This window comes from Enterococcus sp. DA9, from assembly GCF_008000875.1.
Lineage (GTDB): Bacteria > Bacillota > Bacilli > Lactobacillales > Enterococcaceae > Enterococcus_B > Enterococcus_B lactis.
This window is the reverse complement of the sequence record NZ_CP042839.1, coordinates 202,501-317,843: the sequence shown is the minus strand read 5'-3', so window position 1 is coordinate 317,843 and position 115,343 is coordinate 202,501. Positions and strand designations below refer to the sequence as shown.

General features: G+C 38.2%; 104 protein-coding genes, 1 tRNA gene, 1 rRNA gene, 1 other RNA gene, 3 pseudogenes, 1 riboswitch and 1 other annotated feature (2 of these 112 only partly in view). Of the genes and pseudogenes, 83 read left to right on the top strand and 27 right to left on the bottom strand.

What is annotated here, in order from left to right:
- The 7 genes from FTX43_RS02370 to FTX43_RS02340 form a co-directional block, all read left to right on the top strand.
- Positions 1-362, top strand: the 3' portion of a protein-coding gene (locus FTX43_RS02370; RefSeq protein ID WP_002314102.1) for an ABC transporter ATP-binding protein. 1,531 nt of this gene lie to the left of the window's left edge; only the last 362 of its 1,893 coding nucleotides appear in the window; its start codon lies beyond the left edge, outside the window; the stop codon is at positions 360-362.
- 204 nt (positions 363-566) lie between these two features.
- On the top strand, positions 567-1,436 hold the full coding sequence (locus FTX43_RS02365; RefSeq protein ID WP_002310085.1) for a VOC family protein: 870 nt from the start codon (positions 567-569) through the stop codon (positions 1,434-1,436).
- A 207-nt stretch (positions 1,437-1,643) separates the two neighbouring features.
- On the top strand, positions 1,644-2,669 hold the full coding sequence (locus tag FTX43_RS02360) for a serine hydrolase (RefSeq protein WP_070872596.1): 1,026 nt from the start codon (positions 1,644-1,646) through the stop codon (positions 2,667-2,669).
- Between the two features lie 38 nt (positions 2,670-2,707).
- A complete protein-coding gene (gene manA / locus FTX43_RS02355) occupies positions 2,708-3,658 on the top strand; it encodes a mannose-6-phosphate isomerase, class I (protein ID WP_002314101.1) in 951 nt (316 codons plus the stop codon).
- 92 nt (positions 3,659-3,750) lie between these two features.
- Entirely contained in the window at positions 3,751-5,454 is a 1,704-nt protein-coding gene (locus FTX43_RS02350; RefSeq protein WP_142644575.1) for a PTS transporter subunit EIIC, read from the top strand.
- 1 nt (position 5,455) lies between these two features.
- Positions 5,456-7,489, top strand: coding sequence for a BglG family transcription antiterminator (locus FTX43_RS02345; RefSeq protein ID WP_061086267.1), 2,034 nt, complete (start codon positions 5,456-5,458; stop codon positions 7,487-7,489).
- 10 nt (positions 7,490-7,499) lie between these two features.
- Positions 7,500-7,940 carry a PTS sugar transporter subunit IIA gene (locus tag FTX43_RS02340; protein WP_002287254.1) on the top strand — a complete coding sequence of 147 codons (441 nt, stop codon included), beginning with the start codon at positions 7,500-7,502 and terminating at the stop codon, positions 7,938-7,940.
- Positions 7,941-8,049: 109 nt separating this feature from the next.
- On the opposite strand, the gene FTX43_RS02335 is transcribed toward FTX43_RS02340, so the two are convergent.
- Positions 8,050-9,177: an ABC transporter permease gene (locus FTX43_RS02335; protein WP_061086266.1), complete on the bottom strand. Its 1,128-nt coding sequence runs from the start codon at positions 9,175-9,177 to the stop codon at positions 8,050-8,052.
- Between the two features lie 2 nt (positions 9,178-9,179).
- Positions 9,180-9,857 carry an ABC transporter ATP-binding protein gene (locus tag FTX43_RS02330; protein WP_061086265.1) on the bottom strand — a complete coding sequence of 226 codons (678 nt, stop codon included), beginning with the start codon at positions 9,855-9,857 and terminating at the stop codon, positions 9,180-9,182.
- Positions 9,858-10,120: 263 nt separating this feature from the next.
- On the opposite strand from FTX43_RS02330, the gene FTX43_RS02325 reads away from it, so the two are divergent.
- The 3 genes from FTX43_RS02325 to FTX43_RS02315 are packed head-to-tail and all read left to right on the top strand — an operon-like array spanning position 10,121 to position 13,503.
- Entirely contained in the window at positions 10,121-11,887 is a 1,767-nt protein-coding gene (locus FTX43_RS02325) for a PTS mannitol-specific transporter subunit IIBC (protein ID WP_002310099.1), read from the top strand.
- A gap of 14 nt (positions 11,888-11,901) precedes the next feature.
- A complete protein-coding gene (locus tag FTX43_RS02320) occupies positions 11,902-12,339 on the top strand; it encodes a PTS sugar transporter subunit IIA (protein WP_002291499.1) in 438 nt (145 codons plus the stop codon).
- 12 nt (positions 12,340-12,351) lie between these two features.
- Positions 12,352-13,503, top strand: coding sequence for a mannitol-1-phosphate 5-dehydrogenase (locus tag FTX43_RS02315; protein ID WP_061086264.1), 1,152 nt, complete (start codon positions 12,352-12,354; stop codon positions 13,501-13,503).
- A 61-nt stretch (positions 13,504-13,564) separates the two neighbouring features.
- Here FTX43_RS02315 and FTX43_RS02310 read toward each other — a convergent pair whose 3' ends face one another.
- The 3 genes from FTX43_RS02310 to FTX43_RS02300 form a co-directional block, all read right to left on the bottom strand.
- The gene (locus FTX43_RS02310; protein WP_002310101.1) at positions 13,565-14,263 is read right to left on the bottom strand and encodes a type 1 glutamine amidotransferase; all 699 of its coding nucleotides are present in this window, start codon (positions 14,261-14,263) and stop codon (positions 13,565-13,567) included.
- A complete protein-coding gene (locus FTX43_RS02305; protein WP_002310102.1) occupies positions 14,256-15,608 on the bottom strand; it encodes a Mur ligase family protein in 1,353 nt (450 codons plus the stop codon). The genes FTX43_RS02310 and FTX43_RS02305 overlap by 8 nt, the downstream gene beginning before the upstream one ends.
- Positions 15,609-15,830: 222 nt before the next feature.
- Positions 15,831-17,231, bottom strand: a complete 1,401-nt coding sequence (locus tag FTX43_RS02300) for a TrkH family potassium uptake protein (RefSeq protein ID WP_002310104.1) — start codon at positions 17,229-17,231, stop codon at positions 15,831-15,833.
- Between the two features lie 160 nt (positions 17,232-17,391).
- On the opposite strand from FTX43_RS02300, the gene FTX43_RS02295 reads away from it, so the two are divergent.
- The 4 genes from FTX43_RS02295 (at position 17,392) to lepB (ending at position 20,240) form a co-directional block, all read left to right on the top strand.
- Positions 17,392-18,129, top strand: a complete 738-nt coding sequence (locus FTX43_RS02295) for an epoxyqueuosine reductase QueH (RefSeq protein WP_002310105.1) — start codon at positions 17,392-17,394, stop codon at positions 18,127-18,129.
- 124 nt (positions 18,130-18,253) lie between these two features.
- A complete protein-coding gene (locus FTX43_RS02290) occupies positions 18,254-18,733 on the top strand; it encodes a hypothetical protein (protein ID WP_002310106.1) in 480 nt (159 codons plus the stop codon).
- Positions 18,730-19,497 (top strand): DUF6681 family protein, encoded by a 768-nt coding sequence (locus FTX43_RS02285; RefSeq protein ID WP_002310109.1) that lies wholly within the window; start codon positions 18,730-18,732, stop codon positions 19,495-19,497. The genes FTX43_RS02290 and FTX43_RS02285 overlap by 4 nt, the downstream gene beginning before the upstream one ends.
- Before the next feature lie 173 nt (positions 19,498-19,670).
- The gene (gene lepB / locus FTX43_RS02280; RefSeq protein WP_002316795.1) at positions 19,671-20,240 is read left to right on the top strand and encodes a signal peptidase I; all 570 of its coding nucleotides are present in this window, start codon (positions 19,671-19,673) and stop codon (positions 20,238-20,240) included.
- A 121-nt stretch (positions 20,241-20,361) separates the two neighbouring features.
- Here the strand turns inward: lepB and FTX43_RS02275 are convergent, their stop codons facing one another.
- The gene (locus FTX43_RS02275; RefSeq protein WP_002314093.1) at positions 20,362-20,964 is read right to left on the bottom strand and encodes a class I SAM-dependent methyltransferase; all 603 of its coding nucleotides are present in this window, start codon (positions 20,962-20,964) and stop codon (positions 20,362-20,364) included.
- A 320-nt stretch (positions 20,965-21,284) separates the two neighbouring features.
- On the opposite strand from FTX43_RS02275, the gene FTX43_RS02270 reads away from it, so the two are divergent.
- The 7 genes from FTX43_RS02270 (at position 21,285) to upp (ending at position 28,289) form a co-directional block, all read left to right on the top strand.
- On the top strand, positions 21,285-21,869 hold the full coding sequence (locus FTX43_RS02270) for a thymidine kinase (RefSeq protein WP_002291517.1): 585 nt from the start codon (positions 21,285-21,287) through the stop codon (positions 21,867-21,869).
- 2 nt (positions 21,870-21,871) lie between these two features.
- Positions 21,872-22,945: a peptide chain release factor 1 gene (gene prfA, locus FTX43_RS02265; protein ID WP_002291519.1), complete on the top strand. Its 1,074-nt coding sequence runs from the start codon at positions 21,872-21,874 to the stop codon at positions 22,943-22,945.
- Positions 22,938-23,777, top strand: a complete 840-nt coding sequence (prmC, locus tag FTX43_RS02260; RefSeq protein WP_073490472.1) for a peptide chain release factor N(5)-glutamine methyltransferase — start codon at positions 22,938-22,940, stop codon at positions 23,775-23,777. Before prfA ends, prmC begins: the two co-directional genes overlap by 8 nt.
- A 193-nt stretch (positions 23,778-23,970) precedes the next feature.
- Entirely contained in the window at positions 23,971-24,996 is a 1,026-nt protein-coding gene (locus FTX43_RS02255) for an L-threonylcarbamoyladenylate synthase (protein ID WP_002320384.1), read from the top strand.
- A gap of 165 nt (positions 24,997-25,161) precedes the next feature.
- On the top strand, positions 25,162-26,406 hold the full coding sequence (glyA, locus tag FTX43_RS02250) for a serine hydroxymethyltransferase (protein WP_002310116.1): 1,245 nt from the start codon (positions 25,162-25,164) through the stop codon (positions 26,404-26,406).
- A gap of 171 nt (positions 26,407-26,577) precedes the next feature.
- A complete protein-coding gene (locus FTX43_RS02245) occupies positions 26,578-27,525 on the top strand; it encodes an alpha/beta hydrolase (RefSeq protein ID WP_080491738.1) in 948 nt (315 codons plus the stop codon).
- 134 nt (positions 27,526-27,659) lie between these two features.
- Positions 27,660-28,289 carry a uracil phosphoribosyltransferase gene (upp, locus tag FTX43_RS02240; RefSeq protein ID WP_002291540.1) on the top strand — a complete coding sequence of 210 codons (630 nt, stop codon included), beginning with the start codon at positions 27,660-27,662 and terminating at the stop codon, positions 28,287-28,289.
- A gap of 137 nt (positions 28,290-28,426) precedes the next feature.
- Here upp and FTX43_RS02235 read toward each other — a convergent pair whose 3' ends face one another.
- A complete protein-coding gene (locus FTX43_RS02235) occupies positions 28,427-28,669 on the bottom strand; it encodes a hypothetical protein (RefSeq protein ID WP_002291542.1) in 243 nt (80 codons plus the stop codon).
- Positions 28,670-28,789: 120 nt separating this feature from the next.
- On the opposite strand from FTX43_RS02235, the gene FTX43_RS02230 reads away from it, so the two are divergent.
- The 3 genes from FTX43_RS02230 (at position 28,790) to acm (ending at position 31,929) form a co-directional block, all read left to right on the top strand.
- A tRNA-Thr gene (locus FTX43_RS02230) sits at positions 28,790-28,862 on the top strand.
- A gap of 137 nt (positions 28,863-28,999) precedes the next feature.
- A complete protein-coding gene (locus FTX43_RS02225) occupies positions 29,000-29,299 on the top strand; it encodes a bacteriocin immunity protein (protein ID WP_002310121.1) in 300 nt (99 codons plus the stop codon).
- Between the two features lie 464 nt (positions 29,300-29,763).
- Positions 29,764-31,929 (top strand): collagen-binding MSCRAMM adhesin Acm, encoded by a 2,166-nt coding sequence (acm, locus tag FTX43_RS02220; RefSeq protein WP_073490474.1) that lies wholly within the window; start codon positions 29,764-29,766, stop codon positions 31,927-31,929.
- 430 nt (positions 31,930-32,359) lie between these two features.
- Here the strand turns inward: acm and FTX43_RS02215 are convergent, their stop codons facing one another.
- The gene (locus FTX43_RS02215; RefSeq protein ID WP_002310123.1) at positions 32,360-32,845 is read right to left on the bottom strand and encodes a prolyl-tRNA synthetase associated domain-containing protein; all 486 of its coding nucleotides are present in this window, start codon (positions 32,843-32,845) and stop codon (positions 32,360-32,362) included.
- Between the two features lie 99 nt (positions 32,846-32,944).
- Positions 32,945-33,290, top strand: a binding site (T-box leader).
- Between the two features lie 44 nt (positions 33,291-33,334).
- On the opposite strand from FTX43_RS02215, the gene FTX43_RS02210 reads away from it, so the two are divergent.
- The 7 genes and pseudogenes from FTX43_RS02210 to FTX43_RS15405 all read left to right on the top strand — a co-directional run bounded on the left by FTX43_RS02210 (position 33,335) and on the right by FTX43_RS15405 (position 41,901).
- The gene (locus tag FTX43_RS02210; protein ID WP_002293344.1) at positions 33,335-33,976 is read left to right on the top strand and encodes an amino acid ABC transporter permease; all 642 of its coding nucleotides are present in this window, start codon (positions 33,335-33,337) and stop codon (positions 33,974-33,976) included.
- Between the two features lie 18 nt (positions 33,977-33,994).
- Entirely contained in the window at positions 33,995-34,630 is a 636-nt protein-coding gene (locus FTX43_RS02205; protein ID WP_002314089.1) for an amino acid ABC transporter ATP-binding protein, read from the top strand.
- Between the two features lie 18 nt (positions 34,631-34,648).
- On the top strand, positions 34,649-35,464 hold the full coding sequence (locus FTX43_RS02200) for an amino acid ABC transporter substrate-binding protein (protein WP_002310125.1): 816 nt from the start codon (positions 34,649-34,651) through the stop codon (positions 35,462-35,464).
- Between the two features lie 866 nt (positions 35,465-36,330).
- Entirely contained in the window at positions 36,331-37,767 is a 1,437-nt protein-coding gene (locus tag FTX43_RS02195; RefSeq protein WP_147606704.1) for a glycoside hydrolase family 1 protein, read from the top strand.
- 188 nt (positions 37,768-37,955) lie between these two features.
- Positions 37,956-40,403: a DNA translocase FtsK gene (locus FTX43_RS02190; protein WP_002310128.1), complete on the top strand. Its 2,448-nt coding sequence runs from the start codon at positions 37,956-37,958 to the stop codon at positions 40,401-40,403.
- Between the two features lie 233 nt (positions 40,404-40,636).
- Entirely contained in the window at positions 40,637-41,704 is a 1,068-nt protein-coding gene (rlmN, locus tag FTX43_RS02185; RefSeq protein ID WP_002293564.1) for a 23S rRNA (adenine(2503)-C(2))-methyltransferase RlmN, read from the top strand.
- Positions 41,694-41,901: pseudogene (locus FTX43_RS15405) on the top strand (hypothetical protein). The gene rlmN and the pseudogene FTX43_RS15405 overlap by 11 nt, the downstream one beginning before the upstream one ends.
- Here the strand turns inward: FTX43_RS15405 and FTX43_RS02175 are convergent.
- Positions 41,898-42,268, bottom strand: a pseudogene (locus tag FTX43_RS02175) (glycerol dehydrogenase); the annotation flags it as partial. The pseudogenes FTX43_RS15405 and FTX43_RS02175 sit on opposite strands and share 4 nt — an antisense overlap.
- Positions 42,269-42,401: 133 nt before the next feature.
- Between FTX43_RS02175 and aac(6') the strand changes: the two are divergent.
- On the top strand, positions 42,402-42,950 hold the full coding sequence (gene aac(6'), locus FTX43_RS02170; protein ID WP_147606702.1) for an aminoglycoside N-acetyltransferase AAC(6')-Ii: 549 nt from the start codon (positions 42,402-42,404) through the stop codon (positions 42,948-42,950).
- Positions 42,951-43,495: 545 nt separating this feature from the next.
- Entirely contained in the window at positions 43,496-45,157 is a 1,662-nt protein-coding gene (locus FTX43_RS02165) for a peptide ABC transporter substrate-binding protein (protein WP_002289796.1), read from the top strand.
- Positions 45,158-45,226: 69 nt separating this feature from the next.
- On the opposite strand, the gene FTX43_RS02160 is transcribed toward FTX43_RS02165, so the two are convergent.
- Positions 45,227-45,574 (bottom strand): DUF3899 domain-containing protein, encoded by a 348-nt coding sequence (locus FTX43_RS02160; RefSeq protein WP_002316786.1) that lies wholly within the window; start codon positions 45,572-45,574, stop codon positions 45,227-45,229.
- Positions 45,575-45,657: 83 nt separating this feature from the next.
- Here FTX43_RS02160 and opp3b point away from each other — a divergent pair, with 83 nt between their 5' ends.
- From opp3b to FTX43_RS02135, 5 genes are read left to right on the top strand one after another with little or no spacing between them, the layout of a single operon-like run.
- Entirely contained in the window at positions 45,658-46,599 is a 942-nt protein-coding gene (gene opp3b, locus FTX43_RS02155; protein ID WP_002293573.1) for an oligopeptide ABC transporter permease, read from the top strand.
- A complete protein-coding gene (locus FTX43_RS02150; RefSeq protein WP_002293574.1) occupies positions 46,600-47,643 on the top strand; it encodes an ABC transporter permease in 1,044 nt (347 codons plus the stop codon).
- A gap of 5 nt (positions 47,644-47,648) precedes the next feature.
- Complete coding sequence (locus tag FTX43_RS02145) at positions 47,649-48,719, top strand: ABC transporter ATP-binding protein (RefSeq protein ID WP_002310131.1); 1,071 nt, start codon at positions 47,649-47,651, stop codon at positions 48,717-48,719.
- Positions 48,709-49,662 (top strand): ABC transporter ATP-binding protein, encoded by a 954-nt coding sequence (locus FTX43_RS02140; protein WP_002310132.1) that lies wholly within the window; start codon positions 48,709-48,711, stop codon positions 49,660-49,662. Before FTX43_RS02145 ends, FTX43_RS02140 begins: the two co-directional genes overlap by 11 nt.
- Positions 49,663-49,673: 11 nt before the next feature.
- A complete protein-coding gene (locus tag FTX43_RS02135) occupies positions 49,674-50,684 on the top strand; it encodes an RNA-guided endonuclease TnpB family protein (protein WP_002320387.1) in 1,011 nt (336 codons plus the stop codon).
- A gap of 281 nt (positions 50,685-50,965) precedes the next feature.
- On the opposite strand, the gene FTX43_RS02130 is transcribed toward FTX43_RS02135, so the two are convergent.
- Together FTX43_RS02130 and FTX43_RS02125 are read right to left on the bottom strand one after the other, a co-directional pair.
- On the bottom strand, positions 50,966-51,787 hold the full coding sequence (locus FTX43_RS02130; RefSeq protein WP_002293580.1) for an NUDIX hydrolase: 822 nt from the start codon (positions 51,785-51,787) through the stop codon (positions 50,966-50,968).
- 97 nt (positions 51,788-51,884) lie between these two features.
- Positions 51,885-52,163, bottom strand: coding sequence for a hypothetical protein (locus FTX43_RS02125; protein ID WP_002293582.1), 279 nt, complete (start codon positions 52,161-52,163; stop codon positions 51,885-51,887).
- A 267-nt stretch (positions 52,164-52,430) separates the two neighbouring features.
- On the opposite strand from FTX43_RS02125, the pseudogene metG reads away from it, so the two are divergent.
- Positions 52,431-54,439 (top strand): annotated as a pseudogene (gene metG / locus FTX43_RS02120) (methionine--tRNA ligase).
- 53 nt (positions 54,440-54,492) lie between these two features.
- Here the strand turns inward: metG and FTX43_RS02115 are convergent.
- Together FTX43_RS02115 and FTX43_RS02110 are read right to left on the bottom strand one after the other, a co-directional pair.
- Positions 54,493-54,765, bottom strand: coding sequence for a hypothetical protein (locus tag FTX43_RS02115; RefSeq protein ID WP_002310138.1), 273 nt, complete (start codon positions 54,763-54,765; stop codon positions 54,493-54,495).
- Positions 54,766-54,917: 152 nt separating this feature from the next.
- On the bottom strand, positions 54,918-55,505 hold the full coding sequence (locus FTX43_RS02110) for a hypothetical protein (RefSeq protein ID WP_002310140.1): 588 nt from the start codon (positions 55,503-55,505) through the stop codon (positions 54,918-54,920).
- 174 nt (positions 55,506-55,679) lie between these two features.
- Between FTX43_RS02110 and FTX43_RS02105 the strand changes: the two genes are divergently transcribed.
- The 5 genes from FTX43_RS02105 to FTX43_RS02085 all read left to right on the top strand — a co-directional run bounded on the left by FTX43_RS02105 (position 55,680) and on the right by FTX43_RS02085 (position 60,314).
- Positions 55,680-57,002: an APC family permease gene (locus tag FTX43_RS02105; protein ID WP_002293587.1), complete on the top strand. Its 1,323-nt coding sequence runs from the start codon at positions 55,680-55,682 to the stop codon at positions 57,000-57,002.
- A 154-nt stretch (positions 57,003-57,156) separates the two neighbouring features.
- On the top strand, positions 57,157-57,933 hold the full coding sequence (locus FTX43_RS02100) for a TatD family hydrolase (protein ID WP_147606700.1): 777 nt from the start codon (positions 57,157-57,159) through the stop codon (positions 57,931-57,933).
- The gene (gene rnmV, locus FTX43_RS02095; RefSeq protein ID WP_002310144.1) at positions 57,926-58,495 is read left to right on the top strand and encodes a ribonuclease M5; all 570 of its coding nucleotides are present in this window, start codon (positions 57,926-57,928) and stop codon (positions 58,493-58,495) included. Before FTX43_RS02100 ends, rnmV begins: the two co-directional genes overlap by 8 nt.
- On the top strand, positions 58,488-59,372 hold the full coding sequence (rsmA, locus tag FTX43_RS02090) for a 16S rRNA (adenine(1518)-N(6)/adenine(1519)-N(6))-dimethyltransferase RsmA (protein ID WP_002310145.1): 885 nt from the start codon (positions 58,488-58,490) through the stop codon (positions 59,370-59,372). The genes rnmV and rsmA overlap by 8 nt, the downstream gene beginning before the upstream one ends.
- Before the next feature lie 312 nt (positions 59,373-59,684).
- On the top strand, positions 59,685-60,314 hold the full coding sequence (locus FTX43_RS02085) for a hypothetical protein (protein WP_002314080.1): 630 nt from the start codon (positions 59,685-59,687) through the stop codon (positions 60,312-60,314).
- 118 nt (positions 60,315-60,432) lie between these two features.
- On the opposite strand, the gene FTX43_RS02080 is transcribed toward FTX43_RS02085, so the two are convergent.
- Positions 60,433-61,542: an ABC transporter ATP-binding protein gene (locus FTX43_RS02080; RefSeq protein ID WP_002310147.1), complete on the bottom strand. Its 1,110-nt coding sequence runs from the start codon at positions 61,540-61,542 to the stop codon at positions 60,433-60,435.
- 208 nt (positions 61,543-61,750) lie between these two features.
- Here FTX43_RS02080 and mgsA point away from each other — a divergent pair, with 208 nt between their 5' ends.
- Both mgsA and FTX43_RS02070 read left to right on the top strand, forming a co-directional pair.
- Entirely contained in the window at positions 61,751-62,173 is a 423-nt protein-coding gene (gene mgsA, locus FTX43_RS02075; RefSeq protein ID WP_002310148.1) for a methylglyoxal synthase, read from the top strand.
- 186 nt (positions 62,174-62,359) lie between these two features.
- Positions 62,360-62,458: riboswitch (THF riboswitch) on the top strand.
- A 37-nt stretch (positions 62,459-62,495) separates the two neighbouring features.
- Complete coding sequence (locus FTX43_RS02070; protein WP_002310149.1) at positions 62,496-63,032, top strand: folate family ECF transporter S component; 537 nt, start codon at positions 62,496-62,498, stop codon at positions 63,030-63,032.
- Between the two features lie 39 nt (positions 63,033-63,071).
- On the opposite strand, the gene FTX43_RS02065 is transcribed toward FTX43_RS02070, so the two are convergent.
- Together FTX43_RS02065 and FTX43_RS02060 are read right to left on the bottom strand one after the other, a co-directional pair.
- Entirely contained in the window at positions 63,072-64,835 is a 1,764-nt protein-coding gene (locus tag FTX43_RS02065) for an ABC transporter ATP-binding protein (RefSeq protein WP_147606698.1), read from the bottom strand.
- Between the two features lie 2 nt (positions 64,836-64,837).
- Positions 64,838-66,553, bottom strand: coding sequence for an ABC transporter ATP-binding protein (locus tag FTX43_RS02060; protein WP_147606696.1), 1,716 nt, complete (start codon positions 66,551-66,553; stop codon positions 64,838-64,840).
- Between the two features lie 599 nt (positions 66,554-67,152).
- Here FTX43_RS02060 and FTX43_RS02045 point away from each other — a divergent pair.
- A complete protein-coding gene (locus FTX43_RS02045) occupies positions 67,153-67,776 on the top strand; it encodes a hypothetical protein (protein ID WP_070676297.1) in 624 nt (207 codons plus the stop codon).
- Positions 67,777-68,025: 249 nt separating this feature from the next.
- On the opposite strand, the gene FTX43_RS02040 is transcribed toward FTX43_RS02045, so the two are convergent.
- Entirely contained in the window at positions 68,026-68,250 is a 225-nt protein-coding gene (locus FTX43_RS02040) for a hypothetical protein (protein WP_002310155.1), read from the bottom strand.
- 193 nt (positions 68,251-68,443) lie between these two features.
- On the opposite strand from FTX43_RS02040, the gene FTX43_RS02035 reads away from it, so the two are divergent.
- The 7 genes from FTX43_RS02035 to FTX43_RS02005 all read left to right on the top strand — a co-directional run bounded on the left by FTX43_RS02035 (position 68,444) and on the right by FTX43_RS02005 (position 75,890).
- Positions 68,444-71,221, top strand: a complete 2,778-nt coding sequence (locus tag FTX43_RS02035) for a sigma 54-interacting transcriptional regulator (protein ID WP_187160007.1) — start codon at positions 68,444-68,446, stop codon at positions 71,219-71,221.
- An 80-nt stretch (positions 71,222-71,301) separates the two neighbouring features.
- On the top strand, positions 71,302-71,721 hold the full coding sequence (locus FTX43_RS02030; protein ID WP_002291050.1) for a PTS sugar transporter subunit IIA: 420 nt from the start codon (positions 71,302-71,304) through the stop codon (positions 71,719-71,721).
- A gap of 11 nt (positions 71,722-71,732) precedes the next feature.
- Positions 71,733-72,203 (top strand): PTS sugar transporter subunit IIB, encoded by a 471-nt coding sequence (locus FTX43_RS02025; RefSeq protein ID WP_002287114.1) that lies wholly within the window; start codon positions 71,733-71,735, stop codon positions 72,201-72,203.
- Between the two features lie 16 nt (positions 72,204-72,219).
- Positions 72,220-72,999 carry a PTS sugar transporter subunit IIC gene (locus tag FTX43_RS02020; protein WP_002291049.1) on the top strand — a complete coding sequence of 260 codons (780 nt, stop codon included), beginning with the start codon at positions 72,220-72,222 and terminating at the stop codon, positions 72,997-72,999.
- Positions 72,986-73,807 (top strand): PTS system mannose/fructose/sorbose family transporter subunit IID, encoded by an 822-nt coding sequence (locus tag FTX43_RS02015; RefSeq protein WP_002291048.1) that lies wholly within the window; start codon positions 72,986-72,988, stop codon positions 73,805-73,807. Before FTX43_RS02020 ends, FTX43_RS02015 begins: the two co-directional genes overlap by 14 nt.
- Before the next feature lie 16 nt (positions 73,808-73,823).
- Positions 73,824-74,873: an SIS domain-containing protein gene (locus tag FTX43_RS02010; protein WP_047929552.1), complete on the top strand. Its 1,050-nt coding sequence runs from the start codon at positions 73,824-73,826 to the stop codon at positions 74,871-74,873.
- Positions 74,874-74,885: 12 nt separating this feature from the next.
- Positions 74,886-75,890, top strand: coding sequence for an SIS domain-containing protein (locus tag FTX43_RS02005; RefSeq protein ID WP_002310158.1), 1,005 nt, complete (start codon positions 74,886-74,888; stop codon positions 75,888-75,890).
- Positions 75,891-75,953: 63 nt separating this feature from the next.
- Here the strand turns inward: FTX43_RS02005 and FTX43_RS02000 are convergent, their stop codons facing one another.
- Complete coding sequence (locus tag FTX43_RS02000) at positions 75,954-76,598, bottom strand: lytic polysaccharide monooxygenase (protein ID WP_047929554.1); 645 nt, start codon at positions 76,596-76,598, stop codon at positions 75,954-75,956.
- Positions 76,599-76,729: 131 nt separating this feature from the next.
- Positions 76,730-77,614 carry a helix-turn-helix domain-containing protein gene (locus FTX43_RS01995; protein ID WP_002310160.1) on the bottom strand — a complete coding sequence of 295 codons (885 nt, stop codon included), beginning with the start codon at positions 77,612-77,614 and terminating at the stop codon, positions 76,730-76,732.
- A 206-nt stretch (positions 77,615-77,820) separates the two neighbouring features.
- On the opposite strand from FTX43_RS01995, the gene FTX43_RS01990 reads away from it, so the two are divergent.
- From FTX43_RS01990 to FTX43_RS01945, 9 genes are all read left to right on the top strand, one after another.
- Positions 77,821-79,557: a fibronectin type III domain-containing protein gene (locus FTX43_RS01990; protein ID WP_047929556.1), complete on the top strand. Its 1,737-nt coding sequence runs from the start codon at positions 77,821-77,823 to the stop codon at positions 79,555-79,557.
- 737 nt (positions 79,558-80,294) lie between these two features.
- Entirely contained in the window at positions 80,295-81,314 is a 1,020-nt protein-coding gene (locus tag FTX43_RS01985; RefSeq protein ID WP_047929557.1) for an NAD(P)H-dependent glycerol-3-phosphate dehydrogenase, read from the top strand.
- Between the two features lie 42 nt (positions 81,315-81,356).
- Positions 81,357-82,238, top strand: a complete 882-nt coding sequence (gene galU / locus FTX43_RS01980; RefSeq protein ID WP_002310162.1) for a UTP--glucose-1-phosphate uridylyltransferase GalU — start codon at positions 81,357-81,359, stop codon at positions 82,236-82,238.
- Between the two features lie 300 nt (positions 82,239-82,538).
- Positions 82,539-82,916: a hypothetical protein gene (locus FTX43_RS01975; RefSeq protein ID WP_002291036.1), complete on the top strand. Its 378-nt coding sequence runs from the start codon at positions 82,539-82,541 to the stop codon at positions 82,914-82,916.
- A gap of 606 nt (positions 82,917-83,522) precedes the next feature.
- A complete protein-coding gene (locus FTX43_RS01970; RefSeq protein ID WP_002291034.1) occupies positions 83,523-84,137 on the top strand; it encodes an SIS domain-containing protein in 615 nt (204 codons plus the stop codon).
- Between the two features lie 740 nt (positions 84,138-84,877).
- Positions 84,878-86,056 (top strand): IS256-like element ISEf1 family transposase, encoded by a 1,179-nt coding sequence (locus FTX43_RS01960; RefSeq protein ID WP_086315130.1) that lies wholly within the window; start codon positions 84,878-84,880, stop codon positions 86,054-86,056.
- A 201-nt stretch (positions 86,057-86,257) separates the two neighbouring features.
- The gene (gene yfcC, locus FTX43_RS01955) at positions 86,258-87,997 is read left to right on the top strand and encodes a putative basic amino acid antiporter YfcC (protein ID WP_002291032.1); all 1,740 of its coding nucleotides are present in this window, start codon (positions 86,258-86,260) and stop codon (positions 87,995-87,997) included.
- 159 nt (positions 87,998-88,156) lie between these two features.
- The gene (iadA, locus tag FTX43_RS01950; RefSeq protein WP_002310168.1) at positions 88,157-89,341 is read left to right on the top strand and encodes a beta-aspartyl-peptidase; all 1,185 of its coding nucleotides are present in this window, start codon (positions 88,157-88,159) and stop codon (positions 89,339-89,341) included.
- 111 nt (positions 89,342-89,452) lie between these two features.
- Entirely contained in the window at positions 89,453-89,656 is a 204-nt protein-coding gene (locus FTX43_RS01945) for a CsbD family protein (protein WP_002291027.1), read from the top strand.
- Positions 89,657-89,757: 101 nt separating this feature from the next.
- Here FTX43_RS01945 and FTX43_RS01940 read toward each other — a convergent pair whose 3' ends face one another.
- A complete protein-coding gene (locus FTX43_RS01940) occupies positions 89,758-90,420 on the bottom strand; it encodes an ABC transporter ATP-binding protein (RefSeq protein ID WP_047928053.1) in 663 nt (220 codons plus the stop codon).
- Between the two features lie 12 nt (positions 90,421-90,432).
- A complete protein-coding gene (locus FTX43_RS01935; protein ID WP_047929560.1) occupies positions 90,433-91,929 on the bottom strand; it encodes an ABC transporter permease in 1,497 nt (498 codons plus the stop codon).
- A gap of 547 nt (positions 91,930-92,476) precedes the next feature.
- Between FTX43_RS01935 and FTX43_RS01930 the strand changes: the two genes are divergently transcribed.
- The 7 genes from FTX43_RS01930 to FTX43_RS01900 all read left to right on the top strand — a co-directional run bounded on the left by FTX43_RS01930 (position 92,477) and on the right by FTX43_RS01900 (position 99,206).
- A complete protein-coding gene (locus FTX43_RS01930) occupies positions 92,477-94,156 on the top strand; it encodes a ribonuclease J (RefSeq protein WP_002287130.1) in 1,680 nt (559 codons plus the stop codon).
- Between the two features lie 124 nt (positions 94,157-94,280).
- Positions 94,281-94,760: a YbaK/EbsC family protein gene (locus FTX43_RS01925; RefSeq protein WP_073490485.1), complete on the top strand. Its 480-nt coding sequence runs from the start codon at positions 94,281-94,283 to the stop codon at positions 94,758-94,760.
- Between the two features lie 213 nt (positions 94,761-94,973).
- Positions 94,974-95,654, top strand: a complete 681-nt coding sequence (locus FTX43_RS01920) for a metal-dependent hydrolase (RefSeq protein WP_002310175.1) — start codon at positions 94,974-94,976, stop codon at positions 95,652-95,654.
- A gap of 7 nt (positions 95,655-95,661) precedes the next feature.
- Positions 95,662-96,993 carry a DRTGG domain-containing protein gene (locus FTX43_RS01915; protein WP_002310176.1) on the top strand — a complete coding sequence of 444 codons (1,332 nt, stop codon included), beginning with the start codon at positions 95,662-95,664 and terminating at the stop codon, positions 96,991-96,993.
- A gap of 14 nt (positions 96,994-97,007) precedes the next feature.
- Positions 97,008-97,970 carry a bifunctional oligoribonuclease/PAP phosphatase NrnA gene (locus tag FTX43_RS01910; RefSeq protein WP_002291016.1) on the top strand — a complete coding sequence of 321 codons (963 nt, stop codon included), beginning with the start codon at positions 97,008-97,010 and terminating at the stop codon, positions 97,968-97,970.
- A 111-nt stretch (positions 97,971-98,081) separates the two neighbouring features.
- Entirely contained in the window at positions 98,082-98,420 is a 339-nt protein-coding gene (locus tag FTX43_RS01905; protein ID WP_002291014.1) for a zinc ribbon domain-containing protein YjdM, read from the top strand.
- Positions 98,421-98,498: 78 nt separating this feature from the next.
- Positions 98,499-99,206: a zinc metallopeptidase gene (locus FTX43_RS01900; protein WP_002310178.1), complete on the top strand. Its 708-nt coding sequence runs from the start codon at positions 98,499-98,501 to the stop codon at positions 99,204-99,206.
- 157 nt (positions 99,207-99,363) lie between these two features.
- Here FTX43_RS01900 and FTX43_RS01895 read toward each other — a convergent pair whose 3' ends face one another.
- Positions 99,364-100,854: a helix-turn-helix domain-containing protein gene (locus tag FTX43_RS01895; protein WP_147606692.1), complete on the bottom strand. Its 1,491-nt coding sequence runs from the start codon at positions 100,852-100,854 to the stop codon at positions 99,364-99,366.
- A gap of 319 nt (positions 100,855-101,173) precedes the next feature.
- On the opposite strand from FTX43_RS01895, the gene FTX43_RS01890 reads away from it, so the two are divergent.
- The 3 genes from FTX43_RS01890 (at position 101,174) to FTX43_RS01880 (ending at position 103,569) form a co-directional block, all read left to right on the top strand.
- Complete coding sequence (locus FTX43_RS01890; protein WP_002310182.1) at positions 101,174-101,710, top strand: TetR/AcrR family transcriptional regulator; 537 nt, start codon at positions 101,174-101,176, stop codon at positions 101,708-101,710.
- A gap of 77 nt (positions 101,711-101,787) precedes the next feature.
- Positions 101,788-103,158: an RsmF rRNA methyltransferase first C-terminal domain-containing protein gene (locus FTX43_RS01885; RefSeq protein WP_002310183.1), complete on the top strand. Its 1,371-nt coding sequence runs from the start codon at positions 101,788-101,790 to the stop codon at positions 103,156-103,158.
- Positions 103,159-103,233: 75 nt separating this feature from the next.
- Positions 103,234-103,569: a hypothetical protein gene (locus tag FTX43_RS01880; RefSeq protein ID WP_002291007.1), complete on the top strand. Its 336-nt coding sequence runs from the start codon at positions 103,234-103,236 to the stop codon at positions 103,567-103,569.
- Positions 103,570-103,650: 81 nt separating this feature from the next.
- On the opposite strand, the gene FTX43_RS01875 is transcribed toward FTX43_RS01880, so the two are convergent.
- A complete protein-coding gene (locus FTX43_RS01875; RefSeq protein WP_002310185.1) occupies positions 103,651-104,508 on the bottom strand; it encodes a helix-turn-helix domain-containing protein in 858 nt (285 codons plus the stop codon).
- A gap of 106 nt (positions 104,509-104,614) precedes the next feature.
- Here FTX43_RS01875 and tadA point away from each other — a divergent pair, with 106 nt between their 5' ends.
- From tadA to FTX43_RS01845, 6 genes are all read left to right on the top strand, one after another.
- The gene (tadA, locus tag FTX43_RS01870) at positions 104,615-105,130 is read left to right on the top strand and encodes a tRNA adenosine(34) deaminase TadA (protein WP_002310186.1); all 516 of its coding nucleotides are present in this window, start codon (positions 104,615-104,617) and stop codon (positions 105,128-105,130) included.
- A gap of 22 nt (positions 105,131-105,152) precedes the next feature.
- Positions 105,153-105,237: signal recognition particle sRNA small type (ffs, locus tag FTX43_RS01865), an RNA gene on the top strand.
- A gap of 218 nt (positions 105,238-105,455) precedes the next feature.
- A complete protein-coding gene (locus FTX43_RS01860; protein ID WP_147606690.1) occupies positions 105,456-106,841 on the top strand; it encodes a bifunctional UDP-sugar hydrolase/5'-nucleotidase in 1,386 nt (461 codons plus the stop codon).
- 36 nt (positions 106,842-106,877) lie between these two features.
- Positions 106,878-107,555 (top strand): YutD family protein, encoded by a 678-nt coding sequence (locus tag FTX43_RS01855; protein ID WP_002310188.1) that lies wholly within the window; start codon positions 106,878-106,880, stop codon positions 107,553-107,555.
- 7 nt (positions 107,556-107,562) lie between these two features.
- Positions 107,563-108,327, top strand: a complete 765-nt coding sequence (locus FTX43_RS01850) for a TIGR01457 family HAD-type hydrolase (RefSeq protein ID WP_002310189.1) — start codon at positions 107,563-107,565, stop codon at positions 108,325-108,327.
- Between the two features lies 1 nt (position 108,328).
- The gene (locus FTX43_RS01845; protein ID WP_002310190.1) at positions 108,329-108,988 is read left to right on the top strand and encodes a TIGR01906 family membrane protein; all 660 of its coding nucleotides are present in this window, start codon (positions 108,329-108,331) and stop codon (positions 108,986-108,988) included.
- A 26-nt stretch (positions 108,989-109,014) separates the two neighbouring features.
- Here FTX43_RS01845 and FTX43_RS01840 read toward each other — a convergent pair whose 3' ends face one another.
- Together FTX43_RS01840 and FTX43_RS01835 are read right to left on the bottom strand one after the other, a co-directional pair.
- Complete coding sequence (locus tag FTX43_RS01840) at positions 109,015-109,524, bottom strand: phosphatidylglycerophosphatase A (protein ID WP_002290997.1); 510 nt, start codon at positions 109,522-109,524, stop codon at positions 109,015-109,017.
- Positions 109,525-109,636: 112 nt separating this feature from the next.
- Positions 109,637-110,635, bottom strand: a complete 999-nt coding sequence (locus FTX43_RS01835; protein ID WP_002310191.1) for an NAD(P)/FAD-dependent oxidoreductase — start codon at positions 110,633-110,635, stop codon at positions 109,637-109,639.
- A gap of 210 nt (positions 110,636-110,845) precedes the next feature.
- Here FTX43_RS01835 and FTX43_RS01830 point away from each other — a divergent pair, with 210 nt between their 5' ends.
- Positions 110,846-111,430, top strand: a complete 585-nt coding sequence (locus tag FTX43_RS01830; RefSeq protein ID WP_002310193.1) for a peptidylprolyl isomerase — start codon at positions 110,846-110,848, stop codon at positions 111,428-111,430.
- A gap of 75 nt (positions 111,431-111,505) precedes the next feature.
- Here the strand turns inward: FTX43_RS01830 and FTX43_RS01825 are convergent, their stop codons facing one another.
- The gene (locus FTX43_RS01825; RefSeq protein ID WP_002310195.1) at positions 111,506-112,699 is read right to left on the bottom strand and encodes a MalY/PatB family protein; all 1,194 of its coding nucleotides are present in this window, start codon (positions 112,697-112,699) and stop codon (positions 111,506-111,508) included.
- A 63-nt stretch (positions 112,700-112,762) separates the two neighbouring features.
- Here FTX43_RS01825 and FTX43_RS01820 point away from each other — a divergent pair, with 63 nt between their 5' ends.
- The 3 genes from FTX43_RS01820 to FTX43_RS01810 form a co-directional block, all read left to right on the top strand.
- Positions 112,763-113,143, top strand: a complete 381-nt coding sequence (locus FTX43_RS01820; protein ID WP_002290989.1) for a CvfD/Ygs/GSP13 family RNA-binding post-transcriptional regulator — start codon at positions 112,763-112,765, stop codon at positions 113,141-113,143.
- A 75-nt stretch (positions 113,144-113,218) separates the two neighbouring features.
- Positions 113,219-113,581: a hypothetical protein gene (locus FTX43_RS01815; RefSeq protein WP_002310196.1), complete on the top strand. Its 363-nt coding sequence runs from the start codon at positions 113,219-113,221 to the stop codon at positions 113,579-113,581.
- A 698-nt stretch (positions 113,582-114,279) separates the two neighbouring features.
- Positions 114,280-115,343: ribosomal RNA gene (locus tag FTX43_RS01810) — 16S ribosomal RNA — on the top strand (it continues 496 nt past the right edge of the window).

Sequence of the window (115,343 nt, the reverse complement as noted above, 5' to 3'; positions counted from 1 at the left end):
CAGAAGGATATAACACTGTATTAAACGAGGATGCAAGCAATATTTCGCAAGGGCAACGTCAGCTGATCACTATTGCGCGGGCATTCTTAGCAAATCCGGATGTCCTGATCCTTGATGAAGCAACATCTAGTGTAGATACACGAACAGAAATACTGATTCAAAAAGCGATGAACCGCCTATTGGAAAACCGAACAAGTTTTGTTGTCGCTCACCGCTTGTCTACAATACGCGATGCAGACAACATTATTGTGATGAATCATGGTTCGATCGTAGAAACTGGAAACCACGATACATTGATGGAAAAAGACGGATTCTATGCAGATCTTTATAACAGTCAGTTTTCTGAAGAAGAAGCTTCATAGAAACGTACAAATTTATTATTTTTCTTTACCGCATGAAGCACATTTCAAGAAAATGAGTTTCATGTGGTTTTTTACTCATTTATTTACAAAAAACAAGTAAAATGCGAAGTTTCTCACACTTTTTTTAACAAAAACAAAGTTATTGCTTGAAAGAAGAAGAATCCATCGTTAAAATAAAGCTTGACGTAGAGGGGAGCAAGAAATATGAGAGATTTTCAATTGGGGGCTGCCACCTATTTAAAAAGTGTAGCCATTCGGGTGAAAGACCGAGATAAAATGATTGATTTTTACAAGAACGTTGTTGGCTTTGATTTGAAAAGAGAAGAAAACGAATTAGCCATTTTAGGAACAGAAGAAGCTGGAAGTGAAATGTTGCTGCTGGAAGAAAGTCCTAGAGCGAATGATCACATGGGGAAGATCAAAAAGCTGAACCGTTTCTCATTGATTATCCCTAGCACAGAAGAACTGGCAGATATTCTTTGCCGTATTCGTAAAATGAATTATCCAATCAAAGAAGCTTTAGAAGATCATGGACGTATGGGGATTTTACTCGTAGACCCAGAAGAGAATGAATTAGAAATTTACCATGAAGAGAATAAGAATGACCAAAGAGAAGTTCCAGAGACGATGGATCAAGAAGCGTTGTTAAGAAAATCTGAAGAAAAATTCAGTAAACTATCAGCAGGATCTTATTTTGAAAAAATCCATTTAAATGTTACTGATTTAGCAAAAGAACGCCAATTTCTTAATCGTGTCCTTGGTTTGAAGGTACATAATGAAGAAGAGGGCATCCATGTATTGAATGAAGGAGACTTCCATGTTGGATTGACAGAAGCAAGTGGTGGTGCCATCGATTTGCCTACAGATGAAGTGATTGGACTTGATTTTCTGAAATTCATGATTGATACTGAAAGCATGGAAGGACTGATTGCTCATTTGCAGCAATTATCAGTCGATTTCTTCTTGGACAAAAAGCATACAGTACTCACAATCTATGATGCCATAGGAATCGAATGGTGGTTCGTCAGTGAGCCAAAAGAAAAGAATAAAACTGACATTCGATGCGACGCTTAACTTTTTCTTTCTTAACGATTGTCGCATGTCTCGTCATTTTATGAACGGTCATACTATCACTTGTTCTAGAGATAGAAAGAGCAAACAGTATACCGAATGAAACTGCGTGGTTTTCCGCGCAGTTTTTTTGTGTAAAAAGGTTGATTCCTCATAGATTAAGCTTTAAGCTTGGACTGTAAGAATCTGACAGAAAAGCAGGAGAAAAAGATGTACCCACAAACGAAACAGCTTATTTTGAAAAAAATGGAAGAAGGATTTTATCCAGGTGTAGCAGCCGCCTTCATCAAAGAAAATCAAGTAGAATCATTTACAGCTGGCTTTGCCCAAGTCGTTCCTGAAAAACAGCCGATGACAGAAGATCTGTTGTTTGATGCAGCATCACTGACGAAAGTCGTTGCAACCACTTCATTAGTTTTGCGTCTATTAGAAGATGGAAAAATAGAACTCGATCAACCACTGCATAAATATCTTTCTGAATTCGAAAATCAGACAATCACTTTGCGTCATTTACTGACACATACTTCTGATATCAAAACATGGATACCAAACAGAGATGAGCTATCTCAGGAAGAATTGATTGCCGCTTATTTGAAGCTAGAACCAGGTGAGCAACTAGGAAAAGAAGTAAAATATACAGATGCCGGAACGATTCTTCTTGGATTGATGCTGGAAAAAATTTACCAAGAAACTGCAGTGGAAGTCTTTCAAGAACAAGTATTGGAACCATTAGAAATGATGAACAGCTTATTTCTTCCTTTTCCTTCCAAAAAAATCGTTCCCACAGAACAACTGCCTTCGGGTGAGGTTTTGCGTGGACAAACTCATGATCCGAAAGCAAGAGTTTTAGCTGAACATGCAGGAAATGCTGGGCTCTTTATCGATTTGAACGACAGCATTACTTTTGTCCAAATGTATTTGAACAAGGGAAAAATCAGTAATGGTCGGTTTTTAGAAGAAGAAACGATTGATTCTTTGCTACAAGATCAAACTCCAGAAAGAAATGGCTATCGTTCTCTAGGGTGGGATTTAAAAAAAGATGTAGGAGACGGTCATGCGATTCTTTTTCATACTGGTTATACAGGTACGTTTTTCTTGATTGATATAAAAACACAAGAAGCGTTGATATTTTTGTCTAATCGCGTACATCCTGTCGATCATCGTGCGGAGTATCTCATATGTCGAGATGAAATTGTTGAAAATTTTTTGAAAGAGAAAGCGGTATTACAGAAATAATGCTATAATAGCTATGAAAAATGAGAGGAGTTTGAATTATGCAAGAACCTATGTTTTTAAAACCAGTTTTTCAAGAAAAAATTTGGGGAGGAAGCCGCTTACGTTCAGTCTTCGGTTTTGATATCCCTAACGATAAAATCGGAGAAGATTGGGCGATCAGTGCGCATCCTCATGGTGTCAGTGTAGTAGAAAATGGCGAATTCAAAGGGAAAAGATTAGATGAACTATGGTCAGAACACAAGGAATTGTTTGGCCATCCTTCAGAACCAGTGTTTCCATTATTGATCAAGATCTTAGATGCAGAAGATGATCTATCTGTACAAGTACATCCAGATGATGCCTATGGGATGAAACATGAAGGTGAATTAGGAAAAACTGAGTGCTGGTATATCATCGATGCTGAACCTGGTGCAGAAATCATCTACGGTCATCATGCAAAGACAAGAGAAGAACTAGCTGAGATGATCAAAAATGGGCGCTGGGATGATCTTTTGAAGAAAGTACCAGTTAAAAAAGGTGATTTCTTTTATGTACCAAGCGGAACGATCCATGCTATTGGTAAAGGGATCATGATTTTAGAAACACAACAAAGCTCCGATACGACCTATCGCGTGTATGACTACGACAGAAAAGATGCGCAAGGACAAACAAGAGAGCTGCATATCCAACAATCGATCGATGTAACAACTGTCCCTGCCAAAACACCAGAACTACAAATCAAAGAAGTTCGAAAAGGGAATTCATCGATCGTCACTTATTTAGAAACTGAGTTTTTCAATGTATATGAGTGGGATATTAAAGGAATCGCATCTTTCAAAAAACAAGCCCCTTATACGTTGATGACAGTGATTGAAGGAGCAGGAGACCTTGTTGTTGACGGAAAAACATATCCATTAGAAAAAGGAACAAGCTGTATCATTCCAAGTGGCGTTTCTGAGTGGACGGTCCAAGGTGAACTAGCAATCATTGCGTCTGAACCAGGCAAATAGTTCCCAGATAGCTGAAAGCGGCAGACGGTTTTCGTTTGCTGCTTTTTCTACATAAAATCCGTCTATCAATAAATAGAAGTATGGTGAAAAAGATGGAATACAAATGGAAAGCAAACAGCAACAGTCGAGTGTTTACGAAACAACTGAGAAAAGCCGGACACCACTTGAATGAGATGATCATGCCAAACCTAAGTCTGTTTATTGCTTGGGGAATCTTGTCATTAGTAATGAAAGGTGTGTCTGGCGATTTGCACGCCACGTTGGAAGAGGTATGCCACTGGATGATTCAACTGCTTTTACCAATCTTGATCAGCTATTCAGGCGGAAAATCGGTAGGGGGACAAAAAGGAGCAGTCGCGGGCGCAATCGCTTCTTTAGGGTTGATTGCTCGTTCCGATGCCCCGCAAATCGTAGGAGCGATGATTATAGGGCCGCTTGCCGGCATCTCGTATGAACAATTTGTTTCTAGATTTCATGCGAAATTCAAAGGTGGTTATGAAATGCTTGTCAGCAACTTACTAGTAGGGCTGATTGGTAGTATTATTTGTATAATTGGAATCGTTTTTATTGAGCCAGCTTTAAATAGTTTCCACCTGTTGCTTGTCTCCGTCGTGTCTTGGCTAGTCAAAATGAATCTGTTGCCGCTTGTCAGTTTGATCCTAGAACCTCTAAAAGTACTATTTTTTAATAATGCAATCAACCATGGTGTGTTGACACCTTTAGGAATCGAATTCTCACAAACAGTCGGGTACTCTTACCTGTTTTTGATGGAGGCAAATCCGGGACCTGGTTTAGGGATCTTACTTGCTATCCTTTGTTTTGCAGAAAAACAGGAAAAAGTAAATGCGAGTGGAGCATTGATGATCCATGCGATTGGCGGGATTCACGAAATCTATTTTCCATTTGTCTTGCTGCGACCGTATCTATTTTTAGCTGTAATGGCTGGTGGGGCAAGCGGCACGTTGATATTTCAATGGTTAGATACGGGATTAGCTGCACCTGTATCGCCCGGGTCACTACTCGTGATTTTTGCCAATACGCCTTATCCGCAACTAGCTGGGGTAAGTATAGGGATAGCAATCAGTACATTTGTGACCTTCATTTGTGCAACGCTGCTATTGAAATTACCGAAAAAAGAAGAAGGAGACAACACGGTCAAAGAAAGGGGAGAAATTTTGGAACTATCTACCATTCATTCTGTCGTTTTTGCGTGTGACTCAGGCATGGGATCAAGCGCTATGGGAGCTGCCCTGCTGAAGAAAAAATTAGCAGCGGAAAAAATTGATCTCGCTGTTGGATACAGCTCTGTCTATGAATTGAACAATCAAGTAAATCAGCTTGTTATCGTCCAACATGAATTAGCGGATCTTGCAAGAGAAAAAGTACCTCAAAGTCAAATTTTCGTATTGAATCACTTTTTGGAAACAGATATCTTGCTGTCACGAATAAAAAAAGCAATCCACGAACCAAATTGGAAAGAAAAAAAAGAGAGAGTAGAAGTAATAGAACAGAAAAAGTCGCCCGTCAACGTTGTGTTTTTGTATAAAAATAATAGACGTGGTTCACAAACCATGGGCATGGCGATTTTAAGTCAATTAGCAAAAAAAGAGAAAAAACAGTTTGTTATCTTAAAGGAACCAATCGAACAGCTCAAAATCCAAGAAGAAACGATTTATATCGCCCAAAGAGAACTAGCTGTAAATGAACAGCTAAAAGAAAAGATCCCTCAGCTAGTCCTAGTGGAACATTGGGTAGCTACGAATGAATACGAAAAACTTGTGAAGGGAGAAAAATAAGATGTACTTATCGCCCAGAGAAAAACAATTATTAGCAGAATTTCTCAGCAGTCCCTCACCTGTGACTATCCAAAAAATGATGAATTTATTGAAAGTCAGCAAGCGGACCATTTACCGCGAATTAGATAATCTTGAAGTCTCATTGAAATCGGTAAATGCTTCGTTGAAAAAAGTAGCAAGAGGTTCGTTTGTCATTGAGGCATCGGAAGAAGTAATGGAGCAATTAAAAGAAAATACAGAGGGGAAAAGCGATGATTTGCCTACTGCTAAACGCCAACACGCAATTTTAGCCGAGTTGTTACTAACGTCAGAACCGTTGAGTCTTGCTCATTTTATGGAATTATACCGCATCAGTAATACCACTTTTTATGCGGATATCAAACAGTTGGAAGAAAGTATCCGCCAACTGCCTTTGGAAATCATTCGGAACCAAGGATATGAGATCGTAGGGCCGGAAAAATACCGTCGGCTTCTAACAGCGAATGTATTAGAATTAGAAATCAATGAATATGAACTTTTTCATAGTATTTCTTTTGATTCATCGCTGAATTACTTTTTTCGATTCGTTGATCCGCAACATCTGTCTCTTGCACGCCAAGTAGTCGGGGAAGAATTGATCCAAAAAAAGACTAATCTAAGTGATAGAAAACTTGAACATTTGGTTTTGATGCTGACATTGACGATGGATCGTGTAACGAAAAATCATTTACTGACAAATGAGACGTATAATGGTCTGGCAAACAAAGAATTGCTTCAGACCGCTAAACGATTATTCTCACAGATTGCTTCTGAGACAAAACAACTTTACCCAGTAAATGAGATCGTCTTTTTTGCAGGATTATTAAATGACTTCACGAACTCATTTGATCAGAATTTCTTTGAAGAAACGTTCGATACACAGCTTGCTTATTTAGTAAAACAACTGATTCAAGAAGTAAGTGAAGAGACGAATGTCCATTTTTATGAAGATGAAACCTTGTACAAAATGCTTTTGACCCATTTGTCTGGTGTGTTTTCAAGAGCCGTTTTACAAGAAGAGACACTGACTAATCCGATTTTAGAAAAAATCATGGTTCAATATGAGGAAATTGCCAATGCAATCCGCAAAGCAGTAGAGCGGATTTTTCAAGAAAAGAAATTATCAGAAGAAGAGATCGCATATATGGTCCTTCATTTTGCAAATTCATTGGAAAGAAGCCCGAAAGAAAGCGATATCAGTATCGCAGGATTCTCACCAAGCGGCTTAGCTTCTACTAGCATGTTGGAACTGCGTTTGAAACGGTATTTTCCTTTCATTCAACAGATTCATTTCTATCGGATCGCTGATTTGAAAAAAATTGATTTACAAGAAGAATATGATATTGTTATTTCTACATCTATTCTACCAGGATATGATGGAAAATATATTTTAGTCTCCCCGCTACTGCTAGAAGATGAAGTCAAGCAGCTAAAAGAAGCTTTTTCGCATATTGAGAAGAAAAAAAGGCAAAAGAATACGTATAACAGCAATAACGAGTGGATGCTAGAAGATACTTATGAGGAAACGATGCATTTCATGGAGCAAATCAATCAATTACTTGATCGTTTCTTTATTCAAGAACTAGATAATCCTAATACGGTCTCTGAAACGATTCGCAGTTTATTTCCTTATTTTCCTGAAGGACTAGTAACAGATGAAGAGGTGGTTCATCGCCGACTGCTTAAGCGATATGAACAAGCACCTATCGGAATTCCTCATACAAATATGGGGTTATTCCATACATCCAGCTCATTGGTTTCTAAACCGATCTTTTGTATTTTCAATTTGAAACAACCGTTGACAATTGACGGGATGGATAGACAGCCAGTCGATTTGTCCCGTATGTTAGTTATGCTGGCGCCTTCGCCAATCCAAGAAAAAGACGGGATTCTTTTAGGAAAGATCAGTGGAGCAATCATCATGAACGATTTGAACACCGAGATCTTCCGCTCAGGAAATAAAGAAATCGTTTATCAATTGTTAGCGAAAATCCTGATTGAAGAAATAAAGAAATGAGGGTGAAAAGATGATCCAGCTACCAGCAGAAAAAATATTGCTCGATCAATCCTATCAAAATTGGAAAGAAGCGTTGACCGAGATCGGCCAGTGGATGACCCAACAAGGGGGAATCAAACCGGCATATATCCAATCAATGATCGAAAGACAAGAAAAAGCGAGTGTCTATATCGGAAATTTCGTAGCCTTGCCACATGGGACTGACAAAGATGAAGAAGTAGTAGAAGAAGGGATCTATTTAGTCCAAGTACCTGATGGTGTGGACTTTGGAACAAAAGAGGAACCAAAAATCGCGACACTCTTATTTGTAGTGGCTTTAAAAAAAGAACATCAGTTAGCTGTGCTACAAGATTTAGCCTTTTTTTGTTCAGACATCGACCAAGTAATGGCACTCAGTGATGCGGAAACCATTGAAGAAGTCCAAATGATTTTTGAACATGGACATATATAACCAATGTTCTCAGTAAAAAAGATGCCTTGCATCAAGTAATAACTTCAACCAAGTGAAAAATAGGAGACGGTGACAAGATTTTTGTCACCGCTCCTATTATTTTTGTGTTTTAATAACTCTTTTTTATATAGATAGCGCACATACCTATGAATAATAGAACAATACTCCATGTACCAAGTGTCAAGATACCATTCATGAAAGTAACCTGTTCTGAAGCTAGTGGAGAGAAAATATCTCCTCCTAGGATCACATTTTGAAAATCAACATAAGAAGTTGGCAAGTAATGACTGATTGATTCTATCCATCCAATCGAAGAAAACAAGCGATACTCTGCTAAGAAAAGACAAAGAAGTGTCCCTAAAAGATTGACTAGAGAATGTTCAAATAAAGCAGATAGAAGAAAACTGATCGTACTTAAAAAGAACACCCACAACAACAAGAACAGAAAACTCTGGAAAAGATATGCATACATCGGAAGGATTCGTATCTCCTGACCAATGATCGTTCCTACAGGATAACGGAAGTCGCCCAAACCATTTTTGATTACTACTAGTATAGAGACGAACAAAAATGGAATCACGAGACTTAGCATAGCTGCACCATAATAAACGGTGAAACGGATGCTATGTTTCTTTACCATACTATCCGGTAATAGATTGACTAGAGAGATTACCTGCTTTCTTTTTTCATAAGAGATGATCGAGGAAAGAAACAAGGCGGTTATACATAAAATCAAAAAACTAGAAATCATTCCTGAAAAAATATTTTCGTAGTAATTCGCTAAAGGGAGGTGCGCTGGCAAGTCAAAAATTGAATATCTTTGGATCTGATGTTCTTTCATATAACGGAGCAACTCTACACGTTTTTGTTGTTCAATGATTGGAAGTCCTTGTCTTTGACCGGAAATCAGCCGGTCCAGTATATCTTTTTCATAATGATAAGTTGCTTCGACCATTTCCTGGACATTCCCTGTGTTTTTTGCACGTAAAATTGCTTCGATCAGTTTGTTGCTTTTCTCTAAACTTTCCACAAATTCTTTCTCATTCTCATCTTCTTTCAACGTTTCAATCAAACGTTGCGCCTCTTCATAGTTATGATTCAGTTCATCGAATTCTGTATAAGCAAGTTCATGATCAAAAAAAAGTGGGAATGCAAAGAGCACGATCAACAATAGAGGAAATAAAAAGTTTACTTTGTTTTTTAGTAAGAGATTGCGTTCAAATGTAAATAAAGTCATAGTTACACCTCATACAATTGACGATAAATCGCTAAAATCTCTTCCATATTTGAGGATTCTGTGACGATTTCTCCATTTTTTAGAAAACATGCTTTAGAACAAATCGATTGGATATTCGCGATAGCGTGGGAAGAAAGAAGAATCGTCTTCCCCTCTTCCTGCCATTGTCTGATCAGCCTATTCAAGATATCCATACTTCCTGGGTCTAACCCGTTCAACGGTTCATCGAATAACATGACAGATGAATCACTGATCAAGTAAGTAGCAAGCAAGACATGTTGTTTCATTCCTAGAGACATTTTTCCAATCGGCAAAGTAAGGTACTCAGTCATCTTCAATCGTTGGAAAACAGTTTGGCATTCTACTTTGCTCTGCCAATAGTATTTGATCAAAGTCAAATAATCAACAGCCGTTAGATAGTCGGATAACTGATTCGTTGATTCTAGAAAAAAGAAAGACCGGCGATAATCTGTATAAGCAGTAGGAGAGATGTTGTGAAGGGACAATTGATCATAAGTTGTTGGCAGCAGTTGGGCAATGCCATTCAGCAAAGTTGTTTTGCCAAATCCGTTCGGGGCAATCAAAGCAGCTACTTCTCCTGATTCTACTAAAAGATCCAATTGTCGAATCACACGTTTTTTACCACGTTTCATGTTCATGTTTTTGATCAGTAATGTCATAGATAGGTCTCCAATATAAATTTTAATATCATAATAAAACAAAAAGCATCCAAATAAAATGCTGACAAAAGTTATTATTTACATATTATAAAAAAGTTAAAATAACATGTTTATTTAAAAGTAAAGTTTGCTGATCCCAAAATTTTTTTATTTTGCTGATATCCTCAAACCTTTGGCACAAAGTTTCGTGCCAAAGTACGACTATTTCTCTTTTTAGTAAGCGAATACAATTAGAGTATCAAAAGGAGAGAGGAAGAGACAAAATGGAACGGATGATTCCCAAAAACAACATTTCGCTAAAAGCGAGGGTACAAAAATTAGGCAGTACCTTATCAAGCATGGTCATGCCAAACATTGGAGCACTGATTGCTTGGGGTGTGTTAACGGCTTTATTTATCCCAGATGGTTATTTGCCAAATGAAGCTTTTGCTACCATGGTAAGCCCGATGCTAACTTATCTGATTCCTTTATTGATCGGCTATACTGGCGGAAAAGTAATTGCTGGTGACCGCGGATCAGTTGTGGGAGCAATTGCAACGATGGGTGTGATTGTCGGAACAGATATTCCAATGATGCTAGGTGCGATGATCATGGGACCTCTTGGTGGATATGCTATCAAGAAATTTGATCAGCTGTTCCAAAAACGGATCAAATCCGGTTTTGAAATGTTGGTCAATAATTTTTCAGCAGGTCTTATCGGTTTTGGATTAGCGTTATTAGGTTTTTCTGCGATTGGTCCAGTTGTCGATACATTGACTCAAGCAATGGCAAAAGGTGTAGAGATCATTTTATCTGCCCATTTGATTCCATTGACAAGTATTTTTATTGAACCAGCAAAAATCTTATTTTTGAATAATGCAATCAATCATGGGATTTTGACACCATTAGGAACTGAACAAGTAGCAGATGCAGGAAAATCTATTCTATTCTTGCTTGAAGCAAATCCTGGTCCAGGACTTGGCGTATTACTTGCTTTTACTTTGTTTGGCAAAGGAGCAGCAAAATCTTCAGCACCAGGTGCTATGATCATCCACTTTTTAGGTGGGATCCATGAAATCTATTTTCCTTACGTCATGATGAAACCGTTATTATTCTTATCAGTTATAGGCGGAGGAATGTCAGGAAGTTTCATTTTCCAATTGATGGATGCTGGACTAAGAGCGCCAGCTTCTCCAGGATCAATCATTGCGATTCTAGCGATGACACCGTTCAATTCTTACCTTCCTGTTATTTTGGGCGTGATTGTTGCCGCAGCTGTTTCATTCGGTATTTCTGCAGTGATTTTGAAAGCGGATGCGAAAGATACAAATGAAGACTTTGAAAAGTCTGTGCAAGAGACAAAAGTAGCTAAACAAGCATCTAAAGGTGCCCAAGGTATTCCTCAAGGAACTGCGCTATCTGGCGTACAAAAAATCATTTTTGCTTGTGATGCAGGGATGGGATCAAGTGCGATGGGCGCTTCGATTTTGAGAAAAAAAGTACAGGAAGCAGACTTGCCTCAAACGGTGACTAACCAAGCAATCAGCCAACTGACAGATGACTCGAATACATTGATCGTTACTCAGGTCGAACTACAAGAAAGAGCAAAACAAAAAGCACCGAACGCGCGTTTTGTTTCAGTAGAAAACTTTTTGAATTCACCTCGATATGATGAAATCATTCAAGAATTGAGCAGCAAACAGGAACCATCAACTTCTGAAACTAAGAACGAGCCAACAGAAGAGTTTCTTTCAGCAAACATCAAACAAATCAAAGAGATTCTACTTGTCCACGATGATCGTTCGGGATCAGCAACAATGGGAATGACTGTGCTCAAAGATATATTAGACAAGAACCATTTAACTATCCCGTTACGAAAAGTCAACATCCAGGAGTTAAAAGGGGAGCCTGATTCACTGATCGTAGCCAAAGAAAGTTTAGCAGAAAAAGCACAGATGGCTGCACCGCAATCCATTCATTTATCGGTTAATAGCATGGTCAACCCACAAAAATTTGAATCAATTGCACAATATTTGAAACAGACAGCTTAAGGGAGGAAAACAGCATGCAAAGTTTGCCATTCGACATGATCGAACTCAATCGATCATTTAAAACCAAAGAAGAAGCGATCCGCTATTGCGGTCAAAAGCTTGTAGAAGCAGGATGCGTTGATGAGGAATATATCGATGCCATGGTAGAAAGAGACAACATGTTATCTGTTTACATGGGGAATTTTATCGCGATTCCTCATGGAACAGATGAAGCAAAAAAATATGTGAAAAAATCCGGCATTTGTGTCGTACAGGTGCCAGACGGTGTCAATTTTGGTACGGAAGAAGAAGAAAAGATTGCGACTGTTTTGTTCGGTATAGCAGGAGTCGGCGATGAGCATCTGCAACTTGTACAGCAAATCGCACTTTATTGCAGTGATATGGACAATGTTGTCCAACTAGCAGACGCGCTCAGCAAAGAAGAAGTAACGGAAAATCTAGCAATTGCTTAAGGAGAGAGAAAAATGAGAGCAGTACATTTTGGTGCAGGAAATATCGGTCGAGGATTTATTGGAGAAATTTTGGCAACTAATGGATTTGAGATTACTTTCGTAGATGTGAATCACACGATCATTGATGCTTTAAATGAAAGAAAAGAATACGAAATCGAATTAGCAGATGAATCAAAAGAAAGAATCACTGTGAAAAATGTCAAAGGAATCAACAATCAAACAAATCCAGAAAAAGTAATCCAAGAAATCGCTGAAGCAGATTTAGTCACTACCGCCATTGGCCCGAATATCTTACCTTTTATTGCCGAGTTGATTGCAAAAGGTATCCAAGCAAGAGAAATGGAAGGAAACGCAACACCTTTAGATGTCATTGCCTGTGAAAACATGATTGGTGGTTCAGCATTTCTAGAAAAAGAAGTGTATAAATATCTTCCAGAAACATCATTTACTGACAAATATATCGGCTTTCCAAATGCAGCAGTCGATCGAATCGTCCCATTACAACACCATGAAGATCCTTTATTCGTCCAAGTAGAACCTTTCAAGGAATGGGTCATTGACGATAGCCAAAGAAAAAATAAAGAAATCCAATTAAAAGGGGTTTTATATGTAGATGATCTAGAACCATATATCGAACGCAAACTATTTAGTGTCAATACTGGTCATGCGACTGTCGCTTATACAGGTGCCTTGTTAGGTTACCAGACCATTGATGAAGCAATGCAAGATGCGTTAGTTGTAGCACAATTAAAATCAGTTCTGCAGGAAACAGGAAGTTTGCTGATTGCCAAATGGGGGTTTGATTCAGAGCAGCATCATGCGTATATTGAAAAAATCATCCATCGTTTCCAAAACAAATATATCTCTGATGCGATCACACGTGTCGCTCGGACACCATTACGTAAGTTAGGTTATCAAGAACGGTTTACACGGCCAATGAGAGAACTGCAAGAACATAACTTGACTTGTCCACATTTGACGGCAACAATGGGTATTATTTTTAATTATTATGATCCTGAAGATGAACAAAGCCGTCAACTGCATGAAATGAAGATCCATGAAAACTTAGAACAATTGATCCAAGAAGTCACAGGAATCAATGATCCGAAAACAATCGGGAATATCAAGCAAAACGTGAACCGTTATGCCAAGCAAGTCGCTTAAAATAGGATACGAAAAAGGGGAATGTGACGCAACTTTTGTCACATTCCCCTTTTTCGAATAACTAGGCTGTTTGTCCTTCAAGATAGGGCAGGTCCAACTCTTCACCGTAACGTTGTTCTAAAGCTAGGCGAATCAAGCGAGCTGCTAATTTCTCATTTCTTGCAAGGATAGGTCCGTGGAAATAAGAACCGAAGACATTTCGGTAAATGACACCTTCGGATTGATCTTCCCCATTGTTCCCTTGACCTTGTACCACTTTCCCCAAAGGCCGTTCACCTTTACCTAAGAAAGTCCGACCATTGTGGTTTTCAAATCCATAATAAGTTTCATTGAATTCTTCATTATGGATGACAATGTCACCGATAAACCGGTTGTTTTCCTGACTTAATGTGTAGTGATCCAGGGCACTGATACCTTGGATCTTTTCTCCGTTGGCTCCCATGTAGTAGTGACCCAGCAATTGATAACCACCGCAAATGGCTAACATGACACCATCATTTTCGATATAGTTGATCAAAGAATCTTTCTTTTTCTGGATGTCTTTTGAAATGATCAGTTGCTCAAAGTCTTGACCACCGCCAAAGAAAACCAAGTCATATTTATTAGCATCAAAAGGTTCATGTATACTAACGATCTCCGTATGGCAAGAAACCCCCATTTTTTCTGCTACATATTTCAACATCAAAAGGTTTCCGTTATCACCATATGTGTTCATCAAATTTCCATAAAGGTGGGCGATATTGAGTTCATAATTAGCCATGATTCATTCCTCCTTTGATAAATCCTTGAGCCGCTAGTTCTTTACGTAGCTGCAATACAGCAGTGTAAGTAGCTAAGATATAGACATGTTCAGTTGGTAATTCTTTGATTTTTTCGATTACTTCTGGTAATTCTTTTGTTTCTGTCAATTTATTTTCTGGAATCCCGGCAACTTTCAGACGTAAAGTCATATCTGTATGACGATCTCCTCCAGAAATAACGGCTGGGATATCCATATCGGCAAAGTTTTCAAAATTACCATCCCAAATCCAGCTGACATCGATTCCATCTGCGTAATTGGCATTCAATAAAGCTACTAAAGAAAATGGATAAGGAGCTAGACCAATCATATCGATTACTTGATTGATGCCTACAGGATTTTTGACAAGTACTAATGTACATTTCTTTCCATTGATATTGATGACTTCTTGTCGGCCGAACACTTTCTCGTCATATCCTAAACCTTGTTTGATTTTATCAGGATCGACATTGAAGTACTCCGCCACTGCAGTAGCTGCTAAAGCGTTGTAGACGTTATACATACCACCAACTTCGATTCCATATTCATGACCATCAATCACAAAATCTGCTGAAACATTGTCCATCCGTACCATATCAGTCAATCGGTAATCCAGTTCAGGACGTTTGAAGTCACAATTTGGACAGTAATATTTTCCTAAGTTTGCATAAGTGATCATTTTATAATGCAGGATGTGATGACAATTCGGACACAAGACACCGTCTGTATTGTAATGCGCCATTTGTTCACGATCTTCTTCATGGTCAAAGCCATAATATTTTCTAGGATTAACTGTTTCGATCGAATTGAAGATCGGTGAATCACCGTTACTGATAATCGTTGCATTTGGTGACTTTGCGGCACCGTCTACAATCATTTTATAGGTCGTATAAATTTCTCCATACCGATCCATTTGATCACGGAAAATATTTGTAAATAAAAATAGTTCTGGTTTCATATATTCTGTGACTTTGCTCAAACTTGCTTCATCTATTTCTAGGACAGCAAATTTTTTCTGTCCTTTTTTTGGTTTTGCCTGCAAGAAAGTCGATACAATTCCCTGTACCATATTCGCACCAGTAGGGTTGGTTAGAACTTCATCGAATTGCTGGCGCAAAATATTGACTGTTAAAGCGGTAGTCAATGTTTTACCGTTTGTTCCGGTAACAACGACGACTTGGTAGTCTTTTGCCAAGCTATCCAATATATGTGGATCGACTTTCAGCGCTAGTTTACCTGGTAAACTTGATCCGCCTTTAAAAAAAGTTTTTAATGCCCATTGCGACGTTTTCCCAACTGCAATCGCAAAATGACTGCGTATTCCCATTATGTAACCTCCAAAAACGATTTGCTGACGAATAAATTCAACTAATCATACCATATGTTGAAAAAAAGGTTAAATTGCTTTTCTTATTCTTAAGAAAAGGTTACGGCTGAAAGTGCATGAAATCGGAGAAAACCGCATGATTTAAAAAAAAACAGCTTGAAACAAAATGATTGTTTCAAGCTGGTGTGATTTTATTATTACTCTTCATCGGTCTTTTCATTATTAACCAATAATGATTTTCTCACTTGGATATTCATAGCCCAGATCTCGGGTTTCTTTTGGTACGAACAGCATCAATGTATACAGCATTCCAATCCGCCCAATAAACATCAGGGCAGCAATCGTGATTTTCCCTACAACAGACAAGTCGCCGGTAATCCCTAAGGACAAACCAGTTGTTCCAAAAGCAGAAGTTACTTCGACGATGATCGAGATCAGTGTTTGTTCCTCTGTAGCAGATAAAAAAACGATACAAAAGAAACACATACCAAGAGAAAGCATAAAGACAACGACTGACTTTCGCACATCATCTTGATCGATTCTCCGTCCAAAAATATTGATATTATCTTCACTCTTGAGGAAGGAGTATAGATACAAACCGATGATTGCTACAGTAGTTGTTCGAATCCCGCCTCCTACAGAACTAGGACTGCATCCGATAAACATCAGTAAAGAAAAAATGATCAGTGTCGTAATCTGAAAATCACCCAAATCGTGAATCTGGAGACCGGCATTACGAGTCGTAATCGAATAAAACATCGAATTGATCCATTTGACACTCATACTGGAATCTTGGAATAAATGGTCCTTTTCCAATAGATAAATTAAGATAGTTCCCGAAACAAACAAGATGACAAAAGCCAACACAGCCAATTTGGTAAACAAGGAAAAACGAAATGGAAGCTTTGCACTGGAACGTTTATATAATAGCCACTCCCGACACTCCATCAATACAGGAAAACCAATTCCGCCGACAAAAATCAAAAACATGATTAGGATTAAGAAAAAATAGTCATGTGCAAAGGGCTTGATGGAATCCCCAGTGACGTCAAATCCAGAGTTCGTGACAGCCGATATCGCCTGATAAAAACCGTAAAAAACGGCATCACGCCAACGATCAAAATAGCCTCTGTAATAAAAATAAATAGAAAAGAATGTCCCAAAAAGTAATTGAAACCAGATTAAAATAGCAAAAGTAATCCGGATCAGTCGGACGATACCAGACAAACGCGGTTGATTCATATCCGTCATGATCAGCTGCCGCTGTTTCAATGTGATTCGTCGTTTAGAAAAAATGACAAAAGCAGTAGAAATCATCATGATCCCCAAACCACCAACTTGAAATAATATTTCCAGCAGTATAATGCCGTTATCATTGAACACAGAATTGATATCAAAAGTCGATAGTCCAGTCACGCTCACTGTACTGATTGCCATGAACAGCATGTCCACAAAAGAAACATGGCTATCTGGTTCGCGAAAAATCGGCAGATAAAATAGAACGAGTGATAAGACCGTCATCAATATATAATAAAAAACGATGATTTGGATCGATGAGAAATGATTAGCAGCAAACTTCTGTCCTCGCCGTTGCAGCCTTCGAAAGAATAAATCAACATGCACAGTACTATCCTCCTGACAATAGTCGTTTCTACCAGTATACAAGGGGAATCAGGAATACTCAAAGAAATTATTGAACAGATAACAATACAGCTTTCGATTAAAATAGAAATGGCTTATAATAAAGCAAATCCTAGAAAAAAGAAGGAGGAGGAATAACAAATTGATCAATGCCCAACAAATCGTAGAAAAAATGAAAAATCAAAAAATAAATTATGATACAGTTCTAAAAAAAATGATCATGCAATGGGAGAAAGAAGAAGTAAAGCCTAAGATATTAATACATACATGCTGTGCTCCTTGCAGTACGCACACGTTGGAATTCATGTCTCAATATGCAGATATCACGTTATTTTTTTCAAATTCGAATATCCATCCTAAAAGTGAGTATTTGCGGAGGTTACATGAACAAAAACGATTTGTAGACCAATTTAATGAGAAAACTGACCATCATGTAGCGCTGATTGTTGATGAATACCGTCCAAGTGAATTCACCAAAATGGTTTTAACAAACCATCTTGAAGACGAAAAAGAAGGTGGTGCTCGCTGCAGTGCATGCTTCAATATGCGATTAGATCTTGTTGCGCAAAAAGCGCAAGAACTAGGATACGATTACTTTGGAAGTGCCCTGACGATCTCACCAAAGAAAAATGCAGCCTTGATCAATCAAATCGGAATGGATATCCAAAAGATTTACGGGACACAATATTTGCCAAGTGATTTCAAGAAAAACAAAGGCTATGAACGCTCTTTGCAAATGTGCAAAGAGTATGATATCTATCGCCAATGTTATTGTGGTTGCGTGTTCGCTGCCAAGCAGCAAGGATGTGATCTGAAAGAAATCAATCGGGAAGCAAAAGCTTACTTAAAAACATCGACCGTAGTTTTTGATGAAAATTAAAGAAATCTTTCGGAAAAACGTAAGAAAAAAATAAAGAATTTATGGTAGAAATAAGGTAGACTGTATAATTTGTCCGTAGTAAAGTAAGAAAACAAGAATAAATTTCAATGAAGGAAGAGATAAGATGCGAAAAGTAGCACCTATTTTGAAGCCAATCGCTGTATTAACAATCTCGACGATTGTCGCGACTACTACAGGTATTGTGAATAGTTCCAGCTACCGTGCACCCAGTTCAAGTTCTAGTACTGTAGAAGAAACAACACCAACTACTTCAGTCTCGACATCTGAACCAACAACAACGGAAAGTTTGAATGAAACCACTACGACAAGTACATGGGACGACACAACAACTAGTTCGTCGTATGATGAGACATATACAACTGACAGCTCAAGCGAAACAAGCAATACGGTACCAGATGGCACTTCATCGGATTCAACCAATCCAAGTACAAGTCCGGATACAAGTGCTAGCTCCGAAACGATACCAAGCAGTACGACTGTAGATGATAACACGCAAAATGATGATGCAGCACGTACAGCACAGCAAAACCAAGATTCAGGAAATACCCAAACGTATAACCAACAAGCAGGTGATTCTCAATGACATTTTTACTAGACCTTATCAATGGGGTGCATAAATTCCTTGGCTATTTAGACATCAGTCCTAAATATCTTAACCGTGGATATACGATTTTAAGTGTGATCCCCACGCTTTATTTATTGAGAATTGTTTATGGACTTTGGCAAAACCAAAACTATCTTCAATTTTTCTTATATGGACTTGCATTTCTAGTGCTTGTTTATTTTACTGTTTTAAATGTATTTTATTACTTTTTAGATAAAAACACGAAAGCCGATGTCACACAGCTTTTTGTGAAGTATTTGCCTGATGAAGCGTTCAACATCCAGACAGAAGAAACAATCAATAATGGAAATTCGATCGATAAAGTGAATACACAAGAGGTCATGGTTTCTTATGACGAAGATTACCAATTGAAATTAGCCGAGAATATGCGGTACTTGATTGGAAATGGTGAGATCAAAATAAATGAACTCGGTCGCATGGATGGATTTCTTGTCGATAGAAATACGTTGTATCCTTATTACTATGTCAAGAAAACAGGAGAGAAAGAGTATGTTCTAAATATTGGACGAAGCTACTCGGACATGGAAAAAGTAGGGACCATTCGGCTGAGCTCAACAGAAGACACATTAGAACCTGTCGGATTGTTCATCGTTGGCGGTGATTTTGTCAAAGACGGGTTGCGTTATCATGAGCCTTATCGCCTGAAATTAATTGCAAAAAAAGCACAATCACAAGAAGAACAAGTTGTTTATAGTCGGAGCCAAAGAAGAAGACATTCATAAGGGGATGTGACATGACTTTTGTCATGCCCCTTTTTTATATAACGAGAAAAATAGAACGAACACGTCACTTATTCTTTCCTTTCATTTATAAACATTGTAGAATAAAGAGAGTACAATGAAATATCGTAAAAAAATGTAATAAATAACGAGGAAATATAAGTAGGAGGTAAGCTGTGAAAGAATTTTTGAAAAATTGGGGGATTCTGATCCTTGTATTAGCGGCTATTTTATTAGCTAGAGTGTACGTGTTTACACCAGTCACTGTAAACGGACATTCGATGGACCCTACATTAAGTGATGGACAACGACTGATTTCATCTAAAATCTCGAACTATGAACGAATGGACATCATTACTACGAAGGAACCAGGGGATGAAGAACGAATGATCGTTAAACGAATCATTGGTATGCCTGGGGACACAGTTAAGATGGAAAATGACCAGTTGACCATTAATGGCAAAAAGTATGATGAGCCTTATCTAGATAAGTTCAAAAAAGAATTTTCAGAAGATAAGTTACAAGGAGAGTATGCTTATAGTTCAGGGTTCCAAGCACAAGCAGAAAGTGCCTCTACCTTTACGAGCGATTTTGAATATACTGTGCCAAAAGGAAAGTATCTTGTTCTGGGTGATAACCGTTTGATTTCAAAAGACAGCCGAATGTTTGGGTTAGTCGACAAAGATATGATCCAAGGCAAAGTTGTTTTCCGCTACTGGCCTCTTTCCGAAATCAAAATCATTTGATGAAAAAATAAAAAGAAGAGGTTGTGACAGAAGTGGTCAGCTTCAAGAAATAAGAAACTGCTTTTGGAACACCGTTTAAACGAAAAAAGAAGCTGTGACATATTTTTGTCACAGCTTCTTTTTAAGCTTTTTGGCTGATGGATAGGAAAAGCGAAGCGTTTTTGTTCATAAATAGCTTTTCTCCACGATGAAAAGTATGACTAGCAGTAGAGACAAAGCCAGTTTTTTTCAATCGATCGTTCAATTCTTCTTGGATAAAGCCATTATGGACTTTCGGATGACTGATTTGTTCATTCTTGTCAAAATCTACAATAATCAGTTGACCGCCAGGAGCTAAAAGTTCGAAAAGTTTCATGAGAATAGTCTTCGTATCAGGAATGTGCAAAAGTACGAGTGATAGAAGGATCACATCTGCTTGGATAGCAGGAAATTCGACAGAAGCATCAGCGTGGATCGTTCGGACATTTTTCAGATCTGCTGCTTGGATCTTTTCTTCTACCATTTTCAACATAGTTTCTGAAGCATCGGCAATGATCAGTTCTTTGAATCTTTCCGCAAGCGGTAAACTCACAAGCCCAGTTCCGCCTCCGTAATCCAGCAGGACTTTTTGGTGGCTGTCGCGCGGTAGATAAGTTGTTAGTTCTTCGCGAATAATCTTGGCTAATGCTTGACGGTCAGGGGAATCATAATGATTAGCGATGGAATCAAAAATATTTTTTGTCATCAAATAGCTCCTTACATAAAACTTTGGAATTTTAACTTATTATAGCACGTGAAAAGAAAGAAAACATGCTATACTCAATTCAAAAAGAAAGTATTTAGCAGATGTACTTATTTTTATAAATCCTAAGAATTTTCAAGGACAGAAATTTTTCTAGAAAGATAAGATAAATGGATCGCCTTATTTAGTTCTTGTCAAAAAATTGGAACAAAAGTAAGCAAGGGATTTGAACGATAATCTGTGCTTGATGAAAATTCTCACTGTAAAAAATGTTGAAAATCAAGTATAATACCATAGGAACAAACTGGAAGGTGAAAAAGAGCATGGCACAACTATTTTTTAAGTATGGCGCAATGAATAGCGGCAAGACAATCGAGATCCTAAAAGTCGCACATAATTATGAAGAACAAAATAAACCAGTTGTCTTGATGACAAGCGGTATTGATACGAGAGATGGTTTAGGCGTTGTTTCAAGCCGAATCGGACTGAAACGTGAAGCAATGCCGATATTTGAAGAAACAGACGTATTTGACGTGATTCAGAACATGGAAAGCAAACCCTATTGTGTGCTGATCGATGAAGCGCAGTTCTTAAAAAAGAAACATGTCATTGCTTTTACGAGAATCGTGGATGAATTGGATATTCCGGTTATGGCGTTTGGTTTGAAAAATGATTTTCGAAACGAGTTATTTGAAGGATCAAAATATTTATTGCTTTACGCAGACAAGATTGAAGAAATGAAAACGATCTGTTGGTTCTGCCACAAAAAAGCAATCATGAATTTACATTATATTGATGGGAAACCTGTTTATGAAGGCGATCAAGTGCAAATTGGCGGAAATGAAGCTTATTACCCCGTTTGTCGAAAACATTACTTTCATCCATCAATGATTACAGAAGGAGAATAAGCATGTACGATCAATTACAATCAATTGAAGACCGTTATGAAGAGCTTGGAGAACTTTTAAGTGACCCAGAAGTGATTTCTGATACAAAGCGCTTTATGCAACTTTCAAAAGAAGAAGCAAACACGCGCGAAACAGTCGAAGTTTATCGTCGTTATAAAGAAGTAGTACAAGGGATCACCGATACAGAAGAACTGCTTGGTGAAAAACTGGATGATGAAATGGCTGAACTAGCAAAAGAAGAATTATCTGAGTTAAAAAAAGAAAAAGAAGTCTTAGAAGAAAAAATCAAGATCTTGCTTTTACCAAAAGATCCAAATGACGATAAAAATATCATCATGGAAATCCGCGGAGCAGCAGGTGGAGACGAAGCAGCCTTATTCGCGGGTGATCTTTTCAATATGTACCAAAAGTATGCTGAAGCACAAGGTTGGAAAACAGAAGTGATGGAAGCAAATGTTACCGGGATCGGTGGATACAAAGAAGTGATTATGATGATTACCGGAGAGAATGTTTATTCGAAATTAAAATATGAAAGTGGTGCACATCGTGTCCAACGTGTTCCTTCAACTGAATCGCAAGGGCGTATCCATACTTCCACAGCGACAGTTGTCGTGATGCCAGAAGCTGAAGAAGTAGAGATCGATATCGAAGACAAAGATATCCGCACAGATATCTATCATGCTTCAGGTGCTGGCGGACAGCACGTCAATAAAACAGCATCTGCGGTACGTTTGACTCACTTACCAACAGGGATCGTCGTTGCTATGCAGGATGAACGTTCTCAGATCAAGAACCGTGAAAAAGCAATGAAGATCTTGCGTGCTCGTGTGTATGATAAGATTCAACAAGAAGCACAAAGTGAATATGATGCCAATCGAAAATCAGCAGTCGGAACTGGGGATCGTTCAGAACGGATTCGGACGTATAATTTCCCACAAAATCGCGTGACTGATCACCGTATCGGATTAACTATCCAAAAATTAGATCAGATTTTAGCAGGGAAATTGGATGAAATCGTTGATGCATTGATCATGTATGATCAAACATCAAAACTGGAAGCTATGCAAAATGGGTAAAATGACCTATCGAGAAGTCCTGTCACGGGCTTCTTCTTTTTTAGAGGATCATGGAAAAGAAGCATACAGTATCCAATTTTTATTTTTGGAACGAAAACAATGGAAAAAACTTGATTGGCTCCTTCATATGAACGAAGAGATTTCAGAAGAAGAACAACAGTTGATCGAAACAGATCTGCGACTTCTGCTTGCAGATCATCCGCCTCAGTATTTGCTAGGATATGTAGATTTTTATGATCATCGGTTGAAGGTAACCGAAGAAACACTGATTCCTCGACCAGAAACAGAAGAGTTAGTGGAGTGGTGTTTAGACGAGACGCCTGATGTACCATTGGAAGTGATAGATATCGGGACAGGGACTGGGGCGATTGCTATTAGTTTGAAAGCAGCAAGAAAAAATTGGCATGTATCTGCCGTAGATCTTTCTGAAGAAGCATTAGAAGTCGCGAAAGAAAATGCTCAGCACGAAGGAACGAAAATCAGTTTTTACCATGGGAATACATTGGAACCAGTACAGGATCGGCGATTTGATGTGATTATTTCTAATCCGCCGTACATCAGTCGGAATGAATGGGAACTGATGGATGAAAGTGTCCGGTCATTCGAACCTAAGATGGCCCTTTTTGCGGAGAACGATGGATTAGCTGTTTATGAAAAAATAGCAGTTGAAGCACCAAGCGTACTAAAACCAAATGGAAAGATTTTTTTAGAAATCGGATTTCGCCAAGGTGAAGCAGTAAAAAAAATATTCCAGCAAGCATTTCCAGATAAAAAAGTGGCGATAAAAAAGGATCTTTTTGGTAATGAACGAATGATCCAAGTCTACAGTTGAAGCTGTGGATGAAAAAATTTTTATTTGTTTTTTTATTATAAAAAAACACTAATTTGACAAGGATGTAAACGACTTTTTGGCTTATCAACAAGTTTATCCACTATTGACAAACGAATGATCCACAGTCAGTGGAAAACTTGAGGATAAAGTTGGATAAAACAAGAACGTATGAAAAAGGGGTTGTGGATAAACTGTGGAAACGAAACGTTATGATGAAACTGAATTAAAAGAGGCAGCCAAAGCACTGAAAGCAGGAGAACTTGTTGCTTTTCCTACTGAAACAGTGTATGGATTGGGCGCCAATGCTCTATTGCCAAATACTGTCAAGAAAGTGTTTTCTGTAAAAGGAAGACCTCAAGACAATCCATTGATCGTCCATGTCGCCTCTTTTGAACAAGTGAAAGAGTATGTGGACAACTTTCATCCAGAAACAGAGAAGATTGTGAAGAACTTCTGGCCTGGACCACTAACTTTGATATTTAAAATCAAAAAAGATACCTTGCCCTCAGTTGTAACAGGAGGATTATCCACAGCTGCATTTCGTATGCCGGATAACAAAAAAACACTAGAAGTAATCGAACTTTCAGGGGTTCCGCTTGTCGGTCCAAGTGCAAATACGTCGGGAAAACCAAGTCCGACAACTGCAGATCATGTATTCCATGATCTACAAGGAAAAATTACCGGGATCATTGATGATGGAGCTACGCGAATTGGAGTAGAATCCACTGTTCTTGATTTAAGTGATCCAACAGCCATGCCTATGATCTTACGACCAGGTGCAGTAACGAAAGAACAAATCGAAGCAGTCATCGAATCTCCTGTTGCTATTGATCAGCATCTTGTAAAAGAAAATGAAACACCAAAAGCTCCTGGGATGAAATACAAGCACTACTCACCCGATACACGTGTTCTGATGGTCAGAGAGGGCGATTGGTCAACTGCAGTTCAATGGGCAAAAAATAAGAAGATCCGTGTAGGTGTCATAGCAAGCCCCGAAATTTCGGATCAAGTGCGGACAGATACTGCAGCTGTTTATATGTATAACGACAACTCAGTAGAAGCGGCGGCTAAAGGATTGTTTGCAGGTCTAAGAGGATTAGATGAACCAACACTTGGGTTAGATTTGATTTTTGTACAAGTATATCCAGAAACTGGATTGGGGAATGCTTATATGAATCGCTTGAAAAAAGCAGCTGGACAAAATTATTTTGAAAAATGATCAATTGGTTATTGCCGCATTCTTTTAGTATGATACAATGCTATCAAGTAAATCTTCTATCAGTGAACGAAAAACGAAGTGTGAATAGAAGAGATACGAATATTTGGCAATTTGTTTTTGATGGGAAAAATAAAATTGTAGGAAAATAAAAAGGAGCTGTTGTTTGTGGTAGATTACAAAACGTTTGACCCTGATCTTTGGGCTGCGATCGCCAAAGAAGAAGAAAGACAAGAACATAATTTGGAGCTGATTGCCTCTGAAAACTTTGTCTCCGAAGCAGTGATGGCTGCGCAAGGAAGTATTTTGACAAATAAATACGCAGAAGGTTATCCAGGGCATCGCTATTATGGAGGATGTGAATTTGTCGACATCGTTGAAAATTTAGCGATTGACCGTGCAAAAGAATTATTCGGAGCGAAATTTGCGAACGTCCAACCTCACTCCGGCTCTCAAGCCAACACGGCTGCTTATCTCGCTTTGGTAGAACCAGGGGACACGATCTTAGGAATGGATCTTTCCGCAGGCGGACATCTAACACATGGATCACCAGTCAACTTCAGTGGCAAAACCTATCACTTTGTTGCTTACGGTGTTGATCCGACAACAGAAGTTATTGATTATAATGTGGTACGTATTTTAGCTAGAAAACATCAACCAAAATTGATTGTAGCAGGTGCCAGTGCTTACGGACGAACGATCGACTTTGCGAAATTCAGAGAAATCGCAGATGAAGTAGGCGCAAAACTGATGGTAGATATGGCACATATCGCAGGATTAGTAGCAGCAGGACTTCATCCTAATCCAGTTCCTTATGCAGATATCACAACGACTACCACTCACAAAACATTGCGCGGACCTCGAGGCGGCATGATTTTGACAAACGATGAAACATTAGCGAAAAAAATCAATAGTGCGGTCTTCCCTGGTATTCAAGGCGGACCTCTAGAGCATGTGATTGCTGGGAAGGCAGCGGCATTCAAAGAAGCACTAGATCCTGCATTTAAAGAATATAGTGAACAAATCATTGCCAATGCAAAAGCAATGGTCAAAGTATTCAATCAAGCAATCGGAACAAGAGTCATTTCAGGAGCGACAGATAATCATCTGATGCTGATCGATGTTCGTGAGTTAGGTATAAATGGAAAAGAAGCAGAGAGTATTTTGGACAGTGTGAATATCACGGTAAATAAAAACTCGATTCCTTTTGAAACGCTAAGTCCATTCAAAACAAGCGGCATCCGAATCGGTACACCAGCAATCACTACTCGCGGGCTTAAAGAAGAAGATGCTGTAAAAGTGGCTGAATTAGTTGTTAAAGCATTACAAGCAAAAGGCGACAATGCTCAATTAGACGAAGTCAAAACAGGTGTACGCGAATTAACTGAAAAATTTCCATTGCATAAAAAATAAAAATTTAAATTCCATATAATACAATAATACAGAAAAGTTCAATACCGGACTTTTCTGTTTTTTTCTATTTTATTTTTTATAGAAAACGGATTCTTTGACAATATTGATGATGCTCTCTAGTATATGAGGTGTAATTTTAGTCTTCACATTAAATCCCAGGGAGGAAAAGTCATGACTGATCGTATCTCGTTAGAAAAGGAAGCCATAGCATTCAGTGATGCAAATGCACCTCATCCGCGAATCTATGAACTAGCACCGGAAAAAGGAAGAGCATTACTGGAAGAAGTACAAGAATCACCTGTGAACAAATATTCCGTTGATATTGAAGACTTGATGGTAGATACTGGCGAATGGGGAAAAATCAATATTCGTTTTGTACGACCGGAAGGAAATATAGATAAATTACCAGTTATTTTTTATATCCATGGAGCTGGTTGGGTCTTTGGCAGTACTCAAACCCATGATAAATTGATCAGAGAACTTTCGGTCCGCACGAATTCTGTCGTTGTCTTTCCAGAATATAGTCGATCACCTGAAGCGAAATATCCAATAGCAATTGAACAAAATTATGCTGTGTTGCAACAGCTGAATAAATTAGCCAAGTCAAAAAATCTGGATCTCGAGAATCTAATCGTTGCAGGAGATTCAGTTGGTGGTAACATGGCTACAGTCATGACGATCTTAACAAAAGAACGAAAAGGGCTCCCAATATCTAAACAATTGCTGTATTATCCAGTTACCAACGCTGATTTTGATACAGATTCCTATCATGAATTCGGAGAAAACTATTTTTTGACAAGAGAAGGAATGAGATGGTTTTGGGATCAATACACGACGAATGAGGAAGAGCGTGCTGAGATCACAGCTTCGCCTTTGAGAGCAGAACTGAATGAACTAAAAGATCTACCTCCGACAATGATTTTGACAGGAGAAGCGGATGTATTAAGAGAGGAAGGCGAGGCTTATGCACGCAAACTTCGTGATGCAGGGGTTCCTGTTACACAAGTACGCTTCCAAGGAATCATCCATGATTTCGTCATGGTAAATGCTATGGATCAGACAAAGGCAACGCGTGCAGCAATGGCATTATCTACTTCTTGGATCATGGAAAAAGAATAAGCTTTGCTTGTCAGCAGGAAAACTTCTTTTCAAAAAAGGATTTTCTTAGGAAAAATGGCGAGTTTGACTAGTCAATCACTTGATTTTGTTTTACAATTAAAAAGAAACGACAGAACAAAGGAGAGCTTAAAAAAATGGGCAAATTTCAAGTGATCGATCATCCATTGATTCAACACAAACTAACTATTATTCGGGACAAAAACTGCGGAACAAAGGTTTTTCGTGAAGTAGTCGATGAAATCGCTATGTTGATGGCATATGAAGTATCACGGGATATGCCGTTGGAAGACATCGTGATCGAAACACCGATCACTGAAACAACACAAAAAACGTTGTCCGGTAAAAAAGTAGCGATTATTCCAATCTTGCGTGCAGGTATCGGAATGGTTGATGGTATCTTGGAATTGATTCCAGCTGCTAAAGTGGGCCATATCGGTCTTTATCGAGATGAAGAAACATTTGAGCCACATGAATATTTCGTCAAACTTCCAGAAGACATTGATGCACGTCAGTTGTTCGTAGTAGATCCAATGTTGGCAACAGGTGGATCAGCAATCATGGCAATCGATGCATTGAAAGAACGTGGCGCGTCGAACATCAAATTTGTTTGTTTGGTAGCAGCACCTGAGGGAGTAAAAGCTTTGCAAGAAGCGCATCCTGATATTGATATCTATACAGCTTCTCTAGATGAAAAATTGAATGAACATGGTTATATCGTTCCTGGACTAGGGGATGCGGGTGACCGTTTGTTTGGTACAAAATAAGTAAAATGAAAAAGGATGTGACACAACTTTTGTCACATCCTTTTTTGGTCATTTTTAATGTTTGAGGCAGAGCAGCTTTTTCACAGCTTTCGTTTGTATATAAAAAAACCATCCCAAAAATGCAGAGATGGTCAAATTCAAATCTTTTTAAGTTCTTTGTAGTTAACGATTACTACACCTTTGCTTTGCGTCATCAAGTTCGCATTTTCTGCAGTTTCATCAATCTCAACAACAGCGGAATTTTTCAATTGTTTTGAAATCGTTCCAGTTTGCGGCTTGCCGTGAATCGTGAACATTACGTGAGTATTGATCTTGAATTTTTCACCAATTTCCGATGGTACGATAGTTGTATCAAATTTTCCAAAAGTTGCCATTTTCATAAAACCTGCCTTTCACATCAATTATACCACGTTTTATGAAAAATATCATGAAATTAAACTAATTTTCCATCGAACTCTTTACAATCAGCCAAATAGAGTATATAATTTCTTTTGGATAAGGCCAGCTTAGCTCAGTTGGTAGAGCAACGCACTCGTAACGCGTAGGTCGTAGGTTCGATCCCTATAGCTGGCATAAAGCAAAAGACAGATACCCTGGTTGGATATCTGTCTTTTTCTTTATGTCTGTGTGATTTAAAAACCACTAAAAATGGCGTATACTTTGTGTATAGAATGTAGTGGGGAGAAATATATTTCTGGGAGGAAATCGTGATGTCTAAAAGTGAAGAAATAGAAAACATGGTACTAAAATTATATGATCTCGTTTTAAATCCAGAGATCAATGAAAAGGAACGTATACTTCTGATAGAAGCAAAAACAGGCTTAGAAAAAGGTCAGTATTATCCTAAAGTCATGAATAATTTGGAACGTAGTTTACGTCCGTTAGCAATCAAGGGAGAATTGTCTAAAGCAGTCTCACCGTTTTATATGGAGATATCAACAATAGGAAAATTTGAAAAAGAATTAGGTCGAGGAATGGCTTCGGCATCGATTACTTTTGGGCATTTATAAAAATGGATTATTCATCTCAATGAATTAAAAAGTAGCGTCAATCACAGAATACAGGCTAGGTTCGTTTATTTGAACAAAGTCTGTATTTTTTATATTGTGTTTTATTCTTTATTTAACATAAAAACAGCTGTTATAAAATAATAATGCTAATTAAAAGAATATTTTATGCAACTATAGTTATTTATGCACGTTGCATTTTTGTAAGTTAAAAATTGGAAATATAGATTGAAAAAATGAAAGCAATAAGTAAAATAAAATGAATATATGCGAAAAAATAATTTACATTAGGAAAAACCTTGTAAAAACAGTTTTTTGGCATATTTATTTTTTATAAATATTTGTAAAATAACTATCAATTTTTTAGTTAAAAGATTGGAAATGAGTAGGGGAGGAATTGAAGAAAGGATTTTCGAGAGATGATATGGTAGGTTTTATTTTTAGTTAGAATAGGGGAGATAGAAAAAATGAAAAAGTGTAGAAATATTATTTTATCAATGTTATTTATTATTACTAATATAACATCACTGATTCCTGTTCATGTCTATGCGGATGCAGGCAGAGATATCAGCAGTAACGTCACTTCGTTGACCGTGGACCCAACGAATATTACAGATGGAGGAAACATAAAAGTAAAATTCTCGTTTGACGAAAAAAAACAAGATATCCAGCCAGGTGATTATCTTTGGATCAATTGGCCAAGTGAAGGAAATATTCGCGGTGAAGGATTCCAGAAAGAAATCCCATTAATGATTGAAAATAAAAATGTTGGAACTTTAACGGTCAGAAAAGATTCTGCACAGGTTGTATTTAATGAAAATATTAAAAACATAGACTCAGTAGAAGGGTGGGGGCAATTTGAGATCCAGGCCAGAAACGTAACCGATACTGGTGAAGAAAATACGGGGCCATTCACCGTGATGAGTGGTGACAAAACGGCTACTGTAAATGTGACAAAGCCAGCTTCTGGTTCTTCTTCTAGCGTTTTTTATTATAAAACAGGAGACATGCTTCCTGAAGATACTGAGCACATTCGATGGTTTTTGAATATTAACAATGACGGCACTTACGTTGAACAACCAGTTAAAATCAGTGATGAAATCCAAAGTGGACAAAGATTAGATCCAAGTACGTTTGAAATTAATCAAATACACTTAGGTGAACAGAAAGTTTACAGAGGAGAAGAGGGAATCCAACAATTTTTACAAGATTTCCCCGGTGCTACATTTGATTTTTCAGTAAATGATAATTACATTGAAATAACTATACCAAAAAACTTTGTCAATCTTAGGAAAATAATGGTGAGTTATAAGACGATTATAGAAACCCCAGAACAAACAAGTTTTGAGAATCATTCGAAAGCTTGGTTTAAAGAAGTTAATAAACCTGCTGTTGATGGAGAAGGTTTCAATCATACGGTTAAAAATATTTCAGCTTCTGGTGGAGTCAACGGTACAGTTAGAGGCGAATTGAAGATTTTCAAATATATCAATGGCACAGAGATTGGTATCCCAAATGTGACTTTCGAATTAAGACGAGCAGATGAACAGCCTATTCAAGGACAGTCTAGTATCCTGTTGACTTCGAATGAACAGGGAGAAGTTAGTATCAAAGGTCTGCAAGTAGGAGATTATGTTGTAAAAGAAAAAGAAGCACCCAATTGGATTGATTTTGATCCACTAAGTTCAAATGAACTCAAATTCTCCATAAATGAAAATGATACAGAGGGAGTCAGTTTACCTATTTATAACAAGAAAAAGGTTACGAACATCACAGCAACTAAAATTTGGAACGGTGGAACCACTCCCAGACCAAGTATTTATTTTAAATTATTCAGAGAAAGTACAAACAATTGGGAACCAGTTCCTGATGCAGAAACAAAGCGATTAGATAATGGAATAACTTCAGTGACTTGGGAAGATATCCAACAGTATGATGATAGTGGAAACGAATATACGTTTAAAGTGCAAGAAGTAGACCAAAACGGAAATGATTACGTCCCTTCAGGTTATCAAAAAATTGAAAACGGGCTAGTCGTTACAAATGAGAATAGAGAAGTCATTTCGGTCTCAGGACAAAAAACATGGGAAGACAATGAGAATCAAGACGGTAAACGACCGACAACGATCACAGTGAATCTATTAGCCGACGGTCAACCAATCCAACATAAAGAAGTAAGTGAAAAAGATGATTGGCGCTATCGTTTCACAAATCTGCCAAAATACAAAGACGGGCAAGAAATCATCTATACTGTAACGGAAGACAATGTACCAGAATACAGTACGACAATTGACGGGTATAACATCAAAAACAGTTATACACCGGGCAAAACAAATATATCTATACCAGGTAGCCATATAACACCGTGGAAAAATTTTCCAGAGAAGACAGAGAGAGAGAAAATTAGAAATCTATTCTCTCAAAAATTGCAAATATTTGCTCATACAGGAGAATCTAGCGAACAAAGAACCAATTATATTAGTAAGAGAGCTGTACCTAAACAGATAACAAATAAATCAAAAAACATTCTTCCTAAAACAAGTAGTAAAAAATCTAGTTTTGCTGTAATCATTGGTTTATTGATAGTAACTATCTGTACAGGGATATTCTTACAAAAATATAAAAAAGTTTAGATAGAATAATTTTTGTTATTCAGAATATAATATTTTTTGTTAAATATGACTGAAAGCAAAAGGATAAAATTCCGCTTTATAATCAAAAAGAGCATGGGACAATAGTAAAGAACACTTTTGTCTCACGCTCTAAACACGTATAAACGGCGGAAGCAGAAGCCACTCCTTCGGAAATAAGCTGAAATTCACAAAAATTTGAAAAGCAATTTTCGTGAATTTCTTCTTATCTCTTGGAGTTAAACGCTTCTGTCCCAGCCTCTTTTCGTAGAATCATTAAATATGGATTTGGCTAACTATGGAAGAATACTCTAGTTTTCAGCGTTCATACTAGTTGTTACATTGTTTGATTGGCTAAAAGAATTTCTGATATATTTTGTGCTAAATAAAGAAAAAGACGCTTGAATTGGGAATTAAGAAAACTACTCTATCATTACAAATTTTCATAAACTGGCAGATGTTCTAAGTAAACAAGTATCTTTTCAAAGTCGGAAAAATCCATGATCAACGTAGTGGTATTGATATTTGGATGAAAGCCTACGGTATCTTGACGATCAATAGCAGAATCGATCACGACTTGGATTTTTTTCTCTGTGTCGTGCATCAATGCTAATGGAGTCACTGTACCTGCTGGAATTCCTAGAAGGTCAGGAAGCTGTTCTTCAGAAACAAAAGATAAGCGCTTTTCTTTTAATTGTTCAGCTAGTTGTTTTAAATCGGCATGCTTTTCATCAGGCAAGATGACAAGATAGATTTTTTTTCCTTTTCTTGATTTCAATAATAGATTTTTTACTTGCGGACCAGGTAGGGAAAAAGGGATATTTTTGACTGACGTAATCGCAGGATGATCAACTTTTTGAAAAGAGATACCTAGTTTTCTTAGTAGTTCATAAGCTTCTTGTTCGGTTGCACGATTCATCGCGCATTACCCTCCTTTTTTTATTAGTGTATCATAAAAAAGAGTTGACAAGAGTTGACAAATGAAAAATAATCATGTAAATTACACGTAAAGTTAAAACAAATGACATCGAAAAGAAGAGTAGCAGTTAGGTGTTTTTAGAGAGTCTCTGGTTGGTGGAAAGAGGCAGCAGTTAACCGTGAAACACATCTTGGAGTCGATTTTCTGAAGCGTATAGTAGGAAAATCCGGGGAGCCCGTTACAGCTGCGGTCGTTGCTAGATGACCAGGTAAGGCTGGCTTTTCCGTGAGGAGTCGGTAAAAAAAGGTGGAACCACGTGATTAACGTCCTTTGATCTTCGGATCAAAGGACGTTTTGTTTTCATCTGATTTGCAACGACTGTGTGAGGTTTTTTCTGCAAGGAAAAAATAAACAGAGGTGGAACCACGTATAATACGTCCTCTTGGCATTTGCCAAGAGGATTTTTTTATTTTAAAGGAGGAAAAGAAGATGGAGTATTTAATTGAAGTTATGCCGCAATTATTAGTAGGAGCACTCACAACATTGAAATTATTTTTATTTACCTTGATTGGCTCGTTGCCATTAGGGATTATTTTAGCACTAGGATTGTCCTTGCATTTTAAGCCGCTACGCTACTTTCTTCAAACATATGTATGGATCATGCGGGGAACGCCACTATTGTTACAGCTGATTTTTGTTTTTTATGGTTTGCCGACGATTGGGATCGTTTTTGATCGATTCGAAGCAGCGCTCATTGCTTTTATCTTGAACTATGCCGCTTATTTTGCAGAGATCTTCCGTGGAGGGATACAATCGATTCCTCAAGGTCAATATGAAGCAGCGCAAGTTTTGCAATTAAGTCCCTTCCAAACGGTAACGAAAATCGTCATCCCGCAAGTGACAAAGATTGTTTTACCTTCTGTAGGTAATGAAGTTATCAACTTGGTCAAAGATTCTTCCTTGATCTATATATTAGGTTTGGGTGATGTAATGCGTGCCGGGAAAATCGCGATGGAACGCGACGCGACTTTACTGCCTTTGCTAGGAGTGGCAATCATCTATCTTACATTGACTGGTATTCTAACAATCGTAATGAAACAAGTTGAAGGAAAATTAAATTATTACCGCTAACTGATAGGAGGAAGAAGTATGATTGAATTGAAGAAAGTGAACAAAGCATTTGGTGAAAAAGAAATAATCAAAGATTTGGATCTAATCATTCCAGATGGGAAAACATTAGCTATCGTAGGTCCTTCCGGTGGTGGTAAAACCACACTTTTACGTATCTTGGCTGGCTTAGAAAGCTCTGATAGCGGAGAATTTTATTTAGACGGTGTACCGTTCAATCCATTCGAACTTAAAATGAAAGAACAAGTTGTAGGAGTCGTATTCCAAGACTTCCAGCTATTTCCACATCTGAATATTTTTGAAAACATTACTTTAGCACCGAAAATGGTATTGAAACAGACAAAAGAAGAATACACCAAAAAAGCAGAAGAATTAGCGGCTTCATTAGGGATTAGCGATTTATTGAATAACTATCCTTATCAGCTTTCTGGCGGACAAAAACAACGGGTAGCGATTGCTAGAGCATTGGCCATGAATCCACGGGTATTGGCTTATGATGAACCAACGAGTGCTTTAGACCCTGAGTTGCGTCAGCAAGTCGAGCGTTTGATCCTATCATTGAAAGAAGACGGGGTAACCCAAATCATTGTCACCCATGATCTCGTATTTGCAGAAAATGTCGGTGATCAACTATTAAAAGTTTCCCCAATTCATTAAGAAAGGAAGAAGATAGAGATGAAAAAAATCAGTTTTCTATTCGCTTTGCTCGTAGGTCTTCTTCTTTTTGCAGGCTGTTCGAATAAAAAGGCTTCAGCAGATAATTGGGCGGCTATCAACGAAGAGAAAAAAATCGTTATAGGTTTGGACGATACATTTGTTCCTATGGGATTTAGAGATAAAGATGGGAAGCTTACAGGATTCGATATTGATTTAGCCAAAGCAGTCTTTGAACAATATGGGATTACGGTAGACTTTCAGCCTATTGACTGGTCGATGAAGGAATTTGAACTGAACAATGGAACAATCGACTTGATCTGGAATGGCTATTCCAAGACACCGGCAAGAGAAAAGAAAGTGCAGTTTACAAAACCTTATATGGAAAATGATCAAGTGCTGATCACACCTAAAGAATCAGGAATCACAAGCTTTGAGCAAATGAAAAATAAGAGATTAGGTGCGCAAAATGGGTCATCTGGTTATGATGTATTTACGAAACAACCAGAAGTGTTAAAAGAGAGAGTCAAAAACCAAGATGCTGTTTTGTACGATAGTTTTAATGAAGCACTGATTGATCTGAAAAGCGGACGGATTGATGGTTTGCTGATGGATAAAGTATATGCGGACTATTATTTGAAACAAAGAAACGAACTAGAAGACTTCAACATGACAAAAGGCTCTTACGAAAGTGAGGATTTTGCGGTTGGTGTGCGTAAGTCAGATGATACGTTAGTGAAGAAAATAAATGAAGCATTTGATCGATTAGAAAAAACAGGGGAATTCCAAAAAATCTCCAATAAATGGTTTGGTGAAGATGTCACGCCGAGAAATTAACAAATAGGGGACTGTGACAAAAGACGTGTCCCAGTCCCTTTTTCCGAATAAACAGTGTTCTCCTGCCAACTCTTCGGTCACAAGTCACGATATTCAACAAACATGAGAAACTGTTTTTTGAAATTGCTCCTTGTGACTCGGAGCTGAACGGCAGGCTCACAACCTCTTCCTTAAACGGTGTTCAAAAGCCAGTTTCTCGGTATTAAGTCCAATTTATGCAAAAATGTAGAAAGCCATTTCCACAAAATTTTTCTTAATACTCGAAACTAAGCGACTTTTTCACAACCTCTTTCTTAAACGGTGTTCAATCAGCTGACCCTCGGTATTAGCTCAACAAACGGCAAAATATGAGGAACTATTTTTCCGTTTGTTTCTCTAATACTCAGGACAAAGCGCTGATTTCACAACCTCTTCCTTAAACGGTGTTCAAAAGCCAGTTTCTCGGTATTAAGCCAAATTTATGCAAAAATGTAGAAAGCCATTTCCACAAAATTTTTCTTAATACTCGAAACTAAGCGACTTTTTCACAACCTTTTTCTTAAACGGTGTTCAATCAGCTGACCCTCGGCATTAGCTCAACAAACGGCAAAATATGAGGAACTATTTTTCCGTTTGTTTCTCTAATACTCAGGACAAAGCGCTGATTTCACAACCTCTTATACACGGTGTTCCAGAAGTACCTTCTTCGAAAAATAAGCCGAAATTTCACAAAAATTTGAGAAGCAATTTTCGTAAATTCCTTCTTATTTCTTGAAGCTGACCACTTCTTTCACAACTTCCTTTACATAATTTTATTTTGTTGTGGAAGGGGTTTCGTGTTATTCTAAAAGAGGAACGATTGAAGGTTATAGGAAAGGAAGAGATGAATGGAACACAAAGAACTTACCTCATTTCCAAAAGATTTTCTGTGGGGCTCTGCATCTGCAGCGTATCAAGTAGAAGGAGCTTGGCAAGAAGATGGGAAAGGCGAATCAGTCTGGGATCGATTTGTTCGGATTCCAGGAAAGACATTTAAAGGAACAAACGGTGATCTGGCAGTAGACCACTATCATCGTTATAAAGAAGATATTGCTTTAATGAAAGAACAAGGTCTGAAAGCTTACCGCTTCTCTGTAGCTTGGACACGGATTTTTCCTAATGGAAGAGGAGAAGTCAATCAAGCAGGGCTCGCTTTTTATGAGAGATTGATCGACGAATTGATCGAAAACGGTATCGAGCCTATGTTGACTTTGTATCATTGGGATCTTCCACAAGCATTGCAACATGAATATAATGGTTGGGAATCACGTCAAATCATTGAAGATTTCACTAATTATGCAGAAACATTATTTGAGGCATTCCGCGGGAAAGTCCATTACTGGATTAGTTTGAATGAACAAAATATCTTTACTTCATTAGGCTATTTATTAGCAGCACATCCGCCAGGCGTGACGGATCCAAAACGAATGTATGAAGTCAACCATATCGCAAATCTAGCAAATGCATCTGTCATCAACAAATTCCATGAGTTAGAAATGCCTGGAAAAATCGGACCAAGCTTTGCGTATACGCCAAATTATCCAATCGACAGTAATCCTGAAAATGTTCTGGCAGCCGAAAATGCAGAAGATCTGATGGCCAATTATTGGATGGATGTCTACATGTGGGGTAAATATCCTATTGCTGCTATGAGATTCTTAGAAGAAAAAGGATGGGCGCCAACGATTGTAGCTGGCGATGCAGAATTGCTAGAATCAGCCAAGCCAGATTTCCTTGGGATCAATTACTATCAAACAGCGACGAATGCATTCAATCCATTAGATGGAGTTGGAGCAGGAAAAATGAATACGACTGGGAAAAAAGGTTCATCAGAAGAAACAGGGGTTCCTGGAATGTATAAAAAAGTTGAGAATCCATTTGTCGAACGAACAAATTGGGACTGGGAGATCGACCCAGAAGGCTTAAGGATCGGATTGCGTCGTATCACAAGCCGTTACCGCATGCCGGTACTGATCACGGAAAATGGCTTAGGAGAATATGACAAGTTGACAGAAGACAAACAAATCCATGACGACTATCGAATCCATTACTTACAAAGCCATGTCAAAGCAATCAAAGAAGCAATTTCGGATGGCGCAGAAGTATTAGGCTATTGTACATGGTCTTATACAGATTTGCTGAGTTGGCTGAACGGTTATCAAAAGCGATATGGATTTGTATATGTCGATCAAGATGAAACACAAGAAGGATCTTTGGAACGATATAAGAAAGACAGTTATTACTGGTACCAAAAACTGATTGAAGAAAATGGAGAGAACCTTTAGTTCTCATGCTTAAAACAAGAAGGTACGGCTGGATATGGCCGTGCCTTTTTTTGATAAAATCATTTAGAAATTAAGAAAAACTGTAAAATAAGCTGAAAAATGAAAGAAAGCGTCAGTTCTTTCAAACAAAACTTTAGTTCCCTTGCTTTTTTTTGTATAATGAAACTTGATGAAATGAGGGATAATAAATGGCACAAAAGAAACGGCCTACTAAGAAAAGGAAAAAGACGAAAAAAACGAAAAAGCAAAAACAGCAGCAAGAACAAATGCTGACGATTGGTGTTGGATTTGCCTTGATTCTATTTGCTGTATTCGGCTTTTTAAAATTAGGTTTTTTAGGAATATTGATTGCAAACGGCTTTCGGATCATTGCAGGAAATACTTACCAAATCCTCTGTCTTTTATTAGCCGTATTAGGATTTTGGATTGTCATTAAGAATACAGAGTTTTCAATTGGCAAAAACCGACGCTGGTTTGGCGGTATACTCTTTTATTTCGGTATCTTATTATTGCTACATGCCCATTTATTTGGCAAACTCCATACTGGGGAACCAAATATCATGGGGACGACATGGGACTTATTGGCTAGCGATATAAAACAAAGTCAAGTAGATAATAACGTTGGCGGAGGGATGATCGGAGCAATTCTTTATCATTTCACTTATTTCTTGATTGCACAGCCTGGAAGTTATTTAGTAGCCATTCTATTACTGGCGGGTGGAGCATTCTTGTTCAGTAATTTGGAAGGCTATCAGCTGCTGAATGGTATCCAATCAATTGGAGAACGGGTACAGGAATTATTGGAAGGTGATCCTGCCAAGCAAGCTCAAAAGCAAGCGGCAAAGGAAGAAAGAATGAAACAGCGTGCAGAAGCGAAAGAAGCGAGACGCTTAGCGGCACAAGAAGCAGCAGAAAAAGAAGCAGTAGAATATGAGAAGAAAAAAGCTGTGAACCAGCAAAGGAAAAATACTCCTGATGAATGGCAGGAACAAGAAAATGCCGAACCTGAGCAGTTAAGTTTTGTTCCAATTGACAGTTTTCAAGAAAATATCCATCCTGCGAATCTAGAAAAACCAGTCCCAGATACACCAAAACAGACCAATACAGCAGAAGGTTATGCTAATGAGTTGCCAGAGGATGACGGTACCTCATTAGAATTTGAGATCGAAGCAGAACAGGAAAATCAAGATTATGAATTGCCGACAGTTGACTTGCTTGATTCTATACCAACTGTGGATCAAAGTGATGAGTATAAAAAAATTGAAAAAAATATCGGTGTATTGGAACAAACTTTCCAAAGTTTCGGTGTGGATGCTAAGGTCGTCAAAGCTAGTTTAGGCCCATCCGTCACAAAATTCGAAGTCCAACCAGCTGTAGGGGTAAAAGTAAGTAAAATCGTGAACTTAACAGATGATATCGCACTTGCTTTAGCAGCGAAAGATGTTCGGATGGAAGCGCCGATCCCAGGTAAATCACTGATTGGTATTGAAGTACCAAATGGAAAGATCAGTATGGTTTCCTTTAGAGAAATCATCGAAGCTCAGCCAAACCATCCAGATAAATTACTGGAAGTACCCTTAGGACGTGATGTTTCTGGACGAGTACAAACGGCTGATCTTTCGAAAATGCCTCACTTACTTGTAGCTGGTTCGACTGGTAGTGGGAAGTCAGTAGCAATCAATGGGATCATTACAAGTATATTGATGCGTGCTAAGCCCCATGAAGTAAAACTGATGATGATCGATCCGAAAATGGTTGAATTAAATATGTACAACGGGATACCTCATCTGTTGACGCCGGTCGTAACGAACCCTAGAAAAGCGGCACAAGCCTTACAAAAAGTAGTACAAGAAATGGAAGAACGATATGAAAAATTTGCGGCAACTGGTGTAAGAAATATTTCTGGTTACAATGAATTTGTTCAGCAGAAAAACTTAGAAAACGGAACGAAACATCCAACCTTACCATTCATCGTAGTAATCGTAGATGAATTAGCTGACTTGATGATGGTAGCTAGCAACGAAGTCGAAGATGCGATTATTCGTTTAGCGCAAATGGCTCGGGCAGCGGGCATCCACATGATCCTAGCTACTCAACGTCCAAGTGTGGATGTTATCACAGGGATCATCAAAGCAAATGTACCTTCTAGAATGGCATTTGCTGTATCAAGTGGTACAGATTCTCGGACGATCATCGACTCTAATGGAGCAGAAAAGCTCTTAGGGCGAGGAGATATGCTGTTCTTGCCAATGGGTGAGAATAAACCTATCCGTGTGCAAGGAGCGTTCATCTCTGACCATGAAGTGGAGCGGATCGTTCAATTTGTTACAGATCAGCAAGAAGCTCATTATGAAGAGAAAATGATGCCGACAGATGAAGTTGAAACGGCAGGTGCCCCAGAACAGCCACAAGATGAGCTGTTTGAGGAAGCAAAAGCACTTGTTGTTGAAATGCAAACAGCAAGTATCTCCCTTCTCCAAAGAAGATTTCGAATCGGTTACAACCGAGCCGCTCGACTCGTAGATGAACTGGAAGCTCATGGAGTTGTTGGCCCATCAGAAGGAAGTAAGCCTCGGAAAGTATTCATTGATCAAGAGGAAACATCAGAACCACTGCCGGAAGATAATGATATGTAAAACTTGTTCAATGAACGGTTGAAAAACGAATAACTATATAAAAAAGACAAGACATGATGATACCAAGAGAAAAAATGGCTTTTTTCCCATCTTTTCTAATACGGTACGATGTTTTGTCTTTTTTGATTTTTATGAGATGAAAGTTCTATTCGATTTATTTGTGAAGTATTGCATTAACTAAACGAATCATGTATAGTATGTAGCGAAACTTTGAGAAAAAGAGGGAAAATACTTTGGAAAAACAATCCATCTATGGCTTGACGAATGAAGAATTAATCAATTGGTTTATAGAAAACGGTGAGAAAAAATTCCGAGCTGCCCAAGTTTGGGAATGGTTGTATCAAAAACGTGTAAGTAACTTCACAGAAATGACGAATCTATCAAAACAATTGATAGAAAAATTATCGGCACATTTTATCATCAATCCTCTGAAACAAATGGTCGTCCAAGAAGCTTCGGACGGTACAGTAAAATATTTGTTTGAACTTCCTGATAAAAATATGATCGAGACCGTACTAATGAGACAAGAATACGGCTTGTCCGTTTGCGTGACCACACAAGTAGGATGTAATATCGGCTGTACATTTTGTGCAAGCGGGTTGCTTAAAAAGAACCGTGATTTGACCGCTGGAGAAATCGTCGCGCAGATCATGATGGTTCAACATTATTTTGATGAGCGCAATCTTGGCGAACGTGTTTCCCATGTCGTCGTAATGGGAATCGGTGAGCCATTTGATAATTACGACAATGTAATGGACTTTTTGCATATTATTAATGATGCCAAAGGATTGGCGATTGGTGCGCGACATATTACAGTTTCTACTAGTGGCTTAGCACACAAAATCAAGGAATTCGCTAATAACGGCTTGCAAGTAAATCTGGCTATTTCCTTGCACGCGCCGAATAATGAGGTGCGAACATCGATTATGCGGATCAACCGAAGTTTCCCAATTGAGAAATTGATGGAAGCTGTGGATGAGTATTTAGAGAAAACAAACCGTCGAATCACGTTTGAATATATCATGTTGAATCAAGTAAATGATAGACCAGAGCATGCGCAACAATTAGCAGATCTATTAAAAGATAAGAAAAAGTTAGCATATGTCAACTTGATTCCATATAATCCAGTCAGTGAACATGATCAATATTCTCGCAGTCCAAAAGCTGATGTATTGAGATTTTATGATGTATTGAAGAAAAACGGCGTAAACTGTGTGATACGTAAAGAACATGGTACAGATATTGATGCAGCTTGCGGACAATTGCGAAGCAAGCAAATGAAAAAAACAGCTGCCAAATAATCGTAGCCTGCTTCGTTTTTTCAATTACCATAAAAGGAGCAGTTTTATTAATTAAGGAACTGTCCAACTTAAATAAGTGAAAAGATTCTATAGCGAAAGTTATAAAGCGTTTTTTGACAAGAAAAGCCCTCATCAAGCAAAGAAATGTCGTCAATTTGATGACAGCCTGCTTGATGGGGGTTTTAGCAATTATTTAACTGATTTTCTTATATCCTTGCTGGCTTTCTTGTGTAGCATGATAAGTTTCTACGTCAAGAATGGCCTGTTTAAATTTTTCTCGGGAGATTTCATAAGGCACATGTTTGATATCATTTGTGGTCATGGCTTTATCTAAGATTGCTTCTAAATCGGTCGTGATATTGAGATTCATGTCGGTTAACGATACTGGAAGTTGTTTTTTTCATAAACACATAGATTTTATCAAACAAATCGAACTGCTGATCCATCATCAATAAGGTCAGTACACCATAACTGACAGATGCTCCGTGAAGGTATCCCTCCATTTTTTCTAGAGGTCGTACTGCAATAGAATATGTGTACCTTAGCAGAAATAGTATTTCTGGAGTTTTTTTTGCTTTATAAGCAGGGCAGCCGATTAGTTTGCTAGAGAAATAATTGACTGCTAAAGAATTTGAGCGAGAACATTTCGTTTTTTCAAAAGGACTGTTAGAATAAGCAAGAACAAGGGGGAAGACGTATGATAATCAGTGAATTTGACCGTAATAATCCAGTATTGAAAGACCAGCTTTCTGATTTACTGAGACTGACTTGGCCGGAAGAATATGGAGACAGCTCGGCAGAAGAAGTAGAAGAAATGATGAATCCAGAACGAATCGCGATAGCAGCGGTAGACCAAGATGAGTTAGTAGGATTTATTGGTGCAATCCCTCAATACGGTATCACAGGTTGGGAATTGCATCCATTAGTTGTAGAAAGCTCTCGACGAAAGAACCAAATAGGTACTCGATTAGTCAATTACTTAGAAAAAGAAGTAGCTTCCAGAGGAGGAATAACGATTTATTTAGGTACGGATGATTTAGACCATGGAACAACGTTAAGTCAAACGGACCTGTATGAGCATACGTTTGATAAAGTGGCTTCCATCCAGAACCTTCGTGAACATCCGTATGAGTTCTATGAAAAATTAGGTTATAAAATCGTAGGTGTCTTACCAAATGCAAATGGTTGGGACAAACCGGATATTTGGATGGCAAAAACGATTATTCCTCGACCAGATTCTCAATAATAAAAAGAGGTTGTGAAATCAGCGTCCTGACCTGAGTATTAGAGAAACAAACGGAAAAATAGTTCTTCATATTTTGCCGTTTGTTGAGCTAATATCGAGGGTCAGCTGATTGAACACCGTTTACCCAGAGGTCGGGAACTTGCCGTTTCACTCTGAGTCACAAGGAGTAATTTCAAAAAACAGCTTCTCATGTTTGATGACTATTGTGACTTGTGACCGAGGAGTTGGCAGGAGAACACCGTTTATTCGGATAAGGAACTGTGAAAAGACTTTTGTCACAGTTCCTTTTTTTTATTCTTTTTTATCTTTGTATGGCAATAATAGACAATATAACAAAAATTATTTAATGGTTACTGGAAGGCAATAGAAAACCTTGTACAAAGCTATTTTTTTCTGAAAAATTCCTTGAAACCTCACGAAAAAATCATTATTTTATGTAAAAGACAAAAAAAAAGTGTTGATTTTTTAATAATTATTCATTAAACTCTTAAACAACTTCAGAAAATATTAATTATTCTGAAAATTCCAATAAAGGGGTACGTAAAATGAAAAAGAAATTTACATTTGGTTTGGTTGCGGTATGCGGCCTTGTACTTGCTGGATGTTATGGCGGCAGTTCAGCCACAAGCAGTAGTTCAGCAAAAAGCGGTTCTGCAGATGGAGGAGGCGTATTTAACTTAGTCGTGCCTCAAGAAATGCCTACAGCTGACTTATCAGTTGCAACAGATACAATCAGTTTTACAGCATTGAATAACGTTTATGAAGGAATTTACCGTCTTGATGAAGACAGCAAACCACAGCCGGCAGGAGCTAGCGAGTTGGCAGAAGTCAGTGAAGACGGATTAACTTACAAAATCAAATTACGAGAAGATGCAAAATGGTCAAACGGTGATCCTGTTACAGCAGCGGATTACGTTTATGGCTGGCAACGAACAGTAGACCCAGCTACAGCTTCTGAATATGCTTACCTGTATGCGCCAGTTGAAAACGCAGAAGACATCACAGCTGGAAAGAAAGATAAATCAGAACTAGGGATCAAAGCAGTTGGCGACTATGAATTAGAAATCAAATTGACGAAACAAACACCATATTTCCAATACCTGCTTGCTTTCCCATCATTTTTCCCACAAAAACAATCCGTAGTGGAAGAAAATGGGGATGCCTATGCATCTGCAAGTGATAAAGCTGTTTATAATGGACCATTCACATTAGAAGATTTCGATGGACCAGGAACAGATACAGAATGGACTTATAAGAAAAATGACCATTACTGGGACAAAGACACAGTAAAACTTTCTGAAATCAAAGTCAGTGTAGTAAAAGAATCTTCTACTGCGTTGAACTTATTCAAAGATGGCCAAGCCGATGATGTGATCTTGTCTGGTGAATTAGCACAGCAAAACGCAAACGATCCAGCTTATACTTCTGTTAAAGAAGCACGGACAAGCTATATCGAATTCAACCAACGTGAAAAGAATTCACCATTCAACAATGTGAACCTAAGAAAAGCTATTTCTTATTCAATCGATCGTGAAGCTTTAGTAAAACAAGTACTAGGTGACGGATCAGTTGTCTCTACAGGATTGATCCCATCAGATATGGTAAAAAGTCCAACAACGAACGAAGACTTTGCAAAAGAAGCTGGAAAATTAGTTTCTTATGACAAAGATAAGGCAAAAGAATATTGGGAAAAAGCGAAAAAAGAATTGGGCGTTGATTCTTTAGAATTTGATTTGATGGCTTCTGATGATGATTCATCGAAAAAAGTAATCGAATATGTTCAAAACTCAATCCAAGAAAACTTGGATGGCGTAACAGTCAAACCAACACCTGTTCCATTCTCTGTGCGTCTTGACCGCTCAACTTCGGGTGACTTTGACGCAGTACTAGGCGGATGGGCTGCTGACTATGCAGACCCAAGCAGCTTTACTGATTTGTTTGTCACAGGTAATTCATACAACCGTGGTCGTTGGAGCAATGCAGAATATGACGAAGCAGTTAAAGCAGCTTCATCAACAGATGCTGGCGATGAACAAGCCCGTTGGGATGATTTCCAAAAAGCAATCAAGATCATCTCTGATGATATGGGTGTCGTTCCGGTGTACCAAAAAGCAGAAGGTCACCTAGTGAATGAAAAAATCAAAGGTATCGTTCACCATGCTGCAGGCGCTTCATGGGATTACAAATGGACATACGTTGAAGAATAATCGTTAATACCGTGAGCATGAGAAAAAACGAGGCTGCGGCAAATGTCGCAACCTCGTTCTCATATTCACTTATCCTAACAAAGAAAAAAGCATGAAAATAGCAGAAAGAGCAATTAGTATTCCGGCAATGATCAGCCAAAAGCTGTACATACCGTAGCTGGCAGTCGAGAGCGAGGAAAATTCTGGTTTTTTCTTTCGGTTCCTTGTTCGTGCAAGATGGACCGATCGCTGAAAATGATCGAAGAAACCCGAAGAAAAGACCCATAAAAAACCGCCGATAATCAGAAACGGCAATGACCATAAGAATAGATCATTAGATAATTGAATGAGTGTAAAGGAATGGTTGATGACGTTTTTTATTAAAATAACCAGAATCAGTAGAAAAGCTACTGCGTAGGGGATAGATTTTTTTTTCATTTGATTGCTCCTTTATTTTTGCTTCATTATCTAATAATGTAGCGAAACATCTGTCAGAAGTCAAAAGCTAGGGGGAAACATTAGTGAATAGTTATATCAAATATGTATTAAAACGTGTCTTTTTCATGATCATCACGCTTTGGTTAATTGCAACAATCACCTTTTTCTTGATGCAATTGCTGCCGGGCACGCCATATACGAATCAGGAACGTTTGAGTCCTGAAACAATCGAGATGCTAAATAAACAAGTCGGTTTGGATAAACCAGTTATCGTACAATATGGGATTTATCTTTCTAATTTGCTTCAAGGAGATTTTGGAATTTCCTTCCAATTTAAAAACCAGCCAGTCGCACATTTGTTAGCTGGAAGAATCGGACCGTCTTTGCAATTAGGGTTACAGGCAATTATCTTTGGAACAGTCCTAGGAACGATTTTAGGAACGATTTCTGCCATGAAGCAAAATACATGGGCAGATACATCTTCTACACTTGTAGCAATATTAGGTCGTTCCATTCCAAACTTTGTATTTGCTGTTTTACTACAATATATCTTTGCAATCAAATTACAAGTTTTACCAATCGCAAAATGGGATGGATTTGTGTACACGATCTTGCCGACAATTGCATTGGCCATGTCGCCGCTTGCTGATTCTGCTCGATTTATCCGGACGGAAATGGTGGAAGTACTGCATAGTGATTACGTGGAATTAGCAAAAGCAAAAGGATTGAGCCGTTGGGAAATCGCCTTTAAACATGGTCTTCGAAATAGTTTGATCCCATTGATGACTTTATTAGGACCCTTGGCTGTCGCATTGATGACCGGATCACTGGTGGTAGAAAATATCTTTGCTATTCCTGGTATCGGTGAACAATTCGTTAAGTCGATCACAACAAATGATTATCCTACGATCATGGCTGTAACGATTCTTTACTCATTTATGTTGATTTTTGTTATTTTGATCGTTGATCTGCTGTACGGTCTAGTTGATCCAAGAATTCGTGTTTCAGAAGGGAGCCGAGGATAAATGGAAATGACACCCAAGCGTTATGAAACAGTCGCAGATATTCCTGCGGATGAGTTTCTTCCATTACAAAAAAATACCGAAGAAGAACGTGAGCAGATTACTGCACCTTCTTTGAATTTTATCCAAGATTCATGGCGCCGTTTAAAGAAAAACAAAGCTGCCGTTATTTCAATGTTTTTACTGTTGGTCATCATTTTGATCTCTGTGGTCACGATCTTTGTTTCGCCACATGATCCAACTGCCCAAAACGTGGCTTATATCAATTTGCCTCCTCGTATTCCGGGAATCAATATCGATGGATTGAATGGAAAAGCAATGGTCGGCGGAGAACTGGTTGATAAATATGCTCAAGCAAACGTTCCTTCAAACGTAAGTTTCTTTTTAGGAACAGACGGTTTGGGCCGTGATGTATTAAGCCGTTTATTTATGGGAACGAGAATCTCGTTGCTGATCGCATTTATTGCTGCATTACTAGATGTAACGATTGGTGTAGCTTACGGGTTAATATCTGGTTTGTTAGGCGGACGTGTCGATAATGCGATGCAACGTTTTTTGGAAATCTTGTCAGGAATTCCAAACCTCGTTGTCATGATTTTGATGTTGGTCGTGTTTGAACCAGGAATTTTTTCCATCGTGGCTGCTATGGCCATCACAAACTGGATACCAATGGCACGTATCGTTCGTGCACAAACAATGAAATTAAAAGATCAAGAATATGTTCTAGCTGGATTAACATTAGGTGAATCAAGAATGAAAATTGCATTCAAACATATTTTGCCGAATATCTCCAGTGTCATTATTATTCAAATGATGTTTAGCATCCCATCTGCTATTTTCTTCGAAGCCTTTTTAAGTTTTATCGGTTTAGGTCTTACGCCTCCGTCAGCTTCATTAGGAACGATGTTGAGCGAAGGGTACAAGACATTCCTGTATCTGCCTTATCTATTATGGATTCCGGCAGTAACTTTATCGGTTATCATGATTGGCTTTAACTTACTTGCTGATGGATTGCGTGATGCCTTTGATCCTAAAATGAAAGAGTGAGGACGATGACGAAAATTTTAGAAGTGAAAGACTTAGAAATCTCTTTTGATACGTATGCTGGAAAGGTACGAGCGATTCGCGGTGTCAATTTTCATTTGAATAAAGGAGAAACATTGGCGATCGTTGGGGAATCTGGAAGCGGAAAATCAGTGACAACCAGAAGCATCATGCGCTTGCTGTCGAGCAATGCCAATATAGATGCTGGGCAAATCCTTTTTAAAGGTAAAGACATCGTTGAAAAGACAGAAAGAGAGATGCAAAAAATCCGCGGAAAAGAAATAGCAATGATTTTCCAAGATCCAATGACCTCTTTAGATCCGACGATGCCTATTGGGAAACAAGTTGCTGAGTCACTTAGAAAGCATAATAAAGTTTCGAAAAAAGAGGGACAAAAAGCTGCGTTAGAACTGCTTAAATTAGTTGGTATACCTGAAGCTGAGAAACGTATCAATAGTTATCCCCATCAGTTTTCAGGAGGTCAACGCCAACGGATCGTGATTGCGATCGCACTGGTATGTTATCCGGAAATTCTGATTGCTGATGAACCTACAACAGCACTTGATGTGACTATCCAAGCACAAATATTGGAACTACTGAAAGAAATTCAGACAAAAATCGATACATCAATCATCTTTATCACTCATGACCTTGGTGTAGTAGCGAACGTTGCTGACCGTGTAGCTGTTATGTATGGGGGAAGAATCGTTGAAGTTGGAACATCCGAAGAAATTTTCTACAACCCGCAACATCCCTATACTTGGGGACTGCTTGGGTCAATGCCGACATTAGACAGTGCGAACGACCGATTGTATGCCATTCCTGGTTCTCCACCGGATTTACTGAATCCACCAAAAGGAGACGCATTCTACCCAAGAAATGAATTCGCGATGAAAATCGATGCAGAACAAGAACCGCCATTTTTTGAACTATCAAAAACACACAAGGCAGCAACTTGGCTACTTGCTCCACAAGCGCCTAAAGTGACGCCGCCAGGAGAAATCCAACGTCGCTGGGCTATTTTTAAAGAGAAACAAAAACATACTTATGGTCAAGGAGGAATTGCTGATGCCAAATAAACTACTTGAAGTTAAAGGACTGAAACAGTATTTCAATGTAGGAAAAAAGAATGAAGTACATGCTGTAAATGACATCAGCTTTCACATCTATGAAGGAGAAACATTTGGTTTAGTAGGCGAATCTGGAAGCGGAAAATCCACTACTGGCCGAACGATCATTCGTTTGAATGAACCTACTGACGGTGAGATATTATTCGACGGTCAAGATGTAACGAAGATCAAAGACAAAAAAGGATTGACGAAATTCCGACATGATGTTCAGATGATCTTTCAAGATCCATACGCTTCGTTGAATCCTCGGATGAAAGTCAGAGATATCATTGCGGAAGGAATTGATGTCAATGGGTTAGCTAAATCACCAGAGGAACGTGCCAAAAAAGTCGATGATCTATTAAGAACCGTTGGATTGAATCCGAGCCACGGCACTCGTTATCCCCATGAATTTTCAGGCGGACAGCGCCAGCGTATTGGTATTGCACGAGCATTAGCAGTAAAACCGCGATTTATCATTTGCGATGAACCGATTTCTGCATTAGATGTTTCCATCCAAGCCCAAGTTGTCAATTTATTGCAAGATCTCCAACGAGAACATCAATTGACCTATCTATTTATTGCGCATGATTTATCAATGGTTAAACATATCAGCGACCGAATCGGTGTAATGCATAACGGTTTGTTATTAGAAATGGGAAAAAGTGATGAAATCTATAATCACGGTGTCCATCCTTATACAGAAAGTTTGTTATCTGCTATTCCTCTGCCAGATCCAGATCATGAGAGAAAGCGCAGAAGAATCAAATATCAACCCGAACCAGATGACGGACAAGTACGTCAGCTTCGTGAAATCGCACCAGAACATTTTGTCTATGCAACTGAGCAGGAAGTCCCATATTACGCAAAAAAATTAAAACGACAAAAGGAATCTCTTCTGGTTGCTAACTAGGAGGGACATAGATGCTAAAAGCTTTTAAATTCCGTATGTATCCGACAGAAGAACAAAAACAGCAATTGATCCGTACTTTTGGCTGTGTTCGATTTACCTATAACCATTTGCTGAAAGAACGGCAGAAAAGTTGGCAACAAACAGGAGTGGTCGATTTTTCGCTCACGCCTGCTACGTTAAAAAAAGAATACCCATTCTTAAAAGAGGTAGACAGTCTTGCTTTAGCAAATGCACAGCTTAATTTGGACCGAGCTTTTCGCAATTATTTCAAGGGACGTGCCAGCTTCCCAAAGCTTAAAACGAAAAAAAGTATGTGGCAATCTTATACGACGAATAATCAAACTCATACGGTCTATCTGAAAAACGGCCACTTAAAATTACCAAAACAAAAAGAACTAATCAAGATAAACCAGCACCGTCCAGTCGAAGGCACGATTCGTTCCGCTACGATTTCTGCTCGATATAATGAAGAGTTCTATGTCGCACTACTTTGTGATGTTTCATCAATAAAAAAAGAATCGTCAGCTAAATGGATTGGGATTGCCTATCATCCAAAAACATTGATCGAAACATCGCATCCCATAGAAGTAACTTTACCAAAATTTGACCAGACAGAAGAAAAACTTCAGCATGCACAGCGGAAATTAAGCGTAAAAGTCCGCTCCGCTCACCATAGAAAGACCAGGTTAGATCAGGCAAGCAATTATCAGAAACAAAAGAGAAAAGTAATGGATCTTTATCTGAAACAAAAGAACCAGCGAGAAGATTATCTTGAACAATTATCTGGGAAATTGGTCAAACAATATGACTACTTATTTGTAGAATCTTTTCCAAAAGAAGATGCACATGCTGATTTTTCTATTCATGACTGGCATAAATTAATAACAAAATTGCGTTATAAGTCCCAATGGTATAATAAAAAATTTCTTTTGATCAATACCGACGGAGCAGAAGAAAGCAATTTTGTAAGAAAGAGCCAAGTGTTAGAACAACTAGGCAGGCATTCGGTCATTAAGGAATAAAAAATGAATGAAACTGACAGGAGCGTTAGGGTTCGCCTTGTTAATAAAAAGTCTGATTGACTTTTGTTTCTAGGAATTTTCTTTTGAAGAAAAGCTCACTAATTATGACAAACCAATAAAACAATAGCAGAAAAAATTCGTACGAGTTTTTCTGCTATTGTTATTTTTTTATTCGAAGAATTTTACTGATATGCCAAAGTATGGAGCGAAAAACGCAAAACACAAAGAGCGGCTTTCCATTTATCTTGAGTGTTCAGAACGGAGCCCTTTCTTCACAATTCTTACTCATGATGTCCCGGCTTGAGCTGATAGATTTTTGAAGGGCGACCGATTCCTACAGGACGTTCGCCAATCTCGTCGAAATATTGGAGCATAGCTTTCTTAAAATTGGAATGATCGATCGTTTTATAATCGATTCCTAAGAACTTTGCAAATACTTTTCGAGCTTCTGTAATCGTGAAATCTTTACCTAAAACTTGCAAAACTTGCGGTTCGTGTTCCATTTTATTGACTACACGGTTGAATGCTTTCAAAATGATTTGACTATGGTCAAAAGCTAAAGTATCTTTGCCAGAAGACTCTCCAGTGACTAAGTCAAGTGAGATAGCCACTTCTCCGCTCGATAAATTGATCTTGTTGCCGTGACGTTCCAATGTGAACCAGCGTACTTCCTTAGCATCATCTCCGGCGATCAGCGGTTCTTCTCCAATGAAAGCTAAGTAGCTGACTGTGACGACCCAACCGCGCGGATCTCGATTAGGCGTGCTGAATGTATGCAGTTGTTCAATGTTTTCTTTAGAGATAACTACACCAGTTTCTTCCTTTGTTTCTCTTAAGACACTTTCTCCAGTTGACTCATCCTTTTGAACAAAACCACCAGGTAATGCCCATGAATTTCGATAAGGATGCCCTTTTCTTTGGATCAGCAATACTTTCAGCTGATCTTCTTCTTTGTTATAGCACATCAGTACGATATCGACAGTCAAAGAGGGCTTGTCATATTCTGGACGTTCCTGTTTTTGATACCAGTTAAGAAAATCTTCTTCACTTGCTTCATGTTCATAATATAATTTTTCTTCTTCTTTAGAAGCAAATCGGTTCATCAGACCACCTCCGTTGACATTAAAAGTACTTTTTACCTTATTGTAGCAGACTCTGAAAAAAAACCAAGGATTTACTTGAAAAATCCTTGGTTCTTCCTTAAATATGAAAAATAAATGGAAGTACTAGATTGAATAAAAAGAAAAGCAGATAAAACGGCAATACTTTATACCGCTCTTCACGAACGGCAAAGAAGCCGCAAATAACGATATATGCGTCAATGACAAAACGTAAAAGCCATGCGACTGTCATGAAACTGTTCAAATGCCCATGAAGGTTAAAATAACCATACATACGAATATAAAAATAGCTGAATATCAAATGTGCTAATGAAAGAAAAGCAATACTAAGTGTAAAAAAAAGATGTTTCTTCTGCATGATCGTTCCAGTCCCTTACTAAAATAGATAGTCTTTATTATACCACGAGTCAGGAAAGAAATAAAAAGCCGTTTCCGACTAAACATGAAACAAGATGAAAAATAGCATTTATTCCCTCTGTCCTTCCTTTTGAAGGAGGGAGTCATCGTAGAGAACAAGTCATTTATCCAGACTTTTTCATTTTGAAAAAAAGCTAACAGCATGCTTTTTTATGGTATACTAGCAAGGAAACGAATTCGCATCATGCGATAAAGGAGGAAGAGCCCCGTGGCAGAAAAGGAAACTTTTTATATCACTACGCCAATCTATTATCCAAGCGGCAAACTTCATATCGGCAACTCATATACTACGATTGCATGTGACGCAATTGCTCGTTATAAACGGTTGATGGGCTTTGATGTGTTTTATCTCACTGGAGTGGATGAACATGGTCAAAAAATCGAAACAAAAGCAGAAGAATTAGGTGTAAAACCGCAAGAATACGTAGATAAAATGGCGGCTGATGTCAAAAAATTATGGAAAACGCTTGATATCAGTTATGACAAATTCATTCGTACGACAGATGATTACCATAAAGCAGCTGTTCAAAAAATATTTGATCGTTTATTAGAACAGGGAGATATTTACTTAGGTGAATATGAAGGCTGGTACTCTGTTTCTGACGAAGAATTCTTTACAGAAACACAACTTGCAGAAGTGTACAAAGATGATGAAGGTAATGTGATCGGCGGTAAAGCGCCAAGCGGACACGAAGTAGAATTGGTAAAAGAAGAATCTTACTTCTTCCGCATGAGCAAATACGCAGATCGTCTGTTGGAATACTATGAAGAACATCCCGAATTCATCCAACCAGAATCTCGTAAAAATGAAATGATCAACAACTTTATCAAACCAGGATTAGAAGATCTTGCAGTTTCACGAACAACCTTTACTTGGGGGTACCAGTCAAGAGTGATCCGAAACATGTGGTGTACGTATGGATCGATGCATTGTCCAATTACATCACTGCACTAGGCTACGGGTCCGAGGATGAAAGTCTATTCGAAAAATACTGGCCTGCAGATGTTCAGATGGTCGGTAAAGAAATCGTTCGCTTCCATACGATTTATTGGCCAATCATGCTGATGGCTCTTGATTTGCCTCTACCTAAAAAAGTATTTGGTCATGGCTGGTTATTGATGAAAGATGGAAAAATGTCTAAATCAAAAGGAAATGTCGTTTATCCTGAAATGCTTGTGGAACGTTATGGTTTAGATGCACTCCGTTATTATTTGCTTCGTGCTGTGCCATTTGGGTCAGATGGCGTCTTTACACCAGAAGATTTTGTTTCTCGTGTCAATTATGATCTGGCAAATGATCTAGGGAACTTATTGAATCGTACGATTGCTATGATCAACAAATATTGTGATGGTCTCGTTCCTGATTATGCCTCACTTGTCACTCCATTTGACAGTGAACTGTCTACGACGGCTGCTAACGTTGTCGGACGTTACCATGATGCAATGGAAAAAATGGAATTCAATACAGCGTTAGCTGAAATCTGGGTGCTGATTTCTCGTGCAAACAAATACATTGACGAAACAGAACCATGGGTATTAGCAAAAGACGAAGAAAAGAAAGCTGAATTGAATAGTGTCATGATCCATTTAGCTGAATCCTTGCGTATCGCCGCGATTTTACTTCAACCAATCATGACAGAAACGCCAGAGAAGATCTTCAATCAACTAGGATTGGACTCTGAAACGATGAATCTTGAAGGATTGCATTTTGGCGAATTCCCTTCAGGAACAAAAGTAGTTGCAAAAGGTACACCAATCTTCCCACGTTTGGATATGGAAGAAGAAGTTGCTTTTATCCAAGAAAAAATGTCTGAAGGTACTCAAACAAACGAAGATACAGTCAAATGGGATCCAGAAGAAACAGAACTTGTTTCAACGAAAGAAAAACAAATCAAATTTGATGTATTTGAAAAAGTAGAACTAAAAGTAGCAGAAGTCATCAACTGCCAAAAAGTAGAAGGGGCAGATAAGTTGTTGCAATTCCGACTAGATGCTGGAGACAGCCAAGATCGTCAAATTTTGTCAGGAATCGCTGAATTCTATCCTGATCCAAGCGAACTGATTGGGAAAAAAGTAGTGATCGTCGCAAATCTGAAACCACGAAAGATGCGTGGACAGATCAGTCAAGGAATGATCCTTTCCGCAGAAGCACCAGATGGCTCTTTACAAGTGATTGAAGCACCAAAATCCATGCCGAATGGCTCAGAGATCGCATAAAATCATAAGAAAAACTCGCAAGACAATGCTGCTTGCGAGTTTTTTTATTCCTGTCAATTGCCCCAATGGTGATTATGGAAGCCAATCATATAATAAAGACACATATAACCATATAAAATGTATCCTATAAAAAGAAGGACGAGCTTTACCCACCGATGGAATCTGCAGCTTCCTAAAAACAAAAGAAAAAGTGGCTGCGAATAGTTGAATAAAATATTTGTGATTCTTTCATCTGTCTGCCAATTAAGAAAAAGGCTAATAGGAATCGTAAAGACAGAAAGAAGCAACATAATGATAAGTGGACGGGCGGTTTTTAATTGATTCATCTGGGTACTACTCCTTTTTATTTTATTGTCTCTTACATCCAAGGATTTTGAAAGCAATAATTTGTTTACATCTACTAATAGTATTCAAAATAAAGAAAACAATCATCGAGGTCAAAATCGATGATTGTTTTCTTTATTTTGTAAAAATCCTATTATTTGATTTTATGATAACCTTTTATTTTTGTCTTCAAACGGCTTGGCAAGAGAGCAGTAAGCAGTGCAAATGGAATCGAAAAGACGTACCAGAAAATCGTTCTTCCAATACCATAACGCTGATACAGTTTCGTCAACATCACATGAAGCAAGATCAATCCTAAAAGCAAGGCACCAGCTGAAAACCAATGATTATTCCAATGCATGATTTCACGAAGTGCCATCACTCCGAAGGGATAAAAATAAAAATAGATTCCTACTAAGGTCATCCGCCAATTCTTTGTAAATGTTCCAATGTTCAACAAAAAGAAAATCGCTGAAAGCAAAATACCGATAGGTGGGAATAGCCCCACTAGAAAGGAATACAACATCCCCCACAAAATCATCACGGGACCTTTGATCAATGCAACAATTGCGATGAACACCGTCAGCAATATCAATTTTTGTGATAATGTCGCAATGGTCAATAATCCAAATAAAATCAACGTGAACCAATGCCAACGGGACTGCTGCTGTTCTTTACGAGAAAAATCGATTCGGTTGGATAAATAATCTGCTAATTTCGGATAAGAACGCTTAAAATCCATAAACTGTTCCTCCTTCGTGGAAAAGGTAGGTTTAGTATACGCAAAATAAAGAGGAAATACATCCGTCTTAAGAGGGAGTTTTTCATTGAAAGTGGAGAAAAAAGAATGGTAAATTAAAATATTCTCAGTTATACTGAAAATTATACCAAATTTCAAAGAAGAAAGAGGATGGGAATGAAAGGCAAACTAAAACGAGAAATCAATCTGTTTGGCGCATTAGCTACCGTTATGGGAACCGTGATCGGCGCAGGGGTCTTCTTTAAAACCGCTGCTGTTACTGCAAGCACGCAGTCTACAAGTTTGACATTACTAGCTTGGCTTTTGGGTGGTTTCTTAACGATCTGTGCTGGATTGACAGTGGCTGAATTAGCTACAGCGATCCCAGAAACTGGTGGAGCTGTCAAATATATTGAAGCAGCTTATGGAAAGCTGCCCAGCTTTTTATTAGGGTGGGCGCAAAGCTTGATTTATTTCCCCGCTAATATTGCTGCATTATCGATTATCTTTGCGACACAATTGACGAACTTATTACAATTATCTACCGACTATCTTTTGTTGATTGCAGTGATTACCGCTGTTTCTGTGACAGGATTGAATTTATTAGGAACAAAAGTCGGTGCGTCTGTACAATCAGTGACGCTGATTGTTAAATTGATACCAATTGCCGTGATTGTCGTATGGGGATTATTGACACCAGGACAAGGAACTGTTCAGCTATTTCCAATCGAAGCTGGAAAAGAGGTTACTTTTGTCGAAGGCTTGAGCAGTGCGTTGCTAGCAACATTGTTTGCTTATGACGGTTGGTTAGGCGTCGGCGCAATGGCTGGTGAAATGAAACGGCCGGAAAAAGATTTGCCTAAAGCGATTATACTAGGGCTGAGTTTTGTCACTGTCGTTTATTTATTGATCAATTTTGTTTTCTTGAAAACTCTGCCGATTGATCATCTTGCCGGTAATTTGAACGCAGCTTCTGAAGCATCAGACGTCATTTTTGGAGAAATCGGCGGAAAACTGGTCACTATTGGGATTTTGATTTCGGTATACGGGGCATTGAATGGGTATACCTTAACTGGGATTCGTGTGCCTTATGCGATGGCTTTGGAAGACGAGCTACCTTTCAGCAAACAGCTGACAAAGCTTTCAAAGAAATTTACGGTACCTTATGTTCCTGCGATTTTCCAGTTAGCAGTAGCTTGTATTATGATGAGCCTTGGTTCTTTCGACTTTTTAACCGACATGTTGATTTTTGTGATGTGGCTATTCAGTTTACTGATTTTTATCGGTGTCTTTATTTTAAGAAAAAAAGCGCCGGAATTGCCACGCCCATATAAAGTACCACTTTATCCAATCGTTCCGATTATTGCGATTCTCGGTGCTATTTTCATTTTAGGTATGACGATGATGACGCAAACGAAATTAGCATTGATCGGTATAGGTGTTACCTTGATTGGTATTCCAGTCTATTATCAAAAAAAGAAAAAACGCTCAGAAGAGTAAAATATTTCAACAACAGACAGAAAAAGTACGAACTAAGTCCTCTGGATCTTCGTGCTTTTTCTATTTCAACAAAACAAGTTCTTCTATTTTGATTTTTGCTACTTCTGCAAGCAGTGCTTATGTGCTAAAGTAAGAATGAAAAGGAGAGATAAACATGATATTTGATTCTCATACCCATTTAAATGCTGAGCAGTTCAATGAAGATATTCCAGAAACGATTCAGCGAGCACAAGAAATGGGGGTAACGAAAATGGCGGTCGTGGGCTTCGATACGCCAACGATTGAAAAGTCTTTGCAATTAAGCCATGACTATCCAAATATTTACAGTATTATCGGCTGGCATCCGACAGAGGCTGGCAGTTATACGAAAGAAATCGAAAATAAATTACAAGAACAATTGACTTTGCCAAAGGTTGTAGCATTAGGGGAAATTGGCTTGGATTATCATTGGATGGAAGACCCGAAAGAAGTCCAAGATAAAGTATTTCGCAGACAGATTGCTATCGCAAAAGAAATGAACCTTCCAATCAGTATCCATACTAGAGAAGCACTTGAAGACACGTATCAAATCCTAAAAGAAGAAGATGTTCGAGATATTGGTGGAATCATGCATAGTTTCAGCGGTGATTATGAATGGGCAAAACGATTTCTTGACTTAGGGATGCATATATCATTTAGCGGTGTCGTCACTTTCAAAAAAGCATTAGACGTCCAAGAGGCTGCAACAAATGTACAAATCGAACGATTACTTGTGGAAACAGATGCCCCTTATCTGGCACCAGTTCCTTTTAGAGGAAAGCGAAATGAACCAGGCTATACTCGTTATACAGTAGAAAAGATTGCTGAACTTCGGAATCTGCCAACAGAAGAAGTGGCTGCCCAAACATGGTCAAATGCGCACCGATTATTTGGTCTAAGCGAACATGGATAAGATGAAGATTCAAGAGATTATAGTCGTTGAAGGAAAAGACGATACAAGAAGGCTTCGGGAAGTAGTTGATGCAGATACGATAGAAACGATTGGTTCTGCTATCAATGAAGATATCCTGATGCAAATTGAACATGCCCAAGAGACTCGAGGGGTGATCGTTTTTACCGACCCTGATTTTTCAGGAGAAAAAATAAGAAAAATCATTATGGAAGCTGTTCCCCAAGCAAAACATGCTTTTTTACCGCGTACACAAGCTAAACCAAAGAAAAAGGGAAGTCTTGGTGTTGAGCATGCAAGTGATGCTGCTATTTTAGAAGCATTGAAAAAGGTTGTGACGCCAGATATTTCCCAAACGGCTGTTTCTGAAATCACTAGACAAGACCTTTTAGACTATGGTTTAATAGCTGGAGCACAAGCAAAAGAAAAACGAGAAAAACTAGGTGATGAGTTGCGTATCGGTTATACGAATGGCAAACAATTGGAAAAACGTTTGAAGATGTTTCGTATCACGCCGAAAGAGCTCGCACAAGCAATGAAAATAGTGGAGGAACAACATGAGTGAATATCGTGAAATCGCGACACCCTCTAGAACAAAAGAGATTTTATTGAAACATGGTTTTTCATTTAAAAAAAGTTTAGGACAAAATTTTCTCACTGAACCAAATATTTTAAGAAAAATCGTAGAAACTGCGCAAATAGATGAACGAACGAACGTGATCGAAGTTGGGCCAGGAATCGGCGCATTGACAGAACAATTAGCGATGCATGCAAAGCAAGTCGTAGCATTTGAGATTGATGATCGTTTGATCCCTGTATTGGCTGATACGATGCAACCCTATGACAATGTGACCATCATACATCAAGATATTCTGAAGACGGATTTATCAACAGCCGTAAGAGAAACATTTCATGAAGAGCTTCCGTTAAAAGTAGTAGCAAATTTACCTTATTATATTACGACGCCCATCATGATGCATTTTCTTGAATCGGATTTGGTCGTAGATGAATTAGTCGTCATGATGCAAAAAGAAGTAGCTGATCGAATCTCTGCTGAACCAGGAACGAAAGCATACGGTTCATTATCGATTGCTGTTCAATATTATATGGAAGCCAGTTTAGCCTTCATCGTACCAAAAACAGTATTTGTCCCTCAGCCAAATGTAGATTCAGCGATTTTGAAACTGACAAGAAGAGATACACCGGCAGTAGAAGTGACGGACGAAAAAGCATTTTTCCGATTGACAAAAGCTGCATTTCAGCAAAGAAGAAAAACACTTTGGAATAATTTGCAGCATTCGTATGGCAAAGATGATCAGACAAAAACATGGTTATCAAAAAGCTTGGAAACGGCTGGAATCGATCCAAAACGTCGTGGTGAGACGTTGTCATTACAAGAATTTGCCGCATTAAGCAATGCGATGTCAGAAAATAAGCAGTAAAAAAAGAGGTTGTGAGCCTACCATTTAACTCTGAGGTACAAGGAGCAATTTCAAAAAACAGCTTCTCCTATTTTTGATTTGGTTGGTCTTATCGCCGCTGAGGCAAGCTTTTGATTCCTATTATGAACAAGGAGATGTGACACAAATTTTGTCCCATCTCCTATTTTTGTCTCTTGATCAAAAATTCTTATACTTGATACTCACACTCATTTTGTATGGATTTAGAAAAGAATATGTGTCTTGACAGTTATTAGTAAGTAAGTTATACTAAGTCGACATTTAAGTGTCAAGACATATTAGGAGAGAGAAAAAATGAGAAAAAATTCAGTTCGAAAACTAACGATTTCTGCTTTATTGATTGGGATGGGGGTCATTATCCCAATGGTTATGCCTAAAATCATGATTCCACCTGCTTCTTTTACATTAGCGTCTCATGTGCCATTATTTATTGCGATGTTTTTTACACCAGGAGTTGCAGTGGCTGTTGCGCTAGGTACGACATTCGGTTTCTTTTTGACAACGCCAGTTATCATTGCATTGCGCGCATTGTCACATCTTGTATTTGCATTGATTGGGGCATGGTACTTGCAGAAGCATCCGAGTATCGTTTTAAAGAATGGACAGTTTACTTTTACTAATTGGCGTTTTCAAGGGTTCAATTTTGTGATAGGTGTGATTCATTCTTTAGTAGAAATGCTAGTAGTCAGCATCTTTTACTTCATCGGTAATATGCCTGACACGTATTACTCTCAAGGGTATTTTTATACAGTGTTCATCTTGATGGGAATTGGTGGACTCATCCACAGTTTGGTTGATTATAATATTGCTTATTTTATAGCAGGAACACTCAGCAAATATTTTGATATCCCGGTATTTACGGCAGCAAAAAAAGGAAATCGGAAAGAATCGATTCAAGGGTACGCGAAGAAAACGATATACTAATGAACTATCAAAGAAAAACTCTCATCTGCTAACGGATAATAAATCCGCTAAGAGGAGAGTTTTTTGTCCTAAAAAGAGCCACACCACTATTTTCTGGCGTAGCTCTAAAGGGGGCAGATTAGGGAAGTTTGATGACTTGTTCGGTTTCTTTATCAAAGAAGTGGCCTTTGCTGATGTTGAAGGCAAGCTCGACTATTTCGCCTGGTTTATGGAAATCTCTTGCATCTACTTTTGAGATGAACTCAGTAGAACCAGTTTTTGTGTAAAGCATCGTTTCAGCACCAAGTAATTCGGAAACGACAACTTCTGATTTGACTACGGCTTCAGGTGAAGCTTCAAGGGCTACTTGTTCACTGTGGATGTCTTCTGGACGAATACCGAAGATAACTTCTTTTCCTTCATAACCTTTTTCAACTAATACTTTGTTTTTCCCTTCAGGAATACGAAGCTTAAGCCCATGTCCATCTGTGATGACACCGTTTTTCAATGTCACATTAAAGAAGTTCATGGCAGGAGATCCAATAAAGCCGGCAACGAACATATTGACTGGTGTATCATAAACTTCTTTCGGTGTACCGATTTGCTGGATAAATCCGTCTTTCATGATAACGATTCGGTCAGCCATAGTCATCGCTTCTGTCTGATCATGAGTAACATAGATTGTCGTTGTTTCAAGACGTTGGTGAAGTTTGGCAATCTCAGCACGCATGGCTACACGTAATTTAGCATCTAAGTTTGACAATGGTTCATCCATCAAGAAGACTTTGGCATCCCGAACGATTGCACGTCCTAATGCTACACGTTGTCGTTGTCCACCAGATAAAGCAGCTGGTTTTCGTTTCAAGTATTCTGTCAGTCCGAGGATCTCTGCTGCATTGTCCACACGCTTTTTAATGTCTGCTTTATCATATTTACGTAATTTCAAACCAAAAGCCATATTATCATAAACAGTCATGTGAGGATACAATGCATAGTTTTGGAAAACCATGGCAATATCACGGTCTTTAGGTGCCACGTCATTCATGACTTTTCCGCCAATATTTAGTTCTCCTTCAGAGATATCTTCCAGTCCCGCAATCATTCGCAAAGTAGTTGACTTTCCACAACCGGAAGGACCAACAAAAACGATAAATTCACGGTCTTTGATTGATAGATTAAAATCAGTCACAGAATAATTTTCTGCATTATCATATTTTTTATATACGTTTTTCAGAGCCATTTCTACCATAATACGTTCCACACTTTCTTTTTTAGTTTTATTAACTGATTTAAGTATAAATGAAAGCGTTAACTAAGTTCAATGTCATGTTGAACAAGAATTTTTTCTTTTTTTTGTCAATGTGCTAGTTTTAAGCTTCAATAAATATCCATAAGAAATAAAAACTGATACACTGGAGTAAATAAGTATGTTAACCATATCAAAAGGAGTGTCTCTTATGAAAATCGCTTTGATCGCTCATGACCGAAAAAAATCTATGATGGTGAAATTAGCAACAGCGTATAAAACAATATTGGAAAAACATGAACTTTTTGCTACCGGGACGACTGGACAACGTATCACGGAAGCGACCGGCTTGCCCATTCATCGGTTTAAATCCGGACCGTTAGGCGGAGATCAGCAAATTGGAGCAATGATCTCGGAGGACCAGTTAGATTTGGTGATTTTTCTTCGAGACCCGTTGGCTGCACAGCCGCATGAACCAGATGTAACAGCACTTATCCGTTTATCTGACGTTTATGAGATTCCGTTGGCTACGAATATCGGAACAGCTGAGGTGCTGCTAAGAGGACTGGAAGCCGGCTTCCTAGATTTTCGAAGAATCGTCCATGAAATAGACAAACGTCCACTTTCATTTTGATGGACAAGTGTATGGAAAAATAACGTTTAATGTTCGTCTATATGTAGCTATAAAAGCTAAACAAACTGAAAATATGCAATATAATACGAACGTATTGTATAATATAACCAATAATATTAGTTTTTCGTGTTTGCAGTAAATGTGAAAATATGCTATAGTTTCTGTGGGAAAAGATCCCAAAAATAATACAGAGTAGAAAATAAAGCGTTAAGTGCTAAGAGGATGGGATGTTGCCTCTTGGACGAAGGACGTAATGTTCGCGGTTTTATTTTCGCATTCGCTGCATGATACGATGTAGCAGCTCTTAAAGGAGATGCTAAAAATGAAGAAACACCGGTTAGACGCACGTATGATTGCTATTATGGGCTTACTGATTGCATTGATGGTCACGTTGTCCCGTCTGGTAGCAATCGAGACCCCATTTATTAAAATCAGTGTCACATTTATTCCACAAGTGATCATGGGCATTCTTTTTGGTCCTTTTTGGTCAGGGATAGGCGCAGTTTTAGCTGATTTAGTAGGAATGGCTCTCTTCTCAAAATCTACATTTTTTATTGGATTTACATTGAATGCATTTATTGAAGGAGCAATCTACGGATTCTTTTTCTATCGAAAAGAAATCACTTGGAAAAATGCGATTTTGGCTACGCTTAGTGTCACGCTGATCATAAACTTATTTTTGACACCATTATGGCTTGCGTTGATGTACCATGTGCCATTGTTCAGCTGGGTCGTTTGGGCGCCCCGCCTGTTAAAAACAGTGATATGGTTACCGATTCAATCAATTGCCATTTATTACGTAGGACGTAGTATTCCTTACAAAAAAATTTTAAGAAGTTTAGCGATCCACGCTAAATAAAAAACAAGCAGTCTTCCCATCCCAGAAGACTGCTTGTTTTTATTGTGCTGTGAATTGTGCTTGATAGAGCCGTCGGTAATAACCATCTTTTTGAAGCAACTCATCATGGGTGCCCATTTCGACAATGGCTCCCTGATCCATCACTAATATCTGGTCCGCATTTTTGATTGTGGACAGGCGATGGGCAATAACAAAACTGGTTTTACCTTCCATCATTGCTAAGAAGGCTTGTTGGATTTTTTTCTCTGTCAATGTATCGACTGAGCTAGTAGCCTCATCTAAGATCAGCATAGGCGGATTACTGATCATCGTTCGAGCAATCGTCAACAGTTGGCGTTGTCCATCTGATATCTTTAACCCTTGACCGCCAATCTTAGTATCTAATTTTTCCGGCAAACGTTCAACAAATTCATACATATAAGAAGCTTTTAGGGCATCATTGATTTCTGCGTCACTTGCTTCCGGATTCCCAAAACGAAGATTTTCTCGCAATGTACTGTCAAATAGCCAAGTATCTTGTAACACCATTCCAAAACTTTTACGTAATGTATCACGTTGGATAGAGCGGATGTCATGGTCATCGATTGTAATCGTTCCTTTTGTTGTGTCATAAAAACGCATCAGCAAATTAACAAGTGTGGATTTTCCGGCTCCTGTTTTTCCTACTATAGCAATGGTTTGACCTGGATAAGCAGTAAAATTGAAATCTTCGATCAAACGCTGTTTGGGGTCATAAGAAAAAGAAACATGATCAAAAGAGACTTTTCCTTTGATATTTTTGGGTTCCAAGGCATAGGCATCTGGCAAATCAGGCGTTTCTTCTGGTTGATCGATCAAATCAAATGCTCGTTCTAGACCAGAAAAAGCGGTTTGCAGTTGTGTCGTGATTCCAGAAAGTTCGATAAATGGTTTAGAAAACTGACTTGAGTAGATCGTAAAGCTGGAAATCACACCAACAGTGATTGACGAACCACTCTTCAATGCCAATAGGCCGCCAACCAAACCAATCGATAAATAAGCAAGGTGATCTACAAAACGAGAAGACGGGTTTGTCAAGGAAGAAGAAAATTGTGCCCGTTGTCCTTTTTGATATAGATCAGCATTTAACAGTTCAAATTGCTGTTGACTAGCTTCTTCTTGCTGAAAAGCTTTCACGATTTTCTGATTACCGATTCGTTCGGCCACAAAGCCCGAAATCTCCCCAATGATTCTTTGCTGTCTATCGAAATTTGTTTGCGAAGCACGAGCAACGATCCAACTCACAAGGAAAATAATCGGTGTGGAACAAAGAACGACCAATGTCAGAAGTGGACTTAGACGCATCATAAAAATAAACGAAAGAAGGATAATCGCAACTCCGGAAAACAATTGATTGAAGGCTGCAGAAATCGCAATAGAAATGTTGTCCATATCATTTGTAAATCGACTGACGATATTTCCATGAGAATTTTGATCATAATAACGAAGTGGCAATCGATTTAAATGGGCAAAAGCATCTTTTCTTAATGTTGCAACGGACAAGTAAGCTAACCGATTGCTTAATACTTGGATGAGCCATTGACTGACTACATTGATCAAAACGATTCCACCGAACAGAATCAGTAAATGGAATAGTCGATTGAAGCGAACTTGTCCTTCTCCGATCATTTGATCGATACTTTGGCCAATTTGTAACGTCATCACAACTGTTGCGATCCCGTTGATAATCCCTAGTAATACAGCTAGCCAAATGTCTTTCGCATAAGCAGTAAGATAAGGGATGAAGCGACGGAGTGTCTGCAAGGATAATTTTTTTACTTTCATAACTATTCTTCCTCCTGTGATGCGACGATTTCCTGATATTCCGCTGATTGAGCAAGTAATTCTTCATGCGTACCTTGAGCAGCGATCTTTCCTTGATCCATCACTAAGATATGGTGTGCTTCTTGAATGGAGCGGACACGTTGGGAGATAATGATCACTGTACTGCCAAGATAAGTCTGCAGCGCCTTACGCAAATCCAAGTCAGTCTGATAATCCAACGCACTCAAAGAGTCATCTAAAATCAGTAATTCTGGCTTGGCAATCAAAGCTCTTGCAATCGTTAGTCGCTGTTTTTGACCGCCGGAGAAATTTTTTCCGTTTTCCATGACTTTTGTATCTAAACCATTTGGAAGCTGACGTACAAATTCTTCTGCCTGAGCGATTTTCAGGGCTTCCCAACACTCATCTTCTGTGGCATCTTGCTTACCCCATTGAAGGTTTTCACGAATAGTACCAGTAAATAACACGGAAGTTTGGGGAACAAGGGCGATTTGCTGACGAAGATGATCCAGCTGCCAAGATCGAACGTCCATTCCATCCATTATGACTGCACCGGAACTGACATCATAGAAGCGCGGAATCAATTGAGTCAAAGTCGTTTTCCCGCTTCCCGTTGGACCAATGATTCCAAGGACCGTATTTCGCTTCAGCTGAAATGTAATCCCTTGAAGAGAAAGCCCAGAATCAGGAGTATAACGGAAGTCAACGTGATCAAAAGCGAGAATCGATTCAGAAGAAAAATCGGGAGTAGTACTGATCTCGGCTTCAAGAATCGAATTCTCTGTGTCTAGAACCTCTTTTACTCGATTACCTGAAGCTTCGGCACGTGTGAAGATCACGACGAGGTTTGAAACAACGATCAGTGCCAAAAGCATTTGATTCATATAATTGATCAAAGCAAGAACTTGTCCTTGTTGCAAACTCCCAATGTTTACTTTGATCCCGCCGACTGTTAGCAAACAAATGATTCCGACATTCATGATCAAGGTCGTAGCAGGTGATAAAAGGGCAGAGATATTGGAAACACGTAAATAATTGTTCGCTAGATCATTTGTGCTTTTATCAAACTTTTCTGTTTCTTTTTTTGTCTGTGCAAATGCACGTATGACACGAACGCCGCTAAGATTCTGACTGACGTGTTCATTGAGCTGGTCTAGTTTTTCTTGCACTTTTTGATAGAGAGGAACAGTTTTTCTGATGATAAAAAATAAAATGATGGAGAAAATAGGCAATAATGCTAAGAAAAACAGACCTACTTCCCAGTCGATCACAAAAGCCATGACTACTGAACCGATGCTTAAAAATGGTGCTCTAATCAATAAACGAATGACCATTGCTAAAGCTAGTTGAAGCTGATTGATGTCGTTTGTCATTCGAGTGATCAAGGTATCTGTTCCAAAATGATTCAACTCGTTGTGAGAGAAAGTATTGATTTTTTTGATCAGCTGATTTCGCAACTCTGTACCAAATCCTTGTGAAGCTACTGAAGCATAATATTGGCAAATGATAGCACAAATCAGACCAATCACAGACATAGCGACCATCCATAAGCCCATTTCAATGATTTTTCCTCGGTCATTCATTTTTAGTCCATTATCGATCAAGGAAGCCATCATTAAAGGTAGGACAAGTTCGAAGACAGCCTCAAGAAACTTGAAGAACGGACCCAAAATGATTTGCTTACGATAATCTTTTGCATAACGTAATAACTGAATCATATGATTCCTCCTATTATTTATTTGTCCACAGTTGAAAAAACAAGTACTACCACATTGTAGCTTAGGAAATTTAGAATGAAAAGAGAACAAGCCTTTTCATAAATGAAAGTTTTATTATGAAGAGATTTTAGAGATTGAATAGAGTATTTTTTAGAAAAAAAGAAAGAGAACGGGAAATTCATCCCGGTCTCTTCATTCCTCCAAACGTCTATTTTGTCCGATTTTTTTATAAATGAATCGTGTGCAAAAGGTGGATGAGGTACAGAATCATCAATGGAGCGCTATTTATTTTTTGAAAATAAAAAAGTAGTGATTCCATGATTTAAGTAAAAAACAGCGAGTATAAAGCAAATGATCTTAGTAATGAATAAAATCTCATAAAATGGGGAGGGCGAAGCTTCATTTTCCATAAAAACCATCGTTATTTTTGGCGAAAAAATTAAAAGTAACGATGTTATTAAATCTAATAAAAGCTTTGTTTTCATAGTTTATTCTCCTTTTTTAAAAGTTGTTGAAATCGTTTTCTTTTTGTGCTATAAAGTTATTGTAACAAATTGTTTGTGGGAAAGCTAATTAATGTTGAAAGAAGGGATATGAGATTGAAAAAATCGTTGATTGGTTTATTATGTGTGGCAACTTTAGGGGGGGTAAGTAATATCGGACAGCCTGTGTTTGCTGTAGAAGTGGATGCATCAGTGATCGACATATCAAATGAAAAGAAAGAGATAAACATAAGTCCCGTACTCACTTTTGATGAAATGGTGCGAGAAGTAGCAAAAGAAAACGGCATCCCTATTATCCAAGCACAACAAGAGCTTGGATTCACAGATGAAAGTGCAAGACAAGCACGTACAGCAAGAGCAACATACAGAACATTATCGCAATCTTTCACAGTCAATGCTAGTTATAGACCCACGATGCGCTTTTATTGCGAGACCAGTGAAAGTGGAAATTTTAGGGCTATCAAAAGAATCCTACGAGTTGAAATGATCCGCGGATATAATGGTTTGTCGAAACAATTTGGCGGAACTGTTTATGTTCATTTAGAAGATGCTAACCGTATTTTTTACATTGTAAATGGCGACTTCTTCAATAATGGTTCGACAACTTGGAATGCAGGGGTGAACATCGGAGTAGGAAGAAACGCTTCTATTAAGTTTGGTGTAACGAATACAACCTCTCATTATCAATATCGCTATGTAGAAAGCCGTTTTCGATTTTGATATCAAAACAGCACACGAAAAAGAAAACAAGGCAGGAACAGTGATGTTTCTACCTTGTTTTCTTAATCAATGGGAAAAAACTAAGAGTGGTGTACGTAATCAATAAAAAGGATGGTGACAACAGTACCTCTTTACTCTCTGAAAGCATCATAACTCGTTTTTCCTCGTTACGCCAATAAATTGTTGTTATACCAGATATAAGGATTTGTAATAACAAAAAGCAGACAGAAAAATTGAGAGCTGTGCCTCCTATTTTGTGTGGAAGGATTTATAGAGCGCAAAAATCAAGATAAAGATAAATAAAAATCCTGTTTCGGCTATATATTGCGTATCTACATCGATAAAACGGGTTTGTTCTGTCATAGCCATATAAAGCAAAGGTAAAAACACAACCACAGCGAGATAAGATCCGATGATTTCGCGAAAAGTTTTCCAAGAAGTATACTTCCTCTTTTTAGATTTATCCGATTTCATTGAATAGTCATAGCCTCCTTGTTCTTTCTTTATTGTTTGGAAATTCCAGTATAAAAACCGGAAGGAACTGTTCGTTTTTAGAATAAAAATTATAAGGGATAAGTAAGCTGCTGTCTATAACAAGACATATTTTTCAACTCTTTATTAAAGATTTTATTGACAAAATGAATCCGTTTTCTATGATGGAGTAGGGGTGAATAAGTTGTTAAAAAACGAAATTTTATGCTACTTAGAGAACCAGACAGCCTTTTTCGATCTCAACCATATGAACGAGGTCTTTACAGCACAAAGATTGGCTGAACATTTTGGGGTAAAAAGAAACACAGTCAGTCATTATTTGAACCAGTTGAATGAGGAGAAACTACTAGTCAAAATCAATTCTCGTCCAGTGGTTTATTTCCACAAAGAAGCTTTTGAAAAACAATTTTTTCAGTTACGTACGAATTTTTATTTTTCTATCAATGAACTTAAAGAAGAACAGCCTTTTTTCGCACAACCAAAAGATTTATTCTCTTTTATGATCGGACACGACGCCAGTTTGAAAGAAAGTATCGAACAAATCAAAACAGCTCTTTACTATCCAGATGGCGGACTGCCACTTTTGATCACAGGCGAAAGCGGCACAGGTAAAAGTTATTTAGTCCATTTAGTCTATCAGTATTGTCTACTTCATGATTTACTAGAGGACTCTGCACCATTCATCACTTTCAATTGTGCACAATATGCAGATAATCCTGAACTGTTGACTAGCAATTTGTTTGGACATGTCAAAGGAGCTTACACTGGAGCAGAAGAAAATAAAAAAGGGGCTTTCGAAGCAGCAGATGGTGGAATCTTGTTTTTAGACGAGGTACATCGCTTAACACCAGAAGGGCAGGAAAAACTATTCACCTATCTTGATCAAGGTGTGATTTATCGTATGGGAGAACCTAATATGTCACGGCGGATCAAAACACGTCTTTTTTTTGCCACAACAGAGGAGACCACTAGTCATTTCTTAACCACTTTCATTCGAAGAATACCTATCCGAATCGAACTACCTGCACTCAATCAGCGTAGTCGAAATGAACGGCTAGAACTGGTTTACTCTTTTTTTATCGAGGAACAAAGAAAAATGGGGAGCCCTTTGTCAGTCAGTGGCCCAGTTTTGTCACTTCTAGCAGGTCAAAACTTATCTGGAAACATAGGAGAGCTGAAAAATATTGTCAAAGTTTCAGCGGCAAAAGCGTATGCTGAACAACGTGAACAGTCGGAGATCCATGTCACCATCCATCATTTGCAAAAAGAACTACTCGCTGAGCCCATTACCAAAAATACAGCACAGCAAGGAATCTATATCACGCAAGACCAGACCTTAGAACAATTGATGGAAAAGCAACAACCAGAACAGCAACGAATCGTTAGAAGTTTTGAGCAAATCCTGCTTGATTTCAAAAAAAATGAGTGTCTTCTATATTCTTGCGAAGGAAAACTAAAACAAGAAGTGATCCAATTATTTGATTTTTTGCTGTTTGAGACCAGTAGACAAGAAAAACACGAGCTGTTGGTTTATTGGACTCAATCTATCCGTGAGACCTTTCGACAAATGGAGTCTGCCTATCAAATCAAGTTCGATGGAAACAGTGTCTATGCCTTGAGTTACTATCTTTATCAGCGAAGCACTGTCAAATGGTTACCGGAAGAACATGCGATTATCCAACTAATCAAAGAATTAGAAAAACAGGTTTCTCAATCTTATCCATCTAGCTATCATTATGTCCAGCGAATCTTGGAACTGAGTAAGATTAAATTAGATATTGAAGTCACTAGTATGGATCGGATTTTACTGACGATCTATCTAAAAAAAGCAAAATGGTCAAAAGAAAAACGACTGCCAAAAGCAATGATTGCTGCGCACGGTTATGCAACTGCTAGCAGTATGGCAAATGTGGTCAATCGTTTATTACAAGAAGATCTATTTGAATCATTTGATATGCCGCTAGATGTCACTCCACAGCAGATTGCTTCAGAAATTGTGGATTATTGCGAAAACAGCGATGTTTCAAATGGATTGATCATATTAGTAGATATGGGATCTCTGAAAGAAATCCATCAGTTTTTTAAAAAACAACTATCTGTACCACTTTTGATTTTAAATAATGTGACGACACCTTTAGCCATCACAGTAGGGGAATGCTTGCAAAAAAATGCAGCATTAGAAGAAATAGCAGAAGAGGCTGTTCGTCAAACCAAACCAGAATGGCGGCTCCTCTATCCACAAGAAAATAAACCCAAAGCACTCATTACTACCTGCTTCACTGGAATCGGCACGGCGGCTCACCTAAGTGCACTGCTAGAGAAAAGCTTGCCTACGACTTGTCAGTTGAAAATCATCCCATATGAATATCAGCGATTAAAAGATAAGAAAAACAGGGACCCACTGTTTTCCATATACGAAATCGTAGGGATCATAGGTACCGCAGATCCTGCTATCACCGATATCGACTATCTTTCATTAGAAGACCTCATCTCAGGAGAGAAGATGTCTGTACTGGCAGAATGGTTGGATTCTGCTATGAATGTTTCAGATAAGGAAACATTCAACCAGAACATCATTCGCAATTTTTCATTGGAGAAAGTACTGGACTCTGTGACTATTCTAGATACAGAAAAGGTGATGGAGGAAATCGATCATTTTATGCGAGAATTAGAGGTGCAGTTGAATCGAAGAATCAGTAATCCCAAAAAACTAGCGTTATATGTCCATGTGAGTTGTCTAATCGAACGTTTGATTCGACAAATGCCAATTGAAACCTATCAAGGATTAGAGAAATGGGAACAGTGTCAAAAAGAAGAGATATTTGCCATTAAATCTGCATTTAGTGTCATTGAAGAGCATTATAGTGTCATGATCCCTCGTTCTGAGATTGCCTATATCTGTGATATTTTGAGTGAAAGTACAGAGTTACTCTCGATAGAAGAAGAATTTTGAACATAAGCAAGTTGTGGCCACTAACTTTGGCACACAACTTGCTTTTTTAGTATGTGTAAGTAAAAAGAGGAGATGAAAAAGTGGACAGAGAAATTATCTTAGCTTCCCATGGTAAATTTGCTTCAGGGATACTAGATTCATTAGAGCTAATCTATGGGAAAAATCATTCTATTACTGCATTGGACTGCTATACTGATGAGAATTTTGATTTAACGGAATCAGTAAGTCAGCTGTTTATGAGGTACAAAGATAAAGAAATCATTGTTCTGACGGATCTTTTTGGCGGAAGTGTCAACAATGAATTCTTACAATATATCAATCAGGATCATGTCTATCTTGTTGCCGGATTGAATTTGCCACTCTTGATTGAGCTAGTATCTCGGTTGGACGCTGAAGTACAGACAACTGTTTTGATCCAGCAGGTGCTAACTGATTCAAAAAAAATGATCCAGTTTTGTAACGAACGGATCAATCAGGAAATAGAAGAAGATGAATTTTAGGAGGAAGAAGAATGATTGTATTGACAAGAGTTGACCATCGGTTATTACACGGACAAGTAGCTTTTTCTTGGACACAAACAATAGGTGCAGATTGTATTTTGATTGCGAATGATGATGTGCCTACTAATGAGATACGAAAGACAACGATCAAATTAGCCAAGCCGCAAGGAGTCAAACTAGTAATCAAATCCATTGATGACTCGATTGCCGCATTGAAAAGCGGGGTGACAGATAAATATAAGCTATTCATCGTAGTGGAATCAATCGAGGACGCATATAAGCTGGCAGAAGCGTATCCAGAAATCAAAACCATCAACTTAGGAGGAATCAAGGCGAAACCTGGTACTCGCAGTATTGGAAAAGCGGTGAATATTTTACCAGAAGAGGAGGAACGATTGAAAAGATTGATTGACAAACAAATAGAAGTGGAGATCCGTCAAGTACCGGCAGATAAAAAAGTGGACGTAAGGGAAGTTTTGTAAGAAAGGAAGAAACTCAATGATTGTACAAGCAGTCTTATTAGGAATCGTTGCATTTATCGCACAATCAGAATATGCATTAGGGACATCACTGCTTTCTCGTCCAATTGTGACGGGACTGTTTACAGGAATCGTGTTGGGTGATGTAAAAACTGGGATCATCATGGGCGCCACTTTGGAGTTAGCATTTATCGGATCATTCTCAGTAGGTGCTTCGATCCCCCCTGATGTGGTGACCGGAGGAATTTTAGGCACGGCTTTTGCTATCACAGCTGGAGCTGGTACGGAAACGGCACTTTTACTAGGTTTACCAATTGCTACGTTGACATTGATATTGAAAAATATTTACTTAGGTCTTTTGATTCCAATTATGAACCATAAAGCGGACAGTTATGCAGAAGAAGGAAACTATAAAGGAGTCGAGCATATGCACTTGCTTGCCGGGTTCGGTCTTTCCTTGATGCTTGGTGTTGTAGTAATGGTTTCGTATATGGTGGGAAGCAATACGATCGGGAATCTACTCAATAAGATTCCTGACTTCGTTCAGAATGGCTTGTCAGTAGCTACAGGGTTGATTCCAGCTCTTGGTTTCGCGATGCTCGCTCGCTTGCTGATTAACAAACAAGTTGCACCATACTTTTTCTTAGGTTTCGCTATAGCTTCTTACTTAAAGATTCCTGTGACCGGAGTAGCTATTTTTGGTGCAATTTTAGCCGTTGTGGTAGTCAATATCATGAATGTCCGTCAACTGCCACTTCAAACCACTGTAGGGGAGGTCGAAGAAGATGAAGAATTCTGAGAGTAAAAATAGCAAAATAACGAAAAAAGAACTGAATCATGTATTCTGGCGTTCTTTTCAAATGGAGTTTTCTTGGAACTATGAACGACAGATGAATATGGCTTATGTTTACGCAATGATTCCGATTTTGAAAAAGTTATATCAGTCGAAAGAAGAAATGGCAGCAGCTTTGAAACGGCATCTAGAGTTTTTCAACACGACCCCACATATCGTTACATTGATTTTAGGGATCACGGCTGCAATGGAGGAAGAAAATAAGGATGATCCTGAATTTGATGTGACCGCGATCGACAGTATCAAAACATCTTTGATGGGACCCCTTGCAGGGTTAGGGGATTCTTTCTTTTGGGGAACTTTGCGATTGATTGCCACAGGTGTGGGCACCTCTTTAGCCATGCAAGGAAATATTTTAGGACCTATCTTGTTCATTTTGATTTTCAATATTCCGCACATTCTGTTCCGCTATCTAGCAACAGGTTGGGGTTATCGCTTAGGAACGGGTTTTTTGAAAAAGATTCAGGCAAACGGGATGATGGAAAGTTTGACATTAGGCGCGTCTATCATTGGGTTGATGGTCGTCGGAGCAATGACTGCCACGATGATTACCATCAATATTCCTTTAAAAATCGGTTCAGGAGAAAATGCTGTGACTGTTCAAAGTATTTTTGATGATATTGTCCCAAATATCTTATGTCTGGGTGCATTTGGTGTAGTGTTTTATCTATTGAAAAAAGAAGTAAAACCATTAACGATTTTGATCGGACTAGCTTTCTTTGGGATTTTTGGTTCGTGGATAGGGATTTTTTAGAAAAGGAGCAGAGAAAATGGTTACGATGCAAGATTATATTTATGAAGAAAAGGAAGTACTAAGTACGATCTTGAAAAAGAATGATTTTTCGACAAGAAAACAAATGAAAAAAACAACGAATCTGCTGATGCTAGCAACGGGTTCTTCTTACAACGCTTGTTTAGCAGCGAAGCCGGCATTGGAATCTTATGGCGAGCTAACTGTCGATATTCAAGAACCTTTTCATTTTGCTCATTATGGAAAACTTTCTCCATCAATCGATACTGTGATTGCTGTGTCACAAAGTGGGAAAAGTGCTTCTACTGTTGAAGCAGTAAAAATGATCCAAAAACAAGAAATACCGATTATTGCTGTCACAAATGACGTACAAAGTCCACTTGCTTTAGAAGCTACACAGATTATTGATTTAGGTGCTGGGATAGAAACAGTTGGCTTCGTTACAAAAGGCTATTCTGCTACTGTCTTACAGTTACTACTCTTAGGGCTAGGAATTGGGATAAGTAAAAATAATATCAGCAAAGAAATAGAACAAAACTACATGCAACAGTTACACAAAATAATCAATCATTTACCAGTGATTATTCAAAAAACGGAAGAATTTTTTGATGAACATCAAAGTTTGTTTCGTTTAACACAACGCTTCATCACTATTGGTTATGGTCCAAACTGGGGAACAGCGAAAGAAGCAGAAACGAAATTGACGGAAACAATCCGTGTCCCGTCACAAGGATTTGAGTTAGAAGCTTACATGCATGGCCCATATCTAGAGGCTGATGCTTCCCATTTGTTGTTCTTTATTGAAGGTGACAATGAAAATAAGGAACGTTCACAAAAGTTGCGGAGATATATGAGTCAGTATGTTGGAGAGACTCTCATAATTACCACAAAAAAAGCAAGAGACGAAAAAACACTTGGATTAGCAATAGAATGTAATGAATATCTGTCTATATTAGCACTTGTCGTTCCATTTCAACTATTCGCTTATAAAATCGCAGCAGCTAAAGGAATCGACTTGAACAAAAAAATCTTTGAAGACTTTGATACAGTCTTGAAAAGTAAATTATAAGAGGTGGAAATCATGTTGAAATTCAATGAAGAAGAACAAATCAAAGCAATAAAAGGGGCACTAGCTTTACGTCCGCAAGTAGAAAAAATCATCGATAAACTTTATACGAAAAAATTCGATGCTGTCTATTATTTAGGAATCGGTGGAACGTATGCTTCTTCGATGCAAGCTGTCACTTATATGAATGGGAAAAGCAACTTGCCTGTCTTTGTACAGCATGCTGCAGAATATTACACTACTGGGAACAAAAGATTAACAAAAGATTCTATCGTTGTCGTGTCCTCTGTTACTGGGACAACCCAAGAAGTAGTGAAAGCAGTAGAAGAAATCAAGAAAGTAGGAGCGACACTGATTGGATTTATCGATAAAGCGGAGAGTAAGTTGTCTCAACTATGCGATTTTGTGGTTACTTATCCAGCTCCCGGAACAGAACAAATCAAATTTTTTATGGTAGCAGATCGATTGATGTATTTGCATGGGGAATTCGAAGATTACTCAGAGTACTATGAACAGCTCGAACATTATTTGCCAACAGGGTTAGTTGAAGCAGAGAAAAAAGCAGATGCATTTGGCTTATCATTTGCAGAAAAGCATCGACGTGATAGCATGCATTATTTTATCGGAGCAGGGAATCAATGGGGAGCTGTTTATTCATATGCCATGTGTTATTGGGAAGAACAAAGCTGGCTCCCATCGAAATCTATCCATGCTGCCGAGTTTCTTCATGGGACGTTAGAGATCGTTGAAGAAACGACCCCAGTCACTTTATTTTTAGGCGAAGATGAACAGAGAGTGTTATCTGAACGTGTAGCTAAACTTTTGCCAAAAATTTGTAGTAATTATACATTGATAGATACAAAAGACTATCCAGTAGAAGGTATCAGCGAAAAATATCGCGGACGTGTGTTGTCTTTCTTATTGATGCATGCAGTGACACAGCGTATCGATGCACATGTCGAACAGATGAATTGTCATCCATTAGAGATACGCCGCTACTATCGTCAGTTTGATTATTAGGATCGATTGGATGAAAAGAATATAAAAAATAAAGAGAGCAGCGACAACTGCTCCCTTTATTTTTTAGTTGTTTTCCAAGTCAGTTAATGCATTACGATTTTGAACATTGACATCGATCACATTATAAAATGCGTTATCTGTGTCAGCTACATCCCAAACTGCTAAAATGACATGATACCCCAGACGATTGCTAGGAATATTGATTGTATGAGTCGGATTAGTATTAGACATATTGCCACGATTATTTACTTCACCAATGAATTCCAGGTCATTTCTATTCAATGGGGCATTTGGATTCCAACCATTTTTAGTCATGTAATAGTGCCATTTCGTCATTGCGTGGTCAGCTGTGAAATGCCAAGTGAATCGGTTTGCCCCAGTAGTTAAGTTGTTTTTTGTCCATAACGTAGCTGTTTGTTTATCCAAAACAAAGTCACCTACTGCACCATTAGCAGAAGCAATCCGACCATTTGCAGGTCCAGCCGAAGGGAATCCTTTTGGTGCTTCTAAAGATTGGGGTTCGTTGATGATACGACCATACTTTTCAAAAGCACTTTGCCAATTATTCCTACTATCTAGAGCACCTTGATAGCCACGGCTGATAGGTTGTGAAACATAGCCATGAGCCGAGACATCTACAGAAGACAAAGCGGCGATTCCTGTTGTAGCAAGTAACATTCCTAATCCCAATAAAGTACTTTTTTTCATTTGATGATTCCTCCAGTTAGATAAAATATTTTAAGAAAGGGTTTCCTTTTCATAAGATAGTATAAAATGTATTATCTGAATGTTATTTTTTTGTATGGTATTGCAACAAAAATAAAAAACTAGAAGAATGACTATTGATAAATAGCCTTATCATTTTTATGTATAGTTTTTTTCAAAAGAGAATCTCTCAATTCAATAATCTCTTCTTTCACTTCCTCTAGTCCTAGCCATTCAAAGAAATGGATTGCTTCGTCAATTTCTTCTAGTGCTCGTTCATTGCCATCTGCTAATAGAGCTAAAGCAGTGAATGCTTTGTAACGGGCTAAGTCTAACGTATGTTTATAACGGTCACTTACTTTTTTCCATTCTCCTAAAAATAGTTTTCTAAGAAAAACAGAAGAACGATGAAAAGATAGATGTATCCCGTTCAAAAGAAAATTTGATAATAATTCGGAATAATGAGCAGTATCGACGTATGCTTTCATTTTTGTGACACTACGCTGAAAAGAATGATAAATATACTCGTCATCGAATATAAATAAACAATTGGAAAAAATAGAAAGTTCATAGTGTCCCCATGTATCGATACCTTCCAAGTACTTTTTGATAATAGAAACTTCTGTCAAAGTTTCCGAACGAGTGAGTTTTCGGTTTCCCAGATATTGATCAATTAGTATACGTTGCGTATATAGCAGGCGATAATAAATATTCCCAGTTTTTTTATATTCTTTTAGTAGTTCATTCTCTTGCTCTTTTGTTAAATATTTTGTTGTGATCAGGTAATTAGAAAGTTTTTGTTTACCTGTAAGAGTATTGTTGTTCAGCAAAAATTGATATTCTTCAAGTGTGACATTCATCCGTTCAAGGTAATCCACTAACAATTCAAAACTGATTTTTGTTCCTCTAGATTCAAAAGCAGCTAATGTCCCTCGCTGAGAAAGCCCCTCTGTTAATTGAGCTTGTGTCAGTCCACGTTCTTTTCTTAGTTTTCGAATTAAAGAAGCATGTTTTATCATGTAAGTTACCTCCATACGTTTTTTATGAATATAAGATAACACAAGGCTGTTATCTAAGGACGAAAATGTCAATTATGCACTATTTTTGATAAAAAGTGCTCATTCTTTAAAAGCAATTTTTATTTATGTTGTAATAACATACAAAAAATGAAAAACAGTCGTTGTTAAAATAAACTATAGTTACCAAATATTAGGAGGTATGATGAATGAAAAAAATTTTTTGGCTGTCATTGGCAGCAATCGGCTGTTTCGCTGGAGGTGGACAAACTATATATGCTGCACAAGATTCTGCGGCATTGATGCCGGATATCTCAGAAAAGCAAATTGCTGTTGGTTATTATCATAATTGGGTACCAGAGCAAGGTGCGGGATATAGAGGTGGGAAACCAGCAGAGACAGACTTAGGAAAGATCAATCCGTTTTATAATGTCATCGCAGTATCTTTTATGAAAGGCGAAGGGATTCCTACATTTGAGCCATTTAATATGAGTGATGAAGAATTCAGAAGCAAAGTGGCTGCCCTGAATGAAGAAGGACGCTCAGTTATCATTTCTCTAGGCGGAGCGGATTCCCATATCGAATTGTATCGAGGGCAAGAACAAGCATTTGCAGATGAAGTGATTCGATTGGTAGAAACCTATGGATTTGATGGGTTAGACATTGATTTAGAACAAAGCGCCATTACGGCAGGTAATAACCAGCAAGTGATTCCAGAAGCGTTGAAAATCGTGCGAGATCATTATAAAAAGCAAGGAAAACACTTTATTATTTCTATGGCACCTGAATTCCCTTATTTGAGAACAGCGGGAGGCTATGTCCCATATATCACTGCATTAGAAAATGAGTACGATTTTATTGCACCACAACTATATAATCAGGCGGGCGACGGATTAAGCGTGGGCGACGAATGGATTGCTCAGAACAATGACAGTCGAAAATATGATTTCTTATATGGTATGTCAAAAGCCTTGCATAACGGAGAGAGTGGATACATTCGGATACCAGCAGATCGTCTGGCTTTGGGGATTCCAGCAAATAACGATGCGGCAGCCAACGGTTATGTGCAAGATCCATCCGTTGTCTATCAAGTATTCGAACAAATGGAAAAAGAACGTACACCTTTAAAAGGTTTGATGACTTGGAGCGTGAACTGGGACGAAGGGGTAAACTCAGCTGGTATTTCTTATAATGAATCATTTGCGAAAGCTTATCAAAATCTATTTAAGGAACAAGAACCAGATACAGAGAAACCTTCTAAACCGGCCAATCTTCGAGGAACAGCAACAAGTACGACGGTCACATTGTCTTGGACTGAATCAACAGATAACGTCCGTGTGTCACATTATAATATTTATGAAAACAATCGATTAGTAGGAACAAGCAACACTACGAATTATATACATACAGGTTTACAACCAGAAACGACTTATTCTTATACGATTGAAGCTGTCGATACATCAGGAAATATTTCTGCACGTTCTGATGATTTGAACATTCGCACTCAAGAAGCAGCAGTTTTACCAGCACCTTCTATACCAAACGGGTTGAGCATCAATCATGTGACACAATCAACAGTTCGTTTGGTATGGCAAGAAAACAGCTTATTGGAAGAAGTACTTTATTATGAAATATACAGAGATGGCAAGAAGATCGCTACCTCACAAACCGCTGTATTTGAAGATCAAAATTTGACAGCTTCTACTGCGTATCGCTATCAAGTTCGTGCAGTCAATCAGACAGGCGCTTCTTTACTAAGCCAGTCTGTCACGGCAAGAACCCTAGACGAGAACGGCCAAGGAAATTCTTGGACAGTCGGTACTTTTTATCAAGTAGGAGACATAGTCACATATAATGGTATTCAATATCGTTGCGTGCAAGCGCATATTGCAGCCGCACATTGGGCACCAGATACGGCCTTCTCTTTATGGCAAAAAATAAGTTGATGATGAGGTCGTGATAGAGGCTACTTCTGTAACACCGTTTATATCAAGCGGTTGTGGAATCAGTATTTTGACCTAAATATTACAGAAACAAAACGGCAAAATAGTTTTTCATATTTTGCCGTTTTTTAATCTAATATCGAGGGTGAGCTGATTGAACACTGTGTATCAAGAAACGATAAGCCTGATGTATAACTGCATGTCACATCATTTACTCGGAATAAGGAGGATACGACTGTTATCAAAATTTCTACCATGTGTTGACTTAAACAAAGAGCGTGAGACAAAAGTATTCTTTACTTTTGTCTCACGCTCTAAACACGTATAACCGGCGGAAGCAGAAGCAGAAGCAACTCCTTCGGAAATAAGCTGAAATTCACAAAAATTTGAAAAGTAATTTTCGTGAATTCCTTCTTATTTCTTAGAGTTAAACGCTTCTGTCCCAGCCTCTTCTTGTATGTAGCTTCAATTAAGGGTTGTTAGGAGAAACTTCCCAGCCTCCCAATGGTAATGGTAATGGAAACATAGTCAAACCTCCTTTCTCTTAGTGACAAATAAAGTATAACAAGTGTAAAAAGAAAAAAATTAAAATGTACGCTATTGCAACATTAAATAGATTATTTTAAGTGAAAGTCGATAAAAGAATTAAACAAACACTTAAAAACAATGGAAATTAGTCCAAACTTTAAGAAATGTATACTATAATGGAAATTATCAATTATTTATTTGGAGGAATATCCATGAAACAAAAAATCGCAGTTCTTGGTCCTGGATCATGGGGCACTGCTTTAGCACAGACATTGGCAGAAAACGGGCATGATGTCCGTATTTGGGGAAATGTACCTGAACAGATTGACGAAATCAATACGTATCATACAAACCAACATTTTTTACCTGATTTGACGATTCTAGAATCAATTATTGGATATAAAGAATTGGCAGAAGCAGTGGATGACGCAGATGCTATTTTGTTTGTCGTTCCGACAAAAGCGATCCGTTCAGTCGCTCAGGAACTTATTGGTAAAATGAATACTAAGCCCGTCATTATCCATGCAAGTAAAGGCCTAGAACAAGATACGCATAAACGAATCTCAGAAGTTTTGGCTGAAGAAATTCCAGAAGAAAAACGACAGGCAATCGTCGTATTATCTGGCCCTAGTCATGCGGAAGAAGTAGCAGTTCATGATATCACAACGATTACAGCTGCAAGTATTGATCAAAAAGCAGCTGCTTATGTACAAGAATTATTCATGAATGATTATTTCAGGATTTATACAAATAATGATGTGATTGGTGTAGAAACTGGCGCAGCATTAAAAAATATCATTGCTATTGGTGCCGGTGCTATCCATGGGCTAGGGTTCGGAGACGATGCAAAAGCGGCAATCATGACTCGCGGATTAGCAGAAATTAGTCGTCTTGGTGTAGCAATGGGTGCCAATCCGCTGACGTTTATCGGTTTGAGCGGCGTTGGGGATTTGATTGTTACTTGTACAAGTGTTCATTCCCGTAATTGGCGTGCCGGTAACTTACTAGGACAAGGGCATAAACTGGAAGAAGTTTTGGAAAACATGGGAATGGTCGTTGAAGGTGTGGCAACGACAAAAGCAGCAGTCGAGCTAGCACAACAGCTAGGTGTTGAGATGCCAATTACTCAAACCATCTATAATGTTTTGTATAATGGAGAAGATATTAAAAAAGCCGCAAAAGAAATCATGCTACGTGACGGAAAAATGGAGAATGAATTTTCTCTTCGTTAAATAGATGATTAACAGGTAATCGTCGTTTAGGAGGAACAGCAAGTGAAGGTCAAAAAAGCAGTTATTCCTGCCGCTGGGCTAGGAACACGTTTTTTGCCGGCAACAAAAGCCATGGCAAAAGAAATGCTTCCAATCGTGGATAAGCCAACGATCCAATTTATTGTGGAAGAAGCATTGAATTCGGGAATTGAAGATATCTTGATCGTAACGGGAAAAGAAAAGAGACCCATCGAAGATCATTTTGATGCAAATATCGAATTGGAAAACAATTTGCGAGAAAAGGAAAAAACAGAACTACTCGCTTTAGTTGAAGAAACGACTCATGTCAATCTTCACTTCATCCGTCAATCTCATCCAAGAGGACTGGGGGATGCCGTTCTTCAAGCAAAAGCATTCATAGGGAATGAACCATTTGTTGTCATGCTCGGGGATGATTTGATGAAAGATGATATCCCACTGACTCAACAATTGATGATGGATTATGAAGAAACACAATCTTCTGCTGTTGCCGTCATGCGTGTACCAGAAAATGAAACCTCTAAATATGGAATTATTGATCCTAAAACGGATAACGAAAAGGGACGTTGCAGAGTAAATGGTTTTGTAGAAAAACCTGAACTTGGAAAAGCACCAAGCAATTTAGCCATTATCGGACGTTATCTGCTGACTCCCAAAATATTTGAGATATTAGCAACTCAAGAACCAGGAGCAGGGAACGAGATACAACTAACGGATGCGCTCCAGACCCTTAACCAAACAGAAGCGGTCTATGCGAGAGAATTTAAAGGAAAAAGATATGATGTAGGCGATAAGCTAGGATATATGAAGACAAATATTGAATATGGACTTCATCATCCGGAAATCGGTGCATCGTTAAGCGCATATATTATCCAGTTGGGCAAAGAGCTAAGAACAGAAAATTAACTGGAAATAAGTGACCTGCTGAGAATAAAAATCAAATGGGTGTTAAAGCGGCAGCTTGTGCGTCATTTGCGCAACTGTCGTTTTTATTTTTTGACGTTAAGTGAATGAAGACGAGGAAAAATGAAAGATAAAAAAAGACTTTCGTGAATATATTTAGGAAATTTTCTGCTAACGGTTTAATTTTTTTTTAAGTTACATAAAAGAAAATGATTACATAAGAGAAATGAAAGCCAATCCAGAAGATTCATAGTAGAATAAAAAGGCGAATTTTTTTAATTATAAAAAAGGTGTGTGTCCACTATGGGAAAATTAGTCGCTGTTGCGCAGTCGCTACTTGATATACTCAAGTGGCTGATGGAAGGAAGTAACTGGGTATTTGTGTTACCGCTATTGCTCATTAGTCTATTTATCATGTTCAAAATGGTCAGAAAAAAAGAAAGATTCCTGATTTTTATCTGGTATGCAGCGTCTGTTGCAGTTGCTAGCTTGATGATTGAACTGGCGTTAGGTAGTTGGGAAGCTTGCATATTTGCCTTATTTTTTGCTGTATTGTATCTGATCATTTATATTCCTTATAGGAAAAGAAAGTCTCGGATCGGAAAAAAGGGTAGACATGCCGCTACTTTTTCTAGTACAGATTCTCCAGAACAAAGCAGAAGAGCGAGAAGAAGACGGTAATATTTAGTATGTATACGCAAAAAAAGATAAAAGAATGGATAAATTATTGAGTTGAGAGATTTATTTAATTGGTGAAAAAAAACTTTTTTACTTATTTAAAAGAATCTTTTCAAAAAGGAATGCTTGCTACATAGGGACAAGTCATTCCTTTTTTTTATGTTATTTATTTGTAAAAAAATCATACCAATGTTTTTTTGTATTTTCGTACTTGCACTTGAATAAGAGATTACTTACAATGAGTTCAGATAGAAACAGCTGAATAAAAAAAGGCTCCCTGACCCTTAGTTGGCGCTAAGAATCAGGGAATGACCAGTCACACTCATACACCCCTGACCGATCATTTTGCCATAGTCAATGCAGTGCATCGACCTTATTTATTGTACCTAATCTAAGGGGAAAATTCTACCCCTATGTAGAGATTTTCTATGGTCTGCACGTTGTTTTATTTGCTATGTCAAGGTATTGGGCGTATTCGTTCAATACCTTTTTTGCGTTTGAAACAGCAAAGACCGCATGTGTTACTGTTTATCTTCTGTTTTTTATGTAGTTCCTTAGATTAGGCAGCTGTTTCTATTCATGTCAAGTATAGCTAGGCGGGAGAGAAAAATGAGTTTATGTTATTTTGACTATTATTACCAATTGGAAGAGAAATTAAGGATAGAAGAGCCGTTGATGGTTCAAGCAGGAACTTGGATTGCGAAACAAATCAATCAAGGCGGCAGATTGCAGATATATGCTAGCCGCACACTAAGTGGTGTAGCATTTGAATTTTGGGATCAAACACCGGACCTTGTGCCAAGTATATTGATTGAGAACCCAGCCGGAGGTGTCTATGAAACGCTAGAAGGGGCAGGACAAGCGATTATTGATGAGCTTTCTGTCAAACCAGAAGACATTTTTCTTCTTCTTTCGAATGAAGGAAGAAATCCAGCAATCATTGAGTTGGCTCAATGGATCAAAGAAAATGGACATCCTTTGATCATTGTTACTGGGTTTGATTTGTCACGAAGCATCAAGTCCCAGCATAGCAGTGGTTTGAGATTATTTGAATTTGCTGATTTAGTTTTGGATAACCATGCCAATCTGCATGATGCAGTCTTGACTTTGCCGAATTTAGATCCAGCAATCTGTGGAACAGCCTCTCTTGCAACGATCTTTTTGCTTCAACAAGTTTTGTATTTTACAGCAAAACAGCTAGTTCAGGAAACAAGAGGAAAATAGTTTTCCACATAATGACCAAATTTTCTTTAAAAAAATGGTGTTCCACGTAAATATGGAGTGTTTGAAACGAAGAAAACGATTTTTAAAGAAGAGCAGTAATGATCATTTTTTATTTTTTTGTTATTTTAAGTTTGTTTAGCTCCAGAGGTCAGCCTTTTTTTTCGAAAGTGCGTTATTTTTATAAGTTGTTTCACAATGAGAAAAAAAGAGCTACAAAAATATGTAATACTAGATAGATAAAAAAATAGCGGAAAAAGAGACAAGAAAGAATCCGAATGGATTCTTTCTTGTCTCTTAATACACGTTGATGAAAGAGTCTTCCCCAAAACTCTTTACAACGTAATTATAGTACATTTGTTATCATTATTGCAATGAAGTTTACCTGATATAACAAAATTGTCGAAGAATATTCCTTTTTCTAATAGAAAGAAAATATACAAAAAATGAAAGATATGAGATGGATATTTATTATTATTTTTTGTTTTTTTGCAATGAAATACAATTTATTCACGATTATAAAATGAAAAAATCAGGACGGGATTTCCGCTAATCTAAAAATAAAAAAAGAATTTTAAGGAAAAAAAGAGAAATAAAATACTTAATATAAATGGAAAAAGAAAAAAATAGTCATACGAGAGTGTAAAATATTTTGTGTAAATGAAAAAATCCATACAAAAAAGGAAGTCCCTTCTGTAGAATAAAGTTAACGACAACCAATTCACAGAAAAGAGGACTTCCCTATGAATGATTTTACTACAGAAATTGTGCAAACTCTAGTCACTAAAGGCGATTTAAATGAATTATTCCGTTCGCACTTAGAAAAAGCGATAAACACACTCCTACGGACTGAATTAACGGCTTTTTTAGATTACGAAAAATATGATCGCACTGGTTTTAATTCAGGTAATTCGAGAAACGGTTCTTACTTTCGATCAATCAAAACCGAATATGGTGAATTAACATTGGAAATACCTAGAGATCGTAATGGTGAGTTTAAACAACAAACTTTACCAGCCTACAAAAGAACAAACGATACATTGGAAACCACTATTATCCATTTATTCGAAAAAGGTGTTACGATGTCTGAAATTGCTGATTTAATCGAAAAAATGTATGGGCATCACTATACTCCACAAACCATGTCCAACATGACTAAAGTTCTGACTGAAGAAGTAAACGCCTTTAAATCCAGAGCCTTAAATGATAAGTATGTCGCTATTTTTATGGACGCTACTTATATTCCATTAAAACGCCAAACCGTATCCAAAGAAGCGATTTATATTGCCATTGGTATACGAGAAGACGGCACTAAAGAAGTACTGAGTTATGCGATTGCTCCGACTGAATCAACATACGTTTGGAATGAGCTGCTACAGGATATTAACTCCAGAGGAGTTCAAGAAGTCTTGCTTTTTATTACGGATGGCTTAAAAGGCATGAAAGATACCATCCAACAAATTTATCCTAAAGCAAAATATCAGCATTGTTGTATCCATGTATCTCGTAATATTGCTCATAAAGTACGTGTCAAAGACCGAAAAGAAATCTGTGATGACTTTAAGGCTGTTTATCAAGCTAACTCAAAGGAAGAAGCGAATACATTCTTATCCTGTATGATTGAGAAATGGAAGAAAAACTATCCTAAAGTGACGCAGTCACTCATAGAAAACCAAGATTTATTGACTTTTTATGAGTTTCCACCCAATATTCGTAGAACCATTTACTCAACCAATCTAATCGAGTCTTTCAATAAGCAAATTAAAAAGTACAGCCGCAGAAAAGAGCAGTTTCAAAATGAAGAATCACTAGAACGCTTTCTAGTCAGCATTTTTGATACATACAATCAAAAATTTCTAAACAGAAGCCATAAAGGTTTCCAACAAGTAACCGATACATTAGTTTCAATGTTTACTGAGTAACTAATTATTTTGCAGAAGGACGATTTATTTACACAAAATTATTGACGCTCCCAGTCATACATATGAGAAAAAAAGCAAAATAGAAAAAAGTGATTTTCTAATAAATTATTCATGTGGAATTGACATTTTTACTGTATAATTCATTTGATTATCCATTTTTTATTCATCAAAATTACTGAGAAAAGAAAGGAAGAAATAAATTTGAAGAAAACAAATTCTTCAGGAAAACCGAAACGTGACTTCACTAAATTATCGACACCGCATACGTATGTCATTATTTTTGGTGTAGTCATCTTTGCATGGATACTGACTTTTGTCGTACCAGCAGGAAAGTTCAGCACGCAAGACATTGAATATAAAGATGCGAATGGCGAAACAAGTACTCGTACTGTTTTACGCCAAGATTCCTTCCGTTATGCTTACGAGCTGGATAAATCGTATGTATTTGATCAATTAGAAGAACTGCAAGACCATCCAGCAGAACGTGAAAAATTGGATGTTCCTGAAAAAGGATTGGAAAAAGTCATTGCTGACGGAGAAAAAAATCTTACGCAAGAAAAACTAGATGAAATTTCCTTAACAGATGATGTTCTTTATGATGAGTATGGCGAAAATATCTATGATACTTCTAAAAAATTGCATAAAACAGCCAAAATATGGGGAACAGACGATTTTGGTGGCTTTGGCTTCTTAAATTTTGTTTTTGAAGGTCTAGTATCTGGAGATAAATATGGATCTGCTGTAGGAATTGCTGCATTGATCCTTGTTGTCGGAGGTGCTTTTGGTATTATTATGCGTACCGGAGCGATTGATGCAGGAATCTATGCGTTTATCAGTAAAACGAAGGGACTGGAGCGTTTAGCTTTACCGCTATTATTCTTTGCTTTTTCATTCGGGGGCGCTACATTTGGGATGGCAGAAGAGGTAATTCCATTCTCAATGGTGATGGTTCCATTCGTCATTGCCTTAGGATATGACTCGATCGTAGCAGTAACCGTGACTTATGTCGCATCTCAAGTCGGAAATGCGACCTCTTGGATGAGTCCGTTTAGCGTAGCTGTGGCTCAAGGGATTGCTGGAATCCCAGTGTTGTCTGGTGCGACATTCCGATTGATTATGTGGGTAGTTGTTACTGCCTTAGCAGCTGGATATATGATGATATATGCAGAAAAAATCCGTAAAAAACCGGAAAGTTCGTTGACTTACAAATCAGATGATTATTTTCGTTCTCATATCAAAAAGACATCTGATGAAAATAAAAAATTCATGCTTGGCCATAAACTGATTTTAGTAGAGATGTTAGCTGTTCTTGTTTGGATCGTTTGGGGCGTGACTCAAAAAGGCTATTACATCCCCGAAATCGCTTCTCAATTCTTTGTGATGGGATTAGTTGCCGGAATCATTGCTGTTCTTTTCAAACTAGATGGAATGAAAGTCAATGACATCGCTTCTTCTTTCCAATCTGGTGCAGCTGATTTAGCTGGTACAGCAATCGTAGTAGGGATGGCCAAAGGAATCCTTCTCGTCTTAGGTGGATCCGATGCGTCTGTTCCTTCAGCTTTGAATACGATTTTGCATGGAATCGGGACGGCATTGACCGGTGTGCCAGCTGTCATTGGCGCTTGGGCGATGTACATCTTCCAAAGTTTGTTCAACTTAGTTGTTACATCAAATTCAGGACAAGCAGCTTTGACCATGCCGATTATGGCTCCATTGGCAGATTTAGTCGGTGTATCTAGACAAGTAGCAGTTCTTGCTTATCAGCTTGGTTCTGGTTTCATGGATGCTTTTACGCCCGTATCAGCTAGCTTGATTGGTGTGTTAGGTGTTGCACGAATCGAATGGGCAAAATGGGCAAGGTTCCAAATCAAGATGCAAGGATTCCTGTTTGTTTTGGGAACTATTTTCATCATGATTGCTATTGCGATCGGTCTGCAGTAGTACTGGAGACATAAGTAAATAAAAAAGTAATCCAAACAGTAGACAAATGACTCCAAGAACCGTTATTTTACGGTAAAATCAAAGGAGTAAAGATTCTATCGTTTGGATTATTTTTTAAGATCCTATCATCAGCTATACTTAAAGAAAGAGGAAAAATGTATGAAGATCATCCGACAAATTGAAGTGTTTGCACCAGATTACTTAGGAAAAATGGACGTATTGATTGCCGGTGGGAAGATTTTGGCTGTAGAAGAACAGCTAGAAGGCGGCTACGAAGGAGTAGAAGTAGAAGAACTTTCAGGTGAGGGGAAAGTACTGACTCCAGGTTTCATTGACTGTCATTTCCATATTTTAGGCGGAGGAGGAGAAGGCGGTTATCAAAACCGAACACCAGAAGTTACATTAAGTCAATTGACTACAGCTGGTGTAACGACAGTTGTCGGTTGCTTGGGAACAGACGGAGAAGGTCGTGATATGACTGCTTTGATCAGCAAAGCGAAAGGACTTGAAGCAGAAGGAATCTCTACTTATGTGTACGAGGGTTCGTACCGATTGCCGGTAAAAACAGTAACAGATTCGATCATCAAAGACTTTTTAACAATCGATAAAATCATCGGAATCGGAGAAATCGCAGTATCCGATCACCGTTCTTCTCAGCCAAGTTTTGAAGAGTTCGCCCGTGCAGCAGCAGACGCTCGTGTAGGAGGCATGTTGTCGGGAAAAGCTGGGATCATCAATGTCCACTTAGGCGGAGGAAAAAGAAAGCTAGAGTTATTGACACGAATTGTAGAAGAAACAGAAATTCCGATCACACAGTTTTTGCCTACTCATGCGAATCGTACACCAGAATTATTTGAAGCTTGCGTGGCATTTGCTAAACGTGGCGGCACGATTGACTTCACCGCTAGCGAAGATCCTGATTTTTGGGAGAAGACAGATGGGGAAGTGCGCTTCAGTAAAGCACTGAAACGATTGATTGAGGAAGATGTTTCTTTAGATAATTTCACGATGACCTCAGATGGACAAGGAAGCTTGCCTTATTTTGATGAAAACAATCATTTCCTAGGGCTAGGAGTAGGAAGTGCTAAGGCATTGCTAGTAGGGATCAAAGAAGCTGTGCAAAAGGAAAATATTCCTCTGGAAATCGCCTTGCGAGCTATAACCAGTAACCCAGCACGTATATTGAAATTGGATAAAAAAGGAAAAATTGAAATTGGCGCAGATGCAGACTTGTGTATCTTGGACAAAGAAACGCTTGATATCGATACAGTTATTGCTAAAGGAGAAATAATGATCCAAGAAAAAGAAGTCAAAGTATGGGGAACTTTCGAAAAAAGTTTTTGATTCACTATCTGACGCATCCTTTTTTAGAAAACGAGCGTTCTGTTTGTCTGTATCTGTTGTTGATGTTACCCTGAAAGTAGATCAATAAACAAATTAAGAGGAGGAAACACAATGGCAGATTTAAAAGGACGTTCTAAAGACATGAAAGACAAAGTAGTCGGTAAAGGAAAAGAAGCATACGGCAAAGCAACAGACGACAAGAGCAAAGAAACAGAAGGAAAAGCACAATCACTAGGTTCTGATATCAAAGAAAAAGCTCGTGATTTGGGCGATGAAATCAAAGACAAATTCTCTCGAAAAGATGAAAACAAATAAACAACGTTCATTACTAAATGAATCAAGCAAATAGAAATCCGAACCGTATCTGCTTCATATAGATATGGTTCGGATTTTTTGTTTGAACGTTATCCTGTTTTTTAAACTTCTATTTTTTGAAATTCTTTATTTTTTAGTTCAAAGACTTCATCGCAGCTTTTTGCTACTTCGACCTCATGGGTCACGATGATAATACAGCGATTTTGTTCATGGGCGATTTCTTGGAAAAGTTTAACGATATCTTGTGATGCGGTCTCATCCAGATTCCCAGTAGGTTCATCAGCTACAATCAGTTGATGTTCGCAACAGATAGCACGAACGATAGCGACTCGCTGTTGCTGACCTCCTGAAAGTTTGGTCACCTGTTTTTTTGCTAATACTTCATCAATTCCTACACGAGCTAGTCGATCTAAAGCAACTTGACGATAATTTTCTTGTTTGGTTTTAGTAATCTCCATTGCTGTTATGACATTGTCTAGAGCTGATAAATAAGGAAGCAAGTTGTAAGCTTGGAAAATAATCGAGACATCATTTTGACGATAACTTCTTAACCCGATTTTGTTCAGTGAACGATCCTGATAGTATACCTTTCCTTCTTTTGGTGTATCTAATCCGGAAATAAGCGAAAGAAAAGTCGTTTTTCCAGAACCACTTGCTCCTAAAATAGCGTACATTTTTCCAGCTTCGAAATTCAGTTCTACATCTTTATAAAGCGCATCTTGCGGATCTTGATACCAAAATCCCAATTGTTCTGTCCGTAACATCAAATTCCTCCTTTAATTTAATAGGATTTTTCTTGGGTTTAACCTTAATATCCCTATAGAAGCTAAAAAGACAGAAAGCAGGCTGATTCCAAATGCTACTCCGGCTAGTAGTCCTAATTGTGTAGGTTTGACATTGATTTCCAATTCGCTGACTTGATCAGAAACAGCAAATGGATTATTCGTGTTTCCTTGCTGACCACCACGCTGACCGCCTTGTTCGTTACCTGGCATTTGTCCACCGCCAGGAGCTTGTTGGTCTTGTGTCGTGGTTTCTGTCTGTTGGTCAAGTAGCTGCTGCCCCACGGCATTCGCGACGACGTTCCCGCTAATCGAAGCAACTCCTAATGCAAGAATCATACAAATAGCAACTTCGGTAAACAATTGGAGAATGATTTTACTTCTGGATTCTCCTAAAGATAACAAGACGCCTAACTCATGCCGACGCTCCCGGATGGTAATCATAATAATAAGAGTAAGTATGATAATGCCGGCTACAGCCACTAGTAAAACAACATTTTTAGAAAAACTTGCCACATTGTTTAAAGGTTCCAACATTGACTGATACATGGAATCATTTGATTGTAAGCTAAATGTATCTGTGTCGATCAGCTTCTCTGCTTTTTCGAGAAACTCATCCATTTCATCTGGATCAGATAGAGTGTAAATAGCAGAATCTATCGTGTTATCGTCAGATGTCCCATTTAATTCATTTGCAAAAGTATAAGAGGTGTAAAGTGTATTCGACGGATTCATGAAGTTGAATTTCATACCCATACTGCTACTTGTTTCGCTAGATTCATAAATTCCTTTGACCGTCATTTCATAAGTGGTATCTTCATCTTCAGTACTCGTGATTGTGAAAGTATCTCCGACTGTCAGGTCATTTGCTTCTGCTAGCGTAGAATCAATGACTACGTTGTTTGTGCCTTTGTCGCTGTCATCTATTCCTTCACCATCCGTGATTTTTGCTGTTCCATCAGAAAAAGTACTATTTTGTGCAGTTGCTGACACACCGCTGATTTGGAAATCTGCTTGAGTCATTTGCGGATTTCCGCCCATTCCTCCGGCAGGACCACCGCCTGCATCGGTAGTTTCTGAACTGTCTTCACTTGAATCAGAACTAGTGATGGCAGTTATTCCATCTTTTTCCATAGCTGAGGCGGAACTTTCAAAGGAATAGCTTTTTACATTATCTAATTTAGCTATTTTTTCCGCGTCCGTTAAGGATACTGGGGTAAGAGAAAAACTGCCCGGATCTGGACGTTCTTCAGCGGTAGAATTGCTTGAAGAAGTTTGTTCCTGTTTTTTAAATGAAGCTTCTCGATTGGCACTTAAAGTCACTGTTGCTCCAACTTCTTTTTGTGCTTGATTCGCTGCTTCTTCTGCAGCGCTTCGAATCGTGAGGCCAGCTAGCACAAAAATAAGAATGGCTGTGAACACGGCAAACAATAACAATGAACGTCCCCATTTTACTTTTGTACTTTTCCATGCACGTTTCATAAAATTCATATCTTGCATCCCTCCTAGTAGATGCATTTGATAATAGACAACCAATCTTAAAGCTAGCTTAAATCTTATGCTGTTTGCACATCATCAACACGAGGTTCTGCATATATAAAAAGTCACTATAGTTATTGCAAAAAATGTGGTAAAATGAAAAAAGTATGTTTCAAACCGACGAAGAAGAGATGAAAGAGAAACAGCAAAAGAAATCCTAGATGTTACAGAGGAATTTTCATTTGTTTAGTGATTCTAACAATTGCTGATACTAGCGATTTAGTTCATTTGTTGTATAATAATGGGGAACAGCCGAATACTCATATAAGTATTCTGGCTATAGCGTTTCGCAAAAGATCCATTTTGTTAATGAAGTATATCCAAAATAAAATGCCCAACCAACTGTCAGAACGCGGATGTGCTGGTAATTTTCCTGCTGATTCTCCATAAGTTGAGAACTAGTGATTTTGCATGTGCTTCATTGGAATGGCTCGTAAATTTAGATAAAGAAGAAAATCGACATCTTTAAACTTGGATGTCATAAGAAGAGGTGAAATTTGTGAGTACCATTAAAATTATCCCATTAGGCGGCGTTCGCGAAAATGGAAAAAACATGTATGTCGCAGAAGTGGGCGAGGATATTTTCATATTAGATTGTGGGCTAAAATATCCTGAAAATGAGTTGTTGGGGATCGACGTCGTCATCCCAGATTTTACGTATTTAGAAGAAAACATTGATCGTGTAGCTGGTGTCTTTTTAACACATGGGCACGCAGATGCGATCGGGGCGCTTCCCTACTTGTTGTCGAAAATTTCTGTACCAGTATTTGGAACGGAGTTGACGATCGAGTTAGCAAAATTGAATGTCAGTCGTAACGAAGCAGCCAAAGGATTTAAGGATTTCCATGTGGTAGATGAGCATACAGAAATCGACTTTGGTGAAACAGTAGTGAGCTTTTTCCGTACCACTCACACGATACCAGATTCAGTGGGGATCAATCTGAAAACAAAAGAAGGTAGTATCGTTTATACGGGAGATTTTAAATTTGATCAAACGGCTATCCCGATGTATCAAACAGATTATGCACGATTGGCAGAAATCGGCAAAGAAGGAGTCTTAGCTTTACTGAGTGAATCGGCAAATGCAGAGAATCCTCAACCAGTAGCTTCTGAAGCTCAGATAGCAGATGAAGTATTTGATACAATCAAATATTGGGAAGGACGCATCATCGTCGCCTGTGTAGCAAGTAATTTGCAACGAGTGCAACAAGTATTGGACGCAGCAGAAAAAGCACAACGAAAAGTTGTCTTGACTGGTCAAGATTTTGAACGAATTATTCGAACAGCGATGCGTTTAGAAAAACTTCAATTACCAAGTGAAGATTTACTTGTTACATTGAAAGACATGAAAAACTATGATCCAGAAGAACTGATCATTTTAGAAACTGGCCGAATGGGTGAACCCATCAAGTCTCTGCAAAAAATGGCAAACGGCACACACCGTAATGTCAAGATCGAAGAAGGCGATTTGGTTTATATCACTACTACGCCAAGCATCGCGATGGAAACAATCGTGGCGAAAACGGAAGATATCATTTATCGAGCTGGTGGAACAGTGAAATTGATCTCTGAGAATATGCGTGTTTCTGGTCATGCCAATCCTAATGATTTGCAATTGATGATCAATTTGATGAAGCCGACATATTTTGTGCCAGTTCAAGGGGAATATCGGGAATTAGCTGCTCACGCAGATTTGGCTCATGCAGTAGGGATGCCTTACAAAAATATCTATATTACTGGACGCGGAGATGTGCTGGAATATAAGAATAAGCGTATGAGTGTTGCAGGAACTACAAGTGCAGAAAATGTAATGATTGATGGTTTAGGCATAGGCGATATCGGAAACATTGTTTTACGTGATCGGAAAATCTTATCAGAAGATGGGATTTTCGTAGCGGTTGTCACTATCAGCCGAAGGGAGAAGAAAATCATCTCAAAACCTCAAATCACTTCACGAGGATTCGTTTACGTAAAAGCTAGCCGTGATCTGATGAAAGAAAGTAGCAATATGATTGAAACAATCGTTGAGAAACACTTAGAAAGCAATGATTTTGAGTGGAGCAAATTAAAGCAAGACATTCGTGATCAATTAGGTCGTTACTTATTTGAACAAACAAAACGACGTCCTGTGATCTTGCCAGTCATTATGGAAGCTACTCAACGTCGAAATAAGAAATAAACAAAGAGTAAGATGGCTCTCCCTATAGAGTGCTCGTCTTGCTCTTTTTTTGAGGGAAACAAATGATTTTTGAATACAGTATCCTTCGCTTTATAATAAACGATAGAATAAAGGGAGTGGATCAATGATGAGTCAAACAAAAGTCGAACGTTATTTAGAAGAACAAAAAATCAGCTATCAACCACTTGATTTTAGTCATATAGTAGAGGGATCTTTCACAGAAGAACTACAAAAAAGAGGGATTGATCCAGCTTTGATATGTAAAACTCTCGTAGTAAAAGGGAACAAAACCGGGGTGATCATCGCATTGATTCCTTTGAATGATCATTTAGATTATAAAAAAACGAGACAAGTGACGAACGATCGTAAAGTCGGTTTTCCTGGGATGGATTTTGTCTTAACACATACCGGATATCCTCACGGAGCGAATACCCCTATTGGAATAAAACTCGCACATCCTGATTATTGTTTTTTAGCAGACAGTTCTTTAAAAGAAAAAGAAGAAGTGATTGTGTCGAGCGGTGAAATCGGGAGAAGCCTCCAAATAAAAGTAACTGATTTAGAAAAAATCGTCCATCCTATTTACGCTGATTTAATTAGTTAAGTGACGAGAAGGGGAGCCAAGCAGAGAGCTCAAACTTGAGATTATATCTGCTTGGTACTTGGTGCATCCTGTATTATCTGTTACAATTGCTTTGTGCATACTGTACTATCAATCCAATGAAAATATATTTATTAACTATATTTTTTCATTGATGTGCAAGTAATGAAATCGGTTTTAATAAAAAAGATACAGAGAAAACGTGAGGTGTAGAATATGAAAATTACGTATCATGGACATTCTTGTTTAACGATTGAAATGGAAAATGGCCAACGTGTGATGATTGACCCGTTTATTACAGGAAACCCGTTGTCAGATTTAACTGCAGAAGAAGTAAAGACAGATTGGTTGCTGATTACTCATGGACATAGTGACCATATAGGAGATATGATTCCTATTGCAAAAGAAAATCAAGCCACGATTATTAGTATTGTTGAGATTGCTGATTATGCAAATAGCAGAGGAGTAGATTCTTTCGGTATGAATATCGGCGGAAAACATGCATTTCCATTCGGCACAGTAAAATTCGTACATGCACAGCATAGTTCAAGCTATGAAGTAGACGGTATCGTTCAGTATATGGGTGAGCCTAGCGGAATCATTATCCAAGCAGAAGGCAAAACGATTTATCATGCAGGAGATACAGCTTATTTCAGTGATTTAGGATTGCTTGCAGAAGAGTTCGATATTGATGTTGCTTTCTTGCCGATTGGTGATAACTATACGATGGGACCAGAGGATGCGGCTCGGGCTGCACAAACAATTCGTGCCAAGAAAGTCGTTCCAATCCATTTCAATACGTTCCCTGTCATTGAACAAGATCCTGAATCTTTTGTAGCATTACTGGAAGATAGCGAAGGAAAAATAATGAGCGTCTCGGAAACGCTGGAAGTGTAGGCAGAAAATGGCGACAAAACATGATTTAATTTTAGAATATATTGAAAGTTTACCTGTGGGCAATCGAATTTCTGTAAGAAGCATCGCAAAAGAATTGAATGTCAGTGAAGGAACAGCGTACCGTGCAATCAAAGATGCGGAAAATGTCGGACTAGTTTCAACGATTCAACGAGTAGGTACGATCCGTATCGAACGTAAATTAAAAAAACATATTGAACGTTTGACATTTGGCGAAGTCGTCAGGATTATTGAGGGGGACGTTTTAGGTGGCTCGGCAGGATTAGACAAGGTCTTGAATAAATTTGTCATTGGTGCGATGACTAAACATGCCATGGAACGCTATATTACACCAGGATCACTGATGATCGTCGGCAATCGGGCGGAAGTCCAAAAATTAGCATTGGAAGATGGCGCTGCAGTATTGATCACAGGAGGATTCAATACGACTACTGAGATTGCAAAGCTAGCCGATGAACTTGAAATGCCAATCTTGCGCACTTCTTATGATACATTTACAGTCGCTACCATGATCAACCGAGCGTTAAGTGACCAATTGATCAAAAAAGATATCATGCTTGTTAGCGATATCTACATGCCGGCGGAAAAGACACATTATTTGCATCAGATGGATACGATTTCTGATTATCAACGTTTGTCAGAAGAAACGCAACATTCACGTTTTCCAGTCGTTAATCGCCATCACCGTTTGATGGGGATCGTTACGGCAAAAGACGTTTTAGGGAAATCACCAAATCAGATCATTGATCGAGTGATGACGAAAGAACCAATTAGTGTAAAGAAAACAATGAGTATTGCTTCTGTTAGTCATCAAATGATCTGGGATGGGCTGGAGGTCATGCCGGTCGTCTCCGATGACTTGACATTGGAAGGCTTGATTACCCGGCAAGATGTAATGAAAGCGATGCAGCTTGTCCAGCGACAACCGCAGATTGCAGATACGATTTCAGATCAGATATCTGGAAATATCCATACGATTGATACCGATCGTGAAGGGAATCGTTTGGAAAATCCTAAGTTCAAATTTGTAGTGACACCACAAATGGTCAATGGTGTTGGAACCATTTCTTTTGGCGTGCTTAGCGAAATCATTTCTGATGTCGCACAAAAAACAATGGTGATGAACCAAAAACGAAACATCTTGATTGAACAAGTGAACCTACATTATTTGCGGCTGATCCAATTGGAAAGCGAGTTGGACATTCGTCCACGTGTATTGGAAATCGGCAGACGTTCCGCTAAATTGGATATCGAAGTATTTATTGAAAATACCATCGTTTCCAAAGCAATCGTTGTTTGTCAAGTAATGGAACGTTCTTAGAAAGCAGGAGTGAAATGACAGTACAGCAAGAAATAGTAGATACAATAAAAAAATACGATAAAATCATTATCCACAGGCATTTGCGCCCTGATCCTGATGCGTTAGGATCACAAGTAGGATTAGCCGAACTATTACGGGAAAGTTTCCCAGAAAAAGAAATACGACAAGTAGGTGAAACGATTGAAGGTCTTCGCTTTTTAGCAGAAATGCAAGAAGTTGAAGATGCCTTTTATCAAGGAGCGCTAGTCATCGTGACCGATACAGCTAATTCACCTAGAATCAGTGATCAAAGATATCAGTTAGCAGAAAAGCTGATCAAAATTGATCATCATCCCAATGATGACCCTTATGGAGATCTTGTGTGGGTAAATACAAAAGCAAGCAGTTGTAGTGAGATGATTGCAGAATTTGCTTTGATGTTTCCTGAATTATTTAAGATGAACGTGGAAGCTGCACGGTTGCTTTATGCGGGAATCGTCGGAGATACAGGGCGCTTTTTGTATCCCTCCACGACGTCCCGTACATTAGAGATTGCATCGATATTGAGAAATTATCCATTTGATGCAAGTGCTTTGAATAGAGAGATTGAGCAAATGCCGATGAAAGTCGCTAAACTTTCCGGTTATCTTTATCAAAATATCCAGGTGGATGAAAATGGTGCAGGAAGAATAATCCTTCCGCAAGAAATTCTTGATAAATATGGCATCGATGATTCAGAGACGGCTTCAATCGTTTCTCTTCCTGGAGTGATCGACGAAGTACTAGCTTGGGGTATTTTTGTTCAGCAACCTTCAGGACATTACCGCGTACGCTTACGTTCTAAGGGACCAGTCATCAATGAGTTAGCGAAACGCCATCATGGGGGAGGCCACCCATTAGCAAGTGGTGCGAATGCAAAAGATTTAGCAGAAGTAGAGGAAATCTATAAAGAGATTCAAGACATTTGCCAATCGTATAAGAGTAGAGAAACGAAGTAACAACTTCATTCGAAAACGTTCCTTTTGTAGTAAAAATCACAAATGTATCTTTTCAACATCTTCTTTTTCCGTTACAATAGTGCTCACTAAAGATTTTAAAGGAGAAAGAAGATGACATTACCAAATTGCCCAGAATGCGGCTCAGAGTACACATATGAAGATCGAGGTTTGTTGATTTGCCCAGAATGCGGGAACGAATGGAGCAAAGAAGAGCAAAAAACTGTCATAGAAGACGGATTAGTGGTATTAGATGCAAATGGAAACCGTCTGTCAGAAGGTGATAGCGTGACAGTGATCAAAGATTTGAAAGTAAAAGGTGCATCAGGTGCCATTAAACAAGGAACGAAAGTCAAGAACATCCGCTTAGTAGAAGGCGACCATAATATCGATTGCAAGGTAGAAGGATTTGGACCGATGAAACTGAAATCGGAATTTGTGAAAAAGAATTAAAGAATATTCAAGGTCTTTTCACATTCTTTTCTTGCTACTAATGATAAAATAAAGGAAACAAAAAGGAGTGAAACGACAATGTATGGTTATGGAATGTATGGTTTTTTAGATCCGACATTTCTTTTGGTCATTCTTGGATTAGTCATTTCCGGAATTGCGTCAGCTTATGTCAATAGTACTTTCCGCAAATATGATCAAGTGAGAAGCAAAAACAACGTGACTGGTACACAAGCAGCACAATATATATTGCAAAGCCAACAAATAAATGATGTTGGCGTTCAACAAATTGCCGGAGATCTCACAGATAACTACAATTCAGGTAATAAGATGCTGAGCCTGTCTCAAGCGACTGCACAATCTACTTCAGTTGCTGCGATAGGTGTAGCAGCTCATGAATGCGGACATGCGGTTCAAGATGCTTCGGGGTATGTCCCATTGAAGATCCGTGCGGCACTTGTTCCCGCAGCTAACTTTGGTTCGATGATTTCGTTCCCATTGATTATGGTAGGTGTATTGCTTAGTTGGAACTCTACGTTGATCAATATCGGGATTTTTGCTTTTTCTTTAGCGTTACTCTTTCAATTGGTGACATTACCAGTTGAATTCAACGCATCTCGTCGAGCAATCCAAATTTTGAGTGAGGGCGGACTGCTGACGGAAGAAGAAGTACCGATGGCAAGACACGTATTGTTTGCAGCGGCATTGACTTACGTTGCAGCAGCGCTTTCGACATTCCTTCAGCTGTTGCGCTTGATTTTATTGTTCGGCGGCAACCGAAGAGATTAACATAAAGAGGCTGGGACAGAAGCGTTTAACTCCAAGAAATAAGAAGGAATTCACGAAAATTACTTTTCAAATTTTTGTGAATTTCAGCTTATTTCCGAAGGAGTTGCTTCTGCTTCCGCCGTTTATACGTGTTTAGAGCGTGAGACAAAAGTGTTCTTTACTTTTGTCCCACGCTCTTTGTTTTATTCTCATATCTTTTTTTCATATACAGTTCTTGAATCGCTTTTATCAACTCACCGAATAATACTGTATCGTGGTTTGTATCTAGATAGAAAGTTTCCGTTTCAGCTGATATTTTCTCATGTTGATCTGTAATAATCAAATCAGCATGTTTAGGACATTCGATAATCTTGATTGCTTCATTGCGAAATAGTTTCTGTAAATGATCTTGCAGATGGTAATTCCCTGTGAATGGTTTGGTTATCTGCAAGTGGATGAGTAATTGTTCTTTCATTTCTGTTTGTAATAAGTGTTGGATCAATTGAATAAGGTATTGACTTAATTGAACTTTTTTTCTAGAGTTTGAAAAAATTGTGTCGATTTTTTCTCTTAATTTTTTTTCCTGTATAAAAGAAGCCGTTTGATTGGAGGTAGTTTCTGGAAAACAGAGTGTAGAAAAGCTACTGCTAGATTCACCTAACAGTTCCAAAAGAATAACTGCTAGTACGAGAAAATAAAAATAGATCGGTTTTTTGTCTTCCAAATGATTGATAGGAAACTGTTGAGTTAAGTAAGTCATCAATTGATCGACTTGTTGGCAAATAAGGTTTTTGCTTGTGGAAAATAAGAAACCAATCACCTGTTTTTGTTGGAATGAAATTTGATTTGGAAAAAAACAATAGAAAAAATAATTGAAGTAGGCTCTTTCCGTTTCTACCTCTTCACAGGGATAAATCGCTGAAAAAGAAGTAAAGCATTCTGAATAATCATGTGTACGCTGCAACAAATCCATTAATTCAGTAATTTCAGGAGAAATTTTCGAAAAACGTGCCTGTTGTCTGTTACGACATATGAATAAAGCAAGTAATAAATAGATGTTTTTTTCTTGTTTTGGATTTTTTTCTCTGTGCTCATCCTTACTTTTCTTTTTTAGTGTATTTAATTCAAGAGAGGAAAACGGCCAATCGTCTCCTTCGAATGTATCTGAAAGAAAAAAATAAAGATAAAGGCGGATAGATAATTCGTTTCCTTCAAGAACACAGCAGTTTTGTACAGATACGATCCTTAAATGGAATTTATTTAATGAATGATTGAGTTGTTTTGTCAGCTTTTCGAGATAGGAGGGCGATATATAAAGTTGTTCAAGTAAATACTTTTTTGGTACAGCAGATTGTGGATAATTAATCAGCAACATTAAATAATTAAAACGATTGGATCCTTGTAGGTAGCGTAATCTTAACTTATAAAATACAGCTAGCTTTTTAGACTGATCGGTTTCTTTGGTGTAGATCTCTCCTTTATGGTTAGAATAAATAAATTCCTCCATCAATAAAAATTGCTTGAGCGAAAAATTTACTTTCCGAATCAACTCTTTGATTGTTCGTTTTGGAATATGCAATTCATTGGCTAATTCCTGTAAAGAACAATTTTTTTTTTGAATGACCCTGTGCAGAACAAGCAACTCTTTTTTTCTTGCTTCAATTAACATAATAGCCTCCTTTTATTCTGTTTTTGTATATAGTTAGACAAAAACTGTGAGTGGAAAGTCATTTCAGTGTGTGTTATTCTTACAGAGTATCGCCTTTTGTTTGTATATATTGTTATTTAAATCTTGTTATCACCTTGTTTATTCTATTGTTTATTTCATAGGGCGTTTTGTCAAGGTTTTCTTGTATCATAAGTAAATATACTTGATTTTTAATGGATATATCTAAAGTGATTATGAAGATTATCAGTGATTATTTCACTTTTTTTTTAATTTTGTACGTTATTTATTAGAGGGTAGATGAAGAGGGACGGAGGTAAGAATGATGGGGAGAGTAACAAATTATAGTAAAGAATATTTGCTGTTCAAAAGTATGGTATATGTGGAAGAATATGGAATGAAATCAATTACTGCAAGAGATTTGGCGGATTTCTGCGGGTGCTCTACATATCCGATTTATACACATTTCAAATCGATCAGCGGGTTAAAGGAGAAAATATTAGAAGAAATCACTGTTTGCTTTGAACGATACTTAGCTGAATGCAATTCCAATGATGTTCTAAGCACAGTCTACTTGCTGAAAGATTTTTTTTCTATCCATGAAAGTATCCGTGGAATCATTGCAAAATCTGAATTAGACATGAATTCGCTATTTAAACGGCCATTTTTTTCATACATCAAAGGCCACACGAAAATCAAAGAGGAAAAGTTGCTTGAATTGCTTTGGCTTAATGCATTGGGAAGTTTGAGCTCAGATAATTTTTCTCAAGATTTTTTTGAAACGATGAACGCTGTTTGGGATAAAAATGAGGTGACGGATGAATACTTGGAAAGTATCTTAAAGGAACAGTTATCTTAGGAAGCAACATGAAAAAGTAGATCAGCCACCTTTATTTTTCGTAAAAAAGATTGTAAAATGTCTAACGAAACATTTGAATGAAGGAGGAAGCTACAACGTTACCACAGCAATTTATCAAAAAATATCGTCTTCTTTTAGGAGAAGAATCAACTGAATTTTTTTGCGCACTTGAGCAAGGAAGCGCAAAAAAAGGATTTCGGTGGAACCCACTAAAACCGGCAGGATTGGCTATGGTTCAAACTTACCATAGCGAAGAATTGCAACCCGCTCCCTACAGCAATGAGGGATTTCTTGGCACCGTGAATGGAAAGTCTTTCCTCCATCAAGCTGGGTACGAATATAGCCAAGAACCAAGTGCAATGATCGTTGGAACAGCTGCTGCAGCAAAACCAGGAGAAAAAGTGTTGGATTTGTGTGCGGCTCCCGGCGGTAAATCGACCCAATTAGCTGCTCAAATGAGAGGCAAAGGGTTGTTAGTGTCAAATGAGATATTTCCGAAACGCGCGAAGATCCTATCAGAAAATATAGAACGATGGGGAGTTTCGAACGCAATAGTGACAAATCATGCACCTGCAGAGCTTGTTCCTCATTTTTCCGGTTTTTTTGATCGGATCGTGGTTGATGCGCCTTGTTCAGGGGAAGGGATGTTCAGAAAAGATCCGAATGCAGTAAAAGAGTGGACAGAAGAATCTCCGCTACACTGTCAAAAACGTCAGCAAGAGATTTTGTCTTCAGCAATAAAGATGCTAAAACATGAAGGGCAGCTGATCTACTCTACCTGTACGTTTGCACCAGAAGAAAATGAAGAGATTATTAGCTGGCTTGTAGAAAATTATCCAGTAACAATTGAAGAAATCCCTTTGTCTCAAACCGTTAGTTCAGGACGTCCTGAATGGGGAAGCGTAGATGGTTTGGACAAAACAGTACGTATATGGCCTCATGAAAATCAAGGAGAAGGGCATTTTGTCGCAAAGTTGACTTTTCATGGACAAAACCCAACACGTAAAGAAAAGAAAGTACGTAAGAAACGGAAAGAAGAATTGACAAAAGAACAGGAAAAACTTTGGACGGAATTTTCAATGGATTTCCATTATGAAATCACTGGGAGACTTTTAGTGTTCAACGATCATCTTTGGGAAGTTCCTGAGTTGCTCCCTTCTCTTGATGGTTTGAAAGTCATGCGTACAGGTTTGCATTTAGGAGATTTCAAAAAGAATCGATTTGAACCTAGCTATGCCTTAGCACTTGCTATGAAAAAGACAGAAAACATCCCTTGTTTGTCGATCACTCAAAAGGAATGGCAATCTTACACAGCAGGAGAAACATTTCAACGTGATGGGGATCAAGGATGGGTTTTATTAGTATTGGATAAGATACCTGTCGGTTTTGGTAAACAAGTAAAAGGAACAGTAAAGAACTTTTTTCCTAAAGGATTAAGATTTCGCTGATTTCGATGAGTGGATTAGTTCGTTTATTTTTTTGTCTATGCTATGATTGAAGTAGATAAAAAGGAGCTGATACTTATGAAAACATCAACAAAAGTAACAATTGGATTAAGCGTAGCAGCCGCTGCCAGTGTAGCGACAGCAGTCGTCGTATCGGGAAAAGTAATGGAAAAGATCCATCATATGACTACTCGGACAAAAGTAAAAAAATTCGTCCACGACAAATTCGATGGAAATGAAAAATTGATGGAAATCGTAGATGATCTGTCAGATAGTGACTTGGATTCTTTGATGGGGATGTTAGCAAAAATAAAATCAGGAAAAAAGAAAATCTCTGTTTACGGTGATTCCATCAAAGACTCAACCGAAGACGTAAAAGATCGGCTTATGCATTTTGTTGAAAAAATGATGTAAGAGAAACTAGCTTTTGAACACTATTCATTTGAAATAAGGGGTTGTGACAAAATTTATTGTCATAACCCCTTTAACTTATCTTTAATCATGCTCATGAATCAATAAAAGGTAGCAAAACAGTAAATCATTGGCTTTTTTTAGATTGAAACCTGATTGTTCTTGAAATTTTTCGATTCGATATTTTAGCGTATTCCGATGAAGAAACAGCGTTTTTGCAGCAGAGCTGACATTACCTAATTCATTCCATAATTCTTGAATGATCTCTTCCATTTCATTTTGTTTGATCAGTTCTATGTAACTTTTGATCAACGCACTATCTTTCATGACATCTTTTGTATAGTAATGTAAAGCAACATCTTGCATAGAAAAAGTACGGCTGTGAGTATAGAGATTGTTTTGCTCTGTTAAAAAAATTCTTCTTTCTTCAGCAAACAAAGGGACAAGGTCGCTACCTGGTGAATGAAAAGAACCAACGAATACAGATGTTGTCGTATCAAAATCAGCATCTAAAGATAGAAAAATACCATTGATCTCAGCAGCATCAAGATAATCACAATTTTTTTGTTCGATCAAAAGAGCATCAGTGTCTGTATAAAAGAAGAAATCAGCAGAATAGCGAAATAATTCCAAAATAGTATCTTGCCATTCTTTTTTTAAGAATTCTCCTTTCGATTCGACGTGAAGCTGGATCAAACGAAAGCTTTTTTCTTGGATGCAAGAAGCATCTTTAAAAAGATAGTGATACCACGGATGTTTTTTTTGATCGCTGACTATAGGGAATAACGCTTTCAAAAGACTAGTTTCTTGTTGGGATAGTGAATCGCTTTTAATCCAAATAAAAGCATCATCAACTGCAAAAGAAAGGATATCAGCTTCTGACGCTGGACAGTTTTTTTTCTGTGCTTGTGGGTAAAGAGCAAGTAATTTATTCATTTTCATCTTGTTCACCTCTTGTATTTATTTTACCATAGAAAAAAAAGTTAGTTACAGCCTTTTTGTCATATGCTAAAGTAAAACAAGAAAAAACAAAGGCAGGGAAGGTTAATTGGTTAATACAAATCTTGATGCAGTAGATAAAGAAAAATGGATGCGCCTTGCATTGGCAGAAGCAAAAAAAGCAGAAGTGCTCCATGAAGTTCCGATTGGAGCAGTGGTTGTATTAGAGGGAGAAGTGATTGGAAAAGGATATAACCTTAGAGAAACGACACAAGATGCTACTACACATGCAGAAATGCTTGCAATCAAGGAAGCCTGTGAAAAAGTTGGAAGTTGGCGCTTAGAAAATGCGTCGCTTTTTGTTACCTTGGAACCTTGCCCTATGTGCAGTGGCGCGATGATTTTGTCTCGTGTAGCAGAAGTTTATTTCGGTGCATATGACCCGAAAGGCGGAACAGCCGGCACTTTGATGAATCTTTTGGAAGACGAACGATTCAACCATCAAGCGTATGTAGAAGGTGGCATTTTAGAAGACGAATGCGGAAGGGTTTTGACTGACTTTTTCCGAAAGCTACGTCAGCGAAAAAAGAAATTAAAAAAAGACTGGTCAACGAATGAAAAATAAGGTATACTATTCTTTGCCGAAAGGCTAGGACAATGGTGGGCTTGTGAAGCGTGTCAGGTCTGGAAGGAAGCAGCACTAAGCAGGTTCCGCCATGTGTCTGATTATAATGAAACGACGACAGACTTTCGGGTCTGTTTTTTTTATTTCTAGAAATAATTAGGCTGTAAAACTGAATAGTTTTTCGTTCTTTTAGCCAGACTATTTTATCGAATATTATACTTATGTAATTTGCTTCGAGACAGGAAAAGCTCTGAAATGGAGCTTGTTTCAATGGAAGAAAAAGCTGCCTGTGGTATGATGAAGATAAAGAGAGGCGAGAGGACACATGGAAAAAATAGTGATTTTACATACGAATGATCTGCATTCACATTTAGAAAATTGGCCAAGGATCAGAAGATTCTTAGATCAGCGTAAACGAGAAAACGAAAAGAAAGAAAATACGACAACGATTGCAGTCGATCTAGGTGATTTTGTGGATCGTTGGCATCCATTATCAGAGGCAACGAATGGACAGGCGAATATCTTGCTGATGAATGAAGTTGGTTATGATGCAGCGACGATAGGAAACAATGAAGGCGTAGGAAATTCCAAAGAAGATCTAAACCACTTATATGATCATGCTGAGTTTGATATCATCCTTGATAACTTGTTTGATAAAAATACGTTGCAGCCACCGATATGGACGAAACCGTATAAAATCATTACAACGAAACACCAGACAAAAATTGGCTTGATTGCATTTACTGCCCCGTTCCCGCTTACGTATAATCCAAATGGCTGGGACATACGCAATCCATATGATATTTTGCCGGAATTAGTCGAAAATTTACGTCCACAAGTGGATGTTTTAGTTTTGATGAGTCATCTCGGGATTCAAGATGATTTACAAATTGCAAAAGAAATACCAGCAATTGATGTTATTTTAGGTTCGCACACCCATCATTTATTCAGAGAAGGTCATGTAGTCAACGATGTCCAAATAGCAGCAGCTGGCAAATACGGTCAATATGTAGGAGAAGTCCATTTAACCATCGATGAAGAAAAAAAAATCCTTAAGCATTCGGCCAAAGCCATCCCTACAGAAACAATGACAGCTTTTACAGAAGATGAACAAGAGGTAAACGGTTACTTAGAACAGGGGCATGAGCTGCTAAAAGAAAAAGAAGTAGCGGATTTGCCGTTTTCTTTAAGCCTAGATATCTTCAGTGAGCATTCGTTTATCCAAGTAGCCCTTGAGGCGGTAAAAGAACGAGGAAAGACGGACGCCGCAATATTAAACAGTGGTCTGTTTTTAACTGAAATTCCAAAAGGTCGGGTCAACCAGGATCAGCTTCACACGGCATTGCCGCATCCAATGCACTTGCTGAATGTCACATTGGGTGGAAATGATCTGATTCGTTTAGTTTTAGAAATAGAAAAAAATCGTCAGTTTTTACGTAACTATCCGATGAAGGGAATGGGATTTCGCGGCAAGATTTTTGGACAGATGGTCTATAATGGAATCATGTATGACTCCGTTAACCATCAAGTTTTTTGGAAGAATAAGCCAGTCGATCTGACTAAAAATTATACTTTTACTACCGTCGATCATCTAATGTTTGTCCCATTTTTTCCAACGATCGAAATTGTTGGAAAAAATGAATTTTTGTTTCCTGAATTTATCCGAAGCGTGGTAGGAGATTACTTGAAAGCTCACTACCCAATCAAATAAAAACAAGGTATAATAAAAAAGATAGGTGGTGAACGCATGTCTGCAAAACAAAATGAACAGCAGAACGTTGAGCATAAAACAGAAATTGCTAAGAAAAAATCATCAGCTGAACAGGAAACAACAGTCACAGAAGAATTGACAGCTGCTTTGGAAGAAATCGTCGAGGAGCCGAAAGCAGAAAAAGTCAAAGGTGAAGTAGTGACGCTGTTAGATGACAGTAATTTTTTGGTAGGCGAAAGACATTATCGGCTTGTGTCCGATTATCGTGAAGGATTTAATGCAGAAAAACTGGGAGAACGATACAGTGATGTACTAGCCCGATATGATTATATCGTAGGAGATTGGGGTTATGAACAACTACGTTTAAAAGGATTCTTCCGAGCGGATAATCGACGGGCGCATCCGGATCAGCGAATTGATTCATTGGAAGACTATCTTTACGAATATTGCAATTTTGGTTGTGCGTATTTTGTCATCGAAAGAATCGGCGGTAAAAAAGAAAAGACAACTCAGCGCCGAAAAAAGAAAAAAAACCATAATCGTGCGTATATCGATGAGAAAAAAGGACCAGTCACATCTAATCGTAAAAAACCGGTTATTAAAAATCGAAAAACAGAGTCAGCAAAAACCTCTGAAAAAGTAAAAAAACAAGAACAATCTAATCAAGTGGAAAAAACAAAAACAGCATTTACGATAAGAAAAAGGGAAGAGTAGTGGATGAATGGACTATAAAGGATATTTAATTGATTTAGACGGGACGATTTATCGCGGGACGGAACCTATACCGGCAGGGAAACGGTTTGTGGAAGAATTACAAAAAAGGAAATTGCCTTTCTTATTTGTTACGAATAACACGACTAAGTCGCCAGAAACAGTGGCTAATCGTCTAGCAGATGAGTTTGACATTCATGTAGCACCAGAAACAGTTTATACAGCTACTTTGGCTACAATTGATTTCATGAAAGCAGATGGAAAAGGAAAAAAAGTGTATGTTATCGGAGAAGCCGGATTAATTGACTTGATTTTAGCTGCCGGATTTACATGGGAAGAAGAGGTTCCTGACTATGTAGTAGTAGGGCTAGATAATTATTTGACCTATGAAAAGGTCGTCAAAGCAACTCTTGCTATTCAAAAAGGGGCTACTTTCATTGGAACGAATCCGGATAAGAATATCCCTACAGAACGTGGTCTTCTTCCTGGAGCTGGGTCAGTCATCTCTTTCGTCGAGACAGCAACCCAAACTCCACCAATTTATATCGGAAAACCAGAAGCAATCATTATGGATAAAGCCGTTGAAGTATTAGGTCTGCAAAAAGAAGAAGTAATCATGGTTGGAGATAACTATGAAACAGATATCCAAGCAGGGATACGTAATAATATCGATACTTTGCTCGTTTTATCAGGTTTCACAAAAGAAGAAGATGTACCTGGGCTGCCTATCCCAGCTACCTTTGTGAAACGATCATTGGATGAATGGAGCTTCTAATATGAAAAATTCGAGATGGCGGTGGTTGGAATATGCCGGATTATTCAGCCTGTTTCTGACACTGATCAGTTTGGCAGTTGGAGTGACGATCAATTTTCGACCGCTGTATGTATTTGATATCGGACATTTGCATATTTTGGATTATACTTCTTTAGACCAAGAGACATTACTGAAAAATTTTGATCACCTGATGAATTATCTTAATAATCCCTTCCAAACAGTCCTCAGTTTGCCGGACTTTCCAGTTTCTGCTAGCGGAGCTCATCATTTTTATGAAGTGAAAATTTTGTTTTTAGTGGATTATGCTGTATTTTTCATCACTCTGATCCCAAGTATTTTGTTTATCAGATATTTGCAAAAGAATGATCGTCTTTGGCGATTGATTCGTCCGTTTCAGATTGGCATGTTGCTGCCAGTCATTTTTGGTTTTTTCATGATGATTGGATTTGATCGCTTTTTTATCCTTTTTCATGAAACGTTTTTCAACAACGATGACTGGTTATTCGATCCTGTAACTGATCCAATCATCAATGTACTTCCAGAAGAATTTTTCATGCATAGCTTTATCTTGTTCTTTGTAGTATTAGAAGTATTTTTTGCTATTTTTCTTTTCTTAGGGAAAAATAGTTTGAAACAAACAAAAAAGAAAGAACTCGTCTAAATAGACGTTTTCTTTCTTTTTTTGATTTATTGAGTAAGTCGACTTCTTTTTTCTGGTTCTTTGTGTGCTAATCGACTGGCAGCAGCAGCAGCGATTGCTCCGACGATATCATCTAAGAAGGTATGGACATGAACGCCATCGTGGCTGTTTAGTTCTTTTAAAATACCCGGTTTCACTTTATCGATATAGCCATAGTTCGTAAAGCCAATCGTACCGTAAACATTCACGATTGATAAAGCTAAGATCTCATCGATACCGTAAAGACCTTCGTCATCTTCGATAATGTGTTGCAACGGATCCATCAATCTTTTCTTTTCTGCTAATATATCTAATTGGATTCCGGTGATAATGGCGTTATGTACTTCACGTTTTGTTAATACGCTGTTGACACTTTCAGTACAATCTGCCAAAGTCAAATCAGAAATATAGTCTTTTTGTAAAAACATGACAAGTTGTGCGATATCTTCTACAGTTACGCCACGTTCTTTCAATAGTTCTCTTGCCTTTTCTTCTAAAGTCTCAGTTTTGACGACCATATTATTGCTCCCCCTTTATTTTTTCTTTCTCTATTTCATGTTAACGGAACATGAAAAAAATGCAAGAAACTGCTTTTGGATCTCGCTTGAAATGCAGAGGAATCTTAAAAAATCAACTAGGCCGAAGATTTTTATCATATAAGCTTGTGCTGTGACCAGGCTGAGTCCGTTCTTTTGGATTAATGTAGTGTAAAGCATTGTTCACTGCGGTAGGTGCTTCACCGAGCCCAGTAGCAATCAGTTTCACTTTTCCTTCATAGGTACAGATATCACCAGCTGCATAAACACCTGGAATAGAAGTAGACATATCTGATTTTACAGTGATGGCATTTCTAGTACTATCAAGTCCCCAAGAAGAGAGATGTTCTAAATTAGAAGTGAATCCATAATTGACGATCAGAGCATCAATCATCAAATCAATTGTTTCATCGCTCTTCACTTTTTTTAAGCGGATGTCTGACAGTTCTCCAGCGTTGCCAGACAATCCATCGATTAGATATGGAGTAAGCAAGTTGACAGTTGAAGACTTCAAACGCGATACGCTATGTTCATGCGCACGGAATTCCGGACGACGATGGATCAGGTAAACTTCGCTTGCAATAGGCTCCAACATCAATGCCCAATCGATAGCAGAATCGCCGCCTCCAGCAATAGCAACTTTTTTTCCGGCGTATTTCATCAAATCATTTACGAAATAATCCAATCCGTGGTTTTCGAATGCTTCAGCATTATCTAAATTCAATTTTCTCGGCTGGAATGAACCATTCCCTAAAGTTAAAATGACTGCTTTAGAATAATGTATGCCTTTATTTGTAGTGATCTCGATAACTTCGTCTTCACGAGTAAGCGAGAGAACTTCTTCTTTTAAATGAAATGTATGATTAAAAGTAGTTAATTGTTTTTCTAATTGATCGATTAATTCACTTGCTTTGATTGCTGGATAACCTGGGATATCGTAAATATATTTTTCAGGATATAATGTTGCTAATTGACCACCAAGTTGAGGTAGACTGTCAATGATTTTTGTTTTAGCTTGGCGCATTCCTGCATAAAAAGCGGCAAACATCCCTACAGGACCTGCACCGATAATTGTAATGTCATAGATTTCCATAAAAAATTCCTCCCTTTTCACACTATAGCAGAATTTAATTGAGAATGCTTCTCAAAAATATTTGAAGTTGAAATGGTCAGTCATAGAATTTATTCATGGAATGCAGGCAGTGATGAAAAAATAAAGAAAAACAAATCTAGTATTTTTACGGAAGGTTAGGTATTATGTTATTATTATTTATGAAGTATGCAAATAATAGGAGGAAACAATATGGGATTCCCACAACTAGATTTAAAAAGTGAAAAAGGACCAAAAGCTGTTATCAAAACAAACCGTGGTGACATTACTGTCCAATTATTCCCTGAACTAGCACCGAAGACGGTTCAAAATTTCATTGAACTTTCCAAAAAAGGTTATTATGATGGCGTGATTTTTCACCGTGTTATTCCTGATTTCATGATTCAAGGCGGCGATCCAACTGGAACAGGAATGGGTGGAGAAAGTATTTATGGAGAAAGTTTTGAAGATGAATTCAGTCGTGAACTGTTCAACCTTCGCGGAGCTTTATCTATGGCAAATTCAGGTCCAAACACAAACGGAAGCCAATTCTTTATTGTAAATAACACAAATGTGCCAGCTAATATGCTTGGACAATTGGAAGGTGCTGGATTCCCATCAGAAATCATTGAAGCGTATAAAGGTGGCGGAACCCCTTGGTTAGATTTCCGACATACAGTCTTTGGACATGTACTGGAAGGAATGGATACAGTAGATGAAATTGCAAATGTGCAACGTGGTCCGCAAGACCGCCCTGTACATGACATAGTGATTGAAACAATCGAAATTTCAGAATAGTTTGGTATGATACGGAGTATTTATAGAAAAGGACGAAACCTAGTAAGGTCTCGTCCTTTTACTTTGATAACTGATTTATTCGGTTGTTTCTAAAGCGTGCTTGATTCGATGAAGTCCTTCTAGTAAAGTTTCTTCTGGACAAGCAATATTCAAGCGCATATGTCCATGACCGGAAGGACCAAATGTGATACCAGGATTTAATACGACTTTTCCTTTTCTCACTAGAGTATTCTCTAATTTCTGGTCGTCTGAAATATAAGCGGTAAAATCCAACCACATTAAATAAGTTCCTTCAGGGCTCATTATTCTCACTTTCGGAAGATGCTGTTCAAAAAACTGATTAACTGTTTGAACATTTTTTTCTAGATAAGGAATCAATTGGTTTAACCATTCTCCACCGGTCTCATAAGCCGCTTGAGTCCCAATCAAACCAAAAGTGTTGATTTCGTGCTGTTGATTCATCACTAGATGTTTTTCAAATTTAGCTTTCAGCTCTGGATTTTTGATAAATACCATTGAATTTTTGATTGCAGCTAAATTGAAAGTCTTTGTTGCAGAAGTAAAGGCAATGAGCAAATCGTCCAAATCGGGATTAATCGTCAGCATGGAAGTAAATGTATGATCGAATAAAGTCAAATCTTGATGGATTTCGTCACTAAACAGAAACACTCGATGTTTTAAACACAATTCGCTTAACTGTTTCAATTCTTCTTTGCTCCAAACGCGACCTCCTGGATTATGAGGGTTGCACAAGATCATTGCTTTTACATTGTTTTCTTCTATTTTTTTCTCCATGTTAGAAAAGTCCATGACAAAATGATTATTTTTTTCTAGCAAAGAGCTTCGAACAATGTGACGTTGATTTGTTTCTATAATAGAGGAAAATGGAGGATAAACTGGGTCATGAATCAAAATAGAATCGCCTGGTTTTGTAAAAGTTTGTACTGCTGCAGCTAAACTAGTCAACACACCACTTGTAAAAACAATATTTTCTTTCGTCAACTCAACAGCATGGCGTTGACGTTCCCAATGAATGATAGCCTGATAGAGTTTATCAGATAGAGTGGCATAACCAAAGATTCCGTGTTTGATGTATTCACTAAACGCATTAGCTACCCCCTCGGGAGATAAGAAATCCATATCTGCTACCCACAAAGGAAGTAAATCATCCATTTGATATGTCTCGGCAATCGCGTCCCATTTTACACTTTCTGTATCTTTTCTTGAAATCTTTTTATCAAATTCGATCATCTCAATACCTCCAGTCATTTTCGTCGCTTCTTTTTTTGCGCTATTTACAGTATAATGATAAATGCGAAGAGAGGGAAGTAGATGACTTATAAAATTGGACAAATAATTGAAGGAAAAGTAACAGGGATACAGCCTTATGGGGCATTCGTCTCTCTTGATAATGAGACGCAAGGACTTATTCATGTTTCGGAAGTACAATCCGGTTATACGAAAAATATCCATTCATTGTTAAAAGTCGGGCAGCCAGTAACCGTTCAGATCATCGACATTGATGAATATTCCAAAAAAATCAGTTTATCTTTAAGAACATTAGAAAAAACAAATCCAGCTGTTCCTTATCGTAGAAAAAGATATTTCACGAATAAAAATCGTAAAATCGGTTTTGCCACTATTGCGGAGCAGTTACCTATTTGGATAGAAGAAGCGTTATCTGAATTAGAACGGAAAGAAAATAAGAAATAAAAAGTGTGTATTTTTTCTGAAAATGTGCTAGAATTTTTATGTAAGCCATAGAACAAGGTGATCGAGGTGGAAATTTTGGCAAGCAAAAGAGTTGCTGGTACAATTATGTTGCATTTGGAGGATGGTTCTAAAAAATTTTTGGTCCATTCAATTGATGACAAGTTGGAATTTGCGTTAGCGGAACTTTCTGAAGGGAAGACTGGTTTAGCGAATATACTTAATTTCTTAAAAGAAATAGTTCATATCGATGTTAGCAAGATTAGTTTGATGGAATTGACAAATACACATATTAATCAGGAAAATGTTCCGTTGTTTGTCTTTGAGACTGAACAAAAGAATCAAAGAGAAGAATTAGGCGAAGGATATATTTGGGAAGAACCAGGTCAAATGCGCTCTGTTCTTGGAACTTACGAAGTAGAGGGAGTGCCTTTCTTCTAAAATACAGATTAAGCGAGCAAAGAAGTTTGAATTTTTTTCAAACTTCTTTTTTTTATTGTTTGATCCAAAAAAGACAATGAAATGTTCTGCTATAGATAATTTTTTAGTGCATTTTGTTTTCAAAATATGTAGAAAACGGTTGTATAACGAATAATAATAATTGATCGAAAAATCATTTCACAAAGTAATGCTTAATTTATAGTTGACCAAGGAAGAAATACATGATAAATTTAACAGCGTTGATTCCGAAGTGGACGTTATATCACGTTTCTGAAAAAACTTAAAAAATAGTTATTGACATGTTTATGATGACATGATAAGATAACTGAGTCGTTAAAAAAGAACAACTTGCGAAGCTTGATTCTATCGAAAAAAACTTCAAAAAAGTTCTTGACAAATAACAAACGACAAGTTATGATAAATGAGTTGCTGAAAGATTTCGAAAAACGAAATCGAAAAAACTTTTAAAAAAGAGTTGACAATCACTTGTCACTCTGATATGATATAAAAGTTGCTACGGCAGCCAAAACAAATCGGAAAAACATTTCCGATGAAGTAGACCTTTGAAAACTGAACAAAGTAAGACAAACCAAATGTGTAGGGCGTCTTGATTCAATTCAAGACAACAAACATTTTTAACAAGCAAGCAATATGCTAGCAAACAAATTGAGCTTAACAATCGTAAGATTGTTCGAACTTTTTATGAGAGTTTGATCCTGGCTCAGGACGAACGCTGGCGGCGTGCCTAATACATGCAAGTCGTACGCTTCTTTTTCCACCGGAGCTTGCTCCACCGGAAAAAGAAGAGTGGCGAACGGGTGAGTAACACGTGGGTAACCTGCCCATCAGAAGGGGATAACACTTGGAAACAGGTGCTAATACCGTATAACAATCGAAACCGCATGGTTTTGATTTGAAAGGCGCTTTCGGGTGTCGCTGATGGATGGACCCGCGGTGCATTAGCTAGTTGGTGAGGTAACGGCTCACCAAGGCCACGATGCATAGCCGACCTGAGAGGGTGATCGGCCACATTGGGACTGAGACACGGCCCAAACTCCTACGGGAGGCAGCAGTAGGGAATCTTCGGCAATGGACGAAAGTCTGACCGAGCAACGCCGCGTGAGTGAAGAAGGTTTTCGGATCGTAAAACTCTGTTGTTAGAGAAGAACAAGGATGAGAGTAACTGTTCATCCCTTGACGGTATCTAACCAGAAAGCCACGGCTAACTACGTGCCAGCAGCCGCGGTAATACGTAGGTGGCAAGCGTTGTCCGGATTTATTGGGCGTAAAGCGAGCGCAGGCGGTTTCTTAAGTCTGATGTGAAAGCCCCCGGCTCAACCGGGGAGGGTCATTGGAAACTGGGAGACTTGAGTGCAGAAGAGGAGAGTGGAATTCCATGTGTAGCGGTGAAATGCGTAGATATATGGAGGAACACCAGTGGCGAAGGCGGCTCTCTGGTCTGTAACTGACGCTGAGGCTCGAAAGCGTGGGGAGCAAACAGGATTAGATACCCTGGTAGTCCACGCCGTAAACGATGAGTGCTAAGTGTTGGAGGGTTTCCGCCCTTCAGTGCTGCAGCTAACGCATTAAGCACTCCGCCTGGGGAGTACGACCGCAAGGTTGAAACTCAAAGGAATTGACGGGGGCCCGCACAAGCGGTGGAGCATGTGGTTTAATTCGAAGCAACGCGAAGAACCTTACCAGGTCTTGACATCCTTTGACCACTCTAGAGATAGAGCTTCCCCTTCGGGGGCAAAGTGAC

Bases quoted from the DNA above. Each gene is read 5' to 3' on its own strand.
- FTX43_RS01860 (WP_147606690.1), top strand. From the start codon at position 105,456: ATGGAAAAAATAGTGATTTTACATACGAATGATCTGCATTCACATTTA.
- FTX43_RS01820 (WP_002290989.1), top strand. From the start codon at position 112,763: ATGACTTATAAAATTGGACAAATAATTGAAGGAAAAGTAACAGGGATA.
- FTX43_RS02205 (WP_002314089.1), top strand. From the start codon at position 33,995: ATGATTGAATTGAAGAAAGTGAACAAAGCATTTGGTGAAAAAGAAATA.
- FTX43_RS01910 (WP_002291016.1), top strand. From the start codon at position 97,008: ATGACAGTACAGCAAGAAATAGTAGATACAATAAAAAAATACGATAAA.
- FTX43_RS01875 (WP_002310185.1), bottom strand. From the start codon at position 104,508: ATGAAAATGAATAAATTACTTGCTCTTTACCCACAAGCACAGAAAAAA.
- FTX43_RS02110 (WP_002310140.1), bottom strand. From the start codon at position 55,505: ATGGATTTTAAGCGTTCTTATCCGAAATTAGCAGATTATTTATCCAAC.
- FTX43_RS02005 (WP_002310158.1), top strand. From the start codon at position 74,886: ATGTTGAAATTCAATGAAGAAGAACAAATCAAAGCAATAAAAGGGGCA.
- FTX43_RS02210 (WP_002293344.1), top strand. From the start codon at position 33,335: ATGGAGTATTTAATTGAAGTTATGCCGCAATTATTAGTAGGAGCACTC.
- FTX43_RS02100 (WP_147606700.1), top strand. From the start codon at position 57,157: ATGATATTTGATTCTCATACCCATTTAAATGCTGAGCAGTTCAATGAA.
- FTX43_RS02195 (WP_147606704.1), top strand. From the start codon at position 36,331: ATGGAACACAAAGAACTTACCTCATTTCCAAAAGATTTTCTGTGGGGC.
- FTX43_RS02320 (WP_002291499.1), top strand. From the start codon at position 11,902: ATGCAAAGTTTGCCATTCGACATGATCGAACTCAATCGATCATTTAAA.
- FTX43_RS02345 (WP_061086267.1), top strand. From the start codon at position 5,456: ATGTACTTATCGCCCAGAGAAAAACAATTATTAGCAGAATTTCTCAGC.
- FTX43_RS02305 (WP_002310102.1), bottom strand. From the start codon at position 15,608: ATGGGAATACGCAGTCATTTTGCGATTGCAGTTGGGAAAACGTCGCAA.
- FTX43_RS01985 (WP_047929557.1), top strand. From the start codon at position 80,295: ATGAAACAAAAAATCGCAGTTCTTGGTCCTGGATCATGGGGCACTGCT.
- FTX43_RS02080 (WP_002310147.1), bottom strand. From the start codon at position 61,542: ATGGTAGAAATGGCTCTGAAAAACGTATATAAAAAATATGATAATGCA.
- FTX43_RS01885 (WP_002310183.1), top strand. From the start codon at position 101,788: ATGAAGGAGGAAGCTACAACGTTACCACAGCAATTTATCAAAAAATAT.
- FTX43_RS02215 (WP_002310123.1), bottom strand. From the start codon at position 32,845: ATGAATCGTGCAACCGAACAAGAAGCTTATGAACTACTAAGAAAACTA.
- FTX43_RS01835 (WP_002310191.1), bottom strand. From the start codon at position 110,635: ATGGAAATCTATGACATTACAATTATCGGTGCAGGTCCTGTAGGGATG.
- iadA (WP_002310168.1), top strand. From the start codon at position 88,157: ATGAAGATCATCCGACAAATTGAAGTGTTTGCACCAGATTACTTAGGA.
- rsmA (WP_002310145.1), top strand. From the start codon at position 58,488: ATGAGTGAATATCGTGAAATCGCGACACCCTCTAGAACAAAAGAGATT.
- FTX43_RS02160 (WP_002316786.1), bottom strand. From the start codon at position 45,574: ATGAAAAAAAAATCTATCCCCTACGCAGTAGCTTTTCTACTGATTCTG.
- FTX43_RS01850 (WP_002310189.1), top strand. From the start codon at position 107,563: ATGGACTATAAAGGATATTTAATTGATTTAGACGGGACGATTTATCGC.
- FTX43_RS02200 (WP_002310125.1), top strand. From the start codon at position 34,649: ATGAAAAAAATCAGTTTTCTATTCGCTTTGCTCGTAGGTCTTCTTCTT.
- FTX43_RS02140 (WP_002310132.1), top strand. From the start codon at position 48,709: ATGCCAAATAAACTACTTGAAGTTAAAGGACTGAAACAGTATTTCAAT.
- FTX43_RS02000 (WP_047929554.1), bottom strand. From the start codon at position 76,598: ATGAAAAAAAGTACTTTATTGGGATTAGGAATGTTACTTGCTACAACA.
- FTX43_RS01945 (WP_002291027.1), top strand. From the start codon at position 89,453: ATGGCAGATTTAAAAGGACGTTCTAAAGACATGAAAGACAAAGTAGTC.
- FTX43_RS02115 (WP_002310138.1), bottom strand. From the start codon at position 54,765: ATGAATCAATTAAAAACCGCCCGTCCACTTATCATTATGTTGCTTCTT.
- FTX43_RS02365 (WP_002310085.1), top strand. From the start codon at position 567: ATGAGAGATTTTCAATTGGGGGCTGCCACCTATTTAAAAAGTGTAGCC.
- FTX43_RS02330 (WP_061086265.1), bottom strand. From the start codon at position 9,857: ATGACATTACTGATCAAAAACATGAACATGAAACGTGGTAAAAAACGT.
- FTX43_RS02145 (WP_002310131.1), top strand. From the start codon at position 47,649: ATGACGAAAATTTTAGAAGTGAAAGACTTAGAAATCTCTTTTGATACG.
- FTX43_RS01995 (WP_002310160.1), bottom strand. From the start codon at position 77,614: ATGATAAAACATGCTTCTTTAATTCGAAAACTAAGAAAAGAACGTGGA.
- FTX43_RS01960 (WP_086315130.1), top strand. From the start codon at position 84,878: ATGAATGATTTTACTACAGAAATTGTGCAAACTCTAGTCACTAAAGGC.
- FTX43_RS02165 (WP_002289796.1), top strand. From the start codon at position 43,496: ATGAAAAAGAAATTTACATTTGGTTTGGTTGCGGTATGCGGCCTTGTA.
- FTX43_RS02010 (WP_047929552.1), top strand. From the start codon at position 73,824: ATGGTTACGATGCAAGATTATATTTATGAAGAAAAGGAAGTACTAAGT.
- FTX43_RS02085 (WP_002314080.1), top strand. From the start codon at position 59,685: ATGAGAAAAAATTCAGTTCGAAAACTAACGATTTCTGCTTTATTGATT.
- FTX43_RS02135 (WP_002320387.1), top strand. From the start codon at position 49,674: ATGCTAAAAGCTTTTAAATTCCGTATGTATCCGACAGAAGAACAAAAA.
- FTX43_RS02290 (WP_002310106.1), top strand. From the start codon at position 18,254: ATGCGAAAAGTAGCACCTATTTTGAAGCCAATCGCTGTATTAACAATC.
- FTX43_RS02340 (WP_002287254.1), top strand. From the start codon at position 7,500: ATGATCCAGCTACCAGCAGAAAAAATATTGCTCGATCAATCCTATCAA.
- FTX43_RS01940 (WP_047928053.1), bottom strand. From the start codon at position 90,420: ATGTTACGGACAGAACAATTGGGATTTTGGTATCAAGATCCGCAAGAT.
- upp (WP_002291540.1), top strand. From the start codon at position 27,660: ATGGGCAAATTTCAAGTGATCGATCATCCATTGATTCAACACAAACTA.
- FTX43_RS02020 (WP_002291049.1), top strand. From the start codon at position 72,220: ATGATTGTACAAGCAGTCTTATTAGGAATCGTTGCATTTATCGCACAA.
- FTX43_RS01915 (WP_002310176.1), top strand. From the start codon at position 95,662: ATGGCGACAAAACATGATTTAATTTTAGAATATATTGAAAGTTTACCT.
- FTX43_RS01895 (WP_147606692.1), bottom strand. From the start codon at position 100,854: ATGTTAATTGAAGCAAGAAAAAAAGAGTTGCTTGTTCTGCACAGGGTC.
- prmC (WP_073490472.1), top strand. From the start codon at position 22,938: ATGGGTAAAATGACCTATCGAGAAGTCCTGTCACGGGCTTCTTCTTTT.
- FTX43_RS02310 (WP_002310101.1), bottom strand. From the start codon at position 14,263: ATGGCTAATTATGAACTCAATATCGCCCACCTTTATGGAAATTTGATG.
- FTX43_RS02040 (WP_002310155.1), bottom strand. From the start codon at position 68,250: ATGAAATCGGATAAATCTAAAAAGAGGAAGTATACTTCTTGGAAAACT.
- FTX43_RS02060 (WP_147606696.1), bottom strand. From the start codon at position 66,553: ATGATTCAGTTATTACGTTATGCAAAAGATTATCGTAAGCAAATCATT.
- rnmV (WP_002310144.1), top strand. From the start codon at position 57,926: ATGGATAAGATGAAGATTCAAGAGATTATAGTCGTTGAAGGAAAAGAC.
- FTX43_RS02130 (WP_002293580.1), bottom strand. From the start codon at position 51,787: ATGAACCGATTTGCTTCTAAAGAAGAAGAAAAATTATATTATGAACAT.
- FTX43_RS02070 (WP_002310149.1), top strand. From the start codon at position 62,496: ATGAAGAAACACCGGTTAGACGCACGTATGATTGCTATTATGGGCTTA.
- FTX43_RS01990 (WP_047929556.1), top strand. From the start codon at position 77,821: ATGAAAAAAATTTTTTGGCTGTCATTGGCAGCAATCGGCTGTTTCGCT.
- FTX43_RS01840 (WP_002290997.1), bottom strand. From the start codon at position 109,524: ATGGTCGTCAAAACTGAGACTTTAGAAGAAAAGGCAAGAGAACTATTG.
- mgsA (WP_002310148.1), top strand. From the start codon at position 61,751: ATGAAAATCGCTTTGATCGCTCATGACCGAAAAAAATCTATGATGGTG.
- FTX43_RS02335 (WP_061086266.1), bottom strand. From the start codon at position 9,177: ATGACTTTATTTACATTTGAACGCAATCTCTTACTAAAAAACAAAGTA.
- FTX43_RS01925 (WP_073490485.1), top strand. From the start codon at position 94,281: ATGATGAGTCAAACAAAAGTCGAACGTTATTTAGAAGAACAAAAAATC.
- FTX43_RS01975 (WP_002291036.1), top strand. From the start codon at position 82,539: ATGGGAAAATTAGTCGCTGTTGCGCAGTCGCTACTTGATATACTCAAG.
- FTX43_RS01900 (WP_002310178.1), top strand. From the start codon at position 98,499: ATGTATGGTTATGGAATGTATGGTTTTTTAGATCCGACATTTCTTTTG.
- FTX43_RS02150 (WP_002293574.1), top strand. From the start codon at position 46,600: ATGGAAATGACACCCAAGCGTTATGAAACAGTCGCAGATATTCCTGCG.
- FTX43_RS02065 (WP_147606698.1), bottom strand. From the start codon at position 64,835: ATGAAAGTAAAAAAATTATCCTTGCAGACACTCCGTCGCTTCATCCCT.
- FTX43_RS02025 (WP_002287114.1), top strand. From the start codon at position 71,733: ATGATTGTATTGACAAGAGTTGACCATCGGTTATTACACGGACAAGTA.
- FTX43_RS02245 (WP_080491738.1), top strand. From the start codon at position 26,578: ATGACTGATCGTATCTCGTTAGAAAAGGAAGCCATAGCATTCAGTGAT.
- FTX43_RS01880 (WP_002291007.1), top strand. From the start codon at position 103,234: ATGAAAACATCAACAAAAGTAACAATTGGATTAAGCGTAGCAGCCGCT.
- FTX43_RS01970 (WP_002291034.1), top strand. From the start codon at position 83,523: ATGAGTTTATGTTATTTTGACTATTATTACCAATTGGAAGAGAAATTA.
- FTX43_RS02325 (WP_002310099.1), top strand. From the start codon at position 10,121: ATGGAACGGATGATTCCCAAAAACAACATTTCGCTAAAAGCGAGGGTA.
- FTX43_RS02350 (WP_142644575.1), top strand. From the start codon at position 3,751: ATGGAATACAAATGGAAAGCAAACAGCAACAGTCGAGTGTTTACGAAA.
- FTX43_RS02015 (WP_002291048.1), top strand. From the start codon at position 72,986: ATGAAGAATTCTGAGAGTAAAAATAGCAAAATAACGAAAAAAGAACTG.
- acm (WP_073490474.1), top strand. From the start codon at position 29,764: ATGAAAAAGTGTAGAAATATTATTTTATCAATGTTATTTATTATTACT.
- manA (WP_002314101.1), top strand. From the start codon at position 2,708: ATGCAAGAACCTATGTTTTTAAAACCAGTTTTTCAAGAAAAAATTTGG.
- FTX43_RS02270 (WP_002291517.1), top strand. From the start codon at position 21,285: ATGGCACAACTATTTTTTAAGTATGGCGCAATGAATAGCGGCAAGACA.
- prfA (WP_002291519.1), top strand. From the start codon at position 21,872: ATGTACGATCAATTACAATCAATTGAAGACCGTTATGAAGAGCTTGGA.
- FTX43_RS02235 (WP_002291542.1), bottom strand. From the start codon at position 28,669: ATGAAAATGGCAACTTTTGGAAAATTTGATACAACTATCGTACCATCG.
- FTX43_RS01890 (WP_002310182.1), top strand. From the start codon at position 101,174: ATGATGGGGAGAGTAACAAATTATAGTAAAGAATATTTGCTGTTCAAA.
- FTX43_RS02275 (WP_002314093.1), bottom strand. From the start codon at position 20,964: ATGACAAAAAATATTTTTGATTCCATCGCTAATCATTATGATTCCCCT.
- FTX43_RS01845 (WP_002310190.1), top strand. From the start codon at position 108,329: ATGAAAAATTCGAGATGGCGGTGGTTGGAATATGCCGGATTATTCAGC.
- FTX43_RS01920 (WP_002310175.1), top strand. From the start codon at position 94,974: ATGAAAATTACGTATCATGGACATTCTTGTTTAACGATTGAAATGGAA.
- FTX43_RS02105 (WP_002293587.1), top strand. From the start codon at position 55,680: ATGAAAGGCAAACTAAAACGAGAAATCAATCTGTTTGGCGCATTAGCT.
- FTX43_RS01825 (WP_002310195.1), bottom strand. From the start codon at position 112,699: ATGACTGGAGGTATTGAGATGATCGAATTTGATAAAAAGATTTCAAGA.
- FTX43_RS01905 (WP_002291014.1), top strand. From the start codon at position 98,082: ATGACATTACCAAATTGCCCAGAATGCGGCTCAGAGTACACATATGAA.
- FTX43_RS02360 (WP_070872596.1), top strand. From the start codon at position 1,644: ATGTACCCACAAACGAAACAGCTTATTTTGAAAAAAATGGAAGAAGGA.
- FTX43_RS02285 (WP_002310109.1), top strand. From the start codon at position 18,730: ATGACATTTTTACTAGACCTTATCAATGGGGTGCATAAATTCCTTGGC.
- FTX43_RS01935 (WP_047929560.1), bottom strand. From the start codon at position 91,929: ATGAATTTTATGAAACGTGCATGGAAAAGTACAAAAGTAAAATGGGGA.
- FTX43_RS01855 (WP_002310188.1), top strand. From the start codon at position 106,878: ATGTCTGCAAAACAAAATGAACAGCAGAACGTTGAGCATAAAACAGAA.
- FTX43_RS02190 (WP_002310128.1), top strand. From the start codon at position 37,956: ATGGCACAAAAGAAACGGCCTACTAAGAAAAGGAAAAAGACGAAAAAA.
- FTX43_RS02225 (WP_002310121.1), top strand. From the start codon at position 29,000: ATGTCTAAAAGTGAAGAAATAGAAAACATGGTACTAAAATTATATGAT.
- FTX43_RS01830 (WP_002310193.1), top strand. From the start codon at position 110,846: ATGGGATTCCCACAACTAGATTTAAAAAGTGAAAAAGGACCAAAAGCT.
- FTX43_RS02315 (WP_061086264.1), top strand. From the start codon at position 12,352: ATGAGAGCAGTACATTTTGGTGCAGGAAATATCGGTCGAGGATTTATT.
- FTX43_RS02125 (WP_002293582.1), bottom strand. From the start codon at position 52,163: ATGCAGAAGAAACATCTTTTTTTTACACTTAGTATTGCTTTTCTTTCA.